The organism is Halococcus salsus (assembly GCF_009900715.1).
Taxonomy (GTDB): Archaea; Halobacteriota; Halobacteria; order Halobacteriales; family Halococcaceae; genus Halococcus; species Halococcus salsus.
On record NZ_JAAAJC010000002.1, the window covers coordinates 278,466 to 389,889 of the forward strand.

The 111,424-nt window shown below is 67.5% G+C and carries 111 protein-coding genes, 5 tRNA genes and 2 pseudogenes (2 of these 118 only partly in view); 53 read left to right on the plus strand and 65 right to left on the minus strand.

Going from position 1 to position 111,424, the window contains the following annotated elements; translation table 11 throughout:
- Positions 1-2,184: the 5' portion of a DNA mismatch repair protein MutS gene (gene mutS, locus GT355_RS08510; protein WP_160134254.1), read on the minus strand. 444 nt of this gene lie to the left of the window's left edge; the window shows 2,184 of its 2,628 coding nt (coding positions 1-2,184); it begins with the start codon at positions 2,182-2,184; its stop codon lies off the left edge, out of view.
- A 131-nt stretch (positions 2,185-2,315) separates the two neighbouring features.
- Here mutS and GT355_RS08515 point away from each other — a divergent pair, with 131 nt between their 5' ends.
- Entirely contained in the window at positions 2,316-2,978 is a 663-nt protein-coding gene (locus GT355_RS08515; RefSeq protein ID WP_160134255.1) for a DedA family protein, read from the plus strand.
- A gap of 67 nt (positions 2,979-3,045) precedes the next feature.
- Here GT355_RS08515 and thiD read toward each other — a convergent pair whose 3' ends face one another.
- Both thiD and GT355_RS08525 read right to left on the minus strand, forming a co-directional pair.
- Positions 3,046-4,422 carry a bifunctional hydroxymethylpyrimidine kinase/phosphomethylpyrimidine kinase gene (gene thiD / locus GT355_RS08520; RefSeq protein ID WP_160134256.1) on the minus strand — a complete coding sequence of 459 codons (1,377 nt, stop codon included), beginning with the start codon at positions 4,420-4,422 and terminating at the stop codon, positions 3,046-3,048.
- Positions 4,419-4,574 carry an AIR synthase gene (locus tag GT355_RS08525; protein WP_160134257.1) on the minus strand — a complete coding sequence of 52 codons (156 nt, stop codon included), beginning with the start codon at positions 4,572-4,574 and terminating at the stop codon, positions 4,419-4,421. Before GT355_RS08525 ends, thiD begins: the two co-directional genes overlap by 4 nt.
- A gap of 119 nt (positions 4,575-4,693) precedes the next feature.
- On the opposite strand from GT355_RS08525, the pseudogene GT355_RS08530 reads away from it, so the two are divergent.
- A pseudogene (locus GT355_RS08530) lies at positions 4,694-6,352 on the plus strand (hydroxysqualene dehydroxylase).
- Positions 6,353-6,358: 6 nt separating this feature from the next.
- Here GT355_RS08530 and GT355_RS08535 read toward each other — a convergent pair.
- Positions 6,359-6,997, minus strand: coding sequence for a DsbA family oxidoreductase (locus GT355_RS08535; protein ID WP_160134258.1), 639 nt, complete (start codon positions 6,995-6,997; stop codon positions 6,359-6,361).
- 37 nt (positions 6,998-7,034) lie between these two features.
- A complete protein-coding gene (locus tag GT355_RS08540) occupies positions 7,035-7,625 on the minus strand; it encodes a 50S ribosomal protein L15e (protein WP_120074481.1) in 591 nt (196 codons plus the stop codon).
- Positions 7,626-7,951: 326 nt separating this feature from the next.
- On the opposite strand from GT355_RS08540, the gene GT355_RS08545 reads away from it, so the two are divergent.
- From GT355_RS08545 to GT355_RS08560, 5 genes are all read left to right on the plus strand, one after another.
- Entirely contained in the window at positions 7,952-8,158 is a 207-nt protein-coding gene (locus GT355_RS08545; protein ID WP_120074483.1) for a DUF1328 family protein, read from the plus strand.
- Positions 8,159-8,202: 44 nt separating this feature from the next.
- Entirely contained in the window at positions 8,203-8,373 is a 171-nt protein-coding gene (locus tag GT355_RS18020; RefSeq protein WP_192927989.1) for a hypothetical protein, read from the plus strand.
- Positions 8,370-9,332, plus strand: coding sequence for a magnesium/cobalt transporter CorA (gene corA / locus GT355_RS08550; RefSeq protein ID WP_420825964.1), 963 nt, complete (start codon positions 8,370-8,372; stop codon positions 9,330-9,332). Before GT355_RS18020 ends, corA begins: the two co-directional genes overlap by 4 nt.
- Before the next feature lie 83 nt (positions 9,333-9,415).
- The gene (locus GT355_RS08555) at positions 9,416-10,789 is read left to right on the plus strand and encodes a UDP-N-acetyl glucosamine 2-epimerase (protein ID WP_160134260.1); all 1,374 of its coding nucleotides are present in this window, start codon (positions 9,416-9,418) and stop codon (positions 10,787-10,789) included.
- A 92-nt stretch (positions 10,790-10,881) separates the two neighbouring features.
- A complete protein-coding gene (locus tag GT355_RS08560; protein ID WP_160134261.1) occupies positions 10,882-11,949 on the plus strand; it encodes a Gfo/Idh/MocA family protein in 1,068 nt (355 codons plus the stop codon).
- Between the two features lie 15 nt (positions 11,950-11,964).
- Here the strand turns inward: GT355_RS08560 and GT355_RS08565 are convergent, their stop codons facing one another.
- Positions 11,965-13,152 carry an ABC transporter substrate-binding protein gene (locus GT355_RS08565; RefSeq protein WP_160134262.1) on the minus strand — a complete coding sequence of 396 codons (1,188 nt, stop codon included), beginning with the start codon at positions 13,150-13,152 and terminating at the stop codon, positions 11,965-11,967.
- A 186-nt stretch (positions 13,153-13,338) separates the two neighbouring features.
- Here GT355_RS08565 and katG point away from each other — a divergent pair, with 186 nt between their 5' ends.
- The gene (gene katG / locus GT355_RS08570) at positions 13,339-15,483 is read left to right on the plus strand and encodes a catalase/peroxidase HPI (RefSeq protein WP_160134263.1); all 2,145 of its coding nucleotides are present in this window, start codon (positions 13,339-13,341) and stop codon (positions 15,481-15,483) included.
- Positions 15,484-15,731: 248 nt separating this feature from the next.
- Positions 15,732-17,306: a glycosyltransferase family protein gene (locus tag GT355_RS08575; protein ID WP_160134264.1), complete on the plus strand. Its 1,575-nt coding sequence runs from the start codon at positions 15,732-15,734 to the stop codon at positions 17,304-17,306.
- A gap of 31 nt (positions 17,307-17,337) precedes the next feature.
- Here GT355_RS08575 and GT355_RS08580 read toward each other — a convergent pair whose 3' ends face one another.
- Complete coding sequence (locus tag GT355_RS08580) at positions 17,338-18,252, minus strand: serine/threonine-protein kinase RIO2 (protein WP_160134265.1); 915 nt, start codon at positions 18,250-18,252, stop codon at positions 17,338-17,340.
- Between the two features lie 319 nt (positions 18,253-18,571).
- Here GT355_RS08580 and GT355_RS08585 point away from each other — a divergent pair, with 319 nt between their 5' ends.
- The 4 genes from GT355_RS08585 (at position 18,572) to GT355_RS08600 (ending at position 21,651) form a co-directional block, all read left to right on the plus strand.
- Complete coding sequence (locus GT355_RS08585; protein WP_160134266.1) at positions 18,572-19,474, plus strand: 5-oxoprolinase subunit B family protein; 903 nt, start codon at positions 18,572-18,574, stop codon at positions 19,472-19,474.
- Positions 19,471-20,439 carry a 5-oxoprolinase subunit C family protein gene (locus GT355_RS08590; RefSeq protein ID WP_160134267.1) on the plus strand — a complete coding sequence of 323 codons (969 nt, stop codon included), beginning with the start codon at positions 19,471-19,473 and terminating at the stop codon, positions 20,437-20,439. Before GT355_RS08585 ends, GT355_RS08590 begins: the two co-directional genes overlap by 4 nt.
- An 80-nt stretch (positions 20,440-20,519) precedes the next feature.
- Positions 20,520-20,762 carry an acetyl-CoA carboxylase gene (locus GT355_RS08595; RefSeq protein WP_160134268.1) on the plus strand — a complete coding sequence of 81 codons (243 nt, stop codon included), beginning with the start codon at positions 20,520-20,522 and terminating at the stop codon, positions 20,760-20,762.
- A gap of 127 nt (positions 20,763-20,889) precedes the next feature.
- On the plus strand, positions 20,890-21,651 hold the full coding sequence (locus GT355_RS08600) for a LamB/YcsF family protein (protein ID WP_160134269.1): 762 nt from the start codon (positions 20,890-20,892) through the stop codon (positions 21,649-21,651).
- A 6-nt stretch (positions 21,652-21,657) separates the two neighbouring features.
- Here the strand turns inward: GT355_RS08600 and GT355_RS08605 are convergent, their stop codons facing one another.
- Positions 21,658-22,995: an acetyl-CoA carboxylase biotin carboxylase subunit gene (locus tag GT355_RS08605; protein WP_160134270.1), complete on the minus strand. Its 1,338-nt coding sequence runs from the start codon at positions 22,993-22,995 to the stop codon at positions 21,658-21,660.
- A gap of 128 nt (positions 22,996-23,123) precedes the next feature.
- On the minus strand, positions 23,124-24,431 hold the full coding sequence (locus tag GT355_RS08610; protein ID WP_160134271.1) for an aspartate aminotransferase family protein: 1,308 nt from the start codon (positions 24,429-24,431) through the stop codon (positions 23,124-23,126).
- 201 nt (positions 24,432-24,632) lie between these two features.
- Here GT355_RS08610 and GT355_RS08615 point away from each other — a divergent pair, with 201 nt between their 5' ends.
- From GT355_RS08615 to GT355_RS08625, 3 genes are all read left to right on the plus strand, one after another.
- Positions 24,633-25,118, plus strand: a complete 486-nt coding sequence (locus GT355_RS08615) for an Lrp/AsnC family transcriptional regulator (protein WP_160134272.1) — start codon at positions 24,633-24,635, stop codon at positions 25,116-25,118.
- Between the two features lie 167 nt (positions 25,119-25,285).
- Positions 25,286-26,095 (plus strand): lipoate--protein ligase family protein, encoded by an 810-nt coding sequence (locus GT355_RS08620; RefSeq protein ID WP_160134273.1) that lies wholly within the window; start codon positions 25,286-25,288, stop codon positions 26,093-26,095.
- Between the two features lie 38 nt (positions 26,096-26,133).
- On the plus strand, positions 26,134-26,952 hold the full coding sequence (locus GT355_RS08625; RefSeq protein ID WP_160134274.1) for a deoxyribonuclease IV: 819 nt from the start codon (positions 26,134-26,136) through the stop codon (positions 26,950-26,952).
- A 30-nt stretch (positions 26,953-26,982) separates the two neighbouring features.
- Here the strand turns inward: GT355_RS08625 and GT355_RS08630 are convergent, their stop codons facing one another.
- Complete coding sequence (locus tag GT355_RS08630) at positions 26,983-27,243, minus strand: hypothetical protein (protein ID WP_240145761.1); 261 nt, start codon at positions 27,241-27,243, stop codon at positions 26,983-26,985.
- A gap of 102 nt (positions 27,244-27,345) precedes the next feature.
- Here GT355_RS08630 and GT355_RS08635 point away from each other — a divergent pair, with 102 nt between their 5' ends.
- A complete protein-coding gene (locus GT355_RS08635; protein WP_160134276.1) occupies positions 27,346-28,380 on the plus strand; it encodes a guanosine monophosphate reductase in 1,035 nt (344 codons plus the stop codon).
- On the opposite strand, the gene GT355_RS08640 is transcribed toward GT355_RS08635, so the two are convergent.
- Entirely contained in the window at positions 28,377-29,030 is a 654-nt protein-coding gene (locus GT355_RS08640) for a DUF7095 family protein (RefSeq protein WP_160134277.1), read from the minus strand. The genes GT355_RS08635 and GT355_RS08640 overlap by 4 nt on opposite strands.
- A gap of 20 nt (positions 29,031-29,050) precedes the next feature.
- On the opposite strand from GT355_RS08640, the gene GT355_RS08645 reads away from it, so the two are divergent.
- Complete coding sequence (locus GT355_RS08645; protein WP_160134278.1) at positions 29,051-29,218, plus strand: hypothetical protein; 168 nt, start codon at positions 29,051-29,053, stop codon at positions 29,216-29,218.
- Positions 29,219-29,586: 368 nt separating this feature from the next.
- Here GT355_RS08645 and GT355_RS08650 read toward each other — a convergent pair whose 3' ends face one another.
- Entirely contained in the window at positions 29,587-29,946 is a 360-nt protein-coding gene (locus GT355_RS08650; RefSeq protein WP_160134279.1) for a cupin domain-containing protein, read from the minus strand.
- Between the two features lie 82 nt (positions 29,947-30,028).
- On the opposite strand from GT355_RS08650, the gene ncsA reads away from it, so the two are divergent.
- Positions 30,029-30,991 (plus strand): tRNA 2-thiolation protein NcsA, encoded by a 963-nt coding sequence (ncsA, locus tag GT355_RS08655; RefSeq protein WP_160134280.1) that lies wholly within the window; start codon positions 30,029-30,031, stop codon positions 30,989-30,991.
- Here ncsA and GT355_RS08660 read toward each other — a convergent pair.
- From GT355_RS08660 to GT355_RS08675, 4 genes are all read right to left on the minus strand, one after another.
- On the minus strand, positions 30,988-31,359 hold the full coding sequence (locus GT355_RS08660; RefSeq protein WP_160134281.1) for a VOC family protein: 372 nt from the start codon (positions 31,357-31,359) through the stop codon (positions 30,988-30,990). The two genes, ncsA and GT355_RS08660, sit on opposite strands and share 4 nt — an antisense overlap.
- A 219-nt stretch (positions 31,360-31,578) precedes the next feature.
- A complete protein-coding gene (gene ftsZ / locus GT355_RS08665) occupies positions 31,579-32,721 on the minus strand; it encodes a cell division protein FtsZ (RefSeq protein ID WP_160134282.1) in 1,143 nt (380 codons plus the stop codon).
- Positions 32,722-32,723: 2 nt separating this feature from the next.
- Positions 32,724-32,897, minus strand: a complete 174-nt coding sequence (locus GT355_RS08670) for a ribbon-helix-helix domain-containing protein (protein ID WP_160134283.1) — start codon at positions 32,895-32,897, stop codon at positions 32,724-32,726.
- A 197-nt stretch (positions 32,898-33,094) separates the two neighbouring features.
- On the minus strand, positions 33,095-33,610 hold the full coding sequence (locus tag GT355_RS08675) for a double zinc ribbon domain-containing protein (RefSeq protein ID WP_160134284.1): 516 nt from the start codon (positions 33,608-33,610) through the stop codon (positions 33,095-33,097).
- A 107-nt stretch (positions 33,611-33,717) separates the two neighbouring features.
- Between GT355_RS08675 and GT355_RS08680 the strand changes: the two genes are divergently transcribed.
- The 7 genes from GT355_RS08680 (at position 33,718) to GT355_RS08710 (ending at position 38,193) form a co-directional block, all read left to right on the plus strand.
- Positions 33,718-33,791, plus strand: a tRNA-Tyr gene (locus GT355_RS08680).
- Positions 33,792-34,112: 321 nt separating this feature from the next.
- A complete protein-coding gene (locus tag GT355_RS08685; protein ID WP_120074517.1) occupies positions 34,113-34,463 on the plus strand; it encodes a DUF5789 family protein in 351 nt (116 codons plus the stop codon).
- Between the two features lie 54 nt (positions 34,464-34,517).
- Entirely contained in the window at positions 34,518-35,435 is a 918-nt protein-coding gene (locus tag GT355_RS08690) for a DUF4129 domain-containing protein (RefSeq protein WP_240145762.1), read from the plus strand.
- Positions 35,432-35,998, plus strand: coding sequence for a DUF7269 family protein (locus GT355_RS08695; protein ID WP_160134285.1), 567 nt, complete (start codon positions 35,432-35,434; stop codon positions 35,996-35,998). Before GT355_RS08690 ends, GT355_RS08695 begins: the two co-directional genes overlap by 4 nt.
- On the plus strand, positions 35,995-37,323 hold the full coding sequence (locus tag GT355_RS08700; RefSeq protein ID WP_160134286.1) for a DUF58 domain-containing protein: 1,329 nt from the start codon (positions 35,995-35,997) through the stop codon (positions 37,321-37,323). The genes GT355_RS08695 and GT355_RS08700 overlap by 4 nt, the downstream gene beginning before the upstream one ends.
- On the plus strand, positions 37,320-37,814 hold the full coding sequence (locus tag GT355_RS08705) for a DUF7519 family protein (RefSeq protein WP_160134287.1): 495 nt from the start codon (positions 37,320-37,322) through the stop codon (positions 37,812-37,814). Before GT355_RS08700 ends, GT355_RS08705 begins: the two co-directional genes overlap by 4 nt.
- 187 nt (positions 37,815-38,001) lie before the next feature.
- Positions 38,002-38,193: a hypothetical protein gene (locus tag GT355_RS08710; RefSeq protein ID WP_120072040.1), complete on the plus strand. Its 192-nt coding sequence runs from the start codon at positions 38,002-38,004 to the stop codon at positions 38,191-38,193.
- A 13-nt stretch (positions 38,194-38,206) separates the two neighbouring features.
- On the opposite strand, the gene GT355_RS08715 is transcribed toward GT355_RS08710, so the two are convergent.
- Complete coding sequence (locus tag GT355_RS08715) at positions 38,207-39,154, minus strand: AAA family ATPase (RefSeq protein ID WP_160134288.1); 948 nt, start codon at positions 39,152-39,154, stop codon at positions 38,207-38,209.
- A gap of 84 nt (positions 39,155-39,238) precedes the next feature.
- On the opposite strand from GT355_RS08715, the gene GT355_RS08720 reads away from it, so the two are divergent.
- Positions 39,239-39,323, plus strand: a tRNA-Ser gene (locus GT355_RS08720).
- 185 nt (positions 39,324-39,508) lie between these two features.
- Here the strand turns inward: GT355_RS08720 and GT355_RS08725 are convergent.
- On the minus strand, positions 39,509-39,775 hold the full coding sequence (locus tag GT355_RS08725; RefSeq protein ID WP_160134289.1) for a DUF8081 domain-containing protein: 267 nt from the start codon (positions 39,773-39,775) through the stop codon (positions 39,509-39,511).
- Between the two features lie 562 nt (positions 39,776-40,337).
- Positions 40,338-42,524 carry an elongation factor EF-2 gene (locus GT355_RS08730; RefSeq protein WP_160134290.1) on the minus strand — a complete coding sequence of 729 codons (2,187 nt, stop codon included), beginning with the start codon at positions 42,522-42,524 and terminating at the stop codon, positions 40,338-40,340.
- Positions 42,525-42,727: 203 nt separating this feature from the next.
- On the opposite strand from GT355_RS08730, the gene GT355_RS08735 reads away from it, so the two are divergent.
- On the plus strand, positions 42,728-43,477 hold the full coding sequence (locus GT355_RS08735; RefSeq protein ID WP_160134291.1) for a DUF5781 family protein: 750 nt from the start codon (positions 42,728-42,730) through the stop codon (positions 43,475-43,477).
- Positions 43,478-43,689: 212 nt separating this feature from the next.
- Here GT355_RS08735 and GT355_RS08740 read toward each other — a convergent pair whose 3' ends face one another.
- Genes GT355_RS08740 through GT355_RS08785 form a run of 10 tightly spaced genes read right to left on the minus strand, consistent with a single transcriptional unit; the run spans position 43,690 to position 54,432 of the window.
- Positions 43,690-44,343, minus strand: coding sequence for a 30S ribosomal protein S7 (locus GT355_RS08740; RefSeq protein WP_160134292.1), 654 nt, complete (start codon positions 44,341-44,343; stop codon positions 43,690-43,692).
- On the minus strand, positions 44,340-44,768 hold the full coding sequence (locus GT355_RS08745) for a 30S ribosomal protein S12 (protein WP_007691533.1): 429 nt from the start codon (positions 44,766-44,768) through the stop codon (positions 44,340-44,342). The genes GT355_RS08740 and GT355_RS08745 overlap by 4 nt, the downstream gene beginning before the upstream one ends.
- Positions 44,769-44,826: 58 nt before the next feature.
- Positions 44,827-45,579, minus strand: coding sequence for an NAD(P)/FAD-dependent oxidoreductase (locus GT355_RS08750; RefSeq protein ID WP_160134293.1), 753 nt, complete (start codon positions 45,577-45,579; stop codon positions 44,827-44,829).
- Positions 45,580-45,629: 50 nt separating this feature from the next.
- On the minus strand, positions 45,630-46,166 hold the full coding sequence (locus GT355_RS08755) for a GNAT family N-acetyltransferase (RefSeq protein ID WP_160134294.1): 537 nt from the start codon (positions 46,164-46,166) through the stop codon (positions 45,630-45,632).
- A gap of 56 nt (positions 46,167-46,222) precedes the next feature.
- Positions 46,223-46,642 (minus strand): NusA-like transcription termination signal-binding factor, encoded by a 420-nt coding sequence (locus GT355_RS08760; protein WP_160134295.1) that lies wholly within the window; start codon positions 46,640-46,642, stop codon positions 46,223-46,225.
- 1 nt (position 46,643) lies between these two features.
- Positions 46,644-47,828, minus strand: a complete 1,185-nt coding sequence (rpoA2, locus tag GT355_RS08765) for a DNA-directed RNA polymerase subunit A'' (RefSeq protein ID WP_120072020.1) — start codon at positions 47,826-47,828, stop codon at positions 46,644-46,646.
- Entirely contained in the window at positions 47,821-50,778 is a 2,958-nt protein-coding gene (locus GT355_RS08770) for a DNA-directed RNA polymerase subunit A' (RefSeq protein ID WP_160134296.1), read from the minus strand. The genes rpoA2 and GT355_RS08770 overlap by 8 nt, the downstream gene beginning before the upstream one ends.
- Before the next feature lie 21 nt (positions 50,779-50,799).
- The gene (gene rpoB, locus GT355_RS08775) at positions 50,800-52,641 is read right to left on the minus strand and encodes a DNA-directed RNA polymerase subunit B (RefSeq protein ID WP_160134297.1); all 1,842 of its coding nucleotides are present in this window, start codon (positions 52,639-52,641) and stop codon (positions 50,800-50,802) included.
- A 1-nt stretch (position 52,642) separates the two neighbouring features.
- Positions 52,643-54,202 carry a DNA-directed RNA polymerase subunit B'' gene (locus tag GT355_RS08780; RefSeq protein WP_120072014.1) on the minus strand — a complete coding sequence of 520 codons (1,560 nt, stop codon included), beginning with the start codon at positions 54,200-54,202 and terminating at the stop codon, positions 52,643-52,645.
- The gene (locus tag GT355_RS08785; RefSeq protein ID WP_120072012.1) at positions 54,202-54,432 is read right to left on the minus strand and encodes a DNA-directed RNA polymerase subunit H; all 231 of its coding nucleotides are present in this window, start codon (positions 54,430-54,432) and stop codon (positions 54,202-54,204) included. Before GT355_RS08785 ends, GT355_RS08780 begins: the two co-directional genes overlap by 1 nt.
- A gap of 242 nt (positions 54,433-54,674) precedes the next feature.
- Between GT355_RS08785 and GT355_RS08790 the strand changes: the two genes are divergently transcribed.
- A tRNA-Asp gene (locus GT355_RS08790) sits at positions 54,675-54,747 on the plus strand.
- Positions 54,748-54,849: 102 nt separating this feature from the next.
- On the opposite strand, the gene GT355_RS08795 is transcribed toward GT355_RS08790, so the two are convergent.
- The 6 genes from GT355_RS08795 to GT355_RS08820 form a co-directional block, all read right to left on the minus strand.
- Entirely contained in the window at positions 54,850-56,598 is a 1,749-nt protein-coding gene (locus GT355_RS08795) for an asparagine synthase-related protein (RefSeq protein WP_160134298.1), read from the minus strand.
- Positions 56,599-56,716: 118 nt separating this feature from the next.
- The gene (locus GT355_RS08800; protein ID WP_192927990.1) at positions 56,717-58,954 is read right to left on the minus strand and encodes a right-handed parallel beta-helix repeat-containing protein; all 2,238 of its coding nucleotides are present in this window, start codon (positions 58,952-58,954) and stop codon (positions 56,717-56,719) included.
- Between the two features lie 233 nt (positions 58,955-59,187).
- A complete protein-coding gene (locus GT355_RS08805) occupies positions 59,188-59,928 on the minus strand; it encodes a protein-L-isoaspartate O-methyltransferase family protein (RefSeq protein ID WP_160134299.1) in 741 nt (246 codons plus the stop codon).
- A gap of 355 nt (positions 59,929-60,283) precedes the next feature.
- Positions 60,284-60,904 (minus strand): protein-L-isoaspartate(D-aspartate) O-methyltransferase, encoded by a 621-nt coding sequence (locus GT355_RS08810; protein WP_160134300.1) that lies wholly within the window; start codon positions 60,902-60,904, stop codon positions 60,284-60,286.
- A gap of 1 nt (position 60,905) precedes the next feature.
- The gene (locus tag GT355_RS08815; protein ID WP_160134301.1) at positions 60,906-61,550 is read right to left on the minus strand and encodes an HVO_0476 family zinc finger protein; all 645 of its coding nucleotides are present in this window, start codon (positions 61,548-61,550) and stop codon (positions 60,906-60,908) included.
- Between the two features lie 69 nt (positions 61,551-61,619).
- A complete protein-coding gene (locus GT355_RS08820) occupies positions 61,620-61,826 on the minus strand; it encodes a YgaP family membrane protein (protein WP_160134302.1) in 207 nt (68 codons plus the stop codon).
- Positions 61,827-61,910: 84 nt separating this feature from the next.
- Between GT355_RS08820 and GT355_RS08825 the strand changes: the two genes are divergently transcribed.
- Positions 61,911-62,567 carry a helix-turn-helix domain-containing protein gene (locus GT355_RS08825; RefSeq protein ID WP_160134303.1) on the plus strand — a complete coding sequence of 219 codons (657 nt, stop codon included), beginning with the start codon at positions 61,911-61,913 and terminating at the stop codon, positions 62,565-62,567.
- A 73-nt stretch (positions 62,568-62,640) separates the two neighbouring features.
- On the opposite strand, the gene GT355_RS08830 is transcribed toward GT355_RS08825, so the two are convergent.
- Entirely contained in the window at positions 62,641-63,594 is a 954-nt protein-coding gene (locus GT355_RS08830; protein WP_160134304.1) for an aminopeptidase, read from the minus strand.
- Between the two features lie 81 nt (positions 63,595-63,675).
- On the opposite strand from GT355_RS08830, the gene GT355_RS08835 reads away from it, so the two are divergent.
- On the plus strand, positions 63,676-64,689 hold the full coding sequence (locus tag GT355_RS08835) for a type II glyceraldehyde-3-phosphate dehydrogenase (protein WP_160134305.1): 1,014 nt from the start codon (positions 63,676-63,678) through the stop codon (positions 64,687-64,689).
- Positions 64,690-65,033: 344 nt separating this feature from the next.
- Positions 65,034-65,417, plus strand: a complete 384-nt coding sequence (locus GT355_RS08840; RefSeq protein WP_160134306.1) for an Hsp20/alpha crystallin family protein — start codon at positions 65,034-65,036, stop codon at positions 65,415-65,417.
- A 261-nt stretch (positions 65,418-65,678) separates the two neighbouring features.
- Here GT355_RS08840 and GT355_RS08845 read toward each other — a convergent pair whose 3' ends face one another.
- Together GT355_RS08845 and GT355_RS08850 are read right to left on the minus strand one after the other, a co-directional pair.
- Positions 65,679-66,542, minus strand: coding sequence for an ATP-grasp domain-containing protein (locus GT355_RS08845; protein ID WP_120071996.1), 864 nt, complete (start codon positions 66,540-66,542; stop codon positions 65,679-65,681).
- Positions 66,543-66,581: 39 nt separating this feature from the next.
- Entirely contained in the window at positions 66,582-67,112 is a 531-nt protein-coding gene (locus tag GT355_RS08850) for a 50S ribosomal protein L16 (RefSeq protein WP_120071994.1), read from the minus strand.
- A gap of 89 nt (positions 67,113-67,201) precedes the next feature.
- Here GT355_RS08850 and GT355_RS08855 point away from each other — a divergent pair, with 89 nt between their 5' ends.
- Both GT355_RS08855 and GT355_RS08860 read left to right on the plus strand, forming a co-directional pair.
- Positions 67,202-68,203, plus strand: coding sequence for a glutathione S-transferase family protein (locus tag GT355_RS08855; RefSeq protein WP_160134413.1), 1,002 nt, complete (start codon positions 67,202-67,204; stop codon positions 68,201-68,203).
- Between the two features lie 86 nt (positions 68,204-68,289).
- Positions 68,290-68,688: a hypothetical protein gene (locus tag GT355_RS08860; RefSeq protein ID WP_160134307.1), complete on the plus strand. Its 399-nt coding sequence runs from the start codon at positions 68,290-68,292 to the stop codon at positions 68,686-68,688.
- Positions 68,689-69,027: 339 nt separating this feature from the next.
- On the opposite strand, the gene GT355_RS08865 is transcribed toward GT355_RS08860, so the two are convergent.
- Positions 69,028-69,291, minus strand: a complete 264-nt coding sequence (locus GT355_RS08865) for a hypothetical protein (protein ID WP_120071988.1) — start codon at positions 69,289-69,291, stop codon at positions 69,028-69,030.
- A gap of 312 nt (positions 69,292-69,603) precedes the next feature.
- Here GT355_RS08865 and GT355_RS08870 point away from each other — a divergent pair.
- The 4 genes from GT355_RS08870 to GT355_RS08885 all read left to right on the plus strand — a co-directional run bounded on the left by GT355_RS08870 (position 69,604) and on the right by GT355_RS08885 (position 71,880).
- Positions 69,604-69,688, plus strand: a tRNA-Leu gene (locus GT355_RS08870).
- 433 nt (positions 69,689-70,121) lie between these two features.
- Entirely contained in the window at positions 70,122-70,928 is an 807-nt protein-coding gene (gene pheA / locus GT355_RS08875) for a prephenate dehydratase (protein ID WP_160134308.1), read from the plus strand.
- A gap of 36 nt (positions 70,929-70,964) precedes the next feature.
- A complete protein-coding gene (locus tag GT355_RS08880; RefSeq protein WP_160134309.1) occupies positions 70,965-71,384 on the plus strand; it encodes an Hsp20/alpha crystallin family protein in 420 nt (139 codons plus the stop codon).
- 40 nt (positions 71,385-71,424) lie between these two features.
- Positions 71,425-71,880, plus strand: coding sequence for a peroxiredoxin (locus GT355_RS08885; RefSeq protein ID WP_160134310.1), 456 nt, complete (start codon positions 71,425-71,427; stop codon positions 71,878-71,880).
- Between the two features lie 11 nt (positions 71,881-71,891).
- On the opposite strand, the gene GT355_RS08890 is transcribed toward GT355_RS08885, so the two are convergent.
- The 4 genes and pseudogenes from GT355_RS08890 to leuS form a co-directional block, all read right to left on the minus strand.
- On the minus strand, positions 71,892-72,353 hold the full coding sequence (locus tag GT355_RS08890) for a hypothetical protein (protein WP_160134311.1): 462 nt from the start codon (positions 72,351-72,353) through the stop codon (positions 71,892-71,894).
- A gap of 83 nt (positions 72,354-72,436) precedes the next feature.
- Positions 72,437-73,021: a winged helix DNA-binding domain-containing protein gene (locus tag GT355_RS18250; protein WP_338036188.1), complete on the minus strand. Its 585-nt coding sequence runs from the start codon at positions 73,019-73,021 to the stop codon at positions 72,437-72,439.
- Between the two features lie 89 nt (positions 73,022-73,110).
- Positions 73,111-73,563: pseudogene (locus tag GT355_RS18255) on the minus strand (DNA glycosylase AlkZ-like family protein); the annotation flags it as partial.
- A gap of 64 nt (positions 73,564-73,627) precedes the next feature.
- Positions 73,628-76,273 (minus strand): leucine--tRNA ligase, encoded by a 2,646-nt coding sequence (leuS, locus tag GT355_RS08900; RefSeq protein WP_160134312.1) that lies wholly within the window; start codon positions 76,271-76,273, stop codon positions 73,628-73,630.
- Positions 76,274-76,374: 101 nt separating this feature from the next.
- Here leuS and GT355_RS08905 point away from each other — a divergent pair, with 101 nt between their 5' ends.
- The gene (locus GT355_RS08905; RefSeq protein WP_160134313.1) at positions 76,375-76,593 is read left to right on the plus strand and encodes a DUF7535 family protein; all 219 of its coding nucleotides are present in this window, start codon (positions 76,375-76,377) and stop codon (positions 76,591-76,593) included.
- On the opposite strand, the gene GT355_RS08910 is transcribed toward GT355_RS08905, so the two are convergent.
- Positions 76,583-77,569, minus strand: a complete 987-nt coding sequence (locus GT355_RS08910; protein ID WP_160134314.1) for an ornithine cyclodeaminase family protein — start codon at positions 77,567-77,569, stop codon at positions 76,583-76,585. The two genes, GT355_RS08905 and GT355_RS08910, sit on opposite strands and share 11 nt — an antisense overlap.
- Before the next feature lie 118 nt (positions 77,570-77,687).
- Here GT355_RS08910 and GT355_RS08915 point away from each other — a divergent pair, with 118 nt between their 5' ends.
- Positions 77,688-78,506 carry a hypothetical protein gene (locus GT355_RS08915; protein WP_160134315.1) on the plus strand — a complete coding sequence of 273 codons (819 nt, stop codon included), beginning with the start codon at positions 77,688-77,690 and terminating at the stop codon, positions 78,504-78,506.
- A 14-nt stretch (positions 78,507-78,520) separates the two neighbouring features.
- Positions 78,521-79,390: a hypothetical protein gene (locus GT355_RS08920; protein ID WP_240145763.1), complete on the plus strand. Its 870-nt coding sequence runs from the start codon at positions 78,521-78,523 to the stop codon at positions 79,388-79,390.
- A gap of 85 nt (positions 79,391-79,475) precedes the next feature.
- On the opposite strand, the gene GT355_RS08925 is transcribed toward GT355_RS08920, so the two are convergent.
- The 3 genes from GT355_RS08925 to GT355_RS08935 form a co-directional block, all read right to left on the minus strand.
- Positions 79,476-79,886, minus strand: coding sequence for a hypothetical protein (locus tag GT355_RS08925; RefSeq protein ID WP_160134316.1), 411 nt, complete (start codon positions 79,884-79,886; stop codon positions 79,476-79,478).
- Between the two features lie 145 nt (positions 79,887-80,031).
- Complete coding sequence (gene thsB, locus GT355_RS08930) at positions 80,032-81,681, minus strand: thermosome subunit beta (RefSeq protein ID WP_192927998.1); 1,650 nt, start codon at positions 81,679-81,681, stop codon at positions 80,032-80,034.
- 214 nt (positions 81,682-81,895) lie between these two features.
- Positions 81,896-82,303 carry a DUF7383 domain-containing protein gene (locus GT355_RS08935; RefSeq protein WP_160134317.1) on the minus strand — a complete coding sequence of 136 codons (408 nt, stop codon included), beginning with the start codon at positions 82,301-82,303 and terminating at the stop codon, positions 81,896-81,898.
- 208 nt (positions 82,304-82,511) lie between these two features.
- On the opposite strand from GT355_RS08935, the gene GT355_RS08940 reads away from it, so the two are divergent.
- Positions 82,512-82,886, plus strand: a complete 375-nt coding sequence (locus GT355_RS08940; RefSeq protein WP_160134318.1) for a tautomerase — start codon at positions 82,512-82,514, stop codon at positions 82,884-82,886.
- A 532-nt stretch (positions 82,887-83,418) separates the two neighbouring features.
- On the opposite strand, the gene GT355_RS08945 is transcribed toward GT355_RS08940, so the two are convergent.
- The 6 genes from GT355_RS08945 to mdh form a co-directional block, all read right to left on the minus strand.
- Positions 83,419-83,499, minus strand: a tRNA-Ser gene (locus GT355_RS08945).
- Between the two features lie 25 nt (positions 83,500-83,524).
- Positions 83,525-83,728: a DUF7981 family protein gene (locus GT355_RS08950; RefSeq protein ID WP_120071961.1), complete on the minus strand. Its 204-nt coding sequence runs from the start codon at positions 83,726-83,728 to the stop codon at positions 83,525-83,527.
- On the minus strand, positions 83,728-84,108 hold the full coding sequence (locus tag GT355_RS08955; RefSeq protein WP_160134319.1) for a Rid family detoxifying hydrolase: 381 nt from the start codon (positions 84,106-84,108) through the stop codon (positions 83,728-83,730). The genes GT355_RS08950 and GT355_RS08955 overlap by 1 nt, the downstream gene beginning before the upstream one ends.
- 60 nt (positions 84,109-84,168) lie before the next feature.
- Positions 84,169-84,318: a 50S ribosomal protein L40e gene (locus GT355_RS08960; protein WP_120072049.1), complete on the minus strand. Its 150-nt coding sequence runs from the start codon at positions 84,316-84,318 to the stop codon at positions 84,169-84,171.
- 52 nt (positions 84,319-84,370) lie between these two features.
- The gene (locus GT355_RS08965) at positions 84,371-84,874 is read right to left on the minus strand and encodes a DUF367 family protein (RefSeq protein WP_160134320.1); all 504 of its coding nucleotides are present in this window, start codon (positions 84,872-84,874) and stop codon (positions 84,371-84,373) included.
- A 37-nt stretch (positions 84,875-84,911) separates the two neighbouring features.
- Positions 84,912-85,823, minus strand: a complete 912-nt coding sequence (gene mdh, locus GT355_RS08970) for a malate dehydrogenase (RefSeq protein ID WP_120071956.1) — start codon at positions 85,821-85,823, stop codon at positions 84,912-84,914.
- Between the two features lie 201 nt (positions 85,824-86,024).
- On the opposite strand from mdh, the gene ilvA reads away from it, so the two are divergent.
- Together ilvA and GT355_RS08980 are read left to right on the plus strand one after the other, a co-directional pair.
- Entirely contained in the window at positions 86,025-87,236 is a 1,212-nt protein-coding gene (ilvA, locus tag GT355_RS08975; RefSeq protein WP_160134321.1) for a threonine ammonia-lyase, read from the plus strand.
- Between the two features lie 63 nt (positions 87,237-87,299).
- Positions 87,300-87,956 carry an Sjogren's syndrome/scleroderma autoantigen 1 family protein gene (locus GT355_RS08980; protein WP_160134322.1) on the plus strand — a complete coding sequence of 219 codons (657 nt, stop codon included), beginning with the start codon at positions 87,300-87,302 and terminating at the stop codon, positions 87,954-87,956.
- A gap of 349 nt (positions 87,957-88,305) precedes the next feature.
- On the opposite strand, the gene GT355_RS08985 is transcribed toward GT355_RS08980, so the two are convergent.
- The 4 genes from GT355_RS08985 to GT355_RS09000 form a co-directional block, all read right to left on the minus strand.
- Positions 88,306-90,801: a DEAD/DEAH box helicase gene (locus GT355_RS08985; RefSeq protein WP_160134323.1), complete on the minus strand. Its 2,496-nt coding sequence runs from the start codon at positions 90,799-90,801 to the stop codon at positions 88,306-88,308.
- Between the two features lie 65 nt (positions 90,802-90,866).
- Positions 90,867-91,457 carry a diacylglycerol/polyprenol kinase family protein gene (locus GT355_RS08990; protein WP_160134324.1) on the minus strand — a complete coding sequence of 197 codons (591 nt, stop codon included), beginning with the start codon at positions 91,455-91,457 and terminating at the stop codon, positions 90,867-90,869.
- Positions 91,457-93,211 carry a glycine--tRNA ligase gene (glyS, locus tag GT355_RS08995; RefSeq protein ID WP_160134325.1) on the minus strand — a complete coding sequence of 585 codons (1,755 nt, stop codon included), beginning with the start codon at positions 93,209-93,211 and terminating at the stop codon, positions 91,457-91,459. The genes GT355_RS08990 and glyS overlap by 1 nt, the downstream gene beginning before the upstream one ends.
- A complete protein-coding gene (locus GT355_RS09000) occupies positions 93,204-94,103 on the minus strand; it encodes a CBS domain-containing protein (RefSeq protein ID WP_160134326.1) in 900 nt (299 codons plus the stop codon). The genes glyS and GT355_RS09000 overlap by 8 nt, the downstream gene beginning before the upstream one ends.
- Before the next feature lie 151 nt (positions 94,104-94,254).
- Here GT355_RS09000 and GT355_RS09005 point away from each other — a divergent pair, with 151 nt between their 5' ends.
- Positions 94,255-95,244, plus strand: coding sequence for a HEAT repeat domain-containing protein (locus GT355_RS09005; RefSeq protein WP_160134327.1), 990 nt, complete (start codon positions 94,255-94,257; stop codon positions 95,242-95,244).
- Between the two features lie 78 nt (positions 95,245-95,322).
- On the opposite strand, the gene GT355_RS09010 is transcribed toward GT355_RS09005, so the two are convergent.
- From GT355_RS09010 to GT355_RS09040, 7 genes are all read right to left on the minus strand, one after another.
- Positions 95,323-95,853 (minus strand): DUF7529 family protein, encoded by a 531-nt coding sequence (locus tag GT355_RS09010; protein ID WP_160134328.1) that lies wholly within the window; start codon positions 95,851-95,853, stop codon positions 95,323-95,325.
- A 37-nt stretch (positions 95,854-95,890) separates the two neighbouring features.
- Complete coding sequence (locus tag GT355_RS09015) at positions 95,891-96,316, minus strand: DUF7555 family protein (RefSeq protein ID WP_160134329.1); 426 nt, start codon at positions 96,314-96,316, stop codon at positions 95,891-95,893.
- On the minus strand, positions 96,316-97,650 hold the full coding sequence (locus tag GT355_RS09020; RefSeq protein WP_160134330.1) for an ABC transporter ATP-binding protein: 1,335 nt from the start codon (positions 97,648-97,650) through the stop codon (positions 96,316-96,318). The genes GT355_RS09015 and GT355_RS09020 overlap by 1 nt, the downstream gene beginning before the upstream one ends.
- A complete protein-coding gene (locus GT355_RS09025) occupies positions 97,643-98,893 on the minus strand; it encodes an ABC transporter ATP-binding protein (RefSeq protein ID WP_160134331.1) in 1,251 nt (416 codons plus the stop codon). The genes GT355_RS09020 and GT355_RS09025 overlap by 8 nt, the downstream gene beginning before the upstream one ends.
- Positions 98,890-100,353: an ABC transporter permease gene (locus GT355_RS09030; protein WP_160134332.1), complete on the minus strand. Its 1,464-nt coding sequence runs from the start codon at positions 100,351-100,353 to the stop codon at positions 98,890-98,892. Before GT355_RS09030 ends, GT355_RS09025 begins: the two co-directional genes overlap by 4 nt.
- Before the next feature lie 3 nt (positions 100,354-100,356).
- A complete protein-coding gene (locus GT355_RS09035; protein ID WP_160134333.1) occupies positions 100,357-101,418 on the minus strand; it encodes an ABC transporter permease in 1,062 nt (353 codons plus the stop codon).
- 150 nt (positions 101,419-101,568) lie between these two features.
- Positions 101,569-103,470 carry an ABC transporter substrate-binding protein gene (locus GT355_RS09040; protein WP_160134334.1) on the minus strand — a complete coding sequence of 634 codons (1,902 nt, stop codon included), beginning with the start codon at positions 103,468-103,470 and terminating at the stop codon, positions 101,569-101,571.
- A gap of 224 nt (positions 103,471-103,694) precedes the next feature.
- On the opposite strand from GT355_RS09040, the gene GT355_RS18025 reads away from it, so the two are divergent.
- Positions 103,695-103,865, plus strand: coding sequence for a DUF7556 family protein (locus tag GT355_RS18025; RefSeq protein WP_192927991.1), 171 nt, complete (start codon positions 103,695-103,697; stop codon positions 103,863-103,865).
- A 29-nt stretch (positions 103,866-103,894) separates the two neighbouring features.
- Here GT355_RS18025 and GT355_RS09045 read toward each other — a convergent pair whose 3' ends face one another.
- Positions 103,895-104,398, minus strand: coding sequence for a 2'-5' RNA ligase family protein (locus tag GT355_RS09045; RefSeq protein ID WP_160134335.1), 504 nt, complete (start codon positions 104,396-104,398; stop codon positions 103,895-103,897).
- Between the two features lie 253 nt (positions 104,399-104,651).
- On the opposite strand from GT355_RS09045, the gene GT355_RS09050 reads away from it, so the two are divergent.
- From GT355_RS09050 to GT355_RS09080, 7 genes are all read left to right on the plus strand, one after another.
- Positions 104,652-105,920 (plus strand): argininosuccinate synthase, encoded by a 1,269-nt coding sequence (locus GT355_RS09050; RefSeq protein ID WP_160134336.1) that lies wholly within the window; start codon positions 104,652-104,654, stop codon positions 105,918-105,920.
- Position 105,921: 1 nt separating this feature from the next.
- Complete coding sequence (argH, locus tag GT355_RS09055; RefSeq protein ID WP_160134337.1) at positions 105,922-107,379, plus strand: argininosuccinate lyase; 1,458 nt, start codon at positions 105,922-105,924, stop codon at positions 107,377-107,379.
- Positions 107,380-107,535: 156 nt separating this feature from the next.
- Complete coding sequence (gene lysW, locus GT355_RS09060) at positions 107,536-107,700, plus strand: lysine biosynthesis protein LysW (RefSeq protein ID WP_007691430.1); 165 nt, start codon at positions 107,536-107,538, stop codon at positions 107,698-107,700.
- Position 107,701: 1 nt separating this feature from the next.
- Entirely contained in the window at positions 107,702-108,574 is an 873-nt protein-coding gene (lysX, locus tag GT355_RS09065; RefSeq protein WP_160134338.1) for a lysine biosynthesis protein LysX, read from the plus strand.
- 19 nt (positions 108,575-108,593) lie between these two features.
- On the plus strand, positions 108,594-109,631 hold the full coding sequence (argC, locus tag GT355_RS09070) for an N-acetyl-gamma-glutamyl-phosphate reductase (RefSeq protein ID WP_160134339.1): 1,038 nt from the start codon (positions 108,594-108,596) through the stop codon (positions 109,629-109,631).
- Positions 109,628-110,464 (plus strand): acetylglutamate/acetylaminoadipate kinase, encoded by an 837-nt coding sequence (locus GT355_RS09075; protein ID WP_160134340.1) that lies wholly within the window; start codon positions 109,628-109,630, stop codon positions 110,462-110,464. The genes argC and GT355_RS09075 overlap by 4 nt, the downstream gene beginning before the upstream one ends.
- Positions 110,461-111,424, plus strand: the 5' portion of a protein-coding gene (locus GT355_RS09080) for an aspartate aminotransferase family protein (RefSeq protein ID WP_160134341.1). Its footprint extends 173 nt past the window's final position; only the first 964 of its 1,137 coding nucleotides appear in the window; it begins with the start codon at positions 110,461-110,463; the stop codon falls past the right edge of the window. The genes GT355_RS09075 and GT355_RS09080 overlap by 4 nt, the downstream gene beginning before the upstream one ends.

Consider the following 111,424-nt stretch of genomic DNA (forward strand, 5'->3'; position numbering starts at 1 on the left):
GGCTAGTCCTGTCAGTTCGTGGTAGTGAGTCGCGAACAGCGTCTTCGCCCGGACCTCGTTGTGGAGGTACTCCGTCGCGGCCCAGGCGATCGAGATGCCGTCGTAGGTCGCCGTCCCACGACCAACCTCGTCCAGAATGACGAGCGAGTCCTCGGTGGCGGAGTGGAGGATGTTCGCGAGCTCGCTCATCTCGACCATGAACGTCGAGCGGCCCTGCGCGAGTTCGTCGAGCGCGCCCACGCGGGTGTAGATGCCGTCCACCGGTGAAATCCGGGCGCTTCGAGCGGGCACGAAACTCCCGATCTGGGCGAGCAACGTGATCAGCGCGCTCTGTCGCATGTAGGTCGACTTCCCCGACATGTTCGGGCCCGTCACCACGAGGAACCCGCGGTCGTCAGTAAGTGAAAGATCGTTCGGGACGAACTCGACGTCGTGTTCGACCACCGGATGACGACCCGCCTCGATGTCGATCCCTGAGCCAACCAGCTCGGGTCGCGTCCAGTCGTTCTCGACGGCGTGGACCGCGAGGCTCGCGAGGCAGTCGCACTCGGCGAGCGCCCGACCCACGTCCTGCAGGAGTTCGGCTTGCTCACCGACCCGCTCGCGAAGAGCACAGAACAGTTCGTATTCGAGGTCGCTTCGTTTCTCCTCGAACCTGAGCACCTCGCGTTCGCGCTCCTCCAGTTCGTCGGTCGTGTAGCGCTTCGCGTTCTTCAGCGACTTTATCTCCTGGTACTCGTCGGGTACCGCGTCGGTCTCCGAGTGCCCGACCTGGATGTAGTAGCCGTCCGTCTTGTTCCGGCCGGTCGAGAGGTGGGTGATTCCATACTTCCCCTTCTCACGGTCGGCGAGCCCGTCGATCCAGTCGAGTGCTTCCTCGTGGCCCGTGATCAGTTCGTCCAACTCGTCGTCGTAGCCCCGCTGAAAGAGGCTCCCCTCGCGAACCGTGGCGGGCGGATCGTCGGCGATGGCCTCGTCGAGTTCCTCGCGAAGCGCCGCGCCGGCCTCCCGGTCGAACCGAGTGAGGACGTCCGCGAGGGGGGAGTCGGCGAGCGCCGAGTCCTCGACGACGGCCGCGGCCGCGGCGGCCACCGCGAGCGTCTCGCGCACCCGGACGAGGTCCCGGGCGTCGGCGCTCCCCGAGACCGCCTTGCTCGCCAGCCGTTCGGCATCGTAGCCGTCGGCGAGCGTTTCGCGGAGGCGTTCGCGGGCGAGCGCCTCGCGGGCGAGCGCGTCGACCCCGTCGGCCCGCCGTTCGAGTTCCGCAACGTCCTGCGTCGGTCGGCAGAGCCACTCCCGGAGGAGGCGACCGCCGCCGCTCGTGGTCGTGTGGTCGACGACGTCGAACAGCGCCCGCCCGCCCTCGCCCATCGTCTCGGTGAGTTCGAGGTTGCGCTGGGTGGTGGCGTCGAGCGTCACGCCCTCGGTCGCGTAGGGCTGGAGGCGCGTCATCGAGGCGAGGACCCCGATACCGGTGTCCTCGACGTACGAGAGCACCGCGCCCGCCGCCCGGATCGCGCCCGTCGAATCGGCGAGGCCGACGCTCGAAAGCGCCGCCGCGCCGAACTGGTCGTCGACCACCGTGCGCGCCCGACCCGGCTCGAACGCCTCGGTGGCGTGGAGCGAGAGCGACGCCTCCGTCCCACGGAGCCGTTCGAGAAGCGCGTCATCGCCGCGCACCTCTGGTCCGGGCAGTATCTCGGCGGGCGCGAAGCGGTAGCACTCGGTGAGGACGTCCTCGACGTCGCCGCCGACCTCGGTGGCGTGGAACTTTCCCGTGGTGACGTCCGCGAACGCGAGGCCGTAGCCTTCGCCCTCCCGGACGACCGCCGCGAGGTAGCGCGCCTCGGCGTCGGTGGTTTCGAGCAGGGTGCCCGGGGTCACGACGCGTTCGATCCGGCGGGCGTGGCCGCCGTCGGTCTCGTACTGGTCGGCGACCGCCACGCGAAAGCCACGCTCGACGAGCACCTTGAGATATGGCGTGAGTTCGGTCAGCGGTACGCCCGCCATCGGATACGACGAGCCGTGGGCCCCCTTCTGCGAGACGGTGAGGTCGAGCTCCCGACCGACGAACTCGGCGTCGTCGGCGAAGAACTCGTAGAAATCGCCGCACTGCATCGCCAGTAGATCGGCATCGGTTTCGGCCTTGAGCGAAAGAAACTCCCCGACGATTCCCTCCGGCATATCCCGATCCGAGCGAGCCGCGCGCTAAAACCTGTGGGTTCCGTGGCTCGGCCCCGGCCCGATGCGACTCGGTCGGGTTCGGTTCGCCGGAATGGGAAAACGCCAAATTGGCTACCCTGGTAGGTCGGGTGATGGTCGCCGGCATCGGGGAGGCAGCGGTCGGGCTCGTGACCGATTATGGACTAATAGTGCTGTTCGTGTTCATGTTCTGTGAGACCTCCCTCACCTTCCCGTTCGTCCCGAGCGAGCTCGTCCTCCCGGTGGGGGCCGCGGCGCTGGTCACGGGCCCCGCGAGCTTTCTCGCGTTCGTGCTGGTCGTGACCGCCGGCGCGACCGCCGGGAGCCTGTTCGCCTACTACGTCTTCGATAGGGCCTACCAGCCGGTGATCGACCGCTACGGGGCGTACGTCCACGTCTCGGCCGACGAGGTCGAACGCGCCCGCCGGTGGTTCCGGCGCTGGGGCGAGTCCTCGGTCTGTTGGGGGCGGCTGCTGCCGGTCGTCCGGTCTATCATCTCGGTTCCGGCGGGGATCGCGGGGATGCACCCGGGGAAGTTCGCGGTCTACTCGGCCGCCGGCAGCGGGCTGTTCGCGACGGGCGTCGCGGCGGTCGTCGTCGCCGGGCTCGACGCGATGCCCTCACAGCTGGTGTTCGGCTGGCTCGGGAGCGCGTTCGGTCGGGGGCTGGCGTACGGCCTCACGAACCCGGTTCCCGGCGTGGCGGCGGCCGGGATCGCACTGTTCGCCGTGCTGGCGACCAGAAACGCCTACAGCCGGTGGCTCTCGACCCGGTAACGACGACCCCCTCTGGCGAGATTCGACACGAAATGGTGCCCTACCGAACACGGAAATAGCACACCGGTTACTCGGCCGATTCGAGCGCGTCGCACAGCGCGGTCAGCCGCTCGGCCAGCGTCTCGCCGTCCTCGGCGAGGAGTTTCGTCATCGCCTCCTTGCCGACCTCGCCGCGGTCGACGATAGCTATCGGAACCCCCTCGCTCGTCTCGAACGCTCGGCGCGTCCCCCAGCCCATCGTGTTCCCCTCGCGCGTCTTCACGGTCTCGGGCTCCTCGCTTCGGTCGTACTCACCGACCGCCCAGTCGAGGTCGGCGAGCGCGGCCTCGATCCGGTCGTCGAACCGGCAGTTCGCGGCGAACCGGTACTCACTACTGAACTCGCGGGCGGCGAGCAGGAACCGGGCGACGTGGCTCGACGCGCCGAAGCGGACCCCACGATTCGGCCGTATGCCCGACAGGGTCCGGGTGATCCGCCCCTCGACCGCGGCGGTCTCGGTGGGGGCCTCGGCGTACGGCGTCGCGCCGACGACGTTCATCCCGACCTCCGGTACGATGGGCGAGACGTCACGCTCGACGAGGTGCTCGACGCAGTTCGCGACGGCCTCGGCGGTCGGCTCCCGCGCCGCACGCTCCCGGAGGTCGACGAGGTGGTGGACCGCGCCGGGCCCCTCGCCGACGTCGAGCGGGTAACGGATGGCGCGCGCCATCAGCGAGAGCCCGGCCTCGACGGCCCCGTCGAGCGAGTCGCCGCGGGCGAGGTGGGCCGTGACCGCACTGGAGAGGGTACAGCCCGAGCCGTGGGTCGCCTCGCTCTCGACCCGCGGCTGCTCGAACGTCTCGTGTCCGTCGGCGGTGACGAGGATGTCACGCACCATTTCGTCGTCCGTCGGGACGTGCCCGCCCTTGACGAGTGCCGCGTCGGCACCCAACTCGACCAGTTCCTCGCCGACCTCGCGCGCGCTCGCCTCGTCGGTCGGCTCGGTCCCGGTGAGGACCGCGCACTCGTCGGCGTTCGGCGTGACGAGGGTAGCCTCGGCGATCAGGGCCTCGTAGGCCGCCTCGGCATCGGATTCGAGCAGGCGGTCGCCCGAGGCCGCGACCATCACCGGGTCCACGACGAGCGGCGCGTCGAGGTCGCGGGCGTACTCGGTGACCCGCTCGACGACCTCGCCGGTCGCCAGCATCCCGGTCTTGACCCCTCCGAGGTCGAAGTCGGTGGCGATAGCCTCGTACTGGGCGTCGATCTCCTCGGTCGGGAGGACGTGGATCGAGTTCACACCGCGGGTGTTCTGGGCGGTGGTCGCACAGACCACGCTGGTTCCGAACGCGCCGCAGGCCTCCATCGTCTTGAGGTCGGCCTGGATCCCCGCGCCGCCACCGGAGTCGCTGGTCGCGATCGTGAGACAGACCGGCGGCGAGACCGGTGCCGGTCGGCGGGTCATTCGCCCCTCGTCACACGTTCCGCGAGCGCGTCGACGGTGGCCCGGAACGGGTCGTGCTCGGGGTGAACCTCGCCAGCCTGCGTGGTGGCCCCGCGGTTCGGATGGACGTGGCCGTCAAGGAGCCGTCGGTCGACCGTCCCGAGAGTGCTCATACCGAGTGATATCATCGAGTGTTACTTAGCGGTGGCGCTTGCGTCGACGGCGATTCCGGAAGCCGCCACCCACAGCACAACGTATTATCCGCCGGAGAACGTACGGCGACCATTCGACCATGAACGAGGGAGCGACACCGACGGTGGCGGTTCTCGGCGGGGGTATCGGCGGGCTGAGCGCGGCCCAGGAGCTCGGCGAGCGCGGTTTCGACGTCGCGGTCTACGAGGCCAACGACCGCTTCGGCGGCAAGGCCCGGAGCGTGCCCGCGGCGTTCGACGACGGTCCCACGCTCCCCGGCGAGCACGGGTTCCGTTTCTTCCCCGGGTTCTACTGGCACGTAACGGACACGATGGCCCGGATCCCGGACGGCGACGGCTCGGTGGCCGACAACCTGGTGCCGACCTCGGAGACCCTCATCGGCTCCGTGACCGACGACGAGGTCGTCTCCTCGACGCGAACGCCGCGCACGCCGGACGAGTGGGTAGGACAGCTGAAACCCGGGATCGCCGGCGACGGAGTCTCGGGGGCCGAGGCGGGCTTCTTCCTCGAACGCCTCCTCGTGGTGGCCACGAGCTGTCGGGAGCGGGTCGAGGAGGAGTTCGAGGCCGTGACGTGGTGAGAGTTCATCGACGCCGACGACTTCTCCGAGGGCTACCGGCGGAACCTCGGCCGGAGTACGCAACTGTTGGTCGCGCTCGACCCGAAACGCGCGAGCGCCCGTACCGTGAGCAAGATCTACATCCAGCTGCTGCGGGGCGCGCTCGACCCGTCGCTCGACGCCGAGCGTATCCTCTCGGGTCCCACCAGCGAGGCCTGGATCGACCCCTGGACGGACTACCTCGACTCGCTCGGGGTGGCCCTCCACCCCGGCCACCGGCTCACCCGGATCGCGTGTGACGGCCGGCGGGTCACCGGCGCGACCGTCGAGACCGACGGCGAGGAACACGGGATCGAGGCCGACTACTACGTCGCGGCGCTCCCGGTGGAAGTCATGGCGAACCTGGTGACCGACGACCTGGTTCGGGCCGCGCCGTCACTCGCCGGGATCGAACAGCTCGACACCGCCTGGATGAACGGCATCCAGTTCTTCCTCCGAGAGGACGTACCGCTGGCGCACGGCCACCAGATCTACCCCGACTCGCCGTGGGCGCTGACCTCGATCTCCCAACAGCAGTTCTGGGACGACTACGACCTCCGCGAACGCACCGACGGCGCGGTGGGCGGGGTGCTCTCGGTCATCGTCTCGGACTGGAACACACCGGGCATGGTCCACGACAAACCCGCGACGGAGTGCAGCCCGGAGGAAGTCCGCGAGGAGGTCTGGGTCCAGCTCACCGCCCACCTCGACCGCGAGCACGAGGGACTCACCGAGGAGAACGTCTACGACTGGGCGCTCGACCCCGCGCTCAGCCCCACGGAGGACGGAATGGAGAACGAGGAACCCCTGCTCGTGAACACGGTCGGCTCGCTCCACCACCGACCCGAGGCCGACACCGAGATCGAGAACCTGACCCTCGCCGCCGACTACGTCCACACCAACACCGACCTGGCCTGTATGGAGGGCGCGAACGAGGCCGCCCGCCGGGCGACCAACGCGATCGTCGCGCGCTCGGGGATGCGCGCCGACCCCTGCGAGATCCGCGACCTCACCGAGCCCCGCGTGTTCGAACCGTTGAAGCGTCAGGACGAGGTCCGCTATCGGTTCGGACTCCCCCACCCTGGCGAGGCCAGGAAGAACGCCTCGCGGCTGATGCGTCGACTCCGTCCGCGGGTCTGATCGTTCTCAGCCCTCGACCAGTCGTCGGAGGTGTTCGGGCGGGACCGCGCCGCGGGCGGCGTGGCCGTCGTAGGCGAACGTCGGAACGCCCGTGACCCCGACCTGCTGGGCGTCGGCGAACCGCGCTTCGAGGTCGGCCTCGCGTTCGGGGTCCTCGACCGCCTCGCGGAGCTCGTCGGTCGAGATGTCGAGACCGTCGGCGAGGTCGGCGAGAACGTCCGAATCGCCGATGTCGCGCTCGTCCTGCCAGAGCGCGTCGAAGACGGCTTCGTGGAATTCCTCGAACTGCTCGGGGTACCGCTCGCGAACGAACAGCGCGGCCTGCTGGGCGGGTTTCGAGTCGACGTCCGTCGCGAGCGTGAGGGACATCTCGACGTCGTACTCCGCCTGCAGGCGTTCGACGTTCTCGCGCGCCTGGGCGTAGTAGTCCTCGTCCTTGCCGTCGTCGGCGTCGGTGTCTATCTCGCCGTCGGGGCCGCGCTTGCCCGCTCGAAGGTCGAACGGGTGCCACTCGACGTCGAGCGGTTCGTCGCGCTCGCTTCGGTACCGTTCGAGCGAGGCCTCCCCCAGATAACAGAACGGACAGACGTAGTCCGCGTACATCGTGAGCGTTTCTGACTGACGGGTCGCGGCGTCGTGACTCATAGCGATGAAAGACGCTCGCGACCGAAAAGGGGTCGGCTTACTTGCCGCGGTTGCGGTCGCTGTTGATGCTCGGACGGGTGTGCTCCGCGCCCTTGCCCTTCTCGCCGAGGCCGCGGCCCTGCGTGCCGGCGCTGGTGAGGCCGCGGAACGCCCGGCCGCGGTGGGAGTCGTCACAGATCCACGAGAGGTCGTCGTCGTTCTCGATCGCGGGGTGTTCGGGGTCGACGAGGATCACCTCGAACCACTTCTGGCTCCCGTCCTGGCCCACCGGATAGGAGTTCAGGACGCGGAGGTTGCGGAACTTCCGGCTGGCGCGCTCCTCGCCGATGCGCTGGATGGACTTCCGGCGCGTGACGCGGTTGACGCCCTGGCGCTTGGTTCGTCGGCCCGCGGTGTGGCGCTGTTTGCGCGCCGTGCCCTTGCGGACCGCGACCCGCGCGAGGACGATCCCCTGTTTGGCCTTGTAGCCGAGCGAGCGCGCCCGGTCGAGTCGGGTCGGGCGCTCGATACGCTCGATGGCGCCCTCCTGCCGCCACTCCTGGAGGCGTCGCCACTGGAGCTCGGCCTGCATCTCGTTTTCGGGGTCGTGCCACGCGTCGCCGATGTGTGAATAGAAGCTTCGTGCCATGATATGCCTCCGGGCGTTGGTGGTTCAGCCACGCGGTCTCGACCGCGCAGGCCACATACCGTCCTGTTGTGCGCGCTGCACCGAACAGGTGCCCGCCGGTGCCCGTCGCCTGCGAGTTGGCCTCCTTTCGGCGATCGCGCTGTTAAGACCTTCGGAATCGCGAGACGCGTGCGAGAGGCTGTCGAACGCGGCTCGAAGTACTTAAACCGCCGTCGGGTGCAAGCCGTACCCCCAACACCGGAACGGGTGTCGGGGCCAGTGATGTTCTCGAAACCGACAGCCCGCGACCGCATCGTACCGCGAACGCACCGAGCGGAGGACGACCGATGACCGCCGCACTCACGGCGTTCACCGCGGTGCCGCTCCAGACCGGTTCGATCGCGTATCTCGCGGTGGTGTTCATCGTGCTCGCCATCATCGCCTACGTCGCCGGTGCGCAGGGTATCGCTGGCCTCACCGCCGAGATCGCCCGGATCCTCATCATCGTCTTCGTCATCCTCGCGATCCTCTCGGTGGTTCTGAACTTCCTCTGAGGACCACACGAAATTTTTTCGAGCGAGGGGTCGTCGGTGACCGCATGAACCGAGTGTTGAGTGCCGGGACCGCGCTCACGGTGACCGGGCTCGCGGGCTACGTCGTCGGTATCGTCGCCGCGTACCCGGGGCGAGCGTTCTCGATCACGGGTATCATGGCGGGCGTCACGCTCTCGGTCATCGGGCTGTGGGGCGCGCCGGAGGCCACACCGTGATCACCGCGATGAGCGCCACGGCCGCCGGCGTCACCGAACGCGACGGGATCGAGGACGTCCGTGCGGCCGACGGGACGACCTGGATCCGGGCGACCGATACGACCCCCGACGAACGCCAACAGCTCCGCGAGACGTTCGACATCGACCCGCTCGCGACCGAGGACGTGATCGACACGGTGCGACCGAAGACCGAGGAGTACCCGGACTACACGTTCGTGTTGTTCAAGACCGCCCGACTCGCGCCCGGCGACACCGCCTTCCGCGACGAGGTCGAGACGACGCCCGTCGGGCTGTTCGTCGGCTCCGACTGGCTGGTCACGCTCTCGGTGACGCCCGTCGAGGCTGTCGAGCGGGTCTGGGGGCTGGTCCACGACGGCCGGCTCAACGACGACACCGGCGCGGACCGCATCGCCTACCGGGTCATCGACGGGATGGTCGAGGGCTACTTCGACGTCCTCGACGAGCTCGAAGACGGGATCGAGACCATCGAGGAGGCGGTGGTAACGCCCACCGACACCGAGGTACTCGAATCGATCAACGAGATCCGGCGCGAACTCCTCTCCTTCCGGCGGCTGCTCTGGCCCTCCCGCGAGGCGATCGGGGTGCTCGCCCGTGGCGACGCCGCCGGGATCCGGCCCGACTCGGAGAAGTACTACCGCGACGTCTACGACCACCTCGTCCAATTGGTCGAGCTCACCGTCACCTATCGCGACCTCGCGTCGGGGGCGCGCGACATCTACCTCAACACCCTCTCGCAGTCGACAAACGAGGTGATGAAGACCCTCACGGTGGTGGCCACGGTCGTGTTGCCGCTCACGCTTGTCACGGGTCTCTACGGCATGAACTTCGAGACCATGCCCGAGCTCGCGTGGCCGCTCGCCTACCCCGCCGTCCTCCTCGGGATGGTCGTCGTCGTGGTGATCCTCGTCGCGTACTTCAAACGGGAACGGTACATCTGAGGCGGGTCGACCGGACCCGATCGGAGCGTCCGGCGGGACGCAACACCAACAGTTACAATCCCCGACGGAGCAGTATCGAAGCAATGAGCGATATCACGGTGTACGACGACCGGCTCGCCGACCAGGTGGCGGGCGAGGGGTTCGCGGTGGCGGTCGTGACCGCCACGAAACCCGACTTCTACAAGCAGGCCCCCGTCGTCACGGCGGCGCGTCGCCAGGGGCTCCCGTGTTTCGTACTCCACACCGGCCAGCATCACGACGACCTCCTCGGCCACGGCCTCGCGGAGTACGGCATCGCCGACAGCGTCGCGGTCGACCTCGGGATCCGGGGCGGGCTCTCGGAGAAGACCGCCCAGCTCACGAGCCGGATCGCGAGCTTCGCCGACCACCTCGACGAGCACTACCCCGACACCACCGTGTTGCCCATCGTTCACGGCGACACCCTCGCTGCCGGTATCGTCCCACAGGCGTGGGCGTTCGCCACCAACCAGTTCGTCGCCCACAACGAGGCCGGCCTCCGGGGGATGTCGCCGACCTTCGAGAACCACACGGACCCCGAAAAATTCATCGAGGACCAGTGGAACGGCGAGTGGTCACTGAACCGAACCGAACCGTTCCCCGAGCAGTACGACACCTTCGTGGGGTCTGCAGCCTCGGTCTATCACTTCGCGCCGACCGAACTCAACCGCGAGCACCTCGTGCGCGAGGGCTACCCCGAGGAAGTCGACGGCACGCCTCGGATCCCGGTCGTCGGCAACTCCGTGGTCGACGCGATCGAGATGAAGGCCGACGAGGACCTGGAGGAATCCGTCTTCGACGTCTATCCCATCCTGGAGGAGCGCGACGACTGGATCCGGGTCGACATCCACCGCCGGGCGAACCTCCTCCCCGACCGTTTCGAGGCGATCGTCGACTGCGTGGTCCGGCTGGCCGAGGCGGGCTACAACGTCAACTTCGTCGAGCTCACGGCCACGAAACGCGCGCTCGAGAACTACGGTCTTCGTGATCGCATCCTCGACCTCGACGACGAGCACGACAACTTCCTCTTCACGGGCCTCTGGAAGAAGCACGCCCACGTCTACGAGTTCCTCCGGTCCGGCCAGTGTTTCGCCGAGCTCACCGACTCGGGCAGCATGCAGGAGGAGCTGAACCACATCGACGAGGCGGTCTGTCTCACCGCGCGCTACAACACCGACCGTCCGGAGACGGTCTTCGACGCGGGCACTAACCTCCTCGTGCCGCCGACGACGGGCGAGGCGATGTTCGACCTCGTCGAGCACGTCCACGGGACCGAATCGGTTCGCGACCAGCTTCGAACGGGCGAGTCGATCTACGGCGCGAACGTCGGCGAGACCATCGTCGAGTTCCTCGACGACCGCCGCGACGACGCCCCGTTCGAGTGGGCGCACGAACGCCTCGGCTTCGACGGCGACGAGCAGGGCTTCGAGTACCTCTGACCGACGAACCGGCGTCGACTCGTCTCCGGACACGAAGCGGTATCGACCGGAGGACGAGCCACTTATCCCTCCTTGCTGTGGTGAAACGAACGATGGAGACGGCAGACACACCACGGATCGGTATCATCGGCCTCGGGAGCTGGGGGTCGTACCACGCGACTCGGCTGACCGAGGGCGACGCGAGGCTCGCCGGCGGCGTCGACATCGACGCGACGGCGCGCGAACGCTTCGAGGAGCGCTTCGACCGCCCGACCTACGGGAACCTCGACGAGCTCGTCGAGGCGGGGGTCGACGGGATCGTCGTCACGACGCCGAACCGCTACCACGAGGAGCAGGCGGTCGCGGCGTTCGACGCCGGCCTCGACGTGCTGCTCGAAAAGCCGCTCGCCCACAGCCTCGACAGCGCCGAACGGATCGCCGCCGCCGCACGGGACGCGCCGGGGACCTGCATGGTCGGGTTCAAGAACCGCTTCCTGCCGGCCGTCGAGGTCGTGAAGGGCTACCAGGACCAGGGTCGGTTCGGGGAGACCAAACACGTCGAGGCGAACTACGTCCGCCGGCGCGGCGTCCCCGGCCGCGGGTCGTGGTTCACGCGGAAGGACGCGGCGGGCGGGGGCTCGCTCGTCGATATCGGCGTGCACGCGATCGACCTCGCGCTTCACTTCCTGGACTTCCCCGAGATCGAGACCGTGCTCGGCCAGACGCGGAGCCAGTTCGGCGGTCGCGAGGACTACACCTACCTCGACATGTGGGGCGAGGACTCCGGTCCGGAGGCCTTCGACGTCGACGACTCCACGTCGGCCCTGCTGACCTGCACGGACGGCCGGACGATCGCGCTCGAATGCGCGTGGGCGGCCGACCGCGAACCCACCGACGAGTTCGTGATCCAGGGCACGGAGGCGGGGGCGACGCTCGACCGCGGCAGCGGGGCGCTCACGATCCACGAGGCCCACGACGTCGGCGCGCCGCACTTCGTCAACGCCGAGGTCGAGACCCGCGATGTGGACCCCATCGCGGCCGAACAGCGCGCCTTCGCCGAGGCCATCGAGACCGGCACGCCGCCGGAGCGCAACACCCCCGAGCAGGCGCTGGCCGTCCAGCGGGTGCTCGACGCCATCCAGCGCTCCAGCGCAACCGGCGAAGCGGTCGCCGTCGAGTGAGTCGCGTCGCCCGCCTCAGAAGTCCCCGGTGACGATGTCCGCGACCCGCTGACGGTCGAAGAGCCGGTCGTCGCCGGTGACGTTTCCGAACGTCTCCGGGTAGATCTGCTTCGCGCCCCGTTCGGTCAGGAACAGGTTGTGGATCGGTCCCTGATTCAGGTAGCCGCCGCGGTAGACACGGCCGTTTCGCACGGCGGCGAGCTGGCTGCCGACGGGGTGGTCCTCCATGTACGCGAGCACCGTCTCGCGGAACTCGGTCGCGGTCTTTCGCTCGTGGCCGCGAACGAGGAGGACCGTTGGATCGACCTCCAGGAGGGTCTCGTAGTCCAGTTCGCCGCGGTTCGTGGTGCTGAGGTTCTCGATGTCGGTCCCGGCGAGTGCGTCGGTGACCCCGAGGTCGCGCCACTGCTTCTTGCTCGTGCCCGTGTCGGTGAGCCGATACGGCGAGAACGTCTCGGGTTCGTCGGTCGCCTCGTAGGTGAGCAGGACGTCGGGTCGTTCGGATTCCGGCGGGAGCTGTGACCGAACCCTTCCGATGAACTCCTCGTGGAGCCGCTCGAACGCCCGATAGCGATCGTGTTGTTGGAACACCGTCGCGACCGTCTCGAACGCCTCGTAGAGGGTGTAGTACCGGTAGTCGTGCCACTCGTCCGAGCGCCGGAAGATCAGGTTGCCGACGAACGGCGCGACGTTGGTGGCGATCTCCTCGACGTCCCCTTGACTCCACTCGAACCAGTTGACCAGCATCCGCGGGTCGTAGAGGTGGACGTCGTTGTCGAGCTCGTAGAACTGCTCCTTCGTCTGCACCTCCGGGTTCCGCTCGACCGCATCCCGACCGACGGTCACGCCCGGCAGCTCGTCGTAGACGTCGGTGTAGTACCGGTCCGCGTCGCCGCTGCCGGTCATGCCGGCGGCCTGGCCGAGCGCGACGGCCATGTCCGCGTAGCCACCGTCGTAAGCGATCCAGCGTTCGGGGACCGTCTCGAAGCGCACCTCCCCGACCGGTGCCATCGAGACGGTGTAGGACCGACCGTCGCTCGTCGTGGACCCCGTCGTCCTCGTCGTCTCGTTCCTCGTCGCCGAGGTGTTCGCGGTCGAACCGTCGCTACAGCCCGCGATCAGCCCACCGCCGACGACCGCGCCGCCGTACTTCACGTACTCCCGTCGTGTCGGTGCCCGGCCGCGGCCCGTGTTCCGTCCCATGTGTTTTAGGTATGCCTAAAGTAGAAGGGTGTTTTGGTTCCGCTCGGTCGACGGCGTCGACGAGAGGGGCGGAGCGGGACGAGTTCGCCGACGGATGATCGCGGATCGACAAATCGCTTCGCTCATAACGAAACTTCGTTGTCGATTTAGGCAAGCTTAAGTTTCGAAAGCCACAACGAACCGTCGATGAACGGATCCAATCAGGACTGGTGGCCGGACCGGCTCCGGCTGGAGGTTCTCGACAACAACGCCCGTCCCGGCGACCCCGTGGACGAGGAGTTCGACTACGCCGAGGCGTTCGCGGAGCTCGACCTCGACGAGGTGAAGGCGGACATCGAGGACACGCTGACCACCTCGCAGGACTGGTGGCCGGCCGACTACGGTCACTACGGCCCGCTGATGATCCGGATGGCGTGGCACAGCGCCGGCACCTACCGCTCGACCGACGGTCGCGGCGGCGCGAACCGCGCCGGCCAGCGCTTCGCACCCCTGAACAGCTGGCCCGACAACGCGAACCTCGACAAGGCACGACGCCTGCTCTGGCCGGTCAAGGAGAAGTACGGCAGGAGCCTTTCGTGGGCCGACCTGATCGTTCTCACCGGGAACGTCGCGCTCGAATCGATGGGCTTTGAGACCTACGGCTTCGGCGGCGGCCGCGAGGACGCCTTCATGCCCGACGAGGCTGTCGACTGGGGCCCCGAGGACGAGATGGAGATCACCTCCGAGGAGCGCTTCGACGAGGAGAACGACCTCGTGGACCCGCTCGCCAACACCGTCATGGGGCTCATCTACGTCAACCCGGAGGGTCCACACGGCGAACCGGACCTCGAAGGCTCGGCGCACAACATCCGCCAGACGTTCACCAAGATGGCGATGAACGACGAGGAGACCGTCGCGCTGATCGCCGGCGGCCACACGTTCGGGAAGGTCCACGGTGCGGACAACCCGAGCCACCTCGGGCCCGAACCCGAAGCCGCCGACCTCGAAGAGCAGGGGCTCGGCTGGCGGAGCGACTACGAATCCGGCCGCGGTCAGGACACGATCACCGGCGGCATCGAGGGCCCGTGGAACAGCGCCCCGACCCGGTGGGACATGGGCTACATCGACAACCTGCTCGACTCCGAGTGGGAGGCCCACAAGGGCCCCGGCGGTGCCTGGCAGTGGCGGCCCGAGGACGAGGAGCTAGAGGGCTCCGTGCCGGACGCCCACGACCAGTCGAAGACGGTCGACCCCATGATGCTCACGACCGACGTGGCGCTGAAACACGACGAGGACTACCGTGACGTCCTCGAACGGTTCCAGGAGGACCCCGAGCTGTTCCAGGAGTCGTTCGCGAAGGCCTGGTACAAGCTGATCCACCGCGACATGGGCCCGCCGATCCGGATGGTCGGCGAGGAAGTCCCCGACGAGGAGATGCTCTGGCAGGACCCGATCCCCGAGGCCGACTACGAGACCGTCGACGAGGACGCGATCGAGACGCTGGCGACGGAGATCCGCGAGTCCGACCTCTCGATCCCCCAGCTCGTCAGAACCGCGTGGGCGTCGGCCTCGACCTTCCGCAAGAGCGACAAGCGCGGCGGCGCGAACGGGGCCCGGATCCGGCTCCGACCGCAGCGCAACTGGGAGGTCAACAACCCCGAGGAGCTGACGACCGTGCTCGACACCCTCGAAGAGATCCGCACGGAGTTCAACGAATCGCGTTCCGACGGGACGCAAGTCTCGCTCGCCGACCTCGTCGTGCTCGGTGGCAACGTGGCCGTCGAGGACGCGGCGGCCGAGGCCGGTCACGATATCGAGGTTCCGTTCGAGCCGGGTCGGACGGACGCCTCCCAGGAGCAGACCGACGTCGAGTCCTTCGAGGCGCTCGAACCGAAGGCCGACGGCTTCCGGAACTACCGCTCGGACGAGGCCGACCAGCCGGCGGAGGAGCTGCTGGTCGACAGAGCCGACCTCCTCGACCTGACCGCACCCGAGATGACGGTGTTGGTCGGCGGGATGCGCGCGCTGGACGCCAACTACGACGGCTCCGACCTCGGTGTCTTCACCGAGGAGCCGGGAACGCTGACCAACGACTTCTTCGCGACCCTGCTCGGGATGGACGCGGAGTGGGAGTCGGCCACCGAGGACGACTACCGCTTCGAGGCCTACGACCGCGACACCGGCGAGCTCGTTCGGGAGGGAACCCGGTTCGACCTCGTCTTCGGGTCGAATGCCCGACTTCGAGCCGTCGCGGAGGTCTACGGGGCCGACGACGGCGAGGAGAAGTTCGTCGAGGACTTCGTCGACGCCTGGCACAAGGTCATGACTCACGACCGCTTCGACCTCGAATAAGTCACCCACGGCGGTCCCGACCGCCCGGTTTCGAACCGATCCGAGGATGCCGCTTTTTCGCGAACTGCGCTTTCGACCGACCTGATGGCTCGTTCTCGAACGGTGAATGCTGTAAGCGAACGATGGGAACCGTAGGCGAACCGTCCTCCTCCCCATTTTGTATCGTCGTATGACGTTTACCATAGTCGGATCGGGTCCGAGACGGTGACCTCACAAGACACTTACCGGGTGTCGAAAAACGGTCCGCGATGGCCGCTCTCACCGATTCGATGGGTTCCTCACTGAAATCGAGACCGTGGGCACGCGAACTCGGGTTTCTCGCCCCGCCGCTGTTCGCCGCGCTCGTCGTCTACCTCGCGTATCTCCTCACGCATCCGTATCCCGGGCTCGGTGCGGGGCTGTTCTCGCTGGTGGCCGAGCGGATCGGTGCCAACGGCTACGGACTCCCGACCCGGATCCCCTACTACACCGCCCACGGGATCCCGTTCGCGTATCCGCCGCTCTTCCTCTACGTTTATGCGGGTTTGCTCGACCTCACGGGCTGGGGACCGCTTGCCCTCACCCGGTTCGTGCCGGGGCTCTACGTCTTCGGCTCCGTCGTCGCGACGTACGCGCTCGGGCGCGAGCTCCTCGCGACACGGTGGCAGGCCAGCGTCGCGGGGGTGGCGGTCGCCACGAGTCCCGCGGTGTTCCGGATGGTGTTGACCGCGGGCGGCATCGTGCGCGCCCCCGCCTTCGCGGTGATGATGGCCGGGCTCGTCGTCGGCGTGAAGCTCTTTCGGACCCACCGCCGGCGGTGGCTGGTCGCCGCAGTCGGCTGCTTCGCGCTGACCACCCTGAGTCACCCCGTCAGCGCGGCGTTTCTCGGGTTCAGCTACCTCGTTTTCTTCGCCGTCTTCGACCGCACACCCCGCGGGTTCGGCTACGGTGCGGTCGTGGCGGTCGGCGGGTTGGTCTTGGTGGGCCCGTGGCTCCTGACGGTCGTCTCGCGCCACGGTATCGACGTGTTCGTCCAGGCGTCGAGCACCCACGGCGGGCTCGGGCTGAAGCCCCTCCAGCCCGTCACGTTCTGGTACAACCCGAAGTTCGCCTTCCCATCGGTCTGGGCCGTGTTCGTTCTCGTCGGCGGGTGGTACCTCCTCGCCGACCGGTCGTACCCGCTCCTCGTCTGGTTGGGGCTCTCGATGCTGTTCTTCCCGCGCCGGATGGCGATGGTGGTCGGCGTGCTCGTCGCCGCCGTCGGTGTCTGCCGGGCCGCACGCGCCACTCAGCGGATGCGAACGCGGGTCTCGTCCTCGGTCCCGATCCGACCGGCGACGGTGCTGGTCGTCGTGCTCTGTCTCTACGCCGCCGGGACGGGGTCGGTCTACGCCGCGAACTACCCGGGTATCGACGGCCCATCCGCGACCCAGATGTACGTCGACGACGACGATATCGAGGCGATGGAGTGGGTGGCGACGAACACACCCGAGAACGCCTCGTTCGCCGTGGTCGGCGACACCGCCGAGTGGTTCCCCCTGTTCGCGAAACACACGTCGGTGCTCACGTATCGGGGGGCCGAGTGGCTCAATGGCGAGGATCAGAGCGAGCGGATGCGGGCCATCGGTGCGGTCGCCGCGTGTGACGACGCCGCCTGCCTGACGGACCGGCTCGCGGCGGCCGACCGCTCACCCGACTACCTGTACCTCTCGGCGGACAGCTACTCCGCGAACTACGACGTCCGGGCACAGTCGACGGCGATGCGGCCCTCGCTCGTCCGTTCGGCGCGCTACGAGATCGTCTTCGAGAACGACGGCGCGCTGGTCGTGAAGGTCGTCGACTGAGTCGGCACCGTTCGATATCGGAGCCCGTGGTTCAGCGGGCGGTGTGGTCCGAGAGCGAGTCGAAACGGTCGTCGGCGATCGCCCGGGCGATCCCGGTCGAATCGAGCGCGTCCGGGGTCCGGCGCGGGTACTTTCGCTCGAAGTAGCCGAGGAGGTTCTCGACATCCCGGCGGAGCAAGTCGTCGGCGTTCGGGTGGTCGGTCGGAACCGCCTGCGGCCAGTCGAAGACGGTGATGCCCTCGTTCGAAACCGCGACGTTGTACTCGCTCATGTCGGCGTGGACGTAGCCCGCGGCGTAGGCGGTCTGCATCTCCCGGAGCACGAGCTCACAGACACCGATGACCTGGTCGTCGGTGAGCGCGGCCTGCGAGAGTTCGACGCCGTCCAGCTTGCCCATCACCACCGCGTGGCGGTTCTGGTCGACCGGTCGCGGCACCGAGACGTCGGGATAGAGGGCTTCGAGCGCGCCGTACTCGCGCTCGGCGGCCTTCCGGGCGGTGTACATCCACGAGACGTGGTCGTTGTCCGAAGTGTAGTCGCGCTCGCGCATCACCTCTCGGAAGTTCGTGTAGCCCTCGCGGTGGAACTTCAGCGCGAAGGAGGTGTACGAGGAGACCTCGTAGACGTCGCTCTCCTTGCCGACGCCGAGGGGTGCGCCGACGCCCTCGATGGTGCCGCGCTCGGCGAAGGTGTGGAGCGCGAGCGCGTCGTAGCCCTCGAAGGTGAGTTTGTAGCCCTCGTACTGGATCGTCCGGCGTTCGAGCAGCCCCCGGTTGGCACATCGGTCGAGCCGGTAGTCGACGTTCTCGGGTGTGAGGTCCGAGAAGTCGGCGAGCTTTCCGCGATTCACCCACTCGCTGAAGCGCATCCCCTGCTCGACGCCCGAGAGGAGGTAGAAGTCCTCGGGTTCGAGCGCCGCCATCTCGCTCGCGACGTTCTGGACCATTACCTGCCGTACGCCGCTCGTGGGTAAAAACGCCGCGTGCCACCGACCGTACACTAAATGCTGCGATATAGAATCGCCGATGGAATCCGAGCTAGCCGGATCGGGGACGCGAGAGCTGCTTTCGTATCGATGGTTCGGTGAAGGACCTTGGTCAGAACCTCTCCACTGGTATCGAAAGTCCGCTTCAGTTGGTTGAAGGGCCCGAGTCAAACTCGGTCTACACTGGGTGTGTTTCGTTGAACCCAGTACGACATCCGGCACGGAACTCGCGTGCTGACCAATATCTATACATACCGAACCCGCGTCGTCACGTGGTAGCATGGAAACCGATCGAATATCCCCCGTCGAGCTCCCCGAGCCACGGTACGAGTACGGGGGCGACGACCACGTGTTCGTCGAGGTCGCCGAGGAGATGAGCTTCAGGGCGAACTTCAAGGCGATGGCCATCACCCAGCAGGTGGCCGAGCGGGATATCGACGGCGTGGTCGAGAACTGTCCCGGCAACGCCTCGTATATGCTCCGTATCGACCCCGACGTCGTCCACCCCGACGATATCATCACGGAACTCGAGGATATCGAGGCGTCCGTCGACATCGAGGACTACACCTGGGACTCGCGCGTCATCACGATCCCCGTCCTCTTCGAGGACCCGTGGACCCACGAGACGGTGATGGACTTCCGCGAGCGCCATCAGGATCCGGAGGCGACCGATCTCGAGTACTCCGCGGAACTCAACGGCTACGACGATGTAGAATCGTTCATCGACGCCTTCGTCGGCGCGCCACACATGGTGACGATGGTCGGGTTCGTCCCCGGCCTCCCGTGGTGTTTCCAGATGGTTCCCCGGGAGCGACAACTGGAGGTTCCGAAGTACGTGGAGCCGCGAACGGCGACGCCGAGCCGGGCGGTCGGCTTCGGCGGCGCGTTCTCGGTCGTCTATCCCGTCGCGGGCGCGGGAGGCTATCAGCTCTACGGCCGGACGCCCGTCGAGGTGCTCGACGTCGACCAGCAACTCCCGGCCTTCGAGGAGTCGATGGTGCTTCCGAACCCCGGCGACATCATCAAGTACCGACGGATCGACCGCGACGAGTACGACGCGATCCGCGAGGAGGTCGAGGCGACCACCTACGAGTACGACATGGCCGAGGTACAGTTCTCGCCGGAGGAGTTCTTCGAGGCCCCCGCCGCGTACAACGAGCGGCTCGTGGAGGCGGTCGAATGATAACGATCCAAGCGGGCGGCGTGGCGAGCACGGTGCAGGACGACGGCCGGACCGGCCACTACCACATCGGCATGCCACCGTCGGGCGCGATGGACCCCTACGCACACGCGGTCGCGAACACCCTCGTCGGGAACGACGAGGGCGCGGCGACCGTCGAGATGACCTACCAGGGCGTCACGGCGACGTTCGACGAGGACGCCGTCATCGCGGTGACGGGGGCCGACATGTCCCCGGTGGTCAACGACGACCCCATCAGGATGTGGGAGGCCGTCGCCGTCGAAGCGGGCGACGAACTCGATATGGGCTTTGCGACCAGCGGCGCGCGCGCGTACCTCGGCGTCGCGGGCGGCATCGACGTCCCCGAGGTCATGGGGAGTCGGGCGACGTACACGCTCGTCGGCATCGGCGGGCACGAGGGCCGGGAACTCGAAGCGGGCGACGAACTCCCCGTCGGAACCGCTGGCGAGGAGAGCGCCGACCGCGTTGGCAGCGCGTGTCCCGCCGAGTCCATCCCGGCGTACGCGGACGAGGAGACGGTTCGAATCGTGCTCGGACTGACGGACTACCGGCTGACCGAGGAGAGCCGGACGGAGCTCTGTACGGCCGAGTGGACGGTCTCCCCGGAGGCCGACCGCGTCGGCTACCGGCTCAAAGGCCCGGACATCGAGTTCGAGGAGCGCGAACAACCCTTCGGTGCAGGGCCCGACCCCTCGAACGTGGTCGACCTCGGCTATCCCGTCGGCTCCATCCAGGTCCCCCAGAAACCCATCGTGCTCATGCAGGACGCGGTGACGGGCGGAGGCTACGCGACGGTCGGAACCGTGATCAGCGCCGATCGGGGTCGCCTCGCACAGCGCCAGACCCACGACGCGGTCTACTTCGAGGCCGTCGACGTCGAGGCGGCGCTCGCGGCTCGTGAAGAGAAAGCCGAGCGACTCGCGGCCGTCCGCGACCACGTCGGGTGACTCCAGTCCAAGGATAGACTCGTCCGTCGAACGACACACCCGAAAAGATATAGGATCGGAACGAGATTCGAATCGTACCGATGGCAGAGAAGTCCACCGTCAACGCGCCGATGCCGGGCGTCTTCTACCGCCAGTCCGACCCCGAGGACCCGCCGTTCGTCGAGGAGGGCGATACCGTCGAGGAGGGCGACACCGTCGGTCTCATCGAGGTCATGAAGAACTTCCACGAGGTCGAGGCCGACGGCGCGGGCACCGTCGCGGCGTTCCTCGTCGAGAACGAAGGCGAGGTCACGGCCGACCAGCCCGTCGTCGAATTGGAGTAACCACCGGCCCCAAACTTTTGGACAGTGTCCAACGTAATCCGCTGTTTGTATACCCTGTCTCGATCTGTCGCCTCTCGTTAGCTCTCGTTGCGCAATCTATAAACCCGTTTGTGGAGAACCGAAATTCATGGTAACAGTTGACATCAACTGCGATATGGGCGAGAGTTTCGGGAACTGGGAACTCGGGCGCGACGAGGCGGTGATGCCGTACATCACGTCCGCGAACATCGCCGCCGGCTACCACGCGGGCGACCCGCACGTCATGAACGAGACCGTCGGCCTCGCCGCCGAACAGGGCGTCGGCATCGGCGTTCACCCCGGCCTCCCGGACAAGATGGGCTTCGGCCGCCGGACCATTGACGCCACGCCCGAGGAAGTCAGGGACTACGTCACCTACCAGCTCGGCGCGCTCGACGCCTTCGCCCGCCAGCACGGCACCACGCTCCAGCACGTGAAACCCCACGGGGCGATGTACTCGATGCTCTCGGAGAGTCCCGAGCACGCACGCGCCGCGATGGAGGGCATCCTCGACGTCGACGCGGACCTCATCTACCTCGCGACGGACATGCACATCTACGAGGTCGCCGAGGAGGTCGAGGGGCTCCGCGCCGTCTTCGAGGGCTACGTCGACATCGACTACCGGGCCGACCGCTCGCTCATCGTCGAGCAGTCGGTCGCGGACAAGGACCCCGCGGTCGTCGCCGAGCGGTTCGTCTCCATCGCCACCGAGGGGGTCGTCGAGGCCGCGAACGGCGAGGAGATCGAGGTGCCCGCCGAGAGTATCTGCATCCACGGCGACAACCCCGAGGCCGTCGAGCTGCTCGAAGCGATACACGAACGCGTCGAAGAGCACGACATCGAACTCGCACCCCTCGACGCGATAGCCTGAAGACGGTCACTCGCCGTAAGCGCGGTCGACGTACTTCGTCGTGTGGCGGCTCCCGACGAAGGTCTCGTCATCGAGGAGGTCCAAGTGGAAAGGGATAGTCGTCGGAACGCCTTCTATCACTGTCTCGTCGAGGACGCGGCGCGCACGCGCGAGCACCTCCTCGCGGTCGGCACCGGTGACGACTAGCTTCGCGAACATCGAGTCGTAGAACGGCGCGATGGCGTCGCCCTCGTCCACGCCGTCGTCGACGCGGACGCCGATGCCGCGCGGCGGCCGGTAGGTCGAGAGGTCGCCCGGGAGCGGCGTGAAGTCGTTGTCGGGGTCCTCCGCGTTGATCCGGAACTCCATCGCGGTGCCGCGGGGCTCGACCGCCGACTGCTCGAAGTCGAGTTCCTCGCCCGCGGCGACCCGGAGCTGCCACTTGACGAGGTCGAAGCCGGTTCGGACCTCCGTCACCGGGTGTTCGACCTGAATGCGGGCGTTGGTCTCGATGAAGTAGAACTCGCCGTCCTCGTAGAGGAACTCCACCGTCCCGGCGTTGACGTAGCCTGCGGCGGCGGCCCCGCGGCACGCGGCCGCACAGAGTTCCTCGCGGGTCGCCGGGTCGAGGGCGGGTGAGGGCGACTCCTCGACGAGTTTCTGCTGGCGGCGCTGGATGCTGCAGTCGCGCTCGCCGAAGTGCCGGACGGTGCCGTGCTCGTCCGCCATGACCTGGACCTCGATGTGCTTCGGGTTCTCGAGGAAGGCTTCGAGGTAGACGTCGGGGTTGTCGAAGTAGGCGTCGGCCTCGCGGGCCGCGTCACGGAGTTGGTCCGCCGCCTCGTCGGGGCCGTGGACGACACGGAAGCCACGGCCACCGCCGCCACCGGCAGCCTTGACTGCGACTGGGTAGCCGTGCTCGTCGGCGAACGCCCGGACCTCGTCGGCGTCCGTGATGTCGTCCGTCCCCGGCACGACCGGAACGTCGGCGTCGGCCATGATCGTTCTAGCTCTCGTCTTCTCGCCGAACGCGGCCATCACGTCGCTCGGCGGGCCGACCCAGACGAACCCGCGCTCCTCGACGTTCGCGGCGAACGCCTCGCTCTCGGCCAGAAAGCCGTAGCCGGGGTGAATGGCGTCGACGGCGGCGTCCGCGGCGGCGTCGAGAAGCGACTCCTGGTCGAGGTAGCTCGATTTGGCTTTCGACGCGCCGATGTGACGGGCGTCGTCGGCGAGGCGAACGTGTTTGGCGTCCTCGTCGGCGTCGCTGTAGACCGCGACCGTCTCGATACCCAGTTCCGTACACGCCTGCATGACACGAACGGCGACCTCGCCGCGGTTCGCGACCAATACCTTCTCGAACACAGTACTACCGAATCGAGTTCGTTAGTAGATAAATCCACCTGCAATCGGAATGTCGAATCTCGTTCGCAGAAGCGCGACACCGCACGAACGGCAACCGTTGAAGATCGTGCGGTTGGGAAATCCAGGAGTTACGTCGTCGCGTCGAGCGCGTCACGGAGCGCGTCGATGGCGCGCTGGAGCTGGGAGCGCTCGATGGTCAGCGGGGGCTGGAGCCGCATGACGTTCTTGTAGAACCCGCCGACGCCCATCACGACGTTCGCGTCGCGGAGGTGGTCGCTGACCGCGCGCGCGAGGTCCGGGTCGGGGGCGGCCGAGACGCCCTGGGGACCTGTCTCTGATGGATCGACGAGTTCGACGCCCCACATCAGGCCGAGGCCGCGGGCCTCGCCGACGACGTCGTAGGCTTCCTCGACGGCCCCGAGTTCCTCCCGAAGCCACTCGCCGTGTTCGCGGGCGTCGTCGACGAGGCCGCCTTCGAGTTCGTCGATAGTGGCGAGGGCCGCGGCGCACGCGACGGGGTTGCCGCCGAACGTCGAGAGGTGGTCGCCGGCCTCGAAGGCGTTGGCGACCTCGGCCGAGGCGGTGAACGCGCCGAGCGGGAGGCCGTTCGCGATGCCCTTCGCTTGGGTCAGGATGTCCGGCGTCACGTCGAAGCGCTCGCTCGCGAACATCGTGCCCGTTCGGCCGTAGCCCGTCTGGACCTCGTCACAGATCAGCAGCGCGTCGTGGTCGTGGGCGATCGCCTCGACGCGCGCGAGCCACCCCTCGGGCGGGACGACCATCCCCGCCTCGCCCATGACGGGTTCGACGACGACCGCCGCGAGGTCGCCGCTCGTATGCGAGGCGACCACTCGTTCGACGTCGTCCGCACAGGACTCGTCACAGGGCCCGCCGTCACAGCGCGAGCAACGGTAGGCGTAGGGCGGGGCGGCGTGGGCGACGTCGTTCAGCGTCGGGGCCATCCCTCGTTTGTAGGAGCTGTTCCCCGTGAGCGCGAGGCTCCCGAGCGTCCGGCCGTGAAAGCCCATCTCGAGCGCGACGACTTCCTTCGAGCCGGTGTACTTCCGCGCGAGTTTGACCGCGCCCTCGACGGCCTCGGTGCCGGAGTTACAGAAGAAGCTCTGCTTGAGGTTCCCCGGTGTTAGCCCCGCGATGCGCTCGGCGAGGGCCGCGGCCGGCCCGTGGGGGTGGACGTAGGTACAGCCGTGGACGAACTCGTCGAGTTGGGCCTTCGCGGCCTCGACGACCGCCTCGTTGGTGTGGCCGGCGTTCGTCACCGCGATCCCGGAGAAGACGTCGAGGTACTCGGTGCCGTCGTAGTCGACGAGCGTGCAACCGTCGGCGCGCTCGACGGGGACGTCGAGCGACTTCCAGATCGGCATGAGGTATTCCTCGTACGCCGCGGTAACGTCGTCGTTCGACCGGTGTTCAGCCATACCAACCAGTGACGAACCGAGTGTCGATAAATCCTTAGCTATGGGATGTCGTACAACCCCTCTATCGCCGAGCGAGCCGAGCGTTCGGTCTATCGAACTACATCTAGCCAGCCTCGATTCGGTCGGTCGTTTCCCAGACCACGTTCGGATATCACGCTGAGTTCCGAATAGCGTTTACCGCCGTGGGCGGTTAGCGAACGTATGGACGAGCGAGACCTGCGTATCCTTCAGGCCGCGGCCGAACTCGGGACGGGGAGCCCCGAGGCGATCGCCGCCCACACGGAGATCCCGAAATCGACCGTTCACTACCGCATCACCCAGCTCAAAGAGCGCGGGGTCGTCACGAACGACCTCCTCGATGTCGACCCCGAGAAGCTCGGTCTCGAGATAACCGTCGTCACCGAGGTCATCGCGGATTACCAGCAGGACTACCACGAGACGGTCGGCGAGGAGCTCGCGGCCATCGAGGGCGTAAATCAGGTCTACTTCACGATGGGCGATACCGACTTCGTCGTCATCGCGCACCTCACCGACCGCGAGATGGTCCACGAACTCGTCGCGGAGTACGAGGCCATCGACGAGGTCGTCCGCACGAGTTCGCAGTTCGTGATCGGGACCGTCAAACAGCAGTCGAATCCCGTCAACGACTTCGAGCTCGAAACCCTGCTCGAAGCGCTCTCCGAGTGAGTTCGAGCGGCTAAAGACGACGCCGCCCGAGCTACGGTGACTCCGATAACTGCGTTATCGTCCCACACCGAAAGTGAATCGCTGGCGTCCGAGGTGACGGTCAGGTTCCGTTAACGGGTCGGGTGCCGACGCGACCGCTTTTGCTCCGGCGGCCCGGACGGTCGGGCATGAATCTCGACGACCGGGAGTGGCGGCTCATCCGGGAGGACACCAGAAGCGGGCCGCTGAACATGGCGCTCGACGAGGTCGCCGCCGAGACCGCCGCGGACGGCGGGCCACGTACTCTCAGAGTCTATCGGTGGGAGCCCGCGACGCTCTCGCTGGGCTACCATCAGGAGCCCAGTACGGTGGACTGGGACTTCTGCGAGCGCGAGGGGATCTCGGTGACGCGACGGCCGACCGGCGGCGGTGGCATCTACCACGATACTCGCGGGGACATCTCCTACTCGATCGTCGCGCCCGCCGACGAACTCCCGGGGGACCTGATGGAGACCTACGAGTTGCTCTGCGAACCCCTGTTCGACGCGCTGGAGAGGGTAGGAGTCGAAGCGGGCTTCGTCGACGAGGAGCGCCCCGCGATCTTCGAACCCGCGTGTTACCTCCGGGGGCTCCACCCGGCGCACGACGTGGTGGCGGGCGACGGCCGGAAGCTGAGCGGGAACGCCCAGTACCGCCGGCGCGACAGCGTGATCCAGCACGGTTCGGTGCTTTTCTCGGACGCCGTCGAGACCCACCTCGACTGTTTCGTCGATTCGCCGAACCCCGAGACGTTCCGCGAGCGCGTGACGAACCTCCGAGAGCAACGAGATCTGAAGCGGAAGCGGGCGGTCGAAGCGTTCGAGGACGCGCTGGGGGAGTGGGCCGATGCCGAAGTAGGCATGTGGACCGACGACGAACTCGCTCGCGCGCGTACGCGCGTAGAGGAGAAGTACGACTCGCCGGCGTGGAACCGCGACCGGACGGACCCGACGGCTTGAACCGGGTGGCTCTTTGTGGCCGCGGTCGACGCCCGGGTATGCACGTAGGCGCACACGTCTCGGTCGCCGGCGGTGTCGACAACGCCATCGAGCGCCAGGTCGACGTCGGCGGGAACTGCGGCCAGATATTCACGGCCTCGCCCCAGGTCTGGGCCGGCCCGAGCTTCGACGACGAGGAAGCCGCAGCGTTTCGCGACTCCGACCTCGGCCCGTGGGTCATCCACGCCTCCTACCTCGTGAACCTCGCCACCCCCAAAGATGACCTCCGCGAGAAGTCCGTCGCGAGCCTCCAAGACGAGTGCGACGCCGCGGATCGTCTGGGCATCGAGTTCGTCAACGTCCACCTCGGTGCGCACACCGGCGCGGGCGTCGACGGTGGGCTCACGAACGCCGGGGAGGCCATCGACGAACTCGATATCCCGGAAGGAGTCACCCTGCTGGTCGAGAGCGACGCCGGGAGCGGGACCAAGCTCGGCGGCGAGTTCGACCACCTCGCGACGGTTCGCGATCGGACCAACGAGGACATCGAGTTCTGTCTCGACACCGCCCACGCCTTCGCCGCGGGCTACGACTTCTCGACACCCGAGGAGGTCGAGGATTCGCTGGCGGAGTTCGACGACGTCGTCGGCCTCGACGCGCTCCGGTGTGTCCACCTCAACGACTCGAAACACGCCTGTGGCACCAACAAGGACGAACACGCCCACATCGGCGAGGGCGAGATCGGGAGTGAGGGAATGCGGGCGGTCGTCAACCACGACGCGCTCGCCGACGTACCGTTCGTGCTCGAAACCCCCACCGAGGACGGCAAGAGCTACGCCTGGAACATCGAGCGCGTCAAGGACTACCGCGAGGAGTGAGCCCGTCCGAGGGAGGGACGGGTTCCCCGGTCAGTCGTCCTCTTCCTCGCCGCCGCCACCGTTCTCACCGCCACCGTCTTCGTTCTCTCCGCCGCCACCACCGTCTTCGTTTTCGCCCCCGCCGTCTTCACCGCCACCACCGCCACCGCCATCCTCGTTCTCCCCGCCGCCGTCCTCACCTTCGCCGCCGAGGCTCGAACAGCCGGCGAGGCCGACTGCGAGAACGCCGCCGGCCATCGCGAGGGCGCGCCGCCGGTGATACCGTTCGGTTTCGTCCGTCTTTCGGGTCATCACCGGCCGAACGAAGAGCGACACCCTAAGCGTTCCTCTCCCGTCCACCGAGCGGAAACGAAGGTTGATACGGGTCGCCTCACTACCCGGGGAAGGTTACGTATGGAGGTACGGGACGGAGTGAGCTACGACGACGTGTTGGTAGTGCCGAAACGCTCGGCGGTCGACCACCGGGGGGACGTGGACCTCGGAACCCATCTCGCGCCGGGGCTCGCGCTCGACAGCCCGATACTCGGCGCGGCGATGGACACCGTGACGGAGGCCGAGGCGGCCATCGCGCTGTCGGCGGTCGGTGGATTGGGAGTCGTGCATCGGTTCCTGCCGGTCGACGACCAGGCCGCCGAGATCGAGCGGGTGATCGCGGCGGGCGAGCGGGCGGGCGGCGCGGTCGGCATCGATGAGGACTTCGTCGAGCGAGCGGACGCACTGGTCGAGGCCGGCGCGGCGTGTGTCGTCGTCGACGTCGCCCACGGCCACATGGAGCGGTGTCTCGACGCGGTGGCCGAGATCCACGAGGCGTTCCCCGACACAGTGCTCGTGGCGGGCAACGTCGCGACCGCGGCGGGCGTCGCGGATCTCGCAGCCGCGGGCGCGGACTGCGTGAAGGTGGGGGTCGGCCCGGGCTCACACTGCACCACGCGGGAGGTCGCGGGCGCGGGCGTGCCACAGCTCACCGCGGTCGACGACTGCGCCGACGCCGCCGCGGAGTGTGGGGTCACGACGATCGCCGACGGCGGGATAACGAAGTCCGCCGACGCGGTGAAGGCGTTGCTGGCGGGTGCGGACGCGGTGATGGTCGGCGGGCTGCTCGCGGGCACGGCCGAAGCCCCCGGCGACGTCGTCGAACGCGACGGCGAGCGGTACAAGCGCTCGCGCGGGATGGCCTCGGCCGAGGCGGGTGCGGAGCGGACCGACAAGGAGGGCGCGGTCGACGCCGCCGAGGGGGTCACCGGGCTGACGCCGTATCGGGGGTCGGTCGCGGACGTGGTCGGGGAGCTCGAAGCCGGCATTCGGTCGGGGCTCTCGTACTGCGGCGGGGCCGATCTCGCGGCGGCACGCGAGAAGAGCGAGTTCGTCAGGAACTCCGCGGGCGCGCAGGCGAGGGCGGGGTCTCACGGCGGCGTCCGCGAGCGCTAGACCACGTCGCCGCGAACGGTGAGGCCGTTCTGGTTCTCGCGGTAGGATCGCACCGCGTTCGCCGCCTGCTCGGAGTCGGGTTCGTCCATGCCGATCATCGCGAAGGCGTCGGCGAGCGTCGGGAAGACGTACTCGCCGCCCGCGAGTTTCTCGAAGGCCTCCTCGGAGCGCCGGCCGTCGAGCCAGCAGCACACCCCCCGAGGATCGAGGAGTTCCTCGTAGTTCCCGTGGGCCATCGCGCCCCGGAGGCGCTGGGTCACGTTGTCGTCGAAGCTCGCGTTGCAGACTTCGAGGTGGATGGGTTCGTTCTCGCCAACGAGGTGGGCCGCGAGACACTTCTCGGGGGCGGCGTAGCCGTTCGCGCTCGCGCGGATGTGTTCCGGGAACGCCTCGGCCCACTCCGCGCTCACGGTCTTGCCGATTCCCTCCACACCGTGGGAATCGACGAACTCGGCCTCGCGCTCCGCGTCGCCGTGGAAGAGGAGGTCCTTCGTGAGGTAGACGTCGAGGCGGGAGATGGGATCGAGACCGAGCGCGAGGTCGCCGTAGACCCATATCTCGCGCACCGGGACGGGCATCGGCTCCGACTCGACCGTCGAGACGAGCTGCTCGACCCGCTCGACGGCCTCCGCACGCGTGAATCCGGTCATGGCTCGACTACTCCCCCGCCGTGGAAAACGGTTTCCGCGACGACCGGGCGGATGTGGAGGCGATGCCGGGCGGTGCGGTCACGGTTGCGGTCGGAGCGGTCGGCGCGCGCTCGCGGTCGTGTGCGAGGGAAACGAGCACCGACCGCGGACACTGTGCGAGGGATGAGCGAAACGAGCGGAGCGAGTGAAGCGAATCGGCTGGGGAGGGCGTGGTGCACGGTTGTAGTTGTCGTGCTGTACCGCGAGTGAGCCATCGGCGAACGAGCGGTCTTTTTAGTCCAGGTTTTTGCGAGGAGGGGTTTGCGAACGAAGTGAGCAAATCCGACGAGTAAAAAAGTGGGAGCTGAATCGGTTGGGGAGGGTGTGGCCGTCGCGGGGCGGTGCGGAGTGGTGGCGGTTCTCAGTTGCACCGGGATTCGAAGTCGCGTCTCTTCGGCCGACCGATCAGGATTCGAAATCGTGCTCACTTGGCCGACCGATCAGGGTTCCCGAAATCGTGCTCACTTAGCCGACTGGCCGATCGGATTCCCCGATCTCCTGTGTCGAGTCCACTGATTCAATCCAGATCTGCGACCTCAGTGGTCCGCTCGGTCTCCCGGTTTCCCGTGTTGCGCGTCTCGGTCGGTTCGAACAGCAGGATCTCGGCCTCGCCCGCCGCCACCGGCCGATGCTCCACACCCGCTGGAATCGTCACGAACTCGCCGGCTTCCAGAACCACGTCCTCCTCGTCGTCGAGTTCGAGGCGGACCTCGCCCGAGCGCACCATGAAGAGTTCGTCGACGGAGTGGTGGTGCCGGTCGAACTCGCCCTCGACCTTCGCGAGTTTGAGGCCGTGGTCGTTGACCGCGCCCGCGAGCCGCGGCGACCACTGCTCGTCGAACGAGTCGAAGGCCTCGTCGAGATTCGTCTTCTCCATGGGTGGTGAAGACCGCTCGACGGGAAGTAGGGGTCGGTTCTGGAGGCGAAACCGTGAAACGCCGAAGCGGACAACTCGCGGCATGAACTGTACGAAGTGCGACTGCGAGGCCGTGCTCCACGCGGCCTACTCCGGTGCGCACCTCTGTGAGCACCACCTCCGGGAGTCCGTCGAGTCCAGACTTCGGCGGCGGGTCCGCAAGGACGGGCTCATCGGCCCCGACGCGAGCCCCGAGACCCCCGAGACCTGGCTCATCGGGCTCTCGGGCGGGAAGGACAGCGTCGTCCTGACCTCGATCCTCGCCGAGACCTTCGCCGAGGATCCCCGGATCGAGCTGGTCGCGCTCACGATCCACGAGGGGATCGAGGGCTACCGCGACGAGAGCCTCGACGCCGCCAGCGAACTCGCTCAGAATCTCGACATCCGCCACGAAGTCGTGAGCTACGCCGACGAGTTCGATCTGGAGATGGACGACGTGGCCGAGACGGACCCCGAGAACATGGCCCCGTGTGCCTACTGCGGGGTCTTCCGGCGCGACCTGCTCTCAGACTACGCCGAACGGTTCGACGCCGACAAACTCCTCACGGGCCACAATTTGGACGACGAGGCCCAGACCGCGCTGATGAACTTCTTCGAGGGTGACGTCGCCCAGATGGCGAAACACTTCGACGCCAGCCTCGGGCCGTTTCCCGAGCGCAGCGACTCCACGGAGTTCGTCCCGCGCGCGAAGCCCCTCAGGGACGTCCCCGAAAAGGAGGTCGCGCTCTACGCCCACCTCGCCGAACTACCCGTGCACATGGCCGAGTGTCCCCACTCCAGCGAGGCCTACCGAAAGGAGATACAGGAGCTCTTGCTGAAGATGGAGGCCCAGCATCCCGGGACACGGCACTCGGTGATGGCGGGCTACGAGGAGCTCGCCGAGCTCGCCGCCCGCGCCTACCGGCAGGACGGACCCGAGCTCGGCGAGTGTGAGCGGTGCGGTTCGGCCACCACCCGCGACCTCTGTCGGACCTGCCAGCTCACCGAGGCCGTCCACGCCGCCTAGTCCTCGTACGCGATGCACTCGATCCGGTTGCCGAACGGGTCGCGAAAGGAGAAGCGCTCCCGACCGGGGATCGGCGGTTCGGAACCGATCTCGATACCCTCGCTTTCGAGCCGCTCGCGTATCGGTTCGAGCTCGTCCACGACGAAGGCGGGATGGCGACGCGAGCGCTCCGTTTCGGCTTCGGGCCCGAGGTGGATCTCGACCCCACCCGCCCCGAACCAGAAGCTGTCGGTGCCGTCGAGCGAGTCGGGTTTGTCGAGCGGATCAAAGTCGAGAACCTCGGTGTAGAACCGCGTCGCTCGCTCCCTCGCGTCCTCGCCCTCCGGAACACACAACTGGACGTGGTCGACGCCCTGCCAATCGGTCATGTGCGGGTGCTCTCCCCGCACGAGAATACGACTGTCGGTCGGCTTCGACCTCGACGAGACCGACATCGACCGTGTAGTACACGAACCAGTAACCGAACCTATCACGCTATTCTATCTGGAACGTTCGGTCGCAAACGCAGTACGGAAGCTGGCTAGAAAACGAAAGGAATTGGATATATAATATTTCGAGTGCGTGGAGGGCACTCCGGTCAGCGGGACCTATCGGATGACGTCGAGGCCGTTGTGCTGTTCACCGCGGTCGTCGCCCCCGGTCGACTCCACACCGGAGAGCGACTCCCCGTCGTCGAGCGCCGCCCGCGAGCGGTCGGCCTGCTGTTGGGCGTCGGGACCGAGGACTTGGGCGCTCTGGACACCCGTCATGATGGCCATCACGCGGACCTTGCCTTTGTACTCCTCGCGGATCCGGGAGCCCCAGATCACGTTCGCGCTGGGGTCGAGGCGGTCGGTGATGCGTTCGGCGATCTCCTCGGCCTCCTTCAGGGTGAGGTCAGGGCCGCCGGTGATGTGGACCAGGCCACCCGATGCGCCCTGGTAGTCCACGTCGAGGAGGGGGTGGCTCATCGCGTCCTTCACGACCTCCTCGGTCTTGTTCTTGTCCTGGGTCTCGCCCACGAGCATCACCGCGACGCCGCCCTGGTCCATGATCGAGGTCATGTCGGCGTAGTCGAGGTTGATCAGCGAGGGCTGGGTGATGGTCTCGGCGATCCCCTTGACGGTCTCGGCGATCAGCTGGTCCATCACCGAGAACGCCTTGCCGACCGGGAGGTTGGGGACGTAATCCAGCAGCCGGTTGTTGTCGAGGACGATGATCGAGTCGGCCTCGTTGCGGAGCTCCTCGAGGCCCTCCTCGGCCTTGACGGTTCTCGCGCGCTCGACGTTGAACGGCGTCGAGACCATCCCGACCACGATCGCGCCCTCGTCGGCCGCGATCCGCGCGACCACCGGGGCCGCACCGGTGCCGGTGCCGCCACCCATGCCCGCGGTGACGAACACGAGGTCCGCACCCGAGAGCACGTCCTTCAGGGTGCCACGGGCCATCTCGGTGGCGCGCTCGCCCATTTCGGGGTTGCCACCCGCGCCGAGCCCCTGGGTGAGGGTCTTCCCGACGAGCACCCGGGTGTCGGCCTGGATCATCTGGAGGTGCTGTTTGTCGGTGTTGACCGCGATGGTCTCGGCACCCTCGACGCCGATGTTGTAGAGCCGGTTGACGGTGTTGTTGCCCGCACCGCCACAGCCGACCACCACGATCCGGGGGTCGCCGAACTCGTCGAGTTCGGTTTCGTCCCGACGCTGTTTCTCCTTCTCGGCGTTTTCGAGCGCGGACTCGACGATGTCCTGCATCGTCAGGCCCTCGCGAACGGGCGCTCGGCCCGTCGCTCGCTCTGGTTCTCCTCGGCGACCATCCGGCGCACCGCCGCCCGGATGGCCTCGCTTCGGGTGGGATACTCACCGAGTTCGACCATCTGTTCGACCTCCTCTATCTGCTGCTTCGGGATCCGTAGTGTCACACGCTCCATTTGTTGTCTCCTGTGGGGACGCGTCTTACAGACCGGAACCGCTGTACGGAACCGGAGGTCGTCTCCATCGACCCGACTGTAAGACGGTCGTCTTACGCAATCGTATGCAATCGTCGCCGGTGTAATAAATCTACCGGAAGGCGTAAGACGGTTTCGAGGATCGGTCGCAAACGCCGTCTACGACTGGTTTTCGGTGTTTACGGTCCGTCGAGAACGTCGGCTGCCGGCGTCCGACGACCGCAGCTCGGACAGAACGCCCAGTCCGAGCGGAGTTCGTCGCCGCACTCACAGAACACCCGGTGGCTCGCCTTCTCCCCGCAATTCGGGCAGTAAACGTTCTCTGAGTCGAGTTCCTCGCCACACTGACCGCAGGTTTTACGCTCGTTCGACGCCGTTTGCGCGTCCGGGGCCGGCGTCTTACGCGCGGTCGACTCCGCTTCGTCGTCTTCGACCGCAGCGCCGTCGAGCGTGATGTTTACGTTGATATCCTGGGGTTGTGACGGCGTAAACGCACCGGACAGCCGGTCGTCGACGATGGCCTCGACCCGTTCGGCGACGAGTGCATCGAGGCTGTCGGCGGTGTCGGACACGGTGGGTTCGTCCCGCGCGAGGTAGGTCCGGAGGGCCTCACGCATCGCCTCGCTCTTCGAGGCGTCGAGGGTTTCGAGCTCCTCGATGAGCTCGTCGTCCGCGCGGAACGTGATCTTGCTCATCCGTTTGCCGAGGGGACGACAGCCGGCTACTTCAATCTTCCCGGCCGTCACACGCGTCCGACACGAACAGAAATTCTTAAACCCGACGACCGGGGTAGTATCGGTAACCGCTCTTAGCTCAGTTTGGCAGAGCAGTCGACTGTAGATCGACTTGTCCCCCGTTCAAATCGGGGAGAGCGGATTTTTGCTGCGAGCGAAGGCGAGCAGTCGAAAATCCGTCTCGACACGATTTGAGCAGCGAGCAACGCGGAGCGTTGCGAGTGAGTTCAAATCGGGGAGAGCGGACTTGCTTGCAAATCCGGTCGACATGGTTTGAGCACGGAAGTCGCAGCGCGCGAGCGGAGCGAGCGGGTCGTCTTCCGACGTTCAAATCGGGGAGAGCGGACTTCCGCACCTGTCGCATCAGAGCCGAGCCGAGCGTCTCCCGTCGTCCGACACCGTGATCGGTCGGGTTGCGTACGCCGGTGGTGGGTTTTTTCGTCCGACTCCCGTAGGACGGGGTATGCCGAACGACAACTCCGACATGAGCGACGCACGCGACCGCCAGCGGGACCGCGCCGAGCACGTCGAGAACATCCTCGACGAGGTCGAGGCCGACACCCGCGAGCGGAAGTACCCCGTCAGCAGCGAGGACCTCGCGACCGAGTACGCCGACCAGCCGATCGACATGCCGAACGAGACCGAGTCGATGGGCGACGTCTTCCGCCGGCTCGACGACGAGTACGACACGCCCGAGCAGGTCCGCGAGGCACTCCACGGCGAACTCACCGGCGAGGCGGGCGGCCGAGGTGAGTACAACGACGAGCGCGACCTCACGGCGCTCGACGATGCCGAGGACACCGACACCGTCTAGATCACCGTGTGAGGTGAGGGAAAGGCTCAAACACGCCGGCTGCGGCTATTCGCTGTGAATCGGAGCAGGCTCGCCTCGGTGCTGATCGCCCTCCTCGCGGTGCTCGCGCTCGCCGTCGGGGCCGCCGTCATCGACGCCCCGACGGCCACCCCGGGAGCCGGCGGCGGGAGCGGTGGCGGCTCCGGCGGTTTCTTCGGGTCGGGCAGCGGCTTCAGTCTCGGGGGGTCGCCGTCGCCGGAGACGGTCGGTGAGTTCCCGGCCGAGTTCTTTCAGCTCCTGCTCGTCGTGGTCGGGGTGACGGCGCTCGTGCTTCTCGTTCTGCTCTGGAAGGAGTTCGACCTCGGCGACCTCCGGCGGGTCGCGGTCGGCGCGGTCGTGCTCGGTACCCTGCTCGCGGCGAGCTACTTCGTCCTCCAACTGTTCGGCAGCGACGGTCGACAGCGGGGGAACGGGAGCGGTATGGGGGCGGGCCAGCCCTCGTTCCCGGGCGGCGGGTCGGGCGGCGCAGCCGATACCGCCCTCCAGCCCGTCTCGACGGAGCTCCCGCTGGTGGCGGTCGCGGTGGGGGCGGTGCTGATCGTTGGTCTCGCGGCCGTCCTCCGGTCGGAGGACGAGGGGGAGACGGACGAAAGCGACTCGACGGCGACCGATGCGTCGGGGATGGCCGGGGTCGGCCGAGCGGCGGGGCGGGCGGCCGACCGGATCGAGCACGACACGACGCTCGAGAACGGGGTCTACCGCGCGTGGCGCGAGATGACCGACCACCTCGACGTGGCGCGTCCCGAGTCGAGCACGCCGGGCGAGTTCGCGCGTGCGGCGACCGAGGCCGGGATGCGGGGGCGAGACGTCGACGAACTCACCGACCTCTTCACGCGGGTTCGGTACGGCGACGAGCGGGTGACCGACGAGCGCGAGCGGCGGGCGACGAGCGCGCTCAGACGCATCGAGGAGACCTACGCGGAGGAGCCGTGAACTGGCGAGGGCTCGGTGTGGCGGTCGGCGTCGGCTGCGTGCTCGCCGGCCTCGCGGTCGTGGTCTCGCCTTCGCTCGCGGTCGAGGTCACACCGAGCCTGCTCACGCTCGTCGGGGTGGTCGCGGGGCTCGCGGGCGCGGCGGCGGTCTACGAACGCGCGACCACCGACGAACAGCGGACCGAACCGCCGACGCCCGAACGGCCGCTCTCCGTCCCGACACCGGGTACCGAACTCGACCGCCAACTCGATGCGCTCGGCTCGCGGGGTCGCCGGTTCGGCATCGGGGAGCGTCGCTCGATTCGCGACCGTCTCGACGAACTCGCGGTGGCGGTGCTGGTCCGCGACGGCGAGAGCGAGGCGACGGCCCGTGAGCGCCTCGCTGCGGGGACCTGGACCGACGACCCCCACGCCGCGGCGTTCTTCGCCGAGGCGCACGCGTCGGACGTCCCCCTCGAAGAGCGCCTCCGGGCGGCGTTCAGCGGCGAGCCAAGCCCACGTCGACGGGCACGCCACGCCATCGACGCGCTCGCGCGGATCGCCGACCGGGAGCACGAGCAATGAGCACGGGCCGGACCCGGCGTTCGGCCGCCGGTCGCGAAGAGGTGGCGGTGGAGGACGAGACGGTCCGCAGAACCGGACGGTGGCGGGGGGTGAGCGCGCTCGCGCTGGTGGCCGGTGCGGTCGGGATCCTCGCCGCGGTCCCCGGGCTGGTGCTCTGTGGCGTCGTGGGGATCGCCTTCGCCGCGGTCTCGCGGTCGGCCCGCCCGCCGCCCGTCACCCTCCGGATCGAACGGAGCGTGAGCGAGTCCCGGCCCGCACCCGACGAGACGGTCACCGTCACCGTCGAGGTCGAGAACGTCGGCGAGGCGATATGCAACGACCTCCGGGTCGTCGACGGCGTCCCGCCGGGGCTCGGGGTCGCTGAGGGGTCGCCCCGGTTCGCGACCGCGCCGCTCAGACCCGGCGAGACCGCGAGCTTCTCGTACGGCATCGCCGCGACGCGTGGCGTCCACCGGTTCGAGTCGGCGTTCGTCCTGCTCCGGGATACGGTCGGGGCGACCGAGCGCGTCGCGCGGGTCCCCGCGGCGACCGACACCCCGCTGACGTGCGTTCCGCCGCTCGGGTTCGGGATCGAGGGGAGCCTCCGCGACCAGACCATCGACCAGCCCGGTCGCGTGCTCACCGACGTCGGCGGGTCGGGGGTGGCGTTCCAGGCCACCCGCGAGTACCGACCGGGCGACCCCCTCTCGCGGGTCGACTGGAACCGGCTGGCGAAGACCGGCGACCTCTCGACCGTCGACCTCCGCGAGGAACGCGCCGCCGCGGTCGTCCTCCTCGTCGACGCCCGTGAGGAAGCCTACCGCGCGTCGGGGCCGGAGGCGGAGTCGGCGGTCTCGCGGTCGGTGCGGGCCGCCGGGGCGCTCTACGTCGGCCTCACGAACGCGGAGAACCCCACGGGTATCGCGGCACTCTCGCCCGACCCCTACTGGCTCGCGCCCGGATCGGGACCGACCCATCGCGCGCAGGTCCGCGAGGCGCTCGCCACCCACCCGGCGTTCGCCCCCGCCCCGCCCGACGAGCCGTTCTTCCCCTCGATACGGCTCCGGCGGCTCCGACGACGCCTCCCCGCGCGGGCGCAGGTCGTGGTCTGCGCGCCGGTCTGTGACGACGCCCTCGTTCGGCTGCTCCGGCGGCTCGACGTCGGCGGCCACCGCGTGAGCGTCGTGAGCCCCGACCCCACGGCGACCGACACGCCGGGGAGTCAACTCGCACGAACCGAACGCCGGGTCCGGCTCTCGAAACTCCGGGCCGCCGGGATCCCCGTGATCGACTGGGGCGACGAACCGCTCGCGGTGGCGCTCGCACGCGCCGGAGGCTCGCGGTGAGCCACGCTATCGATCCGTCGCCGCCACGACTGAGTGAGGGGGTCGCGGTCGTCGCGGGGGCGGTCGGCACGCTCGCGCTCGCCGTCTCGCCCGCCGCGTTCGGCCTCGGTGCGCTCGGGACGGTCACCGTCGGCGCGGGGCTCTACCGGCGTTCGCACGCCGCCGTCACCCTCGGGGCGACGGGGGTGTTCTGTGGCGTCCTGCTCGCGGGGCTCGCCGACGCGCCGCCCGAACTCCTCCTGCTTTCGACCGCCGGCACGGTGGTCGCGTGGGACGTCGCCACGTTCGCCATCGACCTCGGTGCGGAGCTGGGGCGGGCGGCCGAGACGAGGCGGCTCGAACTCGTCCACGCCGGTGCGAGTACGGGGCTCGCGCTCGGGGCGGCGGTCGTCGGCACACTGGTCTATCGGCTCGTCGGCGGCGGGCCGGCGCTCGCACCGGTCGTGTTGCTCTGTGGCGCAGTAGTGCTCGCCATCGCCCTCCGGCCGTAGGTGGAGGTGGATCACTATCGGTCGTCCGGATGGTTCATCGGGCCTCCGTCGACCTCGTGTTTCGCGATGTTTTCTTCTCAAATTTCACGAAATCATTGCCCGATCGAACCCGTATCAGGGTAGCGGCTACGGAAGGAACCGACCCGTTCCGGGGGTGTATTCGGGTCCCGACCGAAGCGGGGTTGCAATGTCAGAGACAGACGCGGTCCCGGACGAATCAGGTGCGCCGTACCTCGCCTTCGGGGCGGTCGGCTCGGTCGCGCTCGCGCTCTACGAGTACTACGTCCGCGGCAACGAGCAGCGCGGGATGTTCATCGGGCTCTGGCCGCCGACGATGATCGGCTTCGCGATCTACCTCAAGCAGAAAGCGGCCGAGTAACGACTTCGACGGGTCAGACCGTCGGCACCGGAACCGAGTCCAGCACGTCGGCGACCACCGACCGTTTTTCGACGTTCTCGACCGCGGCATCCGGCGTGAGCACCAGCCGATGCGCACAGACGGCGGGGGCGATGGCCTTCACGTCGTCGGGCGTGACGAACTCCCGACCGGAGAGCACCGCGCGGGCACGGACGGCCTCGAAGAGCCGCTGGGTGCCTCGTGGTGAGACCCCCACCGAGCAGGTCGAGCGCTGGCGGGTCGCCCGCGCGATGGCGACGAGGTAGGCGAGGAGGTCCTCGTCGACGCGAACGGTCTCGGGGACGGTCTGTAGCGCGCGAACGCGTTCGGCCGAGAGGACTTCCTCGGTCTCCGGGCTGCGTGCTTCGCGAGCCGCCCGCCGGCGGAGGAGTTCGACCTCGCCCGCTTCGTCGGGGTAGCCGATCGCGGTCTTGACGAGGAAACGGTCGACCTGGGCCTCGGGGAGTTCGAAGGTGCCCGCCATCTCGACGGGGTTCTGGGTCGCGAGCACGAAGAAGGGCTCCGGGAGGGCGTGGGTCTCGCCGTCGACGGTGACCTGGCCCTCCTCCATGGCTTCGAGGAGTGCCGCCTGGGTCTTTGGCGGGGCACGGTTGATCTCGTCGGCGAGCACGACGTTCGCGAAGACCGGACCGGGCGAGAACTCGAACTCGCCCGTCCCCTCATTGTAGATGTGGGTCCCCGTGACGTCGGCGGGCAGGAGGTCGGGGGTGAACTGGACTCGTGAGAAGGAGAGCCCGAGCGCGCGGGCGGTGCTCCGGGCGATCAGGGTCTTGCCCGTGCCGGGGACGTCCTCGAACAGGACGTGACCGCGGGCGAGCACGCCCAACAGCACGGTTTCGAGCAGCGAGCGCTCGGCGATCACGGTCGTACCGAGGGCGTCGAGAACTGCGTCGATCTCCTCGGTGGCCGCCGTGACATCCATGCCCAAACGGGTGCGGCGGGGCGCTTAGTGATGGCGATCGGAGACCGAAACGGATAACAGGGCGTCCGCCGGATCGATAGATGAGCCGGGGTAGCCTAGCCTGGCCAAGGCGGTTGCCTCGAAAGCAACTGTCCTCACGGACACGTGAGTTCAAATCTCACCCCCGGCGCATTCTTCGATTGTACCCCACGAGCGACGTAGTCGCTGGTATGTTCTGCGGATACGCTAGACCGTGTGGTTTGAACGAGAACGGACGCAGCCCGCACAGCGAGTGTAACGAGCGAGCAGGAACGTCCGTGCGTGGTTCAAATCTCACCCCCGGCGCATTCTTCGATTTCACCCAGCAAGCGACAGCTATCCGCCGATGGTCGATTGGGTCGAGGTCGCGCGAGTTCTCGTCGGGCGGCGGCCGGCGACGAGGTAGCCGTCGACCGAGCTTGCGTCGTGCGGGGCCGCGTTCTGGACCCAGACCCGGCCGTCGGCATCGGTGCGCGCCCACTCGCGGGCGAGCGCCTCCGATTCGAAGGTGCGGCGGCGGCCGTGTTCGTGGACCCACTCGCCGGCCGTTCGGCTGGCACGGCGCGCGGACGATTTGACCTCGACCACGTACTCGTCGCTCACGGTTCGACAACGCGCTCCGTGACCTTCGGTCTGTGGATGGCCGCCCGCCGGCGGGCGGTCGCGGTGCGGTGGCGGGGCGGCGGTGTGGCGGTGCGGTTGCGGTCGCCGTGCGGTTGCGGTCGCCGTGCGGTTGCGGTGCGGGCCTGGCGTCTCGGTGAGCGCCGCAGGCGCGAACCGAGGCTCAGGAGAGCTGTGCTCTCCTGGCGGATGAAGGGCGGAGCGCACTGGTGTGAGCGAAGCGAACACCGCGAACGGAGTGAGCGCGCGGAGGGCTTCGGCAGTGGCGGTGCTGTGCAGCTTGCGGGTGTGGTAGCGGTGCTGGGCGGAGGGGTTAGTGGTTGTACTGCGAGCGAACGAAGTGAGCGAGCAGCCTTTTTAGTCCAGGTTTTTGCGACCAGCGAGGGACCTTCGGTCCCTCGTGCCGTGCGAACGGGCGCTTCGCGCCCGTGAGCAGAGAGTGGTTAGCGAGCGAAGTCGTTCGAGACGGCTTCGCCGTCTCGTGATGACGAAAGACGCTTCGCGTCTTTCGAACCACGAGCTAACCCGAGGAGTAAAAAAGTGGTTAGAAGTAATCCACGCCGGCCGGCAGCTCGAGCTTCATGCCCTTGCGCTCGCGGATCTCGCGGATGGTCTCGGGCTGGAGGTTGTCGGCCATGACCTGGAAGCCGGCGTTCTCGGTGTTCCAGGAGGCGCGACCTTCAGTTGCCGACCGGAGGTCGCTCGCGAAGCCGATCATCTCCTCGACCGGCGCGACGCCCTCGACCACCATGAGGTCGCCCTCCTGGTACATGTCGTCGACGCGGCCCCGGCGACCCTGGATCTCGCCCGAGGCGGGACCCATGTGCTCGGAGGGAACGTCGATGCGGACGTTCTGGATCGGTTCGAGCATCGAGATACGGCCGTTGATCAGCGCGCCGTGGACGGCCTGGCGAACGGCGGGGATGACCTGTGCCGGACCCCGGTGGATGGCGTCCTCGTGGAGCCGCGCGTCGTGGAGCCGGATGAGGGTGCCCTGGACGGGTTCGGCGGCGAGCGGCCCGTCGTCGAGCGCCTCCTCCCAGCCCTCGATGACGAGCTCCATCGTCTCGTTGAGGTGCTGGATACCCTTCGTCTCGTCGACGAGGATGTTGGTGCCGTGGATCTCCTCGACCGCCTGGGAGGTGTCCTTGTCCATGCCGGCCTCCTGGAGCGCCTCGCGGCGTTCGAGTTCCGGCATGTCCATCGAGGCCTCGCCGAGCTGGAGGGTCTCGACGATGTCCTCCGAGAGCGGTTCGACGGTGATGTAAAAGCGGTTGTGGCGGTTCGGCGACTGGCCCTCGACCGTCTCGGAGGCCTGCTGGACCGCCTCCCGGAAGACGACGATCGGTTCGCCGGTCGTGACCGGGATGCCCTGGTTGCGCTCGATACGCTGGGTGATGACTTCGAGGTGGAGCTCACCCTGGCCGGAGATCAGGTGCTCACCCGTGTCCTCGTTGATCTCCACCCGAATGGTCGGGTCTTCCTTCGAGACCTGCTGGAGGGTCTGGATGAGCTTCGGGAGGTCGTCCATCGACTGGGCCTCGACGGACTTCGTGATGACCGGCTCCGAGATGTGCTCGATCGACTCGAACGGCGTCATCTCCACGGAGGAGACGGTCGAACCCGCGATCGCGTCCCGGAGGCCGGTGACGGCCGCGATGTTCCCGGCGGGGATGCGGTCGACCTCCTCGCGCTCGCCACCCATGAAGAGCCCGACCGATTGGACACGGTTCTGTCCTGCCGTCCCCGAAACGTAGAGGTCCTGCCCGCGTTCGATGGTGCCCGAGAACAGCCTGCCGGTTGCGATCTCGCCGGCGTGGGGGTCGATCGAGATGCTGGTGACCATGAAGACCACCTCGCCCTCGTCGTCGACGAGACGCATGCTCTCGGCGAGGTCGGTCGAGTCGTCGCCACGCCACACAGTTGGGATCCGCTCGGGCTGGGACTTCTCGGGGTTCGGGAAGTGCTCGGCGACCATATCGAGCACCACGTCCGAGAGCGGCGAGTTGTCGCGGAGTTCGTCGATGTTGTCGTTGCGGTTGTAGTCGATGATGTCGCCGAAGTCGATGCCCGTCTCCTGCATCTGGGGCAGGCTGGTGGCCCAGTTGTAGAGCGCGGAGCCGAAGGCCACGGTCCCATCTTGAACGGAGACCTTCCAGCCCTCGTTCTCGTACTTGTCTTCGGCCATCCCGCGGATGAGCTCGTTGACGTCGCCGATCACGCTCTGGAGGCGCTCCTGCATCTCCTCGGGGCCCTCCTGGAGTTCGTTGATCAGGCGGTCGACCTTGTTGATGAACAGCGCGGGCTTGACGCCCTCGCGGAGCGCCTGCCGGACCACAGTCTCAGTCTGGGGCATCGTGCCCTCGACGGCGTCGACCACGACGAGCGCGCCGTCGACCGCACGCATCGCACGGGTCACGTCGCCCCCGAAGTCGACGTGGCCGGGGGTGTCGATGAGGTTGATGAGGTGGTTGGTGTCCTGGTACTCGTGGGTCATCGAGACGTTCGCCGCGTCGATGGTGATCCCGCGTTCCTGCTCGTCCTCCTCGGTGTCCATCGCGAGCTGCTCGCCCGCCAGGTCCGAGGAGATCATGCCCGCACCGGCGAGCAGGTTGTCGGTCAGGGTGGTCTTCCCGTGGTCGATGTGGGCGGCGATGGCGATGTTCCGGATGTTCTCCGGTTTGTCCATCAGTCGCTCGCACTCTTGGACGATCTGTTTGCGTCGGCCCATTATACGAAATCCTACCGGAAGGAAGGTCAAAAGGGTGCTGTTTCGGGGGAGCGAACGAAGTGAGTGACCGCGAGGCTCGATGGACGATCGATGTGAGTCTTTCGGAGTTTCGGGGGAGCGAACGAACTCGATCCGTCCCCGGGGACCACGACCACGAGGCCGGCACAAGAGTCATACCGGGCAACCCCCTGGTACTGATACACATGGATGTTCGCGTGCAGTCGCCCGGCCCAACCGAGCCGTTTCTCGGGGCGTGCGACCTCTTCGAGACCGAACACGACCTCGACTTACCCGTCGAGGTCACGATCCGCGAGGACCCGGACTCGCGGACGTGGACCGCCCACTACGACGACCGCCACGTCCTCAACATCTCGCGTCAGGCCGCGAGCAGCGCGATGGCCCGCCCGCTCGCCCTCCACGAGTACTCGCACATGCGCCGGTACGAGCAGTCCCATCCCTCCCACATCCAGTCCACGAGGGAAGCGATCACCCTCGCGCTCGCGGGCCACACCGTCGAGCGCCGGACCCTCACCCAGTGCTATCAGATCGCGAATCACATGAAGGACATCTACGCCGACGACATCACCCTGAGCGTGGCCCCCGCGGATCGACTCGTCGCCTTCCTCGAATCCAGCCTCGCGAGCGCGCTCGCCGACAGACCCGTCGACCCACCAACCTGGAAACGCCTCACCCCCGCCGCCGACCCGAACATCACGGCGGTGAACGCCGCGTTCGCGCTCGCCCTCCTCGAACGCCACGACTGCATCCCAGACGACCACCGCCTCTACGACCTCGCCCACGCCGCCGCCGACGACGCCGCCGGGGTCGACCTGCCCGCCTTCAAACGCCGCTTCCGCACGCTCGCAGACGACCCCGACGCCAGCGAGTACCGCCGGACGCTCGTCGAGGCGACCCGCGAGTACGCGATCCGCACGGGCTACGCCGCCGACTGAGCGCTCGATGCAGATGGACCACCTTCGGACGCACCACCGAGTAACGACTCGACCGGCCTCGCCGCCGACATCACGACGGAAGGACTCCCGTCTCGCGGACAGTACTCACGTCGGTATCGAACGATCTCGTCGAGCCTCGCCACGGCTATGGCGGTGTTGCGAAACAGGAAAACGACGAATCGAACCCGCGTCGGACCGAGGAGCCGGTTCCGTCAGCGTGCGGCGGCCGCGACGCGCTCTCGCTCTTCTTTCTGGTTGATCGCGTAGCTCTGGACGTCGTAGTCCGCCGCGCCCGTGAGCTGACTGGCGAGCGCCTCGTGGGCGTCGGTCGGCGACTTGAACGAGGCGTTGTACGCACCCTGTGCGAGGAACATCAGCGCCTGGTCGACCCGGCGCTGGGGGGCGATGTCGACGGCCTGCGGGACCGAGATCCCACCGTACTTGAGCCGCACCGTCTCCTCGCGCGGCGCGGCGTTCTCGACCGCGCGCACCAGGATCTGAACCGGGTTCTCGTCGGTGCGTTCGTGGACGAGGTCGAAGGCGTCGCGAACGATCCGGGTCGCCTGCTGTTTCTTCCCGGTGTTCTCGCCGGTCTGCATCAGCCGGTTGATCAGCCGCTCGACGACCGAGATCTCGCTCTTCTGGAACTGCTTGCTCGCGTGACGACCCATCGTGTGCTCGACCGGCGTCACGTTGAGATAGCGCTCGGTGCTCGGGTCGACGTACTCGATCCCGGTGACGTCCCACTTCTCGAAGAGCTTCGCGCCGGCGGTGGCCTCGTGTTCGGCCTCCTCCTCGGCGACGACCTCCTCTTCACCTTCTCCCTGTTCTTCCTCCTCGGTCTCGGGGGCTTCGCTCTCGCTCATCGGACGGGTTTCTCCGCGTTGCCGCGAACGAGTTCGATCAGCGATACGCCGTTGACCTTCTCGACCTTGTAGTTGACCGCCGAGAGGTCGCCCATCGCGCGACCCTTCGCGCCACCGATACCCGCGATGGTGACCTCGTCGTGCTCGTCGATGAAGCTGATCGCGCCGTCGCCGGGACAGAAGGCCGTGACCTGCTTGCCGTTCTTGATCAGCTGGACCCGCACACACTTACGGATCGCCGAGTTGGGCTGTTTGGCCTCGATCCCGACCTTTTCGAGCACGATACCCCGACCTCGTGGCGCACCTTCGAGCGCGTCGGTCTTCTCGCGGAGCCCGCGGGCGCGGCGGGCGTACTTCGAGTCGGACCACCGGTGGTTCTGGCGGTCCTTTTTGAGCTTTCGCCCTGCGTACTTGCCGTTAGCCATTATGTCACCCATATCCGACGGGCGCACTTATGCCTCCCGTTTCGAGCGGACGGCACGACTACTCCTCCCCGAGACTCGGATGGGTTTGCTGGTCGTCCGGGTGACGCTCGGCGACGTACTCCCGAACGACGTCCCGCGATTCGTCCTCCCGCCGCCGGCGCTCGGCGTCGTTGACCTCCTCACAGCCCGGCGGGAGGTCGCGACCACGTCCGGTGAAGTAGCCCTCGGGGGTCACCCAGTCGTGGTAGAACGGCCGGTCGTCGTCCTCCAGCAACGTGACGGCCACCTCCGCACCGTGACCGGCGCTCACGACCGCCTGATAGGGTTTCTCCGCGATCCGACCCGCGGCGTAGAGCCCCTCGACACCCGTTCGACCGCGCTCGTCGGTTTCGAGGAACGTCTTCCCGCGGTCGATGACCCCGAGTCCCTCGACGTCGGCGAGGTAGCCGACCGGGTTCCGTGTCGCGGCGATCACGTATCGGGTCTCGTACCGATCCCCGAAGGCCGTCTCGACGGCGAACCCCTCGTCGAGGGGGTCGACGTGTGTCACCGTCGCCTCCCGTCGGTCGCAGCCGGCGCGGTCGGCCTGCTCGCCCATCATCTCCAACAGAAGTCGCGCGTTGATCCCCGCTGGAAACCCGGGATAGTTCTCCAGATGGGCGTTCCGTCGGAGGATCGACTCGCCGTCGCCGAGGACCAACGTCTCCAGGTCGTGTCGGGCGGTGAAGATGGCCGCCGAGAGACCCGCGATGCCGTCGCCGACGACGACGACCTCGGGGTTCGATCCCGCATTCGCGGTGGAAGCTACCATACGGGAGCACTGCCGCCGAAACGAAAAGCGGTTTCGGTTTTTCGGCCTGCCTAAAACTCGGATCGCTCGCCCGACGGCCGTTCGGTTTCGAGGCAACGCATCGTCACCAGCGACCAGTACTCCTCGCCGTGTCGATAGACGTCGCGGAGCACGCCCTCCCGGACGAAGCCCACGGTCTCGTAGCACTCGATCGCGGGCTCGTTGAAGTCGAATACGCGGAGGCCGATCCGGTGGAGATCCAGCTCGTCGAATCCGATCCGGACGATTTCGCGCATCATCGCCGTGCCGTAGCCGTTCCCGCGTTCGGCTGGGTCGACGATCACGCGCGCGACGCGGGCCGAGCGGTTCTCACGATCGATGTCGGCGAGTTCGAGGTAGCCCACGAGTCGACCGTCAACGACGGCGGCGTACGCCCGATGTGTCGGTCCCGAGTCCTTGATTTCGTCGAGATGACCACGAAGCTGTGCCGCGTCGAGCGGGAACGAGAACACGGATCCGGCCCACTGGAGCAGTGCCGCCGGCGAGTCGGTCCATTCGACGATCCGTTCGGGGTCATCGTCCGTGGGCTGACGAAAGGAGACGCCCATGTCGGACCGTCGGTTGGGGCGGAGATATACCGTGTGGGTCGCCCGATGCCGTCGGTTCAGACCAGTTCGATCTCGTCGATGTCGAAGTGACGCTTCGCCAGCCGCCGCGCGAGGTCGATGGTGCGGCCGTCGCGCCCGATGGCCACGCCGGTATCCGCCCGGTCGACCTCGGCGTAGGCCACCGTACTACGGTTCTCGCTGACCGTGACGTTGTGTACCACCGCGGGTGCGAGCGCGTTGGCGACGAACCGCTCGGGCGTGTCGGCGGTCTCGACCAGCGTGACGCGCTCGCCGAGTCGGTCTTCGAGTTTGTTGACCGTCCGACCGTCTGGTCCGATAGCGTCGGCCATCTCGCCGGCGGCCACCAGAAAACAGACGCCCGTCTCGTCGGTCAGACAGTCGAGCGCGGTCGCGCCCGTGACGTCGTCGAACAGCCCGATGCGTCGACGGGCGGCGTCCGACAGCGTGACGCGCATCTCAGTCCGCGGGTTCGGTCTCGTCGGAGGCGGTCGCCCCGCCCATCCGGAGCGTGACGTCGCCGGTACCGAGCTTGATGGGTTTGCCGACGATGACGTTCTCGGCCACACCGTTGAGGTCGTCGACCTCGCCGTGGACCGCGGCGTCGAGCAGGTGGTTCACCGTGACCTCGAACGCCGCGCGTGCGAGGACGGAGTCCTTGCTGCCCGAGATGCCGTGGCGACCGATCGACTCGATCGTCCCCTCGGCGGTCATGATGTCCGCCACCAGCATCAGGTGACGGATGTTGACGTCGCCGAGCCCCTGCTCTTCGAGGGTGTTCATCGTCTCCTCGATGATGATCTCCCGGGCCGCCTCGACCCCGAGGTTCCGGTAGACCTCGTGGATGTTGTTACAGGTCGTCCGGGAGGCGTCGACACCCTCGATGTCGAGGGCGTCGCCGAAGGCCGACCCCTCGGTGTAGAGCACGAACTCCTCGCCCTCCTCCAGCTCCTCCTTTCGGATTACGACCCGCGAGACGTCCTCGATACCCTTGAAGACGATCTCGCGGAGCTCCTCGACGAGCTGGAGCAGCCCGCGATAGCTCGGCTGTGCCGGACCGAACTCGATCGTGGTCCCGTTTCGGGCCACGTCGACCCCGAGCGAGTCCTCGATTATCTCGGCGACCTCCTCGGCCGAGATCATCCGCTCGTCGAGGGTCTGCTGGTTGAGGCTGACCTGGACCAGCATGTCCGCGACGTTTGTCGAGACGTCGCCGAGCGCCAGGATCCGCGTGGACTCGATGTTCCAGACCACCTCGTGGGCTTTCTCCCGGTCCGTGGCGTACTCGCCGTCGAGGTAGACCGTCATCATCGGGGTGTCGGGCGTCTTCCGGGCGTCGACGAGCTCGATGAGGCGGGGCAGCCCCTGCGTGACGTCGATCTCCGCGACGCCCGCGTAGTGGAACGTGTTCATCGTCATCTGGGTGCCCGGCTCGCCGATCGACTGGGCCGAGACCGTCCCCACGGGATCGAGCGGTTCGACCCGCGTGTCGAGATAGCGGTCCTCGACCGCGTTCACGATCGACGTCGCCTCGTCCTCGGTGACCTCACGCGACTCGATCGTCTCGTAGACCTCGTCCTTCAGGCGCTTCGGGAGGGTCGTCCCCTCGACGGCGGTCTCGATCGCCGTCGTGATCTCAGTCATCGCTCACCTCCGGAACGTCGATCGGCGCATCCGACGTGGTCGCGCGGTCGGTGGTGCGCGCGTCGGCGTGCTCCGAGAGGTTCGTCGGCTGGGCGAACGTCTCGCCGTCGTCCTCGAACTCCGCGGCGAGCACGCGGTCGGCGATCTCGTCGACGTCGATCTCGTTGTCGACACCCGAGGAGACCTTCACCGGACTCGTGTTGTCCTCGCCGAACTCGAACTGGACGATGTTGTCGGAGGTGTCTCTCACTGTGCCGTCGTACTGGGTCTCCAGTTCGTTGAGCGCGTTGATCAGCCGGCGCTGGAGGTAGCCGGACTTCGAGGTCCGGACCGCCGTGTCCACCAGCCCCTCGCGGCCACCCATCGCGTGGAAGAAGAACTCACGCGGGGTGAGCCCGCCACGGTAGGAGTGCTCGACGAAGCCGTGGGCCTCAGCCGAGAGGTCGTCCTCCTGGTAGTGCGAGAGCGTGCGGTCCTCGTAGCCGCGGTTGATCCGCTCGCCCCTGACCGCCTGCTGACCGACACACGCCGCCATCTGGGTGAGGTTGAGCATCGAACCACGCGCACCCGACTCGGCCATGACCACGGCCGGGTTGTCGCGCGCGAAGTGGTCCTCCGCGATGTCACCGGCGGAGTCGCGGGCCTTCCCGAGCGTCTGCATGATCTTCATCTCGAGGGTTTCGTCCACCGTGCGGCTCGGTAGGCTCTCGAGGTCGCCGTTCTCGTAGGTCTCGATCAGCTCGTCGATCCGCTCGTAGGCGTTGGCCATGCTCTCGTCGATCTGGGCCTCGGCCTCGTTGGGGATCGACTCGTCGTCGATACCGAGCGAGAACCCGAAGTGCATGATCGCCCGCATCGCGAGCGAGGCCACCTCGTTGATGAACACTCGGGCTCTCGTCTCGCTGTACTGCTTGACGATCGTATCGACGACCTCGCCGCCGAACGCGCCGACCGCGTCCTCGTCGACGGTGCCCTCGATGAGCTGGCCGCCCTCGATCACCACGGTGTCGCCGGTCGAGCTCGTGAACTCGAGGTCGAGACCGTTGGGCAAGAGCTCGGAGAAGATCGTCCGACCCGTCCACAACGGTCTCCCCTGGTCGTCCTCGCCGTCGGGGTCGGGCAGCGTATCGACCCCGGTGGCGCGGAGCAGGTCGAGCGCCTGGGTCTCGTTGAACGACGGCACCCCACCGGTCTCGGGGTCGTCGTGCGTGAGGAGATAGGTCCCCGAGACGTGGTCCTGGATCGCGCCGATGATGTTCTCACCGAAGCGCGGGCTCAGGATCTGCTCTTGGACCCGCATCAGCACGCGGGCCTCCGCACGCGCCTCCTCGTTCTGGAGGGCGTGCATGTTCATCTCGTCGCCGTCGAAGTCGGCGTTGTACGGCGGACACACCACAGTGTTCAGCCGGAAGGTCTTGTACGGCATCACGACCACCTCGTGGGCCATGATACTCATTCGGTGGAGCGACGGCTGGCGGTTGAAGATCACGATGTCCCCATCCGTGAGGTGGCGCTGGACCTGCCAGCCGGGCTCGATGCGCTCGGCCAGCTCCTCCTTCGCCTGTTCGAGGATCTTCATCACCTTGCCGTCGGGGCGGATCACCCGGTTCGCGCCGGGGTGGACCTCCGCACCGTTGCGAACGTACTGGCGCGCCTCCTCGATGTTGCGCTCGTTGACGTTCATCGTCTGGGTCATCTCGCTCGCGACCCGTTCGGGGACCCCGACCTCGTTGAGGCTCAGGGTCGGGTCCGGCGAAATGACTGTGCGAGCCGAGAAGTTCACGCGCTTCCCGGAGAGCGAACCACGGAAACGACCTTCCTTCCCCTTGAGCCGCTGGGAGAGGGTCTTCAGGGGCCGGCCGGAGCGGTGGCGTGCCGGCGGCGTCCCGCTGATCTCGTTGTCCATGAAGGTCGTGACGTGGTACTGGAGGAGTTCCCAGAGGTCCTCGATGATGAGTTGCGGAGCGCCGGCCTCGCGGTTCTCCATGAACCGCTGGTTGATCCGGATGATGTCGACCAGCTTGTGGGTGAGGTCGTCCTCACTCCGCTGGCCGTTGTCGAGCGTGATCGAGGGCCGTGCGGTGACCGGCGGCACCGGCAGCACGGTCAAAACCATCCACTCGGGTCGCGAGCGCTCGGCGTTGATGCCGAGGACGCCCACGTCCTCGTCCGGGATGTCCTCGAACCAGTCGCGGATGTCCGAGGGCATCAGCTTGTTGAGGTCCTCCTCGGAGAGGTCCACCGAAAGCGCGCGCTCGATGGCCTTCCGGCTCTCCTCGCGCGGGCGGAACTCGCCACCCAAGATCTGGTTGATACGCGAGAGCTCGATGTCCGTCTCGTCGGCGAGCTCCTGGGGCGAGGTCCCCGGCTCGTCCTCCTCCTCGTCGGGCTGCATCGCCGCCGCGATCAGCTGGGGGTAGTCCGCCGCGAGCACGTCCTGGACCTCGTAGTAGGTCGTGGGTTTCTCGTGCTGGATGTCGTACTGCTCCTCGCCGCAGTAGGGACAGCGGTCCTTCTTTCGGGCCTGGCGGATCGCGGCCTTCGTGACGTCGTTGACGTCGTTGTCGAGTTCGCGGGCACGCTGGAGGCGGGTCGCGAACTCCTCGCGCTCGGCCGAATCGAGCAGGAGCCGCGAACACTCCCGACAGGTCCCGCGCAGGAGCCGTCGGATGAGTTTCGTGAAGCCGACGTGGATCACGGGGGCGGCGAGTTCGATGTGGCCGAAGTGGCCGTTGCACGAACCTGAGTGTTGCCCGCAGGTGCTGCATTCGAGGCCGGGGTCGATGACGCCCAATCGAGGGTCCATCAGCCCCATGTCGATGGGGTAGCCGTCGTCGTCGTAAGTGTCGGCCGTGATGATCTTCGTCGCGCTCATCTCGCGGTACTCCTCCGGGTTCATCAGCCCGAAGTCGATCGCGCCGATTTCCTTGGGGGTTGCGTTGGTGCTCATGGGTTGTGGGGTAGTAGTAGATCAGACCGCGTCGATCAGGTCGAGTCGGGGCGCGATACCGAGCGCCTTCATCTCGTCGAGCAGGAGCTTGAACGCGTAGCTCATCTCGATCTCGTGGATGTCGGTCTCCTCGCCACAGTTCGGACAGTAGACCCGACGCTGTTCGACGTTCTCGACCGCGCTCATCCCGCAGTTGCCGCAGACGTAGATGAACTCCCTGTCGGACTCGTCGAGCAGGCGCTCCTTCAGCGCCATCGCCGCGCCGTGCCCGATCAGAACGTCGCGTTCCATCTCGCCCACCCGGAGGCCGCCCTCGCGGGCGCGCCCCTCGGTGGGCTGGCGGGTCAGGACCTGCACCGGCCCGCGCGAACGCGCGTGGATCTTGTTCGAGACCATGTGGTAGAGCTTCTGGTAGAAGATGGTCCCGACGAAGATCTCGGCGTCGATCTTCTCGCCCGTCACGCCCGAGTACATCCGCTCCTTGCCGCTCGAATCGAAGCCGTGCTCTTCGAGCGCGCCGCGGAGTTCCTCCTCCTCCTCGCCGGTGAAGGCCGTCCCGTCGACCCGGCGGCCTTCGAGCGAACCCACTTTTCCGCCGAGCATCTCGAGCACGTGGCCCACCGTCATCCGGGAGGGCAGCGCGTGCGGGTTGATGATCAGGTCCGGCACCACGCCCTCCTCGGTGAAGGGCATGTCCTCCTGGGGCGCGATGTGGCCGATGACACCCTTCTGGCCGTGGCGCGAGGCGAACTTGTCGCCGAGTTCGGGGATCCGCTCGTCGCGCACCGAGACCTTCGAGAGCTTGGAACCGTCCTCGCCCTGCATCAGCGTCACCGTGTCCACGACGCCGGCTTCGCCCGAGCGCATCGTCACGCTGGTCTCGCGGCGTTTCTGGGGGCTGAGACCGCCCATGTCGTTCGGCTCTTCGAGGAATCGGGGAGGCGAGGTCTTCCCGAGCAACACCGCGCTCTCGCTGACCTCGGTCTCGGGGTTCACCAATCCATCCTCGTCGAGATGGGTGTAGGCCTCCTCGCCGCGCGCCCCGCGAACGTCGTCGTCGGGGATCTCGAATCGGTCCTCCTGGCCGCCGGGATACCGGCGCTCCTCGCCCTCGTAGGTCCGGAAGAAGTGTGACCGACCGAGTGCGCGGTCGATCGAACCACCGTTGAGCACCAGCGCGTCCTCGATGTTGAACCCCTCGTAGGACATGACGGCGACCACGAAGTTCTGGGCCGCCGGCCGGTCGTCGTAGCCGATCTGCTCGGTGGTCTGGGTCTTCACCATCGAGAGCTGCGGGTAGTGGAGCAGGTGCTGGCGGGTGTCGGGCCGAATGCGATAGTTCGCGGAGGGGAGCCCGAGCGACTGCTTGATCATCCCCGACCCCATCGTGATACGCGGACTCGCGTTGTGCTCGGGGTAGGGGATCATCCCCGCGCCGATACCGAACATGAGTTGGGGATCGATCTCGAGGTGGGTGTGGTCGGGCGTGAGGTCGTCCTCGTCGACACCGACCAGGATGTCCTCCTCCTCCTCGGCGTCGATGAACTCGATATAGCCCCCCTCGACGAGGTCGTCGAAGCCCGACTCGCCGTCGATCACCGACTCGACCTCCGCCTCGGAGATCAGCGGTTCGCCGTTCTCGACGACGATCAGCGGTCGGCGCGCCCGACCGGCGTCGGCGTTGATGATGACCTCGTTGGTCCCGTCCTTGACCGAGACGTTCACCGTCGAGGCGACGTCGCCCCGGCGGCGCGCCTCGCGAACCTGGTGGGCGAGCCCCTCGGGGTCGGCGTGGGTGCCGACGAGGCTCCCGTTGACGTAGACCTTTGCGTCGCGTGCGTTGGATTGGGTTTGGCTGCTCATGTTAGTCTGCACTCGGGGTGACGCCCTCGATGCCGGGGATCCCCTCGACCCCCATCGTGGCGAGTTCTCGTTTCAGTTCCCGTTCGTCGTCGATGTCCTGGGAGAGCTCCATCGACTGCGCGAAGTTCTTCACCAGGCCACAGTTCGGCCCCTCCGGGGTCTCCGAGGGACAGATACGCCCCCACTGCGTCGCGTGGAGGTCACGGGCCTCGAAGTGAGGCTGGCTCCGCGAGAGCGGGCTGCGGAGTCGCCGGAGGTGGGAGAGAACGCCCATGTAGTCCGTTCGGTCGACGAGCTGGGAGACCCCAGAGCGCCCGCCGACCCAGTTGCCCGTCGCGATCGGGTGTTCGAGCCGCTCGGTCAGCACGTCCGAACGAACCACGGTGTTGACCGAGAGCTGGCGATTTCGCATGTTCGCGCGTTCGAGCTGGTACTTCACGTCGCGCGCGAGCTTGTTGAGGGCCGTGCGGAAGAGGTCGGTCATCAGGTCGCCCGAGACTTTGAGGCGCTTGTTGGCGTAGTGGTCCTTGTCGTCGGCCTCGCGTCGACCGAGCGCGAGTTCGAAACAGGCCTCGGCCATCCGGCAGAGATAGAACGCCTTGTTGATGCGAACGTCCTCGTCGTCGACGCCCTCCTCGTGGAGGTGGGGCAGGAGGTAGCGGTCGATGACGTAGTTGGCGCGTTTGAGCTGGTAGTTCTTGCCCTGGCCGCTGGCGACGCGCTCGCCGAGGGTCTCGATCGCCTCCTCCTCGGTCTGGACGTCGGCCTCCTCCAGGTTCTCGAGCATGAACTTCACGACCTCGGGGTCGTCCGAGACCCGGTGGACGATCTCCTCGTCGGATTCGAGCCCCAGCGCTCGAACCAGCGTCACGAAGTCGATCGAACCGGAGACGCTCGGGAAGGAGACTTCGAGCAGTCCCTCCCGGTTGCGTTCACACAGCACGAGCGCGCGATAGCCACGGCGCTGGCTGAAGGTCTTGGCGACCTGGATCTCGTCGCCGTACTTCGAGTCGTACTCGGCGAGGATCTTGTTCGGTGCGAGGTCCTCGCTCGTCATCAGCACCCGCTCGGAGCCGTTGACGATGAAGTAGCCACCGGGGTCGGCGGGGTCCTCGCCGAGTTCGATGAGCTCCTCGTCGTCGATCCCCGAGATGTTGCACTTCTCGGAGCCGACCATGATCGGCAGCCGCCCGATCTGGGTCTCGGTGGTGTCGACCACGCGCTCCTCTTCCTCCTCGCCGCCGACGACGACGGCCATCTCCATGAAGACCGGTGCGGCGTAGGTGATGTTGCGGAGGCGGGCTTCCTGGGGGTAGAGGCGCTCCTCGCTCCCGTCGGCCTCCCGTACCCGCGGGGTGACGACCCGAACGTCGCCGAGTTCGACGAAGACCGGCTCCTCGCCCTCCTTGTCGCCGATGTCGGTGTCGATGGTCTCCTTCTCGTCGACGACCTGCTGCATCCCGCGACCGAGGAAGTCGTTGAACGAGCTGAAGTGGTGTTCTGCGAGCCGTTCCTGGGAGAAGTACTCCCGTGAGATCGAACGTCGTGTGTCCCTGTTCATTAGTCGATGACGAGCCGATAAACGACCGCTTGGTCGGTGGTTCGTGAGTCCCGAACGATCCGGATCACGTCGCCGGTCGCGGCCTCGTCGGGCAGCGCCGGGTCGGTGCGTTTGATCTTCGGGAGGTCGGTGCGCTTGATGTCGTACTCTTCGAGCACCTCGTCGATCTCGGAGTCGTCCTCCACGACGGTGTGCTCCGGGACGAGCGTGTGCTGGCCGACGTCTACCATGTGTGTCTAACTGGGGGAGAAGTGGCTATCACGAGATACTACAGCGTGTATACGGTCCAGAACCTTAACCATTCCGACCGCGAGCGGGCGCTCTTCCGGGGTCGCGGCCGACGGTCGGAGATGGCTGCCTCGCCTCGATTTCGACCGGACGCACGACGCGACGGGATATAGCGTTTCGGGCTCGGCCGTCGGTCGGTTTGGAAACGTTTAACCGTCCGTCCGGACAACGGTCATTTGTCGGTGCCCAGGTGGTGTAGTGGCCCATCATACGACCCTGTCACGGTCGTGACGCGGGTTCAAATCCCGCCCCGGGCGCTTCTTCGAAGCAAAACGGCGAGCTGTGTCTTCGCCGGCTGGTAGAACAACGAAACAATGCGCTAGCGACGAGTTCGAAAATTCCGTTTTGAGGACCGCGACTCAATCCAGGTTGCGTTCCATCCAGAGTTCGAGCGTCGTGATCGCCGCGATCGAGGTCACCATGTGGTCGGCGTCGCCGGCGAGGTGTTCGCGCCGGAGGCGTCGGATCGTCTCGGCGTCGAACACCGACCGCTCGCAGGCGCGTTCGAGGAGGTCGTCGAAGAACTCACGGACGTCGGGGTCGTTCCGGTACCACTCGTCGGTGGTGCTCCGACCGCCGTAGGTGGTTCGCTTGAGGAGCCGTGCGGCGGCGGTGGTGGTGAGAAAGCCCGCGACGTGGAGCGGGTAGGGGTGCTTCGGTGCGACGCCGGTTCGCTCGTAGCGGATCGTGGCGAGGTCGGGGTTGAGGTCGCGCGTCAGCGTGAGCTTCGCCGGCGTCACGCCGAACGGGATCGTGCCGTTCGTGAACGGCACCGTCCCGATCCGATACTTCAGCGGGAGCCGGGCGACGTATTCGAGGAACTCGCGGTGGGCGAACGGGACGCGGGTGCCGGCCCGGCTCCGCGGGATCTCGTTGCTGGCGAGCGTCATCCGGGCGTAGTAGTTGTCGAAGTGGGCTTCGAGTATCGTCCCCTTCTTCGTTCGGGCGTCGCTGCGTTCGGCGGTGTCGACGAACGACTGGAGCGGGTCGACGTCCACGGCGAGCAGGTCCGAGACCGTCTCGTGGTCGACCATCGCCTCGCTCCAGTACATCGATTCGACGGGTGAGTCCGTGCCAGTGAAGTGCCGCCGCCGGAGGTGGTGGCCCATCAGTTCGCCCTGCCCCGCACCCTCCATGAGGACGCTGGCGTGGTCGTCGGGGAGCGCGTAGACCGAGAGGAGATTGAGGAACGAGGACCACCGGAGCATGCCGTCGGTGAGGTCGACCGCCTCGCCGAGGCGATCCAAGAACAGCTCCGGGGTGAGTTCGACCTGGTCGATACCGATGTCGAGGTGGTCGGCGACGCGGCGGGCGAGCGCGGGGTTGCCGCCACCGCTCGGGTTCGCGTCGTAGGTGTAGGCTTCGAGGTTCTCGAACTCCCGACCGGCGTGGCGGGCGAGCTCGCCCGCCATCGTCCGGCTGTCGAGCCCGCCGGAGAGCCACAGCCCGGCGTCGTCGTCGATCGTTCCCGCCGTGTCGTCGATGACGGTGCGATAGCGGTCCGCCAGACGGGTGAGGTAGCCGTCGTCGGGAAGCGCATCGAACGACGGCGACCAGTACCGGTCGGTCGAGACCTCGCCCGCGTGGTATTCGAGCACCGTCGCCGGGGGGAGACGCGTGATCCCCTCGACGAGGGTCTTCTCGCCCCAGACGTAGCCCACCAACAGCATGTCGCTGACGGCTCGTTCGTCGACCGTCGGGTCGTCGAGGCGAGCGATCAGGGGGGCGAGGCTCGAAGCGAACGCGGTTCCGTCGTCGAGGTAGTAACACGGCCGAGTCCCCAGCCGGTCGGTCGCCACGATCAGCCGGTCCGCCGTCTGGTCGATCGCCGCGACCACGAACGGGCCGTCGAGTCGAGCGAGAAGCGCCGCGGGGTCCTCGAACAGCGACTCGAAGAGCGCGTCGGTCGAGAGCCCGAGCCGGTCGCGGTTCGTTATCGCCCCGTTGACGACGGCGGCGCGGTCGCCGTCGTCGTAGGTCAGTCGGCCGCCCGGGTCGCGGTCGCCGTGGTGGACCAGCCCGAGCGCGTAGTCGTCGGTCTCGAAGGTATCGTGTTCGTACCACGGTTCGTCGTGGAGCGACGACGCTGCGTCCTCGAGGGCCGCCATGGAGAGAGAGCCGCCGAACACACCGGTCATGATACGTCAGAGGTCAGGTGCGCGGCGGATAACGATACCGATGCGGGATGAAGTAGCAATACGAAAAAAACGGCGACCGAGCGCGGCGTTACTCGTCGAGCGTTTCGGGGTCGGTGGTGATCGAGACCGAGTCCTCGATCGAGGCCTGGACGAGTTTGCCGGTGTAGCTGTACTCGTCGCGGAACGTGCCGACGCCACCCGAGACCGAGCTTCCGTCGTCCGAGATCGGGTCGGTCGAGTCGTCGATGTGTTCGAGCGTGCCGGTGACTTCGAGCGAGTACTCCGTCCCCGACTCGTCCTCGCCCATCACGGTGATGGTGCCGGCGTCGTCGTCGAGTTTGATCGTCGCGTAGTCCTCGACTTCGAGCGCGACGAGTTCGCCTTCGTACTCGTAGGCGTCACGGTAGCTCTGGACACCGCCCGTCGCGGTGTTGCCCGAGAGGTCGTCGTTGTCGTCCTGGGTCGCACCGCCGGTCTGTGACTTCTCGAGGTCGCCGCTCGTCGTGAACTCGTAGGGGATGCGGCCGCCCTCGGTGCTGGTATCGGTGATGACGAGGTTCGCGCTGTCCTCGGGCTCCGGCATGTCGGACTCGTCGATGTCCCCGCTGAGCTCGTTGTCCGAGCCCGAGCCGTCGTCGTTGCCCGACGAATCGTCCGAATCGGAGTCGTCAGAGGACTCTTCTTCCGAGTCGTCCGACGATTCCTCCTCCGAGTCGCTCGAGGAATCATCCGACGAGGAATCGTCCGAGGACTCTTCGTCCGAGTCGTCCGACGATTCTTCCTCCGAGTCGTCCGAGGACTCGTCCGACGAGGAGTCATCGGAGCTCTCGCTCGAATCCGAATCGTCCGACGATTCCTCCTCCGAGTCCTCAGAGGACTCTTCGTCCGAGTCATCCGACGATTCGTCCTCCGAGTCCGAGTCGTCCTCGACCGACGACACCGAGGAGCCCTTGTAGCTCGACGACGAGAGGCTCGGGGCGGGACAGGAGCCGCCCTGGCTGATGTTGCTCTGTTCCACGTCGCTGCCGGAGAGCTGGAGGCCCTTCCCGCCCGCGCTGATCGTGGTGTTCGCGATACGACTGCCGCTACAGTTGTTGAGGAAGATGCCCTTCCGGCCTCCCTCGGTCTGGACACAGCAGTCCTCGATCGTGGTGCCGTCGCGGCCCTCGATGAGGATGCCGACGAGGCTGGTCGCGTCGCCGGTGACGCTGACGCCCTTGAGCGTGCCGCTCCCGGAGCCGCCGTCCGGCGACGACGCACGGATCCCGTAGCCTTCGCAGTCTATCTCGACACGGGTGTTCTCGATGGTGAAGTCCCCGCTGTAGTTCGGGAACACCTTGATACCGGTGTCGGCGTTGGCCTCCGAGCCGATGCTGACGTCACAGTTGCGGATCGCCGCGCCCGAGCCGCCGCGGTCGCTCTCGATACGGATCCCGGAGCCGTTGAGCATCTCGCCGGCGTTGTCCGACCGGCTCTCGGAGACGTCGGTGACGGCGGTCACGCCGTCGACGTAGCTCCCGTTGCTCCCGATACGAACCTGGGAGAGGTCGTTGTTCTTGTAGAGGCCACCTTCGACGTGGACCTCGCCGGGCGTCCGGCTGGCGTAGACACCGTTGCCCGAGAAGCCCTCGACGTTACAGTTGCGGAGGGTGATGGTGCCCTTGTTCTCCTCACCGATCCAGACACCGACGCGGCCGTACGCACCCATTCGGCCCTCGTTGTGGAGGACGATGTCCTGAACGGTACCCGAACCGCCGGACGACCGGACCATCGGGGAGAACGCCTGGAGCGCTGCGTCGGAGTCCCCCTTGCTCTGTCCAGTTGACGAGCTGATACCCTCGCCGAGCATCTTCAGGCCGTGAACCTGGAGGTTGTCGTCGGGTGCGACCTGAACGTCCGGCGTGGCGTTGCTCTGGTCGATGGTGATGTTCTCGAGGAGAACGCCGTCGCCACCGTTGATGTTCAGGGCCTTGCCGTTGTAGTCGTCGGGGACGGTGAACGTGACGTCGCCCTCGCCGACGATCCCGAAGTTGCTCTTCCCGCTGACGTTGGTCTGCCCCGAGAGCTCGTAGTCGCCCGACGGGAACTTCAGGAGGGTGTTGCTTTCGGCAGCCGACTCGATCGCGCTCGAGGCGTCGCCGGTACCGCCCATGTCGACGACGTTGTCGAAGCTGATCCCGTGGCGCTCGGTCGCCGCTGCCCCCTCCCCAGCGAGCAACGGTACCGAGACGGCGGCTGCCCCTGCAGCCTTGAGATACGACCGTCGGCTTGGTTTGAAACCACTGTCTGTGCTGTCGCTATCATCGCGTGCTCCGTTGCGCGGCATCATCTGCTAATTAGGCATCCGTAAAATACCGCTTCTGGCCAGTTAGTTGCATTTACTTACGTTTCATCGGATCGTGGTCACGTTTCGTGCCAGTCAAAGATACTTCGAAGGATCGAGGTACCGAAAATATCCCGGATCGCGACCCGAGCGGGGTCCGACCGCGCGAGTGGTAGTGTGTGTCGCGCACGGGTAGCCGATGGTACGGTGAGTGACCCGAGGAAGCGTTCGGTGAGTCAGCCCTGGCGGTCCCAGTCGATCCAATCGTGTTCCCAGCCGGTTCGGCGCTCGGCGATCGCGCGTGCGCGCTCGCGGTCCTCGCGAACGGTGCGGTTTCGTTCGACGGAGTCGGACTGTTCGCCCTCGACGAGCAGGGGGGCGAAGCTCGTGGGACCGAACCGCGTCTCGTGCCCCGCGTCGTCGAGGGCGACGAGCGATTGGTCGCGCGTGCCGACCGGCATCACGAGCCGACTGCCCGGTGCGAGCTGGTCAGTGAGCGCGCGCGGCGGTCGCACGGCGGCGGCTTCGAGCAGTATCCGGTCGAAGGGAGCGTACTCCGCCAGCCCGTACGCGCCGTCGCGGCGGTCGACGAGGACGCCGCCGTAGCCCGCGCGCGAGAGGTTCTGCCGGGCGTCGAAGACCAGCCGACGCGAGATGTCGACGGCGTGGACGTGCTGTTGACCCGCGATCTCGGCACAGACCGCGGCGGTGTAGCCGACGCCCGCGCCCACGACCAGCACGCTGTCGCCGGGGGTCGGCGCGAGCGCCTCGATAAGGCGTGCGACCGTGCTCGGGGCGAGGACCGCCGTTCCACGGTGGTCGAACGAGCGGTCGGCGTAGGCGGCCTGCTCCTCGGCGACGAACTCGTGGCGCGGGACCGCCCGGAGCGCGGCGCTCACGCTCGTGGTCTCGACGACCCCCTTGCTCTCGTGTTCGAGTCCCGCGACCATGTCGTCGCGCAACACCGCCGAATCCATACCCGAGATCCGTCCTCGTCGGTCTTGAATCGCGCGCCTTCGCCGGCCGGTCGAGGAATTCGCGACGACCGGTCAACCGCCGGCTCCGGTGCCGTATCGACGATCTCCACCGTCCGCCGGCGGTGCGGATGCTGTGGCGCGCGCTCGCGGTCGTACGCGAGCGAACGTGAGCGTGCGACCGCGAACACTGTGCGAGGGATGAGTGAGCGACCGGAGGGAGCGAACGAATCGGCTGGGGAGGCGTGTGGCCTGTGCGGGATGGCAGGGCGGTGCGGTCTCTCGTTTGGGTCGGGACTCGCGGTCGATTAGTGCTCTCCAACGGTGAGAAGTTCAACAGATCGACTGCCGGACCAGTTCAACCCTGCATTCGAACGAACCGAACCCCGCCGTGCTTCTCGACATCGAGATCACCGTCTCCCTGTTTGGTCGCGCGCACGAGCGTTTGCCGTCGCGTGCCAACTGGCGCGACGATCCGACCCCCAGGCCGAACCTGCTCGACCACAGCGGCCGGAATTTCGGGGGCGGCACACGTCAGGTAGGCCGCGTCGTAGGGCGTGCCCTCGGGCCAGCCCTCGTGGCCGTCGCCCACGCGAACCTCGACGTCGTAGCCGAGTCGCGCGAGGCGCTCGCGGGTCGCGACCGCGAGGGGTTCGTAGTACTCGACGGAGCGGAGACGTCCGACCACTTCGGCGGTGACGGCGGCATGGTACCCACAGCCGGTGCCGATCTCGAGTACCGAGTCGTCGGGGTCGAGCGCGAGCAGGTCGGTCATCATCGCCACCATGTGGGGCGCGCTGATGGTCTGGCCCTCGCCGATCGGGAGCGGGCGGTCGTCGTAGGCCGACCCCCGCCGATTCTCGGGGACGAACTCGTGGCGCGGCACGGCCAGGAGCGCCTCGCGGGTCGAGTCGCGTTCGATACGGCCCTCGCGGTCGAGCTGCTCGACTAACCGCTCCCGTCGGGCTCGGGCGTCCATCTCACCACACGGACCACGCCGAGCTCGACTCGTCGTCGGCGTAGACCCGGTTGACGTCCTTCGCAAAGGCCATGTCGCCCTCGTGGTCGAGCCGGTCGAAGCCGTAGCCCGTGGCGTCGGGCCGGAGGTGGATCCCTTTGACGGTGAACGACTCCTCGCCGAGGTCCTCGCGCTCGCCAACGGTGAACTCGTAGTCGCCGGGGACCCGGAGCTCCACACCCCTGGTCTCGTCGCCGCCGTCCGCGGGGTTGAGGGTGATGTCGACCCCGACGTTGCCCACGACCCGTGTCCAGACCGTCTCGATCTCCTCGGTGGTCGCGTCGTCGGTCCGCCCGCCCTCGACTTCGAGGCTCGTGATGCGGACGGTCAGCAGGGCCTCGGGGGTGTCGAGCACGAACTCCTCGCCGACCGCGAGGCGCTCGCCGGTGGGGATCTCGGTCGTGGTCGAGAACGAGTCGCCGTCCTGGGAGACGATGACGTCGCGTTCGCGGGTCTCGGGCTCCTCGATCCGGACCTTGTGGACGTGGCTGCACTCGCTGCAGCGAACCGTCGACTGGCTCCCGGGTTTGAGGACCTCGTGGACGACCGCGGTGTCGGGTGAACACGCCGGACAGGACGTCGCGACGCGTTCGGTGGCCTGAGTCATGCCGGCTCTATCGGGCGCGCGAATAAAAGCCGTGGTGGTCGTGCGTGGCTGGAGCGGTCCGTCCGGGCTTCAATCGGTGGTCGTGTCGACTCCGAACAGCCAATTTCCACCACAGAACCCAGTCAGCGCGTTCTGTAACAGTCCGAGGCCCGCGAGGCCGGTGATCAGGCACACGGTCTTCCGCCCCGACCGAAACGCGCTGATGGCGACCATGACCAGCCAGATGCCGACGGTCCCGCGAACGACCTGATCGGTCTCCCCGACGTTCTGTCGCATGGACGTCGTTTCGGTATCGACCGAGAAGTCAGTTCTCCCGTATTCGGATGGGGGATTTATCCCAGCACACACCAGCTAAGAACCATGAAACGGGTTCGGATCACCCTCTCGCCATCCGATGCGTACCTCCCGCCGGTCTATCGGTTGCTTACCCGTGAGTCCCCGTTTCTTCGGCGGGTTCACATCGTCAACTGGAACGTCGCTGAGCCGCCGGTCGGGTTCCTCCTCCATATCTGGGGGGAGTACGAGCGATCGGAGGAAGCGCTCAGGTCCGGGGAGAACGTTCGGGACGTCGCGTTCTTTCCCGAGTCGGACGACGAAGCGTACTGCTTCCTCGCTGCCGAGTCGACGACCGTCGGACGGGCGCTGTTCGAGAACTTCACACGGGACGACCTCCTCACCGTCCCACCGATCGAATGCCACCGAGACGGGAGCAGTACGTACAGCCTGATCGGGACGGAATCGGCGATCCAGAACGCCCTCGATGGGCTGCCCGAAGGGGTCAATGTGGAGATCAGGTCGGTAGGAACCGGGCGAATCACGGCGGGCGATACTCGTGACGACTTGTCCCCACGACAACGTGAAGCGGTACGTATCGCCGTCGAGATCGGCTACTACTCCGTCCCCCGGCGCGCGACGACCGAAGACGTCGCGCACGAACTCGAATGTACGGCTGCGACGGCCTCCGAGCATCTCCGCCGGGCGGAGTCACACGTGTTCACGTCGCTGTTCGAACCGTGAGTCGGAGACCGGATCGAAGTCGATTCGACACGAATCCGAGGCGTGCGACCGTCCCGTGGCTTCGCCGCCCGTCCTACTCCGGGAGTTCGATTTCCTCGCCGTCGGCGTAGACGGTGGGGTCGCGCAGGATGCCGTCGAGGTGGAGCGGGGCCTGGGTGTCGCCGCCGATGCCGTGGTCGTCGCCGATCGCGATGTGGACGGTACCGGCGGCTTTCTCGTCGAGGAGCACCGAGCCGACCAGTTCCGTGACGGCGACGTTGGTGCCGATGCCGAGTTCGGCGAGGTTGTAGGCGTCCTCGCCCACCTCCTCCGCACCGCGCTCGACCTGTTCGCGGACGTTGTCGTCGGAGATCTCGGTGACGAAGCCGTCCTCGACTTCGAATTCGATCTCCCGGTCGAGCAGCCCGTGGGGCATCATCGTGCCGTCGACGACGTAGGTTCCCTCGGCGGTCTCGGGGCTGACGAACACCTCGCCGGCGGGGAGGTTCGACATCACGCCCGCCTCGTGGACGATGCCGGTGTCCGCGAGCCACTCGTGCGCGCCGGGTTCGAAGGTGATGTCGGTACCCGCGGGCGACGTCACTCGGATCTCGTCGGCTCCCTCGACCGCGTCGAGCACGGTCTCACACGCGGACTCGATCTCGCGGTAGTCGGTGTTCAGCCCCGTGCGAAATACCTCCTCGGTGATGCCGGGGAGGGTGGCGATACGGGCACCGGCCTCGTTCGCGCGCGAACGCGCACGAGTGTGACTCAGACTCTTCGTGGTCGGGCAGAGCACCACGTCGCTGCTGCGCATCGTGGCCGCTACGGGCGTCGGGGGTTCGGTGCCGTGCTGGGAACCCGGCGGGTACCGGACGAGGACCGCGTCCTCGGTCACCTCGTGGGCGGCCTCGTAGAGCGCTTCACCGATGGCGAGACGGTCGTCGTCTGTCACCACGACGCACGATTCGTTCGACCGGAGCGCGAGACACTGGTTGACGGCGGTCTCGGCCGCCCGTTCGAGGGGCGTCCCGTCTGCGTGGCTCATGACCCGAGCACGGGGGCCGCGCGCTTAGGTTTTCGGCCGCCGCGCGAAACGGTTATGCCCGTCGCTCGAACACACGAAGACATGCTCAAGGTCGGCGTCAACGGCTACGGTACGATCGGCAAGCGCGTCGCGGACGCGGTCGCCGCCCAGCCGGACATGGAACTCGTGGGTGTGGCGAAAACGCGACCGAACTTCGAGGCCGAACGCGCTGTGGCGAAGGGCTATCCCTTGTACGCCGCCATCGAGGAGCGCGCCGACCAGTTCGTGAAGGCCGACATCGAACTCGCGGGGTTGGTCGACGAACTCGTCGCGGAATCCGACGTCGTGGTCGACGCCACCCCATCGGGGATCGGTGCGGAGAACAAGTCGCTCTACGAGGACCACGACACGCCCGCGCTCTACCAGGGCGGCGAGGACGCCGAGATGGTGGACGTGAGCTTCAACGCGCGCGCCAACTTCGCCGAGGCGAACGGGGCCGACCACGTCCGCGTGGTCTCGTGTAACACGACCGGCCTCTCGCGGCTCGTCGCGCCGCTCGAAGAGGAGTACGGGATCGAGAAGGTCCGCGCGACGCTGGTCCGGCGCGCCGGCGACCCCGCCCAGTCCGGGCGCGGTCCGGTCAACGACATCCTCCCGAACCCGATCTCGCTGCCGTCGCACCACGGCCCGGACGTGCAGACGATCTTCCCGGAGCTCGCCATCGACACGCTGGGGCTCAAGGTGCCGGCGACGCTGATGCACATGCACAGCGTGAACGTCTCGCTCGACGCCGAGCCGGACGCGGCGGAAGTCAGAGAACTCCTCGAAGACGAGTCGCGGCTGTTCGTCGTGCCCGAGAAATTCGGGATCGACGGTGCGGGGAAGCTGAAGGAGTTCGCGCTCGACGCGGGGCGACCCCGAGGCGACCTCTGGGAGAACTGCCTCTGGGGCGAGTCGGTCTCGATGGAGGGCAACGACCTCTACCTGTTCCAGGCCATCCATCAGGAGTCCGACGTGGTGCCCGAGAACATCGACGCGGTGCGTGCGGTGGCGGGAACCGCCGATGCCGCCGAGAGCGTCGAGACCACCAACGACGCGCTCGGCATCGGGTTCTGAGGGCCGTATCATTCCACGGATGGTCGCAAATCAGTGCGCGGTGGCGCACGCACGCGACCGGTGCGAACGAAAGTGAGCGCCGGTCGCGAATCGGCGTGCGAGGGATGAGCACCGCAGAGAGTGAGCGAAGCGAACGACCGAGGAGCGCAGTCGGTTGGGGAGGCGTGTGGCGGTCGCGGGGTGGTGGCGGAAGGATTAGTGGTTGTACTGCGAGCGAACGAAGTGAGCGAGCAGCCTTTTTAGTCCAGGTTTTTCCTCCTCGGGTTGGCGAGCGAAGCGAGCCAACCCGAGGAGAAAAAAGTGGGACGCGAACCCTTTTGACCCGCCCTCGCATACCACGGTGTATGCAACCGGGCGACCGCGACGACCGCGACCCGTTCGAGGACATCTTCAACGAGATAGAGCGGATGATGGACGGGATGATGAACGGGAACGTCGACATCCACACCGACACCATCGACGGCACCGGTGCCCACGTCGACGTCTACGAGGACGGCGAGACGGTGCGCGTCGTCGCGGACCTCCCGGGGATCGAAAAGGACGCCATCGACCTCACCTGCGACGGTCGCCAGCTCACCATCGAGGCCGCCGGCGACCGCCGCGAGGTCACCGAACGCGTGCGCCTCCCCACGCGGGTCGACGAGCGCTCGGCGAACGCGACCTACAACAACGGCATCCTCGAAGTCGTCTTCGAACGTAGCGACACCTCCGCCGACATCGATCTCTAGAGCGTACCTTTTTACTTCGTCGGGTGCGCTCGCTGCGCTCGCGCACCACTCCTCGCAAAAATCTACGCTAAAAACGGCTGCTCGTTCGGCCTCCGGCCTCACTCGCGGGACAACACCAACCTTTCCGCATCCTCTCCGCACAGCACCGCCGAAGCCCTCCGGCGCTCGTTTCACTCGCGCCGTCGCCCTTCATCCACCAGGTACCGCACCACCGCAACCGCAGGCTGCACCGCCCCGCACCGCGACCGCGGTCGGCAGCGCTCAGACCTGGGCTTCGATGAGGTCCGCGAGGTCGTCGTAGAAACCGGACTCGTACTTCGTCGCGGCGTCGATGGTCGGCCGGGCGTTGGTCTCCGAGACCACCGCGCGGTCGTCGTTGACGAGCAGGTCGACCCCGAGCCAGGGGATGTCGAGGGTGGCCGCGGTTTGCTCGGCGAGCTCCCGGAGGTCGCTGGGGAGGTCGACCCCCTCGGCCTCGGCCCCGCGATGGACGTTGTGCTTCCAGCGACCCGTCGCCCGTTCGGGCTCGGGGAGTCGGCGCTCGACCGCACCCGCGTACGCCCCGTCGATACACATCGCGCGGTAGTCGGTCGCGTCCGGGAGGTACTCCTGAACGAGAAACGAGCGGTCGCCGGTCGCGGGGTCGTCGTGGATCAATCGGAGGTAGTCGGTCACACCGAGGAACGAATCGAGGTCGTCGACTTTCACCACGCCCGTGCCGCGGGTCGTGGAGTTCGGTTTGACCACGACGGGTGGCTCGAACTGCTCGAACGTCTCGACGAGCGAGGATTCGTCGATGGGGTCCGAGACGAGGACGCTTCGCGGGACCGGGAGGCCCGCACGCGAGAGGCGGGCGAGCACGTCGGCCTTGTTCCGCGAGGTCAGGATCGCCTCACGGTCGTTGACCCACGGCACGTCGAGCAACGCGTCGGCGACCCCGCCCTCGATGAGTCGCGAGGGATGGACGAAGCCGACGTCGAAACCGTCCCACTCGGAGCCGGGATCCGTCAACGGGATCGTCCGCTGGTCGGTGACGACGTGGTCGACCTCGATGTCGCGGTCGGCCAACGGCACACGCATCCGCTCGAACGTCTCCTTCCTGGTGGCGACCGCGAGCCTGGTCATACCGTTTCAAAACCCGCCGGCGACAAAAGCGTTCGAAGTTCAGGCGACGAGCAGCTCTTCGCCGCGCTCGACGGTGACCGTACACGGGGTGCCGACCTTGTTGTACGCCCGACGGAGGGCGTCCTTCGCGACGTCGGCCTGGTCGGGCTCACACCAGATCGTGAAGAGGCGCTCGCCGGCGCTGATCCGCGCCGCGGTCCCGACGGGTTTGCCGAACGCCTGGCGCATCCCGTCGGAGACACGGTCCGCGCCCGCGCCGGTCGCCTGCTTGTTCTCCCGGAGGACGTGGTGGGGGAACTTCCGGAGGATCATCTTGTAGTTCCCTTCCCCGAGGTTCTTGATGAGGTACCGGTTCGCCGAGAGGCGCGAGGACTCCATCGCGCCGTGGCGGATCTGGATCTCCTCGTCGACCGAGAGGCTGATCTGCACCGGGTACTCCTCGGGGTCGGTCCGGACGTCGCCCATCTTGTGCTGGGCGATGGTCGAGCCCGGAATACCAGTAATGTACTCCTTGCGGGTGTACGCGGGCTTCGAGATCTCCCGGTACATCGAGGCGGGTTTGTCGGCCATAGTACGAAGAGCAAGGCCGAGGGGCCGAATAAACCCATCGAAGAAGGCCCACCACATGCCCTATGAACGACGGGCCCCTCACACCACACATGAACATGCTGGTCGACGGCGAGTGGCGAACCGACGCCTACGAGAGCACGAACGACGACGGCGAGTTCGACAGACAGGAGACGAGCTTTCGGAACTGGGTCGAGGCGGACCCGGACGCCGAGTTCCCCGCCGAGCCGGGCCGCTATCACCTCTACGTTTCGTACGCGTGTCCGTGGGCCCACCGAACCCTCGTGACGCGCGCGCTCCGCGGGCTCGAGGACGTCGTCTCGGTTGACATCGTGGACCCCTACCGGGCCGAGAACGGCTGGCAGTTCACCCCTGAGAAGGAGGGCGCGACCCCCGACTCCCAGAACGATTTCGATTACCTCCGTGAGGCGTACGTGAAGGCCGACCCCGAGTTCACGGGTCGCGTGACGGTACCCGTGCTCTGGGACAAGGAGCAGGAGACCATCGTCAACAACGAGTCCGAGGAGGTGATGCGGATGCTCGACACCGCCTTCGACGAGTTCGCCAACGACGCGACGCTCTATCCCGAGGGCGAGCGCGACGAGGTCGACGAGACGATCGAGGCGATCTACGAACCGATCAACAACGGGGTCTATCGCGCGGGCTTCGCGGGGAGTCAGGACGCCTACGAGAACGCCGTCGGCGAACTGTTCGACGCGCTCGACCACTGGGAAGGGGTCCTCGCCGACCAGCGCTACCTCTGTGGCGACGCCCTCACCGAGGCCGACGTCTGTATGTTCACCACGCTGCTCCGCTTCGACGACGTCTACCACACCCACTTCAAGTGCAACGTCCGGAAGATATCGGAGTACCCGAACCTCTGGAACTACCTGAAGGAGCTCTACCAGCTCCCCGGGGTGGCCGAGACGGTTCGGATGGACCACATCCGGGAGCACTACTACCGGACCCACCCGGACATCAACCCCAAACGCATCGTCGCGGTCGGGCCGAATCACGACTTCGGGGCCGACCACGACCGCGACCGGCTGGCCGGTGGCCCGCCCCGGGAGCTCACCGGTCTCTCGGCCGACTGACGACCGACGGACACCGTGTTCGTGTCGCAGCGAGCCTTTTGAGAAGCAGGTGAAGGCTTAATATTGAGTACTCGCTGATCGATACCATGGACAGAGACCTCGTAAAACTCGGCGCGGTCGCAACCGCCGTGACGGCGGCGGTGCTGTACGTCGTCGCGAGTCCGGCCGAGGTGCTCCTCTCCGGGGTCGTTGGCGGACTCGTCGTCGGACTCCGATCGGGCCACTGGAACGACGAAGTGGTCAGCGGCGGAGCCGGCGCGCTGCTCGGCGGCGGGGTGCTGTTCGTCGTCTACACCGCCGTTCTCGTTGGCCAAGTCGCGCTGAACCCATCGGACCCGGTCATCACACTCTCGATCGCCGGGGTCACTTACGGATACGTCTACACCCTTGTCGGCGTGATACCGCTCTCCGTCGGCGGGGCGGTCGGTGGTTTCGTCGGCCGGTGGATCGGTCGTCGGGCGCACCTCACACCCGATAGCACGTAGAGAGATTCGTGCGAACACGCTCGCGGTGGGCACCCTCGAAACGACAGAAGCGGACAGACGCGCTCGGCCCGACGAGACCGACTCTCCGTCTTTGGTTCGGCGGTCGTGTCGGTCCTGGTACATGGAAAGGTGATAACCGGCCGTCGGCGATGGCCCTCGTATGCCGATCGCGACCTGCCCGAACTGTGGCGGAGAAACGTGGTACGACGAACCGGGCTGCCGCCGCCCGGGCCAGTATACGATCCCCTGCACCCTGTGCGGTCGCGTGCTCTCGGTCCCGTAGCGTTCCCTCGGATACGACCGGTCCCTTGGAACGGCCGAGAGGGCGGTCGGTCCGCGTCAGTCGGTCGACGGGAGCTCGATGTCGTCGACCGTCGGTTTCTTGAGGAGGATGTACGCCCACATCAGGGCCCCGACCGTGCCGGAGACCGCGGCGAAGACGAGCCCCATCGTGAGATAGGTCAGCGAGTAGGCGAACCACACGAACGCCGCGGTGCCGGAGGTGAGCCGCGGGATCCGGCTCTCGGTATCCCGGAGCGTCGGTATCAGCGCGACGATCTGGACCGTCGTGAGCGAGACGAAGACCACGTCGGCGAGCACCATCCGTGCTACCCCCGTCCACCGTCCCGTCCGGTGTCGTCCTCGTCGACCACCCGTCCGCCGGACCACGACTCGTCTACCATCGCTTTCGCACCATCCCACTGCACCGAATAGCGTTCGGAGCGACCGATTTCCATCCGAACCAAGGCTCCGGTCTCGACCCACAAAAAAGACTCAACTTCGACCGCCGTCGGTCGATTCACGGACACGAAGCGCTGGTGAGAGGGAGAGTGTGAGAGCGTGTCCTGCCACCCCGACGCACATCGGGTCGGCAACAAAGGGCTTTTATCGGACGGCGGGATACGGACAGATCGCGCGTGGGTAGCCAAGCCAGGCCAACGGCGCAGCGTTGAGGGCGCTGTCCTGTAGAGGTCCGCCGGTTCAAATCCGGTCCCACGCACTACGACCTTTTGCTGCGCTCCGCTCGCTAGCGCTCGCTCCTTCATCCCAAAATCGCGGAGCGATTTTGTGTGCCAATCAGAACTGCAGAGCAGTTCTGATGACGCTGGCAAAATGTCGATCAAAAGCGCGTCGGGTTCCCGTTGGTCACCCTTGCGCCCGCTCGCTCACTCCGTTCGCTCGCGGTACAATCACTACCCGCACAGCAACTGCCCAGCAAACCGCTACCGCACAGCAACCGCCGACCGCTTCCGCCGAAGCCCTCGGCGCTCGTTTCACTCGCACCTCGCCCTTCATCCGCCAGGACCGCACCGCAACCGCCTGCGGCCGCACCGCTACCGCACCCACACCGCCGCAACCGCGCCGCGACCGCAGGCCGCGCCGCCACCGCCGGACCCCACACGCTTTTGCCCAGGTGTGCGGAAGAACCGGCAATGAGGATCGTCACGCTGGGTCCGGCGGGCACCTACTCCCACCGCGCAGCCGGGGCTGTCGGCGAGGGGATCGAGTTCCGCGAATCAGTCACCGGGATCGTCGAAGCGGTCGCCACGGGCGAGGCCGACCGGGGGATCGTCCCGGTCGAGAACAGCATCGAGGGCTCGGTCACCGAGAGCCTCGACGGGCTCGCCGAGTTCGAGGTCGCAGTGGTCCGCGAACTCATCACCCCGATCCGCCACGCGCTGCTCGCTCAGACACGCGATTTCGCCACCGTTGCGAGCCACCCTCAGGCGCTCGCCCAGTGTCGAAGCTACCTCGACAGCGAGTACCCCGACGCGACCCTCGAATCCGTCACCAGCACCGCCCGTGGGGTCGAGCGCGCGCGCGAGGACCCGGACGTGGCGGCGATCGCCCACCCCGGCACCGCCGACGGCGGGCTCTCGGTGCTCGCCGAGGACATCCAAGACCGGACCTCGAACGCGACCCGCTTCCTCGTGGTGGCCCCGACCGCCGAGCGCTCGACCGCGGGCGGGAAGAGCTCGCTGATCGTCTACCCCAACGACAACCACCCCGGGCTCCTGCTCGACCTCCTCCGACCGTTCGCGGACCGCCGTATCAACCTCACCCGGATCGAGTCGCGGCCGAGCGGCGAACGCCTCGGGGACTACGTCTTTCACATCGACATCGAGGCGGGCCTCTACGAGGACCGAACCCAGGCCGCCGTCGAGGAGATCGAAACCCTCGCCGAGGCGGGCTGGGTCCGACGGCTCGGCTCCTACGACACCGAACACGTCGTCGAGTGAGATTTAACTGCCTCGCGAGCCTATCGTGAGGTGAAAATGTCCCGACGCAACCCCTTCGACGAGATCGAGCGGATGTTCGACCGCATGAACGACCAGTTCGGCCGGTTCAACGAGATGCCCGTCCCCGCGACCCAGTCGGTCTCCGTCGACCTCGCCGACGCCGGGGACAGCTTCGAGGTCACGGCCGACCTCCCCGGCTACGACCGCGAGGAGATCGACCTCTCGGTCGCCGACCGAACCCTCCGCATCACCGCCGAGCGCGACGAGTCGTCCGAAGAATCCGACGGCGACTACCTCCGGCGCGAACGCCACACCCGGTCGGTGAGCCGGTCGCTGACCCTCCCCGAACGGGTCGAGGAGGGCGAGGCGAGCGCATCGTACACCAACGGCGTGCTCACCGTGACGCTCCCGAAGGCCGCGAGCGACTCGGACTCGCGCAGCATCGACATCGACTGAGGAACGGAACCGACTTTCGGCACCCGCCCGGAGGACGGACATGGTCCTCTCGACCGGCGACTCCGCACCCGACGTGAGCGCGACGAACCAGCACGGCGAGACCGTCTCGCCCGACTTCGACGAACCGACGGTGGTCTACTTCTACCCGCGCGACGATACGCCCGGCTGCACGCTCGAAGCCAACCAGTTCGCGGCCGAACACGAGACCTACCGCGACGCTGGGCTGACAGTGTATGGCGTCTCGACCGACGACGTCGACTCTCACGAGCAATTCGCCAAGGACAACGACCTCGACTTCGACCTGCTCGCCGACCCCGAGGGCGAGGTCGCGAACGCGTTCGGCCTCGACGTCGAGGACGATGTCGCAGCCCGAACCACGTTCGTACTCGCCGACGGCGAGGTCCAGCAGGTCTACGAGTCCGTCGACCCCGACGGTCACGCCCGCGCCGTGCTCGAAGACGCGGACGAATCGGGGCTGGTCGCGCTCGACGACTGAAGCGCCGCGCCTCAGATCCGAGCACGAACGTCCCGTGCGGCGGTATCCGCGACCGCTCGCCACCCCGCCGGCCGCTCCGCCCCACGCTTCGGCGGGTCGAGTTCGAACTCGATGGGGTGGTACCGGAACCCATCGAACGTCGTGGCGGCGGTACGACCAACGAACTCGGCGTTTTCGCGTTTCGAGGAGACCCCGCCGTTCGCGAGGTCGTAGTAGCGGGTGAACAGTTGAAAGACGTCGACGCGACCGACGAGCGCGTCCTCGGCGAGGTGGCGAAAGAGCTTCGCGGTGTTGTCCGCCGGGTCCGCCCTGCGCCACTCAAGTTCGACCACCACGAGGCGAGTCGCGGACTCGCCGGCCACGTCGACGGGCGTCCGCCCGATCCGGTGCTCGGTCGTCCAGTCGAAGTCGGGTGCGAGCCTCGCGAGGCGCTCCCGGAGGTGGGCTTGCACGTCCACCGCGAACCGGCCCATGAGCTGGCCGCGGACCGCACCGTCAAACCGTTTGCGGGCCGGTCGACGCAAACGGACTGTGGCGGCAGGACACGCACTGGAGTTCAGTCGGGACGCAGCACACGACACTCGACCGACTCGTCCAGAAACCGGCCCACGTCCGTCGCCTCGCGCTCTACGCCCTTCAGAATCGACTCGTCGAGCGACTCGAACGGCGTGACGTCGATGCCCATCGTTTTCCGCGACCGGTCGAGTCGCCACGTCCCCACGACACGTCCATCGACCACGACGGTCGGTCGGATGATGGCGCTGCCCGGCCAGACGTGCGACTCGTAGCCGTCGGGGACCGGGCGATGCTCCTTCTCGTAGCCAAGCAGATACGTATCGTAGCCAGGGAGCAGCCGGACGGAGAGGGATTCGGTCGGCGGGTCGTCCGAGTCCGCCTGCTCCAGCATCAGCGCCTCGCCGGCGTCGGTCTCCAGTTCGCGTGCGTCGTCGGCCAGCGACGCCCACGCCGTCTTCACGTCCTTCGCGTAGAGACCGCTCCACGCCGCGAAGTCCGCACGGGTCGCCGGTCCGTACGCCGCGAGGTAGCGCCGGGCGAGCGTGGCGAGCGCGTCGTCGTGATCGGGTGTAGGGTCCAAGTCGACCCAGCTATCGAGGCGATCGTAGGCGTTCGTCCCGTCGATGGGCGCGACCTCACAGAGAACGCCCCGAAGTGCCGCCGCCGTATCAGGTGGTAGACGGTCTGTGTCGTCGGATCGACCTCGATCCCGTGGTCGACGAGGTGTTCGGCGATATCCTCGCGCGTGAGCGGTCCCGCGTCGGCCAGCACCTCCCCGATGGTCTCGACGACCGCTTCGACCCGCTTCTCGTCGAACCCCAACTCGGCGAGCCGGCGTGGGTCGGGGCCGCGCGTCGCGAACGTCGGGCCGAACACCGCCAGCAACCACGGTAGGTCCTCGGTCGCGACGAGGTGGAAGGTCCCGCGCATGCACCACGTCCGGACGACCGACCGCTCGTCGTAGAGCGCGCGTTCGACGTCCGTGGCCGTCAGCCCCCGACGCCGGGCACGCACCGAGAGCGCCGCGGCCGGTTTCTCCTGGGCCTGGACCCCACAGACCGACCCGACGAGGTCGCCAACGGTCACGTCGTCGGCGGCCCGCGGCGCGATCCGCTGTGCTCGCAAGCGGTGCCGAAGCAGCCGTTCGTGCTCGTCGGCGGCTCTCATGCGACGGATACGCGACGATCAGCAAAGAAGAGTGAGGGTGGAGCGGGCGCAGGCCGATCCCGGCTCAGTCGATCTGGATCGCGGGCCGTCCGGGAGTCGCCTTCTTCGCCACGCTCTCGTCGGCGTCGTCGGCGGGGACGATCGTCACGTCGGCGTCGAACTCGCGTTCGAACAGCCACGTCGCCCGCCGGAGCGCGGCGAGTTCGGTCTCTGGCGCGAGTGCCTCGGTCAGTGATTGATGACTCGCCGCGAGGTCCTTCGCGTAGTCGGCGGCGGCCTCGCCGCGCGTCCGGAGCGCCTCGTCGCGCATCACGCTCCCGACGACGTCGTCGTCAGCCTCGATAGCGATGTCGAGCGCGCGGTGCTTCCACGCGGGCGCGACGACGACCTCGATCTCCTCCGGGTCCTCGATGTCGGCGACGTCGACGATGTGGCGGACGTCCTCGCGGGTGTTCTCGACCAGCTGGCGTTCGGCGGCGTAGTCGACGTCGCTCTCGGCGACCGGCCAGTCGGCCTCGGCCACGAAGCCCTCCTCGCCGAGCGCCTCCCAGCACTCCTCGGCGACGTGTGGGACGACGGGCGCGAGCAGCCGAACCGCGACCCGGAGCCCGCGTTCGAACGTCGACGCGTTGGGCGTGACCCGCTCACGGTACTGCCGGAGCAGCGTGACCAGCGCGCGGGCCTCCCGGAGCGCCTCGTCGAATCGGAACCCGTCGTAGCCCGCGGTCGCCGCCATCACAGTGGCGTCGGTCTCCCGGGCGACGTACTCGTCGATCGGCCGGTCGCCGGCCTCGACGGTTTCGGTCCCCCCCTCGACGAACGCCGTCACGGTGGCGTAGAGCCGGCGGACGAACTCGTTGTTCGAGCGCACGCCGCGGTCGGTCCAGTTGAAGTCCGTCTCGGGGCCCGCGACGCTCATCATGAACAGCCGCGCGGTGTCCGCACCGTACTCCGCGATTATCTCGTCGGGCGAGACGACGTGGTTCTGGCTCTTCGACATCGCCCGGTTCTCGAGCAACACCATCCCGTGGTTCGTCAGGTTGTCGAACGGCTCCTCGACGTCGACCATCCCCATGTCCGAGAGTGCGCGGGTGAAAAAGCGGGCGTAGAGCAGGTGCAGGACGGCGTGTTCGATCCCGCCGACGTACTCGTCGACCGGCATCCAGTCGTTCGCGCGGTCGGTGTCGAACGGCGCGTCGTCGAGGTCGGGCGAGATGAACCTGAGGAAGTACCACGACGAGTCCATGAAGGTGTCCATCGTGTCGGTCTCGCGCTCGGCGGGACCGCCACAGTCGGGACACTCGGTTCGGACGAACGACTCGACCTCCTCGATCGGGTTCCCCGTCGGCGTCGGCACGAACTCCGGGAGCTCGACGGGCAAATCCTCGTCGGGCACCGGCACGGCACCGCACTCTTCACAGTGGACGATGGGGATCGGGGTACCCCAGTAGCGCTGGCGGCTGATCAGCCAGTCGCGGAGCCGGTACTGGGTGTGGTGCGACGCGCTCTCGATGGCGTCGACCAGCCGGTCGCGGGCCGTCCGACTCTCCAGCCCGTCGTAGTCGCCGCTGTTGACCAGCACGCCGTCCTCGGTGTAGGCTCCCTCCTCGATCTCGACCGATTCGTCGCCGTCAGCGGGCGCGACGACCTGGCGGATCTCGATGTCGTACTCGCTGGCGAACTCGTGGTCGCGGTCGTCGTGGCCCGGCACGCCCATCAGCGCGCCCGTGCCCACGTCCGAGAGCACGAAGTCGGCGACGTAGACGGGTATCTCCTCGCCCGTCAGCGGGTTGACCGCGTGCTCGCCCGTGAAGACGCCGCGTTTCTCCTCACTGTCGGCGTCGGGGTCGAGGGTCTCGACCTGTGTTTCGAGTTCGGGGTCGTCCGCGATCAGTTCCCGGGTGACCTCGTGGCCCGGCGCGAGCGCGAAGAAGGTCGCACCGTGGATGGTGTCGAGGCGGGTCGTGAAGGCCTCGATACCGCCGAAGCCTGGGATCTCGAACTCGACCCGCGCGCCCTCCTGGCGACCGATCCAGTTGCGCTGCATCCCGCGGACGCTGTCGGGCCACCCGTCTAGGCCATCGATCCCGTCGAGGAGTTCGTCGGCGTACTCGGTGATCGAGAGGAACCACTGGTCGAGGGTTCGGGACTCGACGGGCGTACCACACCGCCAGCAGTGTTCGTCCTCGCCCTCGACCTGCTCGTTCGCCAGCACGGTCTCGCACGAGGGACACCAGTTGACCTCGCCGCCCTTCTGCTCGGCGAGTCCTTCCTCGTAGAAGCGCTTGAAGAACCACTGGTTCCAGCGGTAGTAGTCGGGGTCGCAGGTCGTGACCTCGCGCTCCCAGTCGTAGCCGAGGCCCACCGACCGCATCTGGTCGCGCATGGTGTCGATGCAGTCCATGGTCCACTCCCGGGGGTCGCTCTCGCGTTCGATCGCGGCGTTCTCGGCGGGCATCCCAAAGGAATCCCAGCCCATCGGGTGGAGCACGTCCTCGCCCTGCATCCGAAGGTAGCGGGCGTACGCGTCGGTGATGGTGTAGTTCCGGACGTGACCCATGTGGAGCTGGCCCGACGGGTAGGGGAACATCGCGAGGACGTAGGCCGGGTCGGTGGCGTCGTTCGGCGTTCGGTAGACGCCGGCCTCGTCCCAGCGGGCCTGCCAGGTCTGTTCGATGGCGGTGTGGTCGTAGGTGTCCTGTCGAGACATGAGAGACGGCTTGGGTTTCCTTGATGACGGTCGGCTTTTTACCTTGTCATTGATCGGGGAGAGCCGCGACGTTCTTGATGCCCACCGGCGTAGGGTGGGGTATGAGCAGCGATGGCGACGCGGCGGAGGACGACTCGGGAATCAGAACGGTCACGCCCCTCTCCAGACCACACGGAAACACCGAGATGGACGTCATCGGCTGGGGGATCTTCGTCCTCCTCTTCGTGGTCGCACTGCCGGTGATCCCGCTGTTCGTGGTCTACTGGCTGCTCGATCGGGCGCTCGGCTCGGGCGACCGCCCCGAGGAAGCTACCGGCTGACGAACGCGAACGAGTCGACGTCGCCCGTCTCCTGGGCGTGCTCGTAGACCACGTGCGCGGTCGCCACGTCCTGGATCGCGAGCCCGGTGCTGTCGAAGACCGTGATGCCGTCGTCGTCGGTCCGACCGGGTCGGTCGCCGACCACGATCTCGCCCACCGCGGCGTCGATGTCGTCGTCGCCGATGGTGCCGTCGGTGTAGGGGATGCTGATCTCGCCCGAGTGCGTGGTTTGGTCGTGGTCGTCGATCACGAGTTTCGCGTCGGTGAGGATCCCGGGGTCGAGTTCCTGTTTCGCGGCGGCGTCGGCCCCCATCGCGTTGACGGGAGTGTGCGCGCCGAGCTGCTCGCGCGAGACGAGCGGCTCCGTGCTCGGGGTGACCGTCGAAAGGACGTCGCAGGCGGCGGCTTCGGCGATAGAGCCGCCGCGAACGTCGAAGCGGTCGGAGAAGGCGTCGACGAACGTCTCGATGGCCTCCTCGTCGAGGTCCGAGACCACGATCTCCTCGATGTCGCGGATCGCGGCGATCGCCTCGACCTGGGTGTAGGACTGGACGCCAGCGCCGACGAGCCCGAGACTTCTGGCCTCGGGGATCGCGAGGTGGTCGGTGGCGACCGCAGCGGCCGCGCCGGTCCGCTTCATCGTGACCTCGGAGCCGTCCATGATCGCGAGCGGCATCGCGGTCTCCGGGTCGGAGTAGATCATCGTGCCGATCACCGTGGGCAAATCGAACTTCTGGGGGTTGTCGGGGTGGACGTTGACCCACTTGATGCCGGCGGCGTCCCAGTCGCCGGCGTCCATGTAGGCCGGCATCGACCGGAAGTCCCCGTTGTACTCGGGGAGGTCGATGTAGGACTTCGCGGGCATCCGGGCGTCGCCACGTTCGTAGGCCGCGAAGGCCGCGCTCACGGCGTCGGTGACTTCGTCCATCCGGGCGTTCGCGTCGACCGCTTCACGGTCGAGCAGGAGGGTATCCATGCCGGGCGTTTCCGCGCGGTGGCAATAAGTGCCACCAGTTCTCCCGAGCGCGGTGGCCGACCACGGGAGGCGGGCGGGCCAACGAAAGAGGTTTGCGTCGGTGGTTTCGACCTCCAACATGCGCCGTACCGCCGGACTGGTTCTCGTCGTCGCCGTCGTGTTGGCCGGATGCAGCGGGGTCCTCGACGGAGGGTCCTCGGAAACGACGGGGCCGTCGACGGCGAACGAAACCACCAGCGGTGAACGGCTCGCGCCGGGGCTCACCGACGCCGGCGTGGTGAACGCGAGTGCGCTGGTCGCGGCCCACGAGTCGGTCCTCGGGAACCAGTCGTTCACCAGGACCACGAACGCGACCGCGCGAACCGCGAACGGGTCGGTGCTCGTCGACACGTCGAGCGTCGTCCGCGTCGGGCCGCCCGGCGAGGGGCTCGACTCGGTCGTCGAACAGCGCGGGAGCGCCACGTCGGTCGCGACCGGCGGGGTGCCCGCCCACCGTGAAGTCTGGACGGACGGCGGCCCGGTGTTCGTCAACAACACCTACGCCAACGGCACCACCCGCTACGAGCGACTCCCGGCGGACGCGAGCGGTCGGTCGGGGGCCGTGAGCGGCGGTGTCGAGTACGCCCTCGAAGCGTACGGCCCCGCGAACACCTCGGTGAACGAGCGCCGGTCGAACGGGTCCACACGCTACGTCGTCACGAGCGACACCAACGGGACGACGACCGGTGCTGAGTCGTCCCTCCGGCTGGTGGTCGACGAGCGCGGCGTCATCCACGAGCTTCGCACCGAAACGAGCCCGGCGGGGAACACGAGCAGCCCGCTCGTGCGAACCGCCGCCTTCTCCGGGGTCGGCACGACCGAGGTCCCCGAGCGCCCCGCGTGGGTCGGAACGGCGATGAACCGAACCGCACCGAACGGCACGACCGCGAGCGGATGAGGTGGCGGTCCGTAGTGGTCGTCGCCCTGGTGGTCCTCGCCGGCTGTAACGGCGTGCTCGACGGCGGCGACGGATCGACGGCGACGGTGACGCCCGCCGCGGTGCCGACCGACCGGTCGACGGCGACGGCCCACCCGGCGCTCGCGCCCGGCCTCACGCGTCGCGGGATCGAGGACCCCGACGCACTGCTGGCCGCGCACGCCGACGCGCTCGACGGTCGGTCGTTCACGACCCGCTCGAACACCACCGTCGAGTTCCCGAACGGGTCGGTCGCCGCTCGCGGCACGAGCACGACGTACGCGGGACCGTCGGGCGAGGCGGTTCGTCTCGTCCTCGACCGGAACGGAACCGACGAGCCGACCCGCATCGAGGCCTGGCAGCGCGACGGCGAGCTCCTCGTGAACCGAACGTACACGAACGGGACGACGACCTACGACCGCATCGCGGTCGGCGGCCAACAGCGGATCGGGACGTACGGTGCCGGGAGCCTCGAATACCTCTTCGACTCGACCAGCCTCGCCGGGACCTCGGTGGCCGAGCGGGCGCGCAACGGCACCCCCGTCTACGTCGTTCGGGGGCGCACCGAGGGGCAACTGATGGACGGCACGACGTTCCGGCTGGTCGTGGATTCGGATGGGCGGATCCAGCGCTATCGCGTGACCCGGGCGACGTTCACCGGTAACGAGTCCGCTACGGCGACGACCGTCGTGACCTACGACGACGTCGGCACGACCCCGCCGCCGGAACGGCCGGCCTGGGTCGATACCGCGCGGGAGCGGACCACGACGGTGCCGGGAGCGGTGACGACGACCGCACCGCGGCCGACGGATTCGAGCGCGACCGGGACGACGGCGGGATCCGAACGAACCACGACGAACCCGTAACGCCGGTGACGAAGCGTCGTTTCGACTGCTGGTCGGGTATCGAACGGGAGACTCGATGGACGAAGGACCGATAGTGCGGGAACGGTCAGGCGATGCGAGCGACGACACGTCGGGCGACAGCACCGACGACGGACCCGGCGACCCCGAGTCCAACGAAGATGGCGAGGATTCGGAGGTCCGTCGCCAGCGAGACGGGATAGCTGACCGGGCCGAGACCGGCATCGACGTGCATCGCGACGATCCCGCCGACCGCGAACAACCCCGTGATCAAGCCGCTGACGAGAACGCCGTCGTTGAGGTAGGCGCTGACCGTCGCGGCACCGAGGACGACGACGATCGGCCCGACCATGAACGGGAAGGTGTCCGGGAGCCCACCGAGCACTATCGCGGTGTAGACCAGCGTGCTCGCGAAGGCGAACGCACCCGCCAGAGCGGAGAAGCGTCGAGAGCGGTGCCGGTCACGACCGACGAGAACCGAATGGACGTTGTCACCCATACTCTCATCGTTTACCAGTCAGTGGTAAATACGTTCCTGCGCTCACCGGAGGCTCGACGTCCGTCGTCTCGACTCGAAAGAACGGTCGCAAGGGAGGGGTTCGCGCGCGGTGCGTGGGTCGGGAGGTGGATGTCTCCGAACGCGGTTACATCATGCCGCCCATGCCACCCATCCCGCCCATTCCACCCATGCCGCCCATCCCGCCGGGCGCGCCACCGGGGCCGCCCTCGTCGCCGCCCGCGGTGGAGAGGTCGCCCGCCGCGATGATGTCGTCGATCTTGAGCACGAGGTTCGCGGCCTCGGTGGCGCTGGAGAGCGCCTGCTCCTTCGCGTGGGCGGGCTCGACGACGCCCGCCTCGAAGGTGTCCTCGACGTCGCCGGTGAAGACGTTGAGTCCCGCACGACCCTCGCCGGATTCGTGGGCCGAACGGAGCTCGACGAGCGTGTCGATCGGGTCGAGACCCGCGTTCTCGGCGAGCACGCGGGGGACGAGCTCGATCGAGTCGGCGAACGCCTCGACGGCGAGCTGCTCGCGGCCGCTCACCGAGTCGGCGTACTCGCGGAGTCGGGAGGCGAGTTCGACCTCGATGGCACCGCCGCCGGGGAGCACGCGCCCGTCGGAGACGGTCTGGGCGACGACTTCCAGCGCGTCGGTGATGCCGCGTTCGAGCTCGTCGACGACGTGGTCGGTCGAGCCGCGGAGGAGCAGCGTGACGCCGTGGGAGTCCTCACCCTCGACGTAGAACAGCTCCTCGTCCTCGTCACGAGTGATCGAACCGTGGCCGAGGTCGGCCTCGGTGGCGCTCTTGAGGTCCGAGACGACGTTCGCCCCGACGACCTCCTTCAGGAACTCGATGTCGGACTTCTTCGCGCGGCGAACGGCGAGGATGCCCTCCTTCGCGAGGTAGTGCTGGGCGAGGTCGTCGATGCCCTTCTGACAGAAGACGACGTCGGCACCGGTCTCCTTGATCTGTTCGACCTTCGCCTTCAGCTGGTTGTCCTCCTGGTCGAGGAACTGCTGGAGCTGGTCGGGGTCCGAGAGGCTGACCTGGGAGTCGACGTTGGCCTCCTCGACCTCGACGGCCTCGCTGAGGAGCAGGACCGAGGCGTCCTCGACGTCGGTCGGCATGGTGTCGTGGACGGGGTCCTTCGAGACCACCGCACCCGAGAGGAGCTCGGAGTCGGGGACCGCGCCGCCGGTCTGGGTCTCGATGTTGACGAACTCGAGGTCGACGACGTTCTCGCCGACGTCGTTCTCCACCGTGACGTTCTGGACGGCCTCGACGATGAGGTCGGCGAGCTGTTCCTTGTTGGCTTCGGCCCCTTTGCCGGTCATCGAGGTCTCGGCGACCTTCCGGACGCGCTCGGTGTCGTCGGCCTCGACCTGCTCGGCGATGTCGGCGATCTCCTCGCGGGCCTGCTTCGCGGCGTTGTCGTAGCCCCGCATGATCGCCGTCGGGTGGATGTCCTGCTCGATGAGCTCCTCGGCGTTCTTCAGGAGCTCGCCCGCGACCGCGACGGCGGTCGTCGTGCCGTCGCCCGCCTCGTCCTCCTGGGTCTCGGCGACCTCGACTATCATCTCGGCGGTCGGGTTGTCGATGTCCATCTCGGTGAGGATGGTGACGCCGTCGTTCGTTACGGTGACGTCCCCCATCGAGGAGACGAGCATCTTGTCCATCCCCTTCGGCCCGAGCGTCGAACGGACCGAGTCCGCGACCGCCCGCGCCGCGTTGATGTTGTGCGACTGGGCGTCCCGGTCCTGAACGCGCTGGGCGTCGTCCCCCATGATTATCATGGGCTGGCCCTGCATTCGCTGACTCATGATTCACCGATTGATTGTCTGTGATTCTATATAAAAGCACCTATTCCGTGCGAACGTGTCGTCCCCGTCTCCGAACCAGAGGCCGGGAAAACCCGGGGACTGCGTGGAAACGGGTCGTTTGTCGTGCGGATCGGTAACGTACCGATGGAGAGCGGTGGACGGCTCTCGAACGGAATTTATAACCGGTCTATCGGTCGAGCGGTTCCTTCCAGTGGATGACCACCGAGCCGACCACGAAGTCGTCACGGGCCTCCGCGTCGCGGACGAACTGGATCGTGTTGGTGCCCTCGACGAGTTCGGCCCCCGTGATGGTGTCCATCCAATACTGCCAGCCCGGCGATGGTGGTACGTCGAACCCCGAGAGGGCGTCGCCGTTGACCATGATCTCGTGGCCGTAGTCGCCGACCTCGAAGAGCTGACATTCGAGGTACGGTTCGGTGGAGCTGTCGGTCGGAACCTCGAATTCGAGCTTCGAGGACCGGTGATTGCCGACGAACTCCGCCCACGGCACGTCGAGGCCGTCGGCGCTCTCGCCGAGGTGTTCCTGGAAGTTCAACACCGTGTAGGTCGCGTGGGTTCGCGTGGGATCTGCCATCGTGCGGAGGCTTGCGGGCCGGGGAATTAAGCCCGTTGTCTGTCCCACCCCGACCCGGTCGTCGTGTGCAGCTCCGTCGTAGCGTCCGTGCGCTCGGCGCTCACGTCGTCACGTTCCACTCCGACCGCCGACACGCTGCGACGCTCGTTCGAAGCGACCTCCTCGCGGTCGCCAGAACCGATAAGCACCGACCGGATCGAGTCGTGCTATGCCGTTGTTGCAGTTCGACACGACGTTGTCGCTGTCGGGGACCGAGAGAACCGAGTTCGCCGAGCGGGTCACCGAATGCTACACGGAGGAGATGGAGACGACCGCCGGTCACGTCGCGGTAACCGTTCGAGACCACGACGAGTCGGCACTCCACCTCGGTCGGGCCGTCGACGGCCCGAAGCTGTTCCTCGACGCCGAGATCCGCCGTGGACGCTCGTTCGAACGCAAGCGGGCGTTCGCTCTCGCGGTCATGGAGTACGCTCGGGATCGGTTCGACGTTCCCGACGAGAACATGAAGGTCGTCTTCACCGAGCACCACGGCGACGCGATGATGGGCGTGGACCGTGTCGGCGGCGAGTGGGACGGTGAGTGAGTACCGACCGGATCCACCGCTCGGCGAACCGCTCCTTGCACCTACTCACGAAGTTCGCGAGAACACGGTCGCAGCGAAGCTGCTCCCTGCTTTGCCTCGTGGTTCGAGAGAGCGAGACTCTCTCGTCATCACGAGACGGCTCCGCCGTCTCGAACGACTTCGCTCGGCAAAACACGGTCGCAGCGAAGCCGCTCCCTGCTTTGTCTCGCTCTGCTCGACAAAACGCCGGGACGGGGATTTGAACTCGCCCGGACGTGCTCACTTCGCTGCGCGCGCCCGGTCTGCACAAATCCCGTCGTTTGCGCTTCGCTCCACACGTCCGTTCGTCGCAGAAGCGTGGTCGCAGCGAAGCTGCTCCCCGTACTCGCTCACAAAGTTCGCGAGAACGCCGGGACGGGGATTTGAACACGGTCGTTCCCGCTCGCTATCTGGAGATGTTCGCTTCGCTCACATCTCCCACCGCTCGCTCACCTCCCTGCACAAATCCCCGTCGGTGGCGATTTGACTCCTCACGTGCGTTCGTCATCAAATACGCCGGGACGGGGATTTGAACCCCGGATCCCAAAGGGAACACGCTTTCCAGGCGTGCGCCTTACCACTCGGCCATCCCGGCTCAGTCGTTCTACCCGAGTCGGCGGTTAAGCCCTTTCGCTCCGCACCAGCCAGGTCTCGAGGACGTAGCTCGTGGCGGCCGTGACCACGCCCACCACGACCGCGAGCCCGAGTTTCGGGGTGAGACCGATCCCGAGCCCGCCACCGAGTTCGGCGGCCTGAACCAGCACGAGGAAGCCGAGCGCACCGATCACGCCCCACAGCAACCCGGATTTCGTTCGCGGGCGCACTACGAGCGCGTCGCGATCGCCTCGATCTCGACGCCGACACCCTTCGGCAGCGCACCGGCCTGGACCGCGCTCCGGGCCGGGGGCTCGTCGTCGAAGTAGGTCGCGTAGGTCTCGTTCATCTCCTCGAAGTCGTCGATGTCGGCGAGGAAGATGGTCACCTTCACGATGTCGTCGAGTCCGACCCCCGCTTCGTCGAGTACGGCACGCACGTTGTCGAGCACGAGTTCGGTCTGGTCGGCTATCGGGGCGTCGGCCTTCGACTCCCCGTCGGGAGTGAAGGGGATCTGACCCGCGGTGAAAACGAGGGAGTCGGTAGCTGCGGCCTGGCTGTACGCGCCGACCGCCGCCGGGGCGTCGTCGGTCTCGATGGTTCGCTTCATGCCCGAGGATCGACGCCGACCGACTTAAACCTCGGCGAGTCCGGACGACCCGAGAGCCGTCTATGCGCTCCGGCGCTCGCGGGCCTTGCGTCGGAGCTTCTTGTAGCCACACTTCCGGCAGCTGTTCGCCCGCGGGGGGTTCCGTGCGTTGCACCGCATACAGATCTGCTTGGCGAGGAGGCGCTCCTCCGCCGCTTCGAATCGTGCCATGTGCTCCATCGCGGGTCAGTGGGGTTAAGGGTTTTCGAAACGCCGGATCGGCTCAGTCGGCCTCGGCGAGGTACTCGGACTGGACGGCGACCACCTCGGCCGAGTCGGCACACGCGGCGTACCGCCGGAGGGGCTCGTCGTTGAGTTCGAGGAACGTGTGCCCCCACCGGAACTTCGAGAGGAGCGCCTCGGCGACGTCGCGTTCGCCGAGAACGCAACACGCACCCGCGAGCGCCTCGGCGGTGGTGAGCTGGAAGGGCGTACCGTAGTTCACGGGGTTGGCGGCGACGAGGAACGGCAGCGCACGGTGGGGGCCGCGAAGCGAGAAGCGCTCCGCGTCGGCGGTCTCCCACGAGCAGTCGAGGGCGACCAGCCGGTTGTCGCCGTCCCGGCGGTCGGCCGGCGAGAGCGCCTGCTCGGCGTGGGGATCGAGGACGATCCCCGACGGCGTCTCGCGGGCCGAGCGGTGGAGGGCGACGAGGTCGAAGCGCGCGAGCTTTCTGGCCGTGCACTTCTCGGGGTCGTCGTCGCCCTCGTACCGGACGTGACACTCCACGGACGGGGTTCGCGGCTCGAAAGGAAAACGGGTCCGATTACGCGATCGAGTCGTACTGGTCGGCGAGCTTGTCGGCGGCCTGACCGAGCTGTTCGCGTTCGTACTCCGAGAGGTTCCAGTCGACGACCTCCGCACCGTCACTCGTGAGTTTGACCGGCACACCGAGCCCGACGCCCTCGTGGCCGTACTCGCCCTCCAGCACCATCGAGCCGGGGAGGACGGTGCCAGTGTCGCGGACGATGGCCTCGACCATGTGGCCGACGCCGGTGGCGGGACCCCACTGGGTCGCGCCCTTGCGCTCGATGACGTTCATCGCGCTCTGCTGGAGCGACTCGAGGATGTCCCCGCGCTCGTCGTCGGAGAACTCGGGGTCGGTCCCCTCGACGCGGACCTTCGAGAAGACGGGCACCTGCGCGTCGCCGTGCTCGCCCAGAATGCTGGCCTCGACGTTCGTGACCTCGGTGTCGAAGCGGTCGGCGAGCACGTACCGGAACCGTGCGGAGTCGAGCCGACCGCCGAAGCCGACCACGTGTTCGCGCGGGCGGTCGCCGGTCTCGTAGAGGTGGCGGTTCAGCAGGTCCATCGGGTTCGAGGTGGTCACCGAGATGAAATCGTCGGTGTGCTCGGCGAGCGAGGACTCGATGTCGGCGATGATCGGGGCGTTGTCCTCACCGAGGTCGAGCCGGCTCTGGCCGGGCTGGCGCGGGATCCCCGCCGTGATGACCACGACGTCCGAGCCCGCGGTGTCCTCGTAGGTCCCCTGACGGATCTCGGTGCTGGTGTCGTAGGCGATCCCGTGGTTCGTGTCGGCGGCCTGCCCCACGGTGGTGTCCTCCTGGTCGGGGATGTCGACGAAGACGATCTCGTCGGCGACCCCGCGCAGGGCGATGTTGTAGCCCGCCGCCGCACCGACCGTGCCCGCCGCACCGACCACGCTGACTTTCACCATATCGTTTCCTGTAACCCTCGGCGCGGGCTAAAGGGCTTCGGAACGCACAGTTTCGGCCACCGGTCACGACACCTTCACTTTCACCCCGCTTTCGTGGGGTTGAAGTCGGTACCGGGCGGAGGTTCGACGCGTCACACGCGTCGGCGGCCTCTCCACCGCCGTTTTCACCAGAGCTATACCGGCGAGCGGCGCAGACGGCACATGATCGAACTCGCCGACGTCCGCGACGCCCGCGAGGTGGTCGCCGGCGTCGCCCGCCACACTCCGCTCGAATACTCCTACTCGCTCTCCGACCTCTCCGGCGCGTCGATCCACCCCAAGTTCGAGATCTTCCAGCGCACCGGGTCGTTCAAGATCCGGGGCGCGACCAACCGGATAGCCAGCCTCTCGCCCGACGAGCAGGCGGCGGGGGTCGTGACCGCGAGCGCCGGCAACCACGCCCAGGGCGTCGCGCTCGCCGCCACGCGTACGGACGTCGACAGCGTGGTCGTGATGCCCGAACACGCCCCGATCGCGAAGGCCAGCGCCACCGAAAGCTACGGCGCGCGGGTCGTCCTCCACGGTGAGGATTACGACGAGGCCCAGGCCCGCGCCCACGAGATCGAACGCGAGGAGGGCCGGACCTACGTCCACGCCTTCGACGACCCGCTCGTGATGGCGGGCCAGGGGACGATCGGGCTCGAGATCATGGACGACCTCCCCGAGGTCGATACCGTGGTGGTGCCGATCGGCGGCGGCGGGCTGATCTCCGGGATCGCGACTGCCGTGAAGGGGATCGACTCGGATATCCGAGTGATCGGTGTGCAGGCCGAGGGGGCATCGAGCGTGGCGGAATCGCTCGAAAAGGGCTCCGTGCACACCCTCGATGGAGTCGACACCATCGCCGACGGCATCGCGACGCGACGGGTGGGCGAACGGACGTTTTCGGTGATCGAAGAGCGCGTCGACGAGGTCGTCACCGTCTCGGACCCCGAGATCGCGGTGGCGATCACGACGCTGCTCGAACGCTCGAAAGCCCTCGTGGAAGGGGCGGGTGCGGTCCCGATGGCCGCGGTCCTCGCGGGCGCGTTCGACTACGAGAAAGACGAGGTCATCGTGCCGGCGCTCTGCGGAGGCAACATCGACCTCAACATGTTGCGAACCGTGGTGATGCGGGGGCTCGTGGAATCCGGTCGCTACCTCCGACTCCGGACGACCCTCAAGGACCAGCCCGGTTCGCTCGAACACCTCATCGGTATCATCGCCGGCCAGCGCGCGAACATCTACGCCATCAAACACGACCGAACCTCGCGCGACATCGGGATGACCGCGACCGAGGTCGAACTCGACCTCGAAACCCGGGGCCGCGAGCACGTCACGGCGCTCATCGACGAACTCGAAGCCAACGGGTACGCCGTCGACGTACTGGTCTGAGTCGAACTGGGGAACACGCGCGTACCCACAGTCCTTTTTGAATCCCGTCCCGTCGAGGCGAGTATGAGCGAATTCGACAAGGAAGCCGAGCGCAAGAAGCTCGAAGAACGCTTCGCCGAGGAGGAAGAGGACCGCGAGACCACCGAGCGCATGAGCGAACTCCTCCTCCAGGGCGCGACGATGACCGACACCCACTGCGACGAGTGCGGCAACCCCCTCTTCCGCTACGACGGCCAGACCTTCTGTTCGTCCTGCCAGCGAACCGTTCAGGAGGCCGACACCGCTGGACACTCGACCCCCGAGAACGCGACTGCCGACGCCGCAACCGAACCGGCGGACGCTCCGTCTCCTACCGCCCCCACCGATCAGCAACCCGCTGGCGACTCACCACGCGATGGGTCGGCCGCCAACGGACAGCGACCACAGCCCCAAGAGCGAACCGACCCGTCGGGCCCCGCTGCAGCGCCGGCCCAGGGACAGAACCCACCGTCGGCACCCGTGCAGACGCCGGACGAACCTCGTACCCAGAACCAAACGGACACGAGCCAACCGGCGGAAGCCACGGACGGCCTCGCGGCGACCGAAGCCTCGCTCTCGCGTACCCTCCGCCAGCAGGCCGCCGCCGCCGAACGCGCCGAGGACCTCAGCCGAACCCGGAAACACCTCGCCGCCGCGCGCGAGGCCGCCGAGGCGCTCGACGCGGTTCGGTCCGCGCGATAAAAACCCACCTTTTGCTGTCGTTCGGAAGGCGCGAAGCGCCTTCCGTGATGACGAGACGGCGAAGCCGTCTCGAACCACGGTCGGCCGCGAAGCGGCCTCCCTGGCAAAATGTGGATCAAAAGCCTCCTCCTTCCTGTTAGTCAGTCGTCGGCCCGCTCACTCGCCTCCGGCTCGCTCGCGGCACAATCACTAACCTCCAGCACCGCCTCCGCCGAAGCCCTCGCGCTCCCTCCGGTCGCGCTCGCCCTTCATCCACCAGGCTTGCAACCGAACCGCCGACCGCGACCGCCGCGGCCGCACCGCACAGCCGCCGCGCCGCTGCCGCACCACATCCACCGCCACACGGCACCTACGGCTCGTAGTCGCTCCCGATGACTTCCCGAATTCGTTCGGCGGTGACTTGGCCCACACCCGAGACCTCCAGCAGGTCGTCCTCGTTCGCGATCATCACGCCTTCGACCGTGCCGAACTCGTCGAGCAGCGCCCGCGCCGTCACGGGCCCGATGTCCGCGATCGCGCTCACGACGTACTCCTGCTGTTCGACGAGGGTTTTGGAACCCTTCTCGCCGTGGACGCTGACCTCGCGGTCGTCCAGCTCCTGTTCGCGACCCGCGATGACGTGGAGCAGGTCGGCCGTATCGGCCTCGTCCGTCGTCCGAAGCACGCTCGCACCGAAATCCACGGCCAGCGACGCGAGCGCCCCCCGGATGGCGTTCGGGTGGACGTTGCGCTCGCCGTAGAGGTCCTCGCCCTCGATAACAACCACTGGTCGGGCGTAGTGGCGCGCGGCATCGCCGACCTGGTCGAAGAGGGACCGATCCCCGCCGGTGAGCGTATCGAGGAAGTCGCTCACCGACTTGCGCTCGACCACCACCCGGTCCGAGAGCACGTAGTCACCGACTTCGAGGGTTTCGAGCCGCGTCTCGCAGTCCTCCCGCGTCGAGAGGTCGCGCGCGATCGAGGCGTCGAGTTCGCGCTGGTCCACGACGATCTCGATGGTCTCGCCCTCGCCGGCCGCGGTCGCGACGATTCCCTCGCTCTCGTCGGACGGTTCGTCCTCAGCCGATTGCTCCCCGGCCGACTCGTCCCGCTCCGCCGTCTCGAGTCCGTCCGCGTCCGACTCGCTTCGATCCACGTCGGCCTCGTCGGTCGTCGGCGGACCGAAGGCCGTCAGCCCCGACTGGCCGCCGTCGCCCGCGGTCGTCGCTCCCGCGTCGGACTCGGTGGCATCGGTGTCCGCCACGGGGCTCGGTTCGCCCCCGAACGCGTCGAGCCCCTGCTGGGCGAGCTCGGACTCGATCTCGCCCGCCGAGTCCTTCAACCGCTGGAGTTCGTCGGTCATCGTCGACTGCTCGTGGCGGGACTTCCAGAAGTAGGCCTCGTCGCGGGTGTCCTCGGCGAGCAGCACCATCACCCGACCCTCGGCCTGCCGACCCGTCCGGCCCTTGCGCTGGATCGACCGGATCGCGGTCGGCACGGGTTCGTAGAAGAGCACGAGGTCGACCTCCGGCACGTCGAGTCCCTCTTCGGCGACGGAGGTCGAGACGAGCACTTCGAACTCGCCCGCTCGAAACGCATCGAGGGTCTCCTGCTGTTCGGTCTGGGTCATCCCATCGGAGCCCTCCTTGTCGCCCTGCCCGACGAACTTCCGCGTCTCGAAGTGCGCCCCCAAAAACTCGGTGAGGGTCTCGGCGGTGTCCCGGGACTCGGTGAAGACGATGACGCGCTCGCCGCCCTCGATCCCGAGACACTGCGCCAGCAGGATACGAGTTCGGCGGAACTTCGGGTGGAGGTCGTCGTAGCTCTCCGCTTGCTCCATCGCCTCACGAACCTTGGGGTCCGAGACCAGCCGCTGGCTCGCCTTCGAGGCACCCGACGAGCGCGCGGCGTTGCGCTGGCGCTCGAAGTAGCGCCGGAGGGACTCCACGCTCTGGGTCTCGGCGAGCGTGACCGCCCGCCGGAGCTTCATCACCTCGGCGTGGACGCTCATCCCCTCGTAGCCCTCCGACTGGTCGTTGTCCATCAGTTTCCGGAGCTCGCCGCGCATCCGGTTGAGGTCGCGCTGGGAGACGTCGGCGCTCGTGGTCCGGGTCACGCCGAGTTCCTTCAGTCGTTCTAGTCGGGTCTCGATCACGGCCACCAGCGAGTCCCGGATCGCGAGGATCTCGTCGGGCAGCGTCACGCGTTCCCACTCGACGTCGGTGTTGTGGGTGTATTGGGCCACGTCGGCGTCCTCTTCAGTCATCACCGCCACCGAGGCGAGGCCGAGGTTCTCACAGACGGACCGAATTCCCTCCTCGTTGCCGCCAGGCGAGGCGCTCATCCCGGTCACGAGCGGGTTCTCGGCGTCCGCGTGGTAGCGCTCGGCGATGTAGTTGTAGGCGTAGTTGCCGGAGGCGCGATGGCACTCGTCGAAGGTGAGGTGGGTCGTGTTCGAAAGGTCGATCCGGCTGCCGATGAGGTCGTTCTCGACTACCTGTGGCGTGGCGATCACAATCTGCGCGCGCTCCCAGAGGTCGGCCCGGTCGTCGGGGCTGACCTCCCCGGTGAAGACCGCTATCTCATCGTCGGGGATCGTCAGCGCCTCGCGGTAGAACGCGGCGTGCTGGGTCACGAGGGGTTTGGTCGGCGCGAGCAGGAGCGAGGTGCCGCCGACGTCGGCGAGCCGGCCGGCGGTCACGAGCAGGCTCACGGTCGTCTTCCCGAGGCCCGTCGGGAGGCAGACGAGGGTGTGCCCGCTCGCGGCCGAGCGCGCGAGGTCGACCTGGTAGCGCCGGCGTTCGAGCACGCCCGGTTCGACCAGCGGGCGGTCGATGGACTCGATCTCGTCGGCGGTCGCCGTCATTGGGCGGTCTACTACCGTCTCCCGAATAAGGGTTCGCAGACCCGAGCGGAAGTGAACTCACCCACTCAGCCCAAAACGGTCGGCACCGCTCCCCCCGTGACCCAGAGCCCGAGCGCGATACCGACCGCCGCCAACACGGGTATCGAGGCGTTGTCGTCGATGACGTAGCCCCAAAGCACGGGTTTGACGCCGTCGGCGAACGTCGCGGCGGCCGCACCGAGCACCGCCGGGAGGAGGGGGACGAACGGGAAGGCGAGCACGAGACAGACCGCGAACGTGACGACGATCACCGAGGCGGCCTTCGTGGCCCGGAGTTCGCCCGACCCGAGCAGCCCACTGATCGGGTCGGCGACCATCAACATCAACACCGCCGGAAGCGCGACCCGGGGTTCGAAGACCAGCACCACCGCGGTCGAGGCCAGTACGTAGAGCGCGTAGCCCGCGAGGTTACGCTGTTCGTACTCGCGGGTGAGCACGTCGTAGAGCCGCCAGTCGAGCCCGACGAACAGTCGAACCGCTTCGAGACCGATCGTGACGAGGGAGGCGACGACGAACGTCCAGCGGAGCTGGGCGTAGCTGAGGACCCCGAGCAGGTAGGCCCCGGGGAGCACCACGCCACTCATGTGGACCGCACGCCGCGCGACCTCGTTGGCCATCAGCCCTCGAACGGTCCGCCCGCCCGGAGCGCCGCGAGCCGCGCGGGGAGCTCCGCGATCGGGACCCGTGTCTGCTCGGTGGAGTCGCGCTCGCGGAGCGTCACGCTACCGTCCTCGAGCGAGTCGTAATCAACGGTGACGCAGTAGGGCGTCCCGATCTCGTCCTGGCGGCGGTAGCGCCGCCCGATGTTGCCCGAGTCGTCGTAGGTCACCGCGAGCCCCGCCTCACGGAGGTCGGCGGCGACTTCGCGGGCGCGCTCGCCTAATCCATCCTTGTCCATCAGCGGGAACACGCCGACGAACGTCGGCGCGAGGTCGGGTGCCAGGGAGAGGTAGCTCCTCGACTCGCCTTCGACCTCGTCCTCGCGATACGAGTGGTCGAGCACGGTGTAGATCAGCCGGTCGACGCCGAACGCGGGTTCGATGACGTGTGGCGTGACGTGTTCGCCGGGGATGGTCTCCTCGCGCACCGCGAAGCCGGTCTGCTCCGTCGGCACGGTATAGCTCTCGCCGTCGAGTTCGACGCTCACTTCTGCACCTTCGAACGCGGCCGAGTCGCGCTCGGCGAGTGCCTGGAGTTCCTCGGCGACCCGGCCAGCGTCGGAGCCGAACTCCGGCCCGAGGTAGCTCATGTCGGGGTCGACGGAGGGTCGTTCGACGGTCTCTGGCTCGTCGTAGGCCTTGAACACCGTGAACTCCTCACCGGAGTGGTCGTCGTGCTGGGAGAGGTCGTAGGTCCCCCGGTCGGCGAACCCCGTGACCTCGATCCAGTTGCCGTCGAGTTCGGTCTCGGCGTCCCAGCAGTCGGAGGCGTAGTGCGAGAGCTCGTCGCCGAGGTGCTGACGGTAGCGGAATCGGTCCATGTCGACGCCGATCGACTCGTACCACTCCGCGGCGACTCCGAGATAATAGGCGATCCAGTCGTTCGCGACAACCCCGGTGTCGAGCGCCTCCTGTACGGTGAGATGCTCGATCTCGCCATCGTTCTCCTGGGCGGCCGCCGAGTAGAGCGGCAGCGAGACGTCCGCGACCCGTTCGACGGGCGGGTGATCGGTCTCCGGGTCGTAGAACTGTTCGAGTTCGGCCATCGCGAGCTCTCGGACGCGGATGATCGAGCGCCGAGGGCTGATCTCGTTGCGGTAGCCGGTCCCCACCTGGGCGACCCCGAACGGGAGCTGGTTTCGGGCGTACTCGGCCAGTCGGGGGAACTCCACGAACATCCCCTGGGCCGTCTCGGGTCGAAGGTACCCCGGCGACGAGGAACCGGGACCGATGTTGGTCTCGAACATCAGGTTGAAGCCCGAGACGGGTTCGCCCGCGAGTGGGGTTCCACAGGAGGGACACGCGATGTCGTGCTCGGCGATCAGCTCGCCGATCCGGTCGGTGCCGAGCGCCTCGGCCTCCTCGATGTCGGTGGCGCCCTCGACGAGATGGTCGGCCCGGTGGCTGGTCCCACACTCCGGACACTCGACGATCATGTCGTCGAACCCGTCAAGATGGCCCGAGGCCTCGAAGACGGGTTCGGGCGTCACAGTAGGTGACGAGATCTCCATGTGGCCCTCGCGGGTCACGAACCGCTCGCGCCAGCTGGCTTCGAGGTTGCGCTTCAGCGCCGCGCCCTGCGGGCCGTAGGTGTAGAAACCGCTCGCGCCGCCGTAGGCCTCGTTCGCGGGGAAGTAGAAGCCGCGTCGTTTGGCGAGTTCGGCGAGGGTCTCGGCGTCGACGCCCGCCGAAGCTGACCCCGTCTCACTCATCAACGGCCTCCAGGAGGTCGATGTCCCGGACGATCCCGGCGAGCTCGCCGCCGCTCACCAGCGGGATCTGCTCGATGTCGTTCCGGAGCATCTCCTGGGCGGCCTCGCGCGCGGTCCGGGTGGTCCCGACGCTCACGACGTCGCTCGTCATGAACTCACAGACCGGGTCGGCGGGTATCTCGACGTTCCTGGTCGGGAAGTAGCGCCCGCCGACCGCCTTGATCCCCTCCCACTTCCAGTCGGCCTCCTGGTCGGCGATCGACTCGCCGGTCTCGGCCTCGCCGTCGATGACCCGCGCCACGTCGAGGACGTCGACCTCGGTGAGCACGCCACACATCTCGCCCTCGTCGTCGAGCACCACGCCGTAGGGGACCCCCGAGTGCGAGAGCTCGCGCTCGGCGACCGTGAGCGGCGTGCCGGCGTAGACGGCGTTCACGGTCCGGGAGGCGAGGTCGCCGACCTGGGTCTCGCCCGCGACCTCGCCCTCGGCGATCGCCCGGATCACGTCGGTGATGGTCACGATACCCTCCAGTCGACCGTCCTGCGGGCTCTGTCCGCTCGATCCCGAGGCGTGCTGCGCCTCGCCGTCCACCACGGGCACCCGGCGCGCGCCGGTCTCGACCATCAACTGCGCCACGTCCTCGATGGTGGCGTCGGCGGTCGTGGTCGGGCCGTCCTCGACGAGGAGCGCGAGCTGATCCTCGTCGGGGTGTTCGATCAGGGTCTGACGCGAGACCAGCCCCCGGAACTCCTCCTCGTCGCCCTCGCCCTTCACCACGGGAACCGAGGAGAAGTCGCGTTCCTGGAGGTATTCGAGCGCGTCGTCGCGGGTGCCGGGGATGGAGACCGTGACGAGCGCATCGCGCGGCGTCATCGCGTCGGCGACGTTCATGATGGACCCACTGGGCCGCCCACGTACAAAGTCGTTACACTTCCCGTCCCGCGTGGACCGAGCGCCGCGAACGCCGCCGAACCGATCGATGGTCGACCGGTTCGGCGAAGGGTTTTCACGTTCGCTTTCGGACCCTCCCCCGGAGTCAACCGTGACCGAGGAGCCAGCGGAGACCGGGTCGTGTTCGTTCGCCGACGCGCTCGAACGCGGTGGCGAGGTGCTCGCCGCCCACGCCACAGCCCTCCGGACCGCGCCCGTCGAGACGCGAAAGCGGCGGGTGCAGGCGTTCGAAGCCGCCGCCGAGGACGACCCGCACTCGGTCGCACCCGTGCTCTCGGCCTGCGAGGAGCTGCTCGTCGACGACGGCCGCGCGGTCCGGCTCTCGACCGCGAAACTGTTCGTCGCCGTCGCTGCGGGCGACCCCGATTCGGTCGTGCAATCGGTCCCGGCGCTAGCCGCCCGTCTCGCCGACGACGAGGAGTTCTACTACGTCCGCGCCCGGTCGGCCGAGGCCCTCGGCTACGTCGCGCTCGCCCAACCCGAAACCGTCGCCTCGCCCGCCGTGCTCGCCGACCTCCGGGTCGGCCTCTCGTTCGAGGGCAGTGAGGTCCGTGAGAAGCTCGCGAAGGCGCTCGAACACGTCACCCTCGGCGACCCCGACCGTCTCCGCCATCACCTCCCGGACCTCGCGGCCCACCTCGACGACGGAAGCGCGCTCGTGCGCTACCACCTCACGACCGCCCTGCTGGTCGTCGGCTGTGTCCATCCCACGGCGCTCGCCGACGTGACCGAGGCGCTCCTCGCCCGGTTCGACGACGAAGAGCCACACGTCCGCGGGCGGGCGCTCGAAGCCTACGGCGTGCTCGCCCGGTCGTCGGGTGACTCACCCGTCGACGCGGCACGACTCGTCTCGTTCGCCGACGACGAGTCGTTCGTCGCCCGTCGCGCCCGGTTCGCGACCGCCGCGTCCGACGAGGGAGAGGACTCTTTCGAGGACATCGGAACCGTCGCGGCGGTCGGGAGGACCACCGAGGCGGCCGTCGCGGCGATCCGCGCGCCCGACGGCGAGTGTCACCACTGCGGGGTCGCGCTCCCCGAACCGGGGCCGCCGATCTGTCCACGGTGTGGCGCGCCGCGCTGAAGCCCCGACGGCCGGTGAACGGTCGCGGACCCCGTCACCGGACGGCGTGGACGAACGGGTCCCGAGCCGGTGGTCGGCCTACTCGCCCGCGGTGAAGTCGGTCGCCGGGAAGAACTTTCCAGGATCGTCGTGTTCGAACGACCCGACGGGCGTGCCGTCGAGCTTCTGGAGGTGGGTGTACATGACCCCGGCATCCTGGACGGCGCTCAGTAGCGACCGCGACGTCCGGCGCTCGAACCCGCCCGCGACGAAGACCGCCGTCTCGGTGTCGGGGTCGGTGAGCACCGTGACCAGGAAGACCTGGCCGCCGGCCTCGTTGCGGTAGACGTCGTAGCGCGGGAACTCGCCGGCCTCGATCGCCGTCGCGACGTCCTCGGCGCGGTCGCCGGGGATGACGTAGACCAGCCCGAACCGTCCTTCGACGCCGCTGTCCGGCGGTTCGGGGGCGGTGTGGCCCGCCGGGACCGTGATGGTCTCCCAGCCCTCGTCGGCGTACTCCGCCGCGAGCGCCTCCATGTCGTCGAGCGTCGCCGCCCACGCGTTCTTGAGCGCGTCGGCGTTGGCCGTGACGCGGTCGGCCGAGTCGGGGTCGTCGCTGATCTCGGGCATGTGCCGGGCCAGGGACCCAGGGGATAAAGCCCCTCGGCTACACCGTGACGCCGAAGACGGTCTCCAGCGCGAACGAGACCGCGAGCATCAGGAGGCTCGAGAGGAAGAGCTTCGCGGCCGGCGAGAGTCGGTCGTCCGGGACCAATCCGTAGCGCCGGAGCGGCGGGGCCCGCTGGACGGCGGCCTGAAACCGGCTCTCCTCGCGTCGGCCGGCGGAGCCCTCGTCGTCCTTCCACGGCGGGGTCGGGCGGAGCCACAGCGTCGAGACCCCGAAGACGAGGAACCCGGCGAAGAAGAGGGCGTACTTCACGCCGACCAGCCCCCACCCGAGGGGGAGGCTCACGACCGCCGCGGCCGCCGCGACACACAGGACGACCACGACGGCGTACGTCGCCGCGTCGAGCGCCTGGCGTGCGCGGTGGGCCGCCGATCCGACCGGCGGCCGGCGGTCGGGGTGGGCCATCAGCCCTCGAAGACGGTCCGGTCGAAGACGTCCTGGGGCTCGTCGTGGTCGGGTTTGTGGCGGTGACAGAGGCTCACCCGCCCCGCCGAACTCACCTCGTGGTGGGCGGGGGTCTCGGCGTCGCACTCGCTCCCGAACTCGTCGAGGAGCGTTGCGAGCGCCGCCTCCTCGTCGTCGTCACGGACATGGGATTCGGCCTCCTCGATGTGGCGCTGAACCTCGGTGGGGACCTGGACGTCCCCGAAGACCTCCTCGTTGATCTCCTCGATGTCCGAAAAGCGGGTCTCCATCCCGAGGAGGCTCCGGGCGCATTCGGAGAGGCTCCGGTCGGCGCGCTCTCGCTCGCGGAGGATCTCCTGAAACACCTCGATCCGCTCCCAGAGTTCGTCGTCGGCGTCGCGGTACTTCTCGGGGCGGATCTTCGCCGGACACCGCGTGCTGAACGGACAGCCGGCGGGCGGGTCGCGCGGCGACGGCGGGGTCCCCCGGAGCGTGATCCGCTCCTTGTCGGTGTCGGGGTCGGGTTCCGGGATCGCCGACAGCAACGCGTGGGTGTAGGGGTTCGCCGGGTCCTCGAACAGTTCCTCGGCGGGGCCGACCTCCATGATGTTCCCGAGGTACATCACGGCGACCCGGTCACAGATGTGGCGCACCACCGAGAGGTCGTGAGCGATGAAGAGGTAGGTCAGCCCGAACTCGTTCTGGAGGTCCTCGAGGAGGTTCAGGATCTTCGCCTGGACCGAGACGTCGAGCGCGCTCACGGGTTCGTCGAGCACGACGAACTCGGGTTCGAGCGCGAGCGCGCGCGCGATCCCGACCCGCTGGCGCTGCCCACCGGAGAACTGGTGGGGGTATCGGTAGTAGTGTTCCTCGCGGAGCCCGACGGTTTCGAGGAGTTCGCGCACGCGCTGGCGACGGTCCCGGGGTTCCTTCCAGTCGTGGACGTCGAGGGGTTCGCGAACGATCTCCCCGACGGTCATCCGGTCGTTGAGGCTCGACTGTGGGTCCTGGAAGACGATCTGGGCGTTGCGTCGCCAGTCCTTCAGGTCCGAGCCCGAGAGCCGGGTGACGTCGGTGCCGTCGAACAGCACCTCGCCGTCGGTCGCGGTTTCGAGCTGGACCAGGGTTCGCCCGAGGGTCGTCTTCCCACAGCCGGATTCGCCAACGAGGCCGAGGGTCTCGCCCCGGTCGATCGAGAGGCTGACGTCGTCGACCGCCTTCACCGGCTCGTTCGAGAGCAGCCCGCCGTCCTCGTAGTAGGTCTTCAGGTTCGAGACCTCGACCAGCGCCTCGCCGTGCTGGGTGCCCTCCTCGCGCTGGACGGTCTCACTCATCGACCGTCACCTCGCTGGCCTCGCCACGGTCGCGGTGGGTCTCGACCGCCTCCTCCCGCGAGACGTCCTCGGGGTAGAGTAGACACGCCGCGGTGTGGTCGGTCGCGGCGTCGTTCACCGACACCGAGACCGGGTGGACGGCGTCGCACTCGGCGAACGCCTCGGGACACCGCGGCGCGAACCGACAGTAGGTCGGCTTCTCGTTCGGCGTCGGTACGTCGCCCTCGATCGTCCGGAGGCGCTCCTCGCCGACGTTCCGGCCGGGGATCGATTCGAGCAACCCCTCCGTGTAGGGGTGTTTCGGGTTCGCGAACACCTCGCCGACCGGCGCGGTCTCGACCACCTCGCCCGCGTACATCACGTTGAGGCGGTCGGCGACCTCCGCCATCACGCCCATGTCGTGGGTGATGAAGACGATCGAGAGACCGCGTTCCTCTTGGATCTCCTCGAGGAGTTCGAGGATCTGGGCCTGGATCGTGACGTCGAGCGCGGTGGTCGGCTCGTCGCAGATCAGGAGTTCGGGTTCGCAGGCGAGCGCCATCGCGATCACCGCGCGCTGGCGCATGCCACCCGAGAACTGGTGGGGATACTCGCCGATCCGTCGTTTGGCGTCGGGGATCGAGACGGCTTCGAGGAGGTCCACCGCCTTCTCGGTCGCCGCCTGGCCGCGGAGCCCCCGGTGGAGCCGGAGGGCCTCCTTGATCTGGTTCCCGACGGTGTAGACGGGGTTGAGCGAGCTCAGCGGGTCCTGGAAGATCATCGCGATCCCCTTCCCGCGGAGCTTCCGCAGCGCCGCCGGCGACGCGCGGGTGATCTCGACGTAGCCCGCCGCGGGCTCGTCGCCGTCCCACTCCTCGACGAAGACGAAGTCGTCCTCGCCGATCGCGTCGGCGCGTTCGTCGTCGGAGAGCCCCGACACGTCGACGGTTCGTCCGCCGAACGAGTTCGCGAGTCGCGCCACGGTGGCGGGGTCGCGAAACCGGATGGAGCCGTCGAGCACCCGCCCCGGTGACCGGGTGAGCCCCATGATCGACCGCGCGGTCACCGACTTGCCCGAGCCGGACTCGCCGACGATCCCGACGGTCTCGCCGTCGTGGACGTCGAAGCTCACGCCGTCCACCGCTCGAATGGTCTCCTTGTCCGTGAAGAAGGCGGTTCGCAGGCCGTCGACCGAGAGGACCGGTTCCTCGTCGCGACGGTCGAACCGGAGGGTGTCGCCCGTCGCGTCGGTGCCGGTGCTCACGCGCCACCACCCCCGGCGATGGCGGCCTCGCCACCGTCGGTACCTTCACTCTGTGGGTCGAGCGCGTCGCGGATGCCGTCGCCGAACGCGTTGAACCCGATGACGATCAGCGTGATCATGATCCCGGGGATCAACGAGATGTGCCACGACGCGGTGGCGACGTAGGGCTGCCCCGAGGCGACCACGGTCCCCCACTCGGGAGTCGGTGGGGTGATGCCGAGCCCGACGTACGACAGCCCCGCGACCGAGATGATGATCCCGCCGAGGGTCAGCGAGGCGTAGATCAGGAGATAGCCAGTGACGTACGGCAGCATGTGCTTTTGCATGATGGTCCGGGGTTTCTGCCCGAAGCTCCTGGCGGCATCGATCCACTCCTCTTCGGAGACCTGGAGCGAGGGACCACGGAGCGCTCGCCAGAAGAACGGCCAGTACGTGAGCGAGAAGATGAGCATCAACATCACCGCCCCGTTGTAGAGGTTGGCGAGCCACGTGCCGGAAAAGACCGCCGAGGCGAGGATCAAAACCAGCAACACCGGCAGCGCCTGGATCGAGTCGCTGACGATCACGGTGGCGAGGTCGGCGAGCCCCTTGTAGTACGCCGTCAGCATCGCGAGGATACTGGCGATGCCCGCACTGAAGAGGAGCGAAACCAGTCCGATCATCAACGACACCCGGGCTCCGGCCGCCATGTACGTGAAGAGGTCCTTTCCGTTGGTTATCGTCCCGAACGGATGGAATCGTTTGTAGTCGTCGTAGGTCCAGGGACCGACGTTCTCACCGCCGGCACCCTGGGAGGTCGACCCGAGGTTCGCGGTCCCGACGGTGACGTTCTGTACCGTCTCCGTTTCTTCGTCGTAGTACTTCGTGTAGTGGGTGTAGGGGTTCTGGATGTTGGCGTCGACCGTCGTCGGGCCGAGCGCCGGCGCGAACAGCGCCATGATGAAGAACGTCAGCACGAGCACGAACCCGAACTGTCCCCATCGGTGGCCCCGGAGCCGGTCGACGACGTCGTCACGGGGCGTCCAGTCGGCGTAGCGGTAGTGCTCGCGGAACCAGCGGTAGCCGACCCAGAACCAACCGAGCCAGACGAACGCGTAGACGTAGATCAGGACGACCCGGATCAGCCACGCGTACTTGGGTTCGAGCCCCAGGAAGGTCCCGGTCCACGCGCCCGTCCCCCCAGGCTGGAAGCCGTCGTTCGGGATCAGAGCACGCGAGAGCAGCGTGGGGATGCCGGCGGCGGCCTCGCCCGCACTCGCGAGCGCGGCAGCCACGGGGTTCGGCGCGAGCGGGCCGAGACGGGCCACGGTCAGGAGGAGCTTGATGACGACGCCGACGACCGCACCGAGTTCGAGGGCGAGTAGGACGACCGCGCCGAGGAGCCACTTGAGCGCGGGTCGTGGGTTCGCGGCGATGCGTTCACGGAGCGGTTTCTCTTCGTCGAGAGGTGTATCACTCATGGATTACTCGTTTTCGTAACCGACGCGCGGGTCGATGAGGGTGTACAGCAGGTCTTGGAGGATGTTCGCGAACACCGTTATCAGGATGAAGATGAACATCAGCGCGCCGACCAGCGGCAGGTCGGCGTTCTTCGCCGCCTGGAGGAACAGCATCCCGATCCCGTTGATCGCGAACACCGACTCGACCAGAACGGACCCGCCGATCAGGAGGAACGCCTCACCCGTGATGATCGGGACGAGTGGGATCAGCGCGTTCCGGAAGACGTGTTTCCAGACGATCGATCGGCCGGAGACGCCCTTCGCGCGGGCGGTCTCGACGTACTCGGAGTTGATGGTTTCGAGCACCGCGGTCCGACCGATCCGCATCTCGTTGCCCATCGAGGCCGAACCGAGCACGATCGCCGCGGGGGCTATCACCTTGAGCGCCGCGAGGAACGAGCCATCACCGCCACCCCTGATCCACCAATCGGTCGGGTTCGTGATCGCACCGAGCGGGTTGGCGAGGAAGTTGAGGTTCGGTGGCGTCACGACATCGGTCGAGATCAGCCAGTTCGACCAATCGAAGCCGGCGAAGAACTGCCCGGAGTTGGTGAGCACCGCGACGAGGATGATGGCGAGCCAGAAGTTCGGCATCGCACGCCAGACGATCCCGCCGAAGGAGGCGAAATAATCCCCGGCGGTGTTGGGATTGAGGCCGGCGTAGAACCCGAGCGGGATCCCGACGAACAGCGCGATCAGCACCGACCAGAACCCGAGCCAAATCGTCCGGGGCGCGTAGCTCACCACGAGGTCGTAGGCCGGAACACCGGGCTGAATCACCCACGATTGACCGAGATTGAAGGTGAACATATCCACCATATACTCGATATACTGCTTCCAGAGCGGCTGGTTCAGTCCGAGGTTCCGTCGGACCCGTGCGAGGCCCGACGGGTCGCCCATCCCGACGATCGCCGCCGCCGGGTCGATCGGTCCCAGCCGCACCATCACGAACGTGATCGTGGTACCGAACACCACGACCGGAATGGCCAACACCAGCCGTCGGAAGAAATAGCCCCACCGACTCATTCGATGACCCTCACCGTGGAATCGAATCTCATGCTATAACCGTCATAAACGACGTACTGTCATTATACCTTTCGTTTGGGGTCGAGGCGAATATCGCCAACAGAAACGGGTTTGGTTACACCGCAGGCCCGGAAAACGGTGAAAGAGGCCTTACCCGCGCTGGGAAGCGATCTTGACGTCGTTGAACATCTGACGACTGCCGCTCATCCCGCCGAACGGTGGGATGTCGACCCAGTCGTACCAGAGGCGTTCGTCGAGCTGGTGATAGAGCGGGAGCATGCCGACGTCCTCCCAGTTCGCCTCCTCCATCGTGACGTAAGCCTCGTCACGAGTGCTTTCGGCTTGGTCAGTTGGTGCCTGGTTGTTCGAGACCTTTTCCCACGCGCTGGACGCCTGTTGGGCCGCATCGCCGTTCTCCCCCGTCCAGTTGATGTAGGAGATCGGGTCCGACTGCGAGGTGTCGGTCTGTGGTGGGTTCAGGAGCTGGAGGAAGTTGTCCGGCGCGGGCCAGTCAGCCACCCAACCGAGGGTGTAGACTTCGAGCTGGCCGTTGCGCCCGCGTTCGAGCATGGTCGAGAAGTCCGCCTGCTGGATCTGCATGTCGATGTGGGCGGCCTGGAGCTGGTCGCGGAACAGCTTCCCGAGCGAGAGCCACGTGTCGTCCTCGTACTGGGTCCACTGCAGTTGGAACGTGTTGTTCCCGTTGTAGCCGGCGTCCTCCATGACCTGGGTCGCCTGTGGCACCTGGGTCTGGTTGTAACCGTAGGGGTAGTTCTGCTTCGCGTGCTGGTCGTACTGTTTCGCGCCGCCGGGGTAGATGGTCGGTGGCGTGAAGTGGTAGGCTGGGGTGCCACGACCCTTGAACACCTGTTCGGTCACCTGCTGTTGGTTGGCGACGTAGGCGAAGGCCTGCCGAACGGGTTTGGGCACCTTCGCCATGTTGAACCCGAGGTAGTAGACGTCGACCGTCGGGACGCTGAGGTAGTTCGCCGTCTCGCCGTTCTCCATCGGCCCGTACGTGCCGAACTTCCGACCGGCATCGTCGGGGCCGCGCTGGACGTTGACCTTGCTCGGGTCGTACTGCGCGGTCGGCATCGAGATGACGTCCGAGTTCTTGCCCTGAGAGTACTGATACGCCGTCGACGACTGCGAGATGACCTGCCAGTGGATGCCCGCGATCGACGCCCTCCCGCCGTGGTAGTCGTCGAACCGGGTGACGTCGACTGCGGTCCCCGAGTTGTAGTTGTCGAACTGGAACGGACCCGCACCGACGGGGTTCTGACTCGAGAACTGCTGGTAGTTCATCTCGCCTTCGTAGCCCTCGATGTCGCCGACGATCCCCTCGGGGACCGCCGCGAACGAGGTGTAGGCGAACATCTCCAGCGTCGAGTGGAACGGGGATTCGAGGGTGACTTCGAGGGTCTTCTCGTCCGGCGCTTCGAGCGCCAACGAGTTCGGCTTGTAGACCTCCTCGCCATCCTGGGTCGTGGTCTCGTGCTGGACGTTGACCGAGTCGAGGATGAAGTACGCCCGGCTGGAGTTCGAGGAGGCCGCGAGGCGCTCCCACGCGTAGATGAAGTCCTGTGCCGTGACCGAGTCGCCGTTGTGGAACGTGGCGTCCTTCAGCTGGAAGGTGTAGGTGGTGTTGTCGTCCGAGACGCTGAAATCCGACGCGAGCTGGGATTCGACCTCCACGTTGCCGTTCGGATAGTTCATCAGCCCGTCGAACAGGTTCTGGATGACCCTGCCGCTCGCGGTGTCGGTCGCGGCGACCGGGTCGAACGTCGTGATGGTGTCGTTGACCATCTGAAGGGTCTGGGAGGGGTCAGCCTCGATGGACTGGGTTTGCTGACCGGCGCTCTGATTCCCACCGGACTGGTTGCCGGCGCTGGTGTCCCCGCCACCGCTGTTGTTGCCGCCGCCACCGCCGCTACTGTTGTTCCCGCTTCCGTCACCGCTGCCGCTCGAACAGCCGGCGAGGGCCGCCCCGGCGGCCACGCCACCCGTGGCCTTCAGGAACCGACGCCGCGTCTGTTTGGTATCCTTAGTCATCCCAATTGTCGAGTTTTGCCAAGTGCGTATAAGTTTTGTGTTCTCGGTCAGGTCCGGCGTTTGAGCCGTCCTCCGGCTCGTTTAGAGGGGGCCTGAATCCGACGATTTCGGGTTCGTTTCAGCCGTTGAAACAAACATGAAAGATCGATAGTATTCGCCGGTGGTACGCTCGGGTCGACCCCGGTTCGGTGCGTTTATGTAGCGGTGGTATGTACTCACATAGTATGACGCCGGATACGGCCGGTCTGGCGACAGCCAGCACGGCGGAGGACGTCATGGCCTCGGTCGACGACGACGGTGCGGTGCGGCGGTTCGTCGTCGCCGACATCTCCCGCGACGACGCGTGGGTGGCGCTGCCGCTTTGCGAGGCCGCACCGCTCGCGGAGTGGCGATGACGGGCCTCGGTATCCGGTGACCGGCCTTCTCAGTCCGACGTCGGCAGCGAGACGCGACTGACGCGCTCGCGGTGGACGGCATCGTAGACGACGAGTTCGGGAACGACCCACTCGATCGGGTCGATATCGACGTCACGAAGCGCCTCGGCCGCTTCCGCCGACCCGCCACGGGCGAGGGTGACGTGCGGAACGTACTCCGACCCCTCGAGTTCGGGGACCGCGTCGAAGCGTTCGACGAGTCGGTCGTGGATCCCGACCAATCCCGGGCTCTCGGCGGCGAGGTAGACCACCGGCCCCGGACCGCGAACCGGGTCGTCGAACGACTCGATGGTCGCGATACGAGCCTCGACGGCCGGCGCGCCGGCGAGCGCCCGACGAACCCGCTTCGAGAGCCGCCGGTGGTCCGCGGACTCGAAGCGCTTCACCAACAGCGAGTGGCGCTCACGGATGCGTTCGAACGCCATCAGTCGGGGCCGAAGCTCGGCCGCGAGGCGCTTCACCTCGCCGGGAACCGGGACGTTGAGGCTGTACACGACCGGGGTCGGCGCGCGACCGGCATGACGGTGGTGGTCGGGGACGCAAGCATCGCCGACTCGGAAGCGTTTAATATCCCCGCGCTTCGAGAAATCGGTACATGACCCGGACGCGCCACACCGCTTCGCCGCCGTCCACCGGCGCGTCCGTCCCGCTCCGACCGCGACGACCGGGCCGCTAGGCCCGCACACACTTCTCCCCCCGACCTGACTTGCTCCCCAGTCCTCANGCGAACCTCACTCACGACACCAAATGACACACGACACGACACCCGATTCGACCGACCGCGTCGCGCTCGCCTTCTCCGGCGGGCTGGATACCACCGTCTGCGTCCCGCTCCTCGAAGAGGAGTACGGCTACGACGAGGTAGTCGGCGTCACCGTCGACGTCGGCCAGCCCACGAAGGAGTTCGCCGAAGCAGAAGAAACCGCCGAGGCGCTCGACCTCGAACACTACGTGGTCGACGCGAAGGACGCGTTCGCCGACACCTGTCTCGACGCCGTCCGCGCCAACGCCACCTACCAGGGCTATCCCCTCGGGACGGCGCTCGCTCGGCCCGTGATCGCCGAGGCCATCCTCGACGTGGCGCTCGAAAACGACTGTAGCGCGCTCGCGCACGGCTGTACCGGCAAGGGTAACGACCAACTCAGGTTCGAGGCCGTCTGGCGCGACTCCGAACTCGACGTGATCGCGCCGGTCCGCGAGCTCGGTCTCACCCGCGAGGTCGAACAGGAGTACGCCGACGAGCGCGACCTGCCCGTGGAGGGCGGCAACGCCGGCGCGTGGAGCATCGACACCAACCTCTGGAGCCGCTCGGTCGAGGGCTCCGAACTCGAGGAACCGAACTACGTCCCGCCCGAGGACATCTACGACTGGACCCAGTCCCCGAGCGGTGAGACCGAACTCCTCGAACTCGAGTTCGAGGACGGCTACCCGGTGGCGCTCGACGGCGAGGCGATGGACCCGATCGAGCTCATCGAGGAACTCAACGAGGTCGCCGGGAGCCACGGCGTCGGCCGGACCGACCTGATGGAGGACCGGATGCTCGGGCTCAAAGTCAGGGAGAACTACGAGCACCCGGCCGCCACGGTCCTGTTGAACGCCCACGAGGCGCTCGAATCGCTCGTGCTCACGAAGGAGGAACGGAGCTTCAAGAAGGGGATCGACCACGAGTGGGCCGAGAAGGCCTACGAAGGGCTGCTCGCCGCGCCGCTGGTCGACGCCCTCGATGGCTTCATCGACTCGACCCAGGAACGCGTTACTGGCACCGTCACGATAAAACTCGACGGCGGCCAGGCCCGCGCGGTCGGTCGCGAGAGCGAGTACGGCGTCTACTCGGCCGCCGCAGCCTCGTTCAACACCGCCGACGTCGGCGGCGGCATCGAGCAGGCCGACGCCACCGGAGTAGCCAAGTACCACGGCTTCCAGTCGCGGCTCGCGAGCCGCGTGATGGAGTCGGCCGAATCCGCGAAACCCCTCGCCGACGGCGGGGCGGAAGACGACGAGAGCGGGGACGAGTGAGATGAGCGAGGAGAGCGACGTGGTGCGGGGCGAGCGCTTCAGCGGCGGCCCCGCCCGCGGCTTCCTCTCCTCGATGGTCGCCGACGAACGGATCTTCCGTGCGGACCTCGCGGTCGACCGCGCCCACGTCGTGATGCTCGACGAACAGGGGGTCGTCGACGAGGAGAGCGCGGGGTCGATCCTCGATGGCCTCGCCGCGGTCGAGGAGGCAGGCTACGACCAGCTTTCGGGCGAGGACGTCCACGCCGCCATCGAGTCGGCGGTCATCGACTGCATCGGCCCCGACGGTGGCCGGATGCACACCGCACGGAGCCGCAACGACGAGGTGGCGACCTGCATCCGCTACCGGTTCCGCGAGGACCTGCTCGATACCGTCGACGCGACCCTCGCCCTCCGTTCGGCGCTGCTCGAGAGCGCACGCGAGCACACGGAGACCCTGATGCCCGGCTACACCCACCGCCAACCCGCCCAGCCCACCACCGTCGGCCACCTCCTCGCCTCCTACGAGCAGGCGTTCGCGCGGGACACCGAGCGGCTGGTGGCGGCCTACGACCGCACGAACCGCTCGCCGCTCGGCGCGGCGGCCTTCGCGGGCACGCCCTTCGAGGTCGACCGCGAGCGTACCGCCGACCTCCTCGGCTTCGATGGGCTCGTCGAGAACTCGATGGACGCGGTCTCGACGCGGGACTTCCTGGTCGAGGGCGCGAGCGCGCTCGCTTCCTTGGCCGTGTCGCTCTCGGGGCTCGCCACCGACCTCGTGGAGTTCGCGAGCGACGGCTACCTCGACGTCCACGACGACTACGCCTCGACCTCCTCGATCATGCCCCAGAAGAAGAACCCCGACTCGCTCGAACTCGTTCGGGCCTGTGCGGGCGACGCGAATGCGGGACTGAACGGGCTGCTGACCACACTGAAGGGGCTCCCACGGGCGTACAACCGCGACCTCCAGACCGCGACGCCCCACGCGTGGGATAGCGTCGACGCCGTCGTTCCCGCGACCGAGGTGGCCGCCGGCGCGGTGGCGACCGCGAGGTGGGAGCGGGAGGCGCTCGCCGACGCCGCCAGTGCGGGGTTCTCGACCGCGACCGGCGTCGCGGACCTGCTCGCGATGGCGGGGCTCCCTTTCAGAACTGCCCACGAGATCCTCGCCCTCGCCGCCGAAGACATCGAGAACGGTGCAGCCGTCGAGTACGAAACGGTCGCGACCGCCGCGGAGGCGGTGCTCGACGACTCGCTCGACACCTACGTCGAGCGCGAGGCGGTCGAGCGCGCGCTCGACCCCGAGGCCAGCGTGGCGAGCCGCGACTCGTTCGGCGGTCCCGCCCCCGCGTCCGTCGAAGCCGCGCTCGGCCGGCGCGAGGCGGGGGTCGACGAGGACGAGGACGCGCTCGCCGACCGGCGCGCGCAGCTCGACGGCGCTGCCGAAGCACTCGAACGGGAGGTGGCCCGACGTGGCTGAGCGACCGCCCCCGCGAGGGGGAACATTCATCTCGTCGTCACCGACGAACCGCGCGAACTGACCGCTTTTTCCGCCGGAGCGACGGCTACGGATTCCTGTAAATTATCGAACAAGTTCGAAGCGTTTAAGCCGATAGACGGGTGAGAGGAGGGTACAATGGCAACCTGTCCGGAATGCGGCGGCGACGTGACGCTGTACGACGACGCCGAAGTCGGCGAGATCCTCGACTGTGGGACCTGTGGGAGCGAGCTCGAAGTGGTCGAGACCGACCCCGCGACGCTCGAGACCGCCCCCGAGCTCGAAGAGGACTGGGGGGAGTGACGTGAACATCGGCGTGCTCTACTCGCGCATCCGGCGCGACGAGAAGCTCCTGCTCTCGGAGCTCCGGGAGCGCGGCCACGAGGTCACGAAGGTCGACGTCCGCGACCTGCGTTTCGGCCTCTCCGAGCCGCCGGCGGCGTTCGAGGGCGTCGACCTCGTCGTGGACCGATGTCTCGCGACCAGCCGGAGCACGTACGCGACGCGGTTCCTCGATTCGTACGGTATCCCCGTGATCAACAGCGCCGACACCGCCGAGGTCTGCGCCGACAAGGTGAAGAACAGCCTCGCGCTCGCGAGCGCGGGCGTTCCGACACCCACCACCGAGGTCGCGTTCACGAAGGACGCGGCGCTCGAAACCATCGAGGACTTCGGCTATCCCTGTGTCCTCAAACCCGTCATCGGGTCGTGGGGTCGGCTGATGGCGAAGATCGACTCCCGGGACGCCGCCGAGGCGATCCTCGAACACAAAGCCACGCTGGGCCACTACGAGCACAAGGTGTTCTACGTCCAGGAGTTCGTCGAGAAACCCGGGCGCGACATCCGGGTTTTGACGACAGACGGCGACCCCGTCGCCGCGGAGGCGCGCTCGTCGGACCACTGGCTCACCAACGCCTCGAAAGGGGCCGAGGCAACGGCGTTCGAACTCGACGACGAGGCCCGCGACCTCGTGGCCCGCGCGAGCGACGCCGTCGGCGGCGGCCTCCTCGGGGTGGACCTGATGGAGACCGGCGATTCATACACCGTGCACGAGGTGAATCACACGGTGGAGTTCAAGGCGCTCGCCGAGGCCACCGACGTCGACGTGCCCGCGCGCGTGGTCGACTGGCTCGAAACCAAGGTCGCGGCCGACTCCGCGACGGTGACCGCACCGTGAGCCTCGTGAGGGAAGGCGAATGACGAAGACCGCGTCGGTGGTCGGCGCGAGCGGGTTCACCGGTGGCGAGCTCCTTCGCCTCATCGACTCACACCCCGAGTTCGAACTCGAAGAAGCCACTAGCCGCGAGTACACCAACAAGACTCTTGGCTCGGTCCACCCGAACCTCCGGGGGATCGACCAGCGCTTCAGCGACCCCACCGACCTCGCGAGCGTCGACGTGCTGTTCGCCGCGACGCCACACGGCGTGTCGATGGAGCACATCGACGCCTTCCAAGAGGCTGCCGACACGGTGGTGGACCTGAGCGCGGACTTTCGACTGGAGAGTGAAGAACAGTACGACGAGTGGTACGACGGGCACACGCGCCCCGAACTCCTCGACGAGTCGGTCTACGCGCTCCCCGAGCGCCATCGCGACGAGCTTCCGGGGGCTTCCCTGATCGCGGCGGGCGGCTGCAACGCCACCGCCACGGTTCTCGGGCTGGGGCCGCTGTTCGACGGGGGGATCCTCTCAGGCGACGAGCGGATCGTGGTCGACGTCAAGGTTGGCTCGTCGGAAGGCGGTGCCGGCGGCGGGAACGCCTCCTCGCATCCCGAACGATCGGGCGTCGTGCGCCCCTACGCGCCGACCGGCCACCGTCACGAAGCCGAGATCGTCCAGGCGTTCGGGTGTAACGTCGCGTTCACCGCCCACGCGGTCGACATGGTTCGCGGAGCGTCGGCGACGTGTCACGTCTTCCCCGAGAATCCGGTGTCGACGGGCGACCTCTGGAGTGCGTTTCGAGAGTCCTACGACGACGAACCGTTCGTACGGCTCGTGGCCGGCGGCACAGGAGTATATCGCTACCCCGAACCCAAGGCGGTCGCGGGGACCAATCACGCCGAGGTCGGCTTCGAGCTCGACCCGAGTAACAAACGAATCGTGGTGTTTTCGGCCATCGACAACATGATGAAAGGTTCTGCAGGGCAAGCGATACAGGCGGCGAACGTCGCGTTCGGCTACGACGAAACGGCCGGCCTCGACTTTCAGGGGCTCCACCCCGTGGGGACGCCATGACGGTCGTCCTCAAGATCGGCGGCGCGCGTGCCGTGAACCCGGCGGGTGCGGTCGCGGACGTCGCCGAACTCGTCGCCGAGGGCGAGCGGGTCGTCGTGGTTCACGGCGGTTCGACCGCGGTCGACGACACCCTCGACCAGCTCGGCGAGGAGCCCGAGTACGTCGAGAGTCCCTCCGGCGTCGTCGGGCGGTTCACCGACGAGCGCACGATGGAGGTCTTCGAGATGGTTCTGCCCGGGAAACTCAACACCGACCTCACGGCGTCGCTGCGGGCGGCGGGCGTGGACGCGCTCGGCCTCTCCGGGGTGGACGGTGGACTGCTCACCGGCCCGCGGAAGTCCGCGGTCAGGGTTGTCGAGGACGGCAAGAAGAAGATCCGGCGGGGCGAGCACTCCGGGAAGATCGAGTCGGTGAACGCCGACCTGCTCGAAACGCTGCTCGACGGGGGCTATACTCCTGTAGTGACGGTGCCGATGCTCGCCGACGACGGCGTCCCCGTGAACGCCGACGCCGACCGGGCGGCCGCGGCGGTCGCGGGCGCGCTCGGCGCGGAGCTCGTTGTGCTCACCGACGTCCCCGGCGTGCTCGCCGACCCCGAGGACGACTCGACGCTCATCGAGCGTGCGGAGACGCCCGACGAACTCGATTCGATCGAAAGCGCGGCGGAAGGGTTCATGGGCAAGAAGGTGATGGCGGCGAAGGAGGCGCTCTCCGGTGGGGCGAGTGAAGTGATCGTGGCGACCGCGAACGCCGATTCGCCCGTGCTCGCGGCGCTCGACGGTAGCGGGACCCACATCCTCCCCGCGGCGCTCGAAACGGAGGCGACGGCATGAGTAACTTCATCCACTCGGAGAAACCGATCCGGATCGCCCACGGCGACGGTGTCTACCTCTACGATACCGATGGGACCGAGTACCTCGACTGTGGCGCGAGCTACGCGTGTACACCGCTCGGGCACAGCCACCCCGCCGTCGACGAGGCGGTCCACGACCAGGTCGACCGGCTGACGTTCGTCCAGGCCTCCTACCCCGTCGACGCGCGCGACCGGGCGTTCGACGCGCTCGCCGCCGCGGCCCCCGATGGGTTGGAGAACGTCTGGCTCTGCAATTCCGGAACGGAGGCGAACGAGGCCGCACTGAAGTTCGCCCGGAGCGCCACTGGTCGGTCGAAGATCGTCGCCACGATGCAGGGCTTCCACGGCCGGACGATGGGCGCGCTCGCGACGACGTGGAACAGCGATTATCGTGATCCGTTCGAGCCGCTGATCGGCGACGTGGAGTTCGTGCCCTACGGGGATAGCGAGGCGCTCGCGGAGGCGGTCGACGACGAGACGGCAGCGGTGATCGTCGAACCCATCCAGGGCGAGGGCGGGATCAACGTTCCCACCGACGGCTACCTCGCGGCGGCGCGCGAGTGCACGGCGGACGCGGGCGCGGCGCTGGTCTTCGACGAGGTACAGACGGGGATGGGCCGGACGGGAACCCTCTGGGCCTCCCAGCAGGCCGGTGTCGTCCCGGACGTCCTCACGACCGCGAAGGGGCTGGCGAACGGCCTCCCCGCGGGGACGGCGCTCTGTGCCGACTGGATCGCCGACGACCACGGCCCGCACAACGCGACCTTCAGCGGCGGCCCGGTCGTGAGCGCCGCGGTCGACGCCACCGTCTCGACGCTGGTCGAAGAGGAGGTCCCGAGCAACGCTGGCGAGGTCGGTGAGTACCTCCGGGCGGGACTCGACACCGAGATCGGCGACGACGTCCGCGATATCCGGGGTGAAGGACTCATGATCGGTATCG

Bases quoted from the DNA above. Each gene is read 5' to 3' on its own strand.
- GT355_RS08515 (WP_160134255.1), top strand. From the start codon at position 2,316: ATGGTCGCCGGCATCGGGGAGGCAGCGGTCGGGCTCGTGACCGATTAT.
- thiD (WP_160134256.1), bottom strand. From the start codon at position 4,422: ATGACCCGCCGACCGGCACCGGTCTCGCCGCCGGTCTGTCTCACGATC.
- GT355_RS08525 (WP_160134257.1), bottom strand. From the start codon at position 4,574: ATGAGCACTCTCGGGACGGTCGACCGACGGCTCCTTGACGGCCACGTC.
- GT355_RS08535 (WP_160134258.1), bottom strand. From the start codon at position 6,997: ATGAGTCACGACGCCGCGACCCGTCAGTCAGAAACGCTCACGATGTAC.
- GT355_RS08540 (WP_120074481.1), bottom strand. From the start codon at position 7,625: ATGGCACGAAGCTTCTATTCACACATCGGCGACGCGTGGCACGACCCC.
- GT355_RS08545 (WP_120074483.1), top strand. From the start codon at position 7,952: ATGACCGCCGCACTCACGGCGTTCACCGCGGTGCCGCTCCAGACCGGT.
- GT355_RS18020 (WP_192927989.1), top strand. From the start codon at position 8,203: ATGAACCGAGTGTTGAGTGCCGGGACCGCGCTCACGGTGACCGGGCTC.
- GT355_RS08555 (WP_160134260.1), top strand. From the start codon at position 9,416: ATGAGCGATATCACGGTGTACGACGACCGGCTCGCCGACCAGGTGGCG.
- GT355_RS08560 (WP_160134261.1), top strand. From the start codon at position 10,882: ATGGAGACGGCAGACACACCACGGATCGGTATCATCGGCCTCGGGAGC.
- GT355_RS08565 (WP_160134262.1), bottom strand. From the start codon at position 13,152: ATGGGACGGAACACGGGCCGCGGCCGGGCACCGACACGACGGGAGTAC.
- katG (WP_160134263.1), top strand. From the start codon at position 13,339: ATGAACGGATCCAATCAGGACTGGTGGCCGGACCGGCTCCGGCTGGAG.
- GT355_RS08575 (WP_160134264.1), top strand. From the start codon at position 15,732: ATGGCCGCTCTCACCGATTCGATGGGTTCCTCACTGAAATCGAGACCG.
- GT355_RS08580 (WP_160134265.1), bottom strand. From the start codon at position 18,252: ATGGTCCAGAACGTCGCGAGCGAGATGGCGGCGCTCGAACCCGAGGAC.
- GT355_RS08585 (WP_160134266.1), top strand. From the start codon at position 18,572: ATGGAAACCGATCGAATATCCCCCGTCGAGCTCCCCGAGCCACGGTAC.
- GT355_RS08590 (WP_160134267.1), top strand. From the start codon at position 19,471: ATGATAACGATCCAAGCGGGCGGCGTGGCGAGCACGGTGCAGGACGAC.
- GT355_RS08595 (WP_160134268.1), top strand. From the start codon at position 20,520: ATGGCAGAGAAGTCCACCGTCAACGCGCCGATGCCGGGCGTCTTCTAC.
- GT355_RS08600 (WP_160134269.1), top strand. From the start codon at position 20,890: ATGGTAACAGTTGACATCAACTGCGATATGGGCGAGAGTTTCGGGAAC.
- GT355_RS08610 (WP_160134271.1), bottom strand. From the start codon at position 24,431: ATGGCTGAACACCGGTCGAACGACGACGTTACCGCGGCGTACGAGGAA.
- GT355_RS08615 (WP_160134272.1), top strand. From the start codon at position 24,633: ATGGACGAGCGAGACCTGCGTATCCTTCAGGCCGCGGCCGAACTCGGG.
- GT355_RS08620 (WP_160134273.1), top strand. From the start codon at position 25,286: ATGAATCTCGACGACCGGGAGTGGCGGCTCATCCGGGAGGACACCAGA.
- GT355_RS08625 (WP_160134274.1), top strand. From the start codon at position 26,134: ATGCACGTAGGCGCACACGTCTCGGTCGCCGGCGGTGTCGACAACGCC.
- GT355_RS08630 (WP_240145761.1), bottom strand. From the start codon at position 27,243: ATGACCCGAAAGACGGACGAAACCGAACGGTATCACCGGCGGCGCGCC.
- GT355_RS08635 (WP_160134276.1), top strand. From the start codon at position 27,346: ATGGAGGTACGGGACGGAGTGAGCTACGACGACGTGTTGGTAGTGCCG.
- GT355_RS08640 (WP_160134277.1), bottom strand. From the start codon at position 29,030: ATGACCGGATTCACGCGTGCGGAGGCCGTCGAGCGGGTCGAGCAGCTC.
- GT355_RS08650 (WP_160134279.1), bottom strand. From the start codon at position 29,946: ATGGAGAAGACGAATCTCGACGAGGCCTTCGACTCGTTCGACGAGCAG.
- ncsA (WP_160134280.1), top strand. From the start codon at position 30,029: ATGAACTGTACGAAGTGCGACTGCGAGGCCGTGCTCCACGCGGCCTAC.
- GT355_RS08660 (WP_160134281.1), bottom strand. From the start codon at position 31,359: ATGACCGATTGGCAGGGCGTCGACCACGTCCAGTTGTGTGTTCCGGAG.
- ftsZ (WP_160134282.1), bottom strand. From the start codon at position 32,721: ATGCAGGACATCGTCGAGTCCGCGCTCGAAAACGCCGAGAAGGAGAAA.
- GT355_RS08670 (WP_160134283.1), bottom strand. From the start codon at position 32,897: ATGGAGCGTGTGACACTACGGATCCCGAAGCAGCAGATAGAGGAGGTC.
- GT355_RS08675 (WP_160134284.1), bottom strand. From the start codon at position 33,610: ATGAGCAAGATCACGTTCCGCGCGGACGACGAGCTCATCGAGGAGCTC.
- GT355_RS08685 (WP_120074517.1), top strand. From the start codon at position 34,113: ATGCCGAACGACAACTCCGACATGAGCGACGCACGCGACCGCCAGCGG.
- GT355_RS08700 (WP_160134286.1), top strand. From the start codon at position 35,995: ATGAGCACGGGCCGGACCCGGCGTTCGGCCGCCGGTCGCGAAGAGGTG.
- GT355_RS08710 (WP_120072040.1), top strand. From the start codon at position 38,002: ATGTCAGAGACAGACGCGGTCCCGGACGAATCAGGTGCGCCGTACCTC.
- GT355_RS08715 (WP_160134288.1), bottom strand. From the start codon at position 39,154: ATGGATGTCACGGCGGCCACCGAGGAGATCGACGCAGTTCTCGACGCC.
- GT355_RS08730 (WP_160134290.1), bottom strand. From the start codon at position 42,524: ATGGGCCGACGCAAACAGATCGTCCAAGAGTGCGAGCGACTGATGGAC.
- GT355_RS08735 (WP_160134291.1), top strand. From the start codon at position 42,728: ATGGATGTTCGCGTGCAGTCGCCCGGCCCAACCGAGCCGTTTCTCGGG.
- GT355_RS08740 (WP_160134292.1), bottom strand. From the start codon at position 44,343: ATGAGCGAGAGCGAAGCCCCCGAGACCGAGGAGGAAGAACAGGGAGAA.
- GT355_RS08745 (WP_007691533.1), bottom strand. From the start codon at position 44,768: ATGGCTAACGGCAAGTACGCAGGGCGAAAGCTCAAAAAGGACCGCCAG.
- GT355_RS08750 (WP_160134293.1), bottom strand. From the start codon at position 45,579: ATGGTAGCTTCCACCGCGAATGCGGGATCGAACCCCGAGGTCGTCGTC.
- GT355_RS08755 (WP_160134294.1), bottom strand. From the start codon at position 46,166: ATGGGCGTCTCCTTTCGTCAGCCCACGGACGATGACCCCGAACGGATC.
- GT355_RS08760 (WP_160134295.1), bottom strand. From the start codon at position 46,642: ATGCGCGTCACGCTGTCGGACGCCGCCCGTCGACGCATCGGGCTGTTC.
- rpoA2 (WP_120072020.1), bottom strand. From the start codon at position 47,828: ATGACTGAGATCACGACGGCGATCGAGACCGCCGTCGAGGGGACGACC.
- GT355_RS08770 (WP_160134296.1), bottom strand. From the start codon at position 50,778: ATGAGCACCAACGCAACCCCCAAGGAAATCGGCGCGATCGACTTCGGG.
- rpoB (WP_160134297.1), bottom strand. From the start codon at position 52,641: ATGAGCAGCCAAACCCAATCCAACGCACGCGACGCAAAGGTCTACGTC.
- GT355_RS08780 (WP_120072014.1), bottom strand. From the start codon at position 54,202: ATGAACAGGGACACACGACGTTCGATCTCACGGGAGTACTTCTCCCAG.
- GT355_RS08785 (WP_120072012.1), bottom strand. From the start codon at position 54,432: ATGGTAGACGTCGGCCAGCACACGCTCGTCCCGGAGCACACCGTCGTG.
- GT355_RS08795 (WP_160134298.1), bottom strand. From the start codon at position 56,598: ATGGCGGCCCTCGAGGACGCAGCGTCGTCGCTCCACGACGAACCGTGG.
- GT355_RS08800 (WP_192927990.1), bottom strand. From the start codon at position 58,954: ATGCCGCGCAACGGAGCACGCGATGATAGCGACAGCACAGACAGTGGT.
- GT355_RS08805 (WP_160134299.1), bottom strand. From the start codon at position 59,928: ATGGATTCGGCGGTGTTGCGCGACGACATGGTCGCGGGACTCGAACAC.
- GT355_RS08810 (WP_160134300.1), bottom strand. From the start codon at position 60,904: ATGGACGCCCGAGCCCGACGGGAGCGGTTAGTCGAGCAGCTCGACCGC.
- GT355_RS08815 (WP_160134301.1), bottom strand. From the start codon at position 61,550: ATGACTCAGGCCACCGAACGCGTCGCGACGTCCTGTCCGGCGTGTTCA.
- GT355_RS08820 (WP_160134302.1), bottom strand. From the start codon at position 61,826: ATGCGACAGAACGTCGGGGAGACCGATCAGGTCGTTCGCGGGACCGTC.
- GT355_RS08825 (WP_160134303.1), top strand. From the start codon at position 61,911: ATGAAACGGGTTCGGATCACCCTCTCGCCATCCGATGCGTACCTCCCG.
- GT355_RS08830 (WP_160134304.1), bottom strand. From the start codon at position 63,594: ATGAGCCACGCAGACGGGACGCCCCTCGAACGGGCGGCCGAGACCGCC.
- GT355_RS08835 (WP_160134305.1), top strand. From the start codon at position 63,676: ATGCTCAAGGTCGGCGTCAACGGCTACGGTACGATCGGCAAGCGCGTC.
- GT355_RS08840 (WP_160134306.1), top strand. From the start codon at position 65,034: ATGCAACCGGGCGACCGCGACGACCGCGACCCGTTCGAGGACATCTTC.
- GT355_RS08845 (WP_120071996.1), bottom strand. From the start codon at position 66,542: ATGACCAGGCTCGCGGTCGCCACCAGGAAGGAGACGTTCGAGCGGATG.
- GT355_RS08850 (WP_120071994.1), bottom strand. From the start codon at position 67,112: ATGGCCGACAAACCCGCCTCGATGTACCGGGAGATCTCGAAGCCCGCG.
- GT355_RS08855 (WP_160134413.1), top strand. From the start codon at position 67,202: ATGAACATGCTGGTCGACGGCGAGTGGCGAACCGACGCCTACGAGAGC.
- GT355_RS08860 (WP_160134307.1), top strand. From the start codon at position 68,290: ATGGACAGAGACCTCGTAAAACTCGGCGCGGTCGCAACCGCCGTGACG.
- GT355_RS08865 (WP_120071988.1), bottom strand. From the start codon at position 69,291: ATGGTGCTCGCCGACGTGGTCTTCGTCTCGCTCACGACGGTCCAGATC.
- pheA (WP_160134308.1), top strand. From the start codon at position 70,122: ATGAGGATCGTCACGCTGGGTCCGGCGGGCACCTACTCCCACCGCGCA.
- GT355_RS08880 (WP_160134309.1), top strand. From the start codon at position 70,965: ATGTCCCGACGCAACCCCTTCGACGAGATCGAGCGGATGTTCGACCGC.
- GT355_RS08885 (WP_160134310.1), top strand. From the start codon at position 71,425: ATGGTCCTCTCGACCGGCGACTCCGCACCCGACGTGAGCGCGACGAAC.
- GT355_RS08890 (WP_160134311.1), bottom strand. From the start codon at position 72,353: ATGGGCCGGTTCGCGGTGGACGTGCAAGCCCACCTCCGGGAGCGCCTC.
- leuS (WP_160134312.1), bottom strand. From the start codon at position 76,273: ATGTCTCGACAGGACACCTACGACCACACCGCCATCGAACAGACCTGG.
- GT355_RS08905 (WP_160134313.1), top strand. From the start codon at position 76,375: ATGAGCAGCGATGGCGACGCGGCGGAGGACGACTCGGGAATCAGAACG.
- GT355_RS08910 (WP_160134314.1), bottom strand. From the start codon at position 77,569: ATGGATACCCTCCTGCTCGACCGTGAAGCGGTCGACGCGAACGCCCGG.
- GT355_RS08915 (WP_160134315.1), top strand. From the start codon at position 77,688: ATGCGCCGTACCGCCGGACTGGTTCTCGTCGTCGCCGTCGTGTTGGCC.
- GT355_RS08925 (WP_160134316.1), bottom strand. From the start codon at position 79,886: ATGGGTGACAACGTCCATTCGGTTCTCGTCGGTCGTGACCGGCACCGC.
- thsB (WP_192927998.1), bottom strand. From the start codon at position 81,681: ATGATAATCATGGGGGACGACGCCCAGCGCGTTCAGGACCGGGACGCC.
- GT355_RS08935 (WP_160134317.1), bottom strand. From the start codon at position 82,303: ATGGCAGATCCCACGCGAACCCACGCGACCTACACGGTGTTGAACTTC.
- GT355_RS08940 (WP_160134318.1), top strand. From the start codon at position 82,512: ATGCCGTTGTTGCAGTTCGACACGACGTTGTCGCTGTCGGGGACCGAG.
- GT355_RS08955 (WP_160134319.1), bottom strand. From the start codon at position 84,108: ATGAAGCGAACCATCGAGACCGACGACGCCCCGGCGGCGGTCGGCGCG.
- GT355_RS08960 (WP_120072049.1), bottom strand. From the start codon at position 84,318: ATGGCACGATTCGAAGCGGCGGAGGAGCGCCTCCTCGCCAAGCAGATC.
- mdh (WP_120071956.1), bottom strand. From the start codon at position 85,823: ATGGTGAAAGTCAGCGTGGTCGGTGCGGCGGGCACGGTCGGTGCGGCG.
- ilvA (WP_160134321.1), top strand. From the start codon at position 86,025: ATGATCGAACTCGCCGACGTCCGCGACGCCCGCGAGGTGGTCGCCGGC.
- GT355_RS08980 (WP_160134322.1), top strand. From the start codon at position 87,300: ATGAGCGAATTCGACAAGGAAGCCGAGCGCAAGAAGCTCGAAGAACGC.
- GT355_RS08985 (WP_160134323.1), bottom strand. From the start codon at position 90,801: ATGACGGCGACCGCCGACGAGATCGAGTCCATCGACCGCCCGCTGGTC.
- GT355_RS08990 (WP_160134324.1), bottom strand. From the start codon at position 91,457: ATGGCCAACGAGGTCGCGCGGCGTGCGGTCCACATGAGTGGCGTGGTG.
- glyS (WP_160134325.1), bottom strand. From the start codon at position 93,211: ATGAGTGAGACGGGGTCAGCTTCGGCGGGCGTCGACGCCGAGACCCTC.
- GT355_RS09000 (WP_160134326.1), bottom strand. From the start codon at position 94,103: ATGAACGTCGCCGACGCGATGACGCCGCGCGATGCGCTCGTCACGGTC.
- GT355_RS09010 (WP_160134328.1), bottom strand. From the start codon at position 95,853: ATGCCCGAGATCAGCGACGACCCCGACTCGGCCGACCGCGTCACGGCC.
- GT355_RS09015 (WP_160134329.1), bottom strand. From the start codon at position 96,316: ATGGCCCACCCCGACCGCCGGCCGCCGGTCGGATCGGCGGCCCACCGC.
- GT355_RS09020 (WP_160134330.1), bottom strand. From the start codon at position 97,650: ATGAGTGAGACCGTCCAGCGCGAGGAGGGCACCCAGCACGGCGAGGCG.
- GT355_RS09030 (WP_160134332.1), bottom strand. From the start codon at position 100,353: ATGAGTGATACACCTCTCGACGAAGAGAAACCGCTCCGTGAACGCATC.
- GT355_RS09035 (WP_160134333.1), bottom strand. From the start codon at position 101,418: ATGAGTCGGTGGGGCTATTTCTTCCGACGGCTGGTGTTGGCCATTCCG.
- GT355_RS09040 (WP_160134334.1), bottom strand. From the start codon at position 103,470: ATGACTAAGGATACCAAACAGACGCGGCGTCGGTTCCTGAAGGCCACG.
- GT355_RS18025 (WP_192927991.1), top strand. From the start codon at position 103,695: ATGACGCCGGATACGGCCGGTCTGGCGACAGCCAGCACGGCGGAGGAC.
- GT355_RS09050 (WP_160134336.1), top strand. From the start codon at position 104,652: ATGACACACGACACGACACCCGATTCGACCGACCGCGTCGCGCTCGCC.
- argH (WP_160134337.1), top strand. From the start codon at position 105,922: ATGAGCGAGGAGAGCGACGTGGTGCGGGGCGAGCGCTTCAGCGGCGGC.
- lysW (WP_007691430.1), top strand. From the start codon at position 107,536: ATGGCAACCTGTCCGGAATGCGGCGGCGACGTGACGCTGTACGACGAC.
- argC (WP_160134339.1), top strand. From the start codon at position 108,594: ATGACGAAGACCGCGTCGGTGGTCGGCGCGAGCGGGTTCACCGGTGGC.
- GT355_RS09075 (WP_160134340.1), top strand. From the start codon at position 109,628: ATGACGGTCGTCCTCAAGATCGGCGGCGCGCGTGCCGTGAACCCGGCG.